Raw genomic sequence first — 115,343 nt, 5'->3', positions numbered from 1 at the left:
TTTAAAACTTTAGTAACTTTAAACAAAAATGATTATGAAAAATGTATTTAATGTACTTATTGTTCCTGTTTTTCTTTTTTATAGCTTTCAGAAAGAAAATGGATTAACTCAAAAAAGGCAGTCACTTTCAGAAACCACAGTGAAAAAAGGTGATCGGATTATTTATTTGTTTTTCAAGGCAGATAGAGATCAGTCAGGAAATGCAAAAATTACCCTGCAAAGTTCTAAAATAACAGATGGCAGATTGAAACATATGCCTTCTTTTGAAAGAAATGAAGTTCATAAGGGAGATCTTATCATTACTTTGACGGAATCCGGAGGGAAAGAAGTTGTCAGACAGCTTGTGAAAGATCCTTTTAATCCTGAATTGGAAGTGTATGAAAAAGAAGGAATTTCCAGACATAAAGCTTCCCTTCAGAGCACGGAATTCAGCGCCCGTTTTTCCTATTCTGAAAATGTTCAGACTATAAAGGTTGAAAAGGCAACTGATGATGGAGTACAACTATTATTCACACAAAAACTATAATTATGAAAAAAGTTTTATTATCCCTTTTGATTGGTAGCAGCTGTTTTGGCCAGACATTCGATACTGTTCCGCTTTTACAGAACGGAGACAACAGTAAGAGAGTTGTTATCGCTGTTTTAGGAGACGGATTTACTGCTGCACAGCAGGCTGCTTTTACAACGTCAGCTCAGAATACAGTCAATTATCTTTTTACAAAAAGTCCCTATACAGAATATAAAAATTATTTTAATGCTTATGCAGTAAAAGTGATTTCCACAGAATCAGGAGTGAAGCATCCGGGAACTGCGACGGATGTTACTGAACCCGTAATTCCTGTAACCAACCCCAATAATTACCTTGGTTCTACCTTCGATGTCGGAGTCCACAGATGTATCTACAGCAATACAACCAATAAGGTTGGGCAGGTTCTGGCGGCCAATATCCCGGATTATGATATCACCTATGTATTGGGCAATTCTACGGAATATGGAGGTTGTGGAGGGACCTATGCTTTTGCTTCATTAAATGGATCTTCAAACGAAATTGTGGTGCATGAGCTTGGACACTCATTTGGTAAATTAGCTGATGAATATTGGTTTTCAGGCTCATTGGAATCTCCAAATAAAACACAGAATTCTAACCCCGCAACGATTAAGTGGAAAAACTGGGTAGGATTAAACGGAGTAGGTGTATATGCACATGCTGAAAGCCCAACCTGGTTCCGTCCGCACCAGAGTTGTGAGATGAGATATCTTAACCAACAGTTCTGCTCCGTATGTAAAGAAGCAATTATCGAAAGAATCCATAGTTTAGTATCTCCTGTAGATTCCTATACACCGGCAAATAATACTTCGGTAGATGCTACATCCAATGTGACTTTCACAGTCAATGAAATTCTTCCTATTCCCAATACATTAGCCAACACCTGGACGTTAAATGGAACAGCTTTAGGGGCAACAGGAAACAGTGTTACGATTACTCCCGGACAACTTAACAACGGAAACAATACTTTGACACTTTCGGTAGTTGATAACAATCCGCTTTTAAAAGTTGATAATCATAGCACCCTTCATGTTACCAATGTTTCCTGGACTCTGAGTAAATCTACTCTTAAACTTTCAGAAGTAAAAGCTGAAGAAAGACGGTTCAGTATTTATCCGAATCCTACAGACGGAGAATTTTTCATTAAAGGGAAACAAGATTTTTCAAAGGATATAAAAGTAGAAATCTATGATGTTTCCGGGAAATTGATTCCGTCCAGATTTGAATTCAAAGATGCCGGAATAAGAATTGATATTAAAAATTTCCCGGCAGGAACCTATCTGCTGAATGTAAAAGAAAACAAAAATCTGATTCTTTCTCAGAAGATCATAAAAGAATAAATTGAATGAAACCGGCTCCAGCAGCCGGTTTTATTTTTCCAGTTTTTTCTCTGCTATGGGCACCCAGTGTCCATCATGACGGAGAAGTATTATTTTGTCAACTAAAAATTTAGTTTTGTAATCCTTTGCTTCATATTTTTCCCAGGCTTTAAGGTAATTTTCCCAACTCAGATCTCTGAACCCTACAGTCACGTGGGGACTAAAAGAATACGGGACAAAATTAAAGTACTCTTTTACCCTATGATAAAGCTCGGTTAAATGAATATTTTCTTTTGGCTGAATATAGAGTACAGGATTTTTAGGATTAGCAAAACTTCCAAAGCCATCCAGTTCTACTTCAAAAGGCGTGATTTCTGTATTGATCTTCTGAAAAGCAATATGAATATCCTCCTCCAGTTCAATTTCTCTTGAAAAGGGAGGGAATAATGTAATATGGGCTTCATTTTTCAAAGCCTTGGAATTGGCATAATTCTTTGCCAGGTCTTTTTTAAAGGTTTTTATTTCTTCAATAATCTCTTGAGGAGGGTAAATGGCTATGAAATACATTTTTTTCATAAGGCAAATTAAAAGTTTTTATATTAAATTTACATGCATAATAAAATTATGCATATGTTTGCAAGGTATAAATCATTCTATGAAAAAGAATAGTCTTTATAAAGGTACCCTGCAGAATATTATTTTGAAGCTTCTTTCAAAAGAAATTAAAATGTACGGATATCAGATTACTCAAAGGGCAAAAGAGCTTACGGAAGGTGATCTTGAAATGACAGAAGGAGCTCTTTATCCATTGCTGCACAAACTGGAGGGTGACGGGATGATTATTTCTGAAATTCAGAAGATTAACGGAAGAGACCGTAAATATTATCTGCTGACTGAAAAAGGGAAAAAACAACAGGCGGAAAAAGAAACTGAGATGAAAAGTTACTTACTAAACCTACAAACCATATTCAATTTATGATAACGGTAGAACAGGAGAATAAAATTACAGATTATCTGGTAGCTCAGCAGCTCTCATTGGATATTCTTGTAGAAATCAGAGATCATATGATCAGTCAGATTTCAGATCTTCAGGATAAGGAAAATATCAGTTTTGATGATGCTTTTTTAAAGGTAAAAGAATCCTGGAGCGGAGAATTTAAATTGGTTAATTATCTATTGTTTTATCCAACAACAATCCCTTTGATTGCCAAAAGGATTATACAGGAAAAATATGCCGGGCTTTTCAGAAAATCTTTAATGATAGGATTGCTGGCTTTTGGTATTAACTTACTGTTGATCTTTGTCGCAAGAAATCAGGACGATTATAATCTGTTTTTCAAACTGCTTAACGGATCTTTTTTGTTAGGTTCCATATTGATATTGGTTTTTAATTATAAGATCTGGAAATATCTGAGAGCAGATTTTAAATATAAAGGGAAAAGCCTTTATACAATGTATCAGCAGAATATAGGCTTGATGGTAGTCTGCGCTTCTTCAATGGCACAAATCGTAATGAAGAACGGGAATTATGCTTATCAGTTTTTCAGAGAAAATAATCATTCTGAAATTTTTTCGACTTTATTGACTTTGATTTTTCCGTTTATATTGCAGACTGCACTTGTTTTTGCTGTATTTAATTTTTCAGAACACAAAAAGAACTTGATGAAAATGCGGGAATTTCTTAAGCCTGTATAAAGAGTTAATGTTGTGATCTAAGCTGCGTAAGAGTATTCTCAAGGTGATCTGTGATCTTTTTTACTTCAATATGAGGTCTGAATATCACTCCTTTTCCTTTTTCTTCATCGGCAATATTAGACAGGATAATCACGGAAGTTTTCGTGTCCGGATAATAGATGTTTAATGAAGGAGAACCTTTTATATAACCGCTGTGGAAATAAGAATTGGGTGAGCCAATATTCAGCATAATACCGTAAGCATAGCCCATTTTTCCAAAAATTGCATGGCGTCTTTCTGCGCTTTTGGCCATGAATAGCTTCAGGGTTTCAGGCTTTAAAATTTTTCCGCCATACAAAGCATTGTTCCATGAATGAAGATCCTGAATGGTAGATAATATTCCGCCAGCCGGAGTTCCGATTTCCTGTCCGCCTAATCTTTTCGGCATATTGGGAACTTCCTGAAATTTTGTGGATGTACCAAGGTAAGCACTGGCAAAATTATTCCCTTTAAAAATGTCCCCCGTTGAAGAATGTGTCATTCCAGCTTTTTTAAAGAGCTCCTGAACATTTTCAGCATAGGACTTTCCGGACACTTTTTCCACAATCTTTCCAAGAGTATTGAACCCATCGTTGGAGTAGAAGAAATCTGATCCGCTTTTAAACATCAGCTTTCCTCCTACCATATTCAATCCTGAAGTATGATTTAATAACTGATGAATGGTAATGTTTTCATATTCTTTGATCTGGAATTCCTTCAGGTATTTTGACACTTTATCTGTCACATTCAGTTTTCCCTGCTCCATTTGAAGTAAAACTAAAACAGCTGTAAACTGCTTACTTACCGAACCTATCGCAAAAATGGTATTACTGTCGATTTTAGTTTTCTTTTTAAAATCAGAATACCCGTTTTCTCTTCTGTAAAGAGGAATGGTGTCTTTAAAAACGGCAATGCTTCCATTGAAATGGTACTTTTTGAAAGTAGAATCAATCTGTTGTTCTAATAGTGTTTTCTGAAAAGCAGCAACAGTAGAATCAATGATGGCTTTTTTATCAACAGGAGGAGCTTTTGAAACCTCAGTTGTTGTACAGGAAAGCAAAAAGCAGAAAAGGGTCAGGAATGCTAAATTTTTGATCACAGGTGTTGTATTTTTAAATGATAGTTGTTACTCTTAAAGATACTAAAATATCCAAGAGCATTAAGGGATGCAAATTGCGTGCTAGGAAGGGATTTGAATCAATTTTAATATGGATTTAATGATTCTTTAGTGGGCATTTAATACATTTGATATAGAAAATGGATCACAAAGTATGAATGAACACTTGAAAAATGATTCAGCAAATATTGGATATCTGCTGAATATTATTAAAGAACAGGGGACAGATTACCTGAATTCTATTGAAGAAAGAGTAACATCAGTAATCAATAATAATGTATCGGAAAAGCAGGAACTTCCGGAGTCAGGATTAGGAACAGAAGAGGTTTTACAGATTTTTAATAAAAAATTTGAACCGATCATGGTGGGTTCCGGAGGACCGAGATATTGGGGATTTGTGACTGGAGGTGCTACACCGGCATCGGTAGCTGGTGACTGGCTGGCGACGGTTTATGATCAGAATACCCAGTCTGTAACAGGGCAGGGAGATATTTCCGCAAGTATAGAGATAGAAACCATACAGCTTTTGCTGAAACTTCTTCAGCTTCCGGAAAGCTTTCTGGGAGGTTTTGTGTCGGGAGCTACGATGTCTAATTTTACCTGTTTGGCTGTGGGCCGTCAATGGCTGGGAAAAGAGCAGGGAAGAGATATTGCGAAAGAAGGCATTTCGGGAGCAGCAAAGATACTCACAGCGACTCCTCATTCTTCTTCTATAAAATCATTGTCACTCCTTGGACTTGGCAGCAGTAATATCATTAAAATTAAAACGGAAGAAGGAAACCGGGAAGCCATTCATATCCAAGATCTGGAAGAAAATATCCTGAAGCTTGACGGTGAACCATTTATCCTGATTTCAAGCGGAGGAACAGTAAATACGGTGGATTTTGATGATTTTAAAGCGATCAGCAGATTAAAAGAAAAATACAATTTCTGGTGGCACATCGATGCTGCGTTCGGTGGTTTTGCGGCTTGTTCGGAAACCCATCATCATCTTGTAGAAGGTTGGGAATATGCAGACAGTATCACGGTAGATTGTCATAAATGGCTGAATGTTCCTTATGAAAGTGCCGTGTTTCTGATTAAAGAGCAATATAAAATTTTACAGGTAGAAACTTTTCAAAACTCAAATGCTCCGTATCTGGGAGACCCGTTGGAGAATTTCAGCTATTTAAATTTCCTTCCTGAAAATTCAAGAAGATTAAAGGCACTCCCTGCATGGTTTTCTCTCATGGCGTATGGGAAAGAAGGGTATCAGGAGATTGTAGATAATAATATAGCATGGGCAAAACAGTTTGGTCAGCTGATTGAAAACAGTCTTGACTTTAAACTGCTTGCTCCGGTAAGGTTGAATACAGTCTGTTTTACATTAAAAGATGATGCAAAGCAGGATGCGGTAGGACGATTTCTTGAAAAGCTAAATAATACAGGGAAAGTCTTTATGACCCCTACTTTTTATAATCAGCATAAAGGAGTAAGAGCCGCTTTTGTAAACTGGATGACGAGTGAAAAAGATATCAGACAGGTATTTGATCTGATGAATGAAATCATTACTGAAATAAAATAATATATTGAAAAGCCTGTGGATAAATAGTCACAGGCTTATTTTAACAGCAGATCACAAAACCAGAAAATATATTCTCTGTCTTCTTCTTCAGGAGAGGCCTTAGGTTTAGGATAAGTCTTTTTAACTGTTTCCCCGATTTCAAAATGAACCGGATTTTTGAAAATAGGCCCATCAAAAGTAAAGGTGTGAAACTCTCCGTTTTCTCCACATGGATCAACATTTTCAGGAAGATCATCAATGAATTTCTGATCAATAATTCGTCCTGCAAAACTTTTATCCAGGTAAGTTCCGTTGACGCAGGTTACAATGGTTTTAAAACCAAGCTCTAAAAATTCATGGATGAGGTTGGAGGTATCTTGTTTCCACAAGGGGAATATAGCCTTCATACCGATAGTATTTAATTGATCTTCCCTGTATTTTCGCAGATCTTCCAGGAAAATATCACCGAAAACAGAATGAGTCACTCCCTGAGCCTGAATTCCGGCCATAGTTTTGCTCATGATTTGCTGGTATTCTTCCATTGATGGTTCTTTAGGAAGCTCCATTTTAATTAATGGAATTCCCAGACTTTCGGCCTGTTTTTCCAATAGAGAAACATGAACCCCATGCATGGAAATCCTTTGAAACTCCTGATTAATGCTTGTAAGCAGAGTAGAGATCTCATATTGATCTTCCTGTAATATTTTATAAAGAGCAAGCGCAGAATCTTTTCCGCTGCTCCAGTTGAATAAAGCTTTTGTTTTCATTTTGAAAATAAAAATACAAAAAAACCTCAAAGAATTTCTTTGAGGTTTAATTTATAAAAAATGTCTGTCCAATTATGGCTTACATATTTCTTCTGTATTTACCACCCACTTCAAATAAAGCATTGGTAATTTGTCCTAGAGAACAGTATTTTACAGCATCCATCATCACTTCAAATAAGTTTTGCTGGTTGATGGCTGCATGTTGAAGTTGTTTCAGAGCCTCTTCAGATCTGCTGTCATTCGCATGCTGGAAGTTGTGCAGAGATTCAATCTGTGCCTGTTTTTCTTCTTCAGTAGAACGGATAACTTCTCCCGGCAGAACAGTTGGTGAGCCATCTTTTCCTAAGAAAGTATTTACCCCAATGATCGGATATTCACCTGTGTGCTTCAACCATTCGTAATGCATAGATTCTTCCTGGATTTTTGAACGCTGGTACATTGTTTCCATAGCACCAAGAACACCTCCTCTTTCAGTGATTCTGTCAAATTCCGTGTATACAGCTTCTTCCACAAGATCCGTTAATTCTTCAATGATAAATGATCCCTGAAGTGGATTTTCGTTTTTAGCCAGTCCTAATTCTTTATTGATGATCAGCTGAATGGCCATTGCTCTTCTTACAGATTGTTCAGTAGGAGTGGTAATCGCCTCATCATAAGCATTGGTGTGGAGTGAATTACAGTTATCATAGATCGCATAAAGCGCCTGAAGAGTTGTTCTGATATCATTGAAATCAATTTCCTGAGCGTGAAGAGAACGTCCTGAAGTCTGAATGTGGTATTTCAGCATCTGGCTTCTTTCGTCAGCTCCATATTTTAATTTCATAGCTTTTGCCCAGATTCTTCTTGCTACACGTCCGATTACTGAATACTCAGGGTCGATACCGTTAGAGAAGAAGAAAGATAAGTTTGGTGCAAAATCATTGATGTCCATTCCACGGCTTAAATAATATTCCACATAAGTGAAACCGTTAGCCAGTGTAAATGCTAATTGAGAAACCGGATTAGCTCCTGCTTCAGCAATGTGATATCCTGAAATGGAAACAGAGTAGAAGTTTCTTACTTTCTCTCTGATGAAATATTCCTGAACGTCACCCATAAGTCTAAGGGCAAATTCAGTAGAGAAGATACACGTGTTCTGAGCCTGGTCTTCTTTTAAGATATCAGCCTGAACGGTACCACGAACGGTAGCAATCGTTTTAGCCTTAATTTCTGCATATACATCTGCAGGAATGACTTCATCACCTGTTAATCCTAAAAGCTGTAATCCTAAACCATTGTTGGATGGAGGAAGCTCACCTTTATATTTTGGTCTTTCTAAGCCTTTGTCGTCAAATTTTTCTTTAAGTTTAGCCTCTACTTTAGCTTCTAAACCGTTTTCTTTGATATATTTTTCAACATTCTGGTCGATGGCAGCATTCATAAAGAAAGCCAACAGCATCGGTGCAGGACCGTTGATTGTCATTGAAACCGAAGTCAGTGCATTAACCAGATCAAATCCGGAATACAATTTTTTAGCATCATCCAACGTAGCAATAGAAACCCCAGCATTTCCGATTTTACCGTAAATGTCCGGTGGTAAAGCAGGATCCTGACCATATAAAGTTACAGAGTCAAAAGCCGTAGATAAACGTTTTGCAGGCATTTCTGCAGAAACATAATGGAATCTTCTGTTGGTTCTTTCAGGGCCTCCTTCTCCAGCAAACATCCTTGTCGGATCTTCACCGGTTCTTTTGAACGGATAAATTCCCGCTGTGTAAGGAAAGCTTCCCGGAAGGTTTTCCTGTCCTTTCCATTTGATCAGATCACCCCAGTCATTGTATTTTGGTAATGCAATTTTTGGAATTCTCAGGTGAGATAAAGATTCTGTGGACGTTTCCACTTTAATCTCTTTCCCTCTTACAAAATAAGAATAGAATTCTGCATGGAAAGCTTTTTTCGTATCATCCCAGGTCTTCAGGAAGTCGATATTATCCTGTTGAAGATGTTTTTCTGCTTTTTGATATTCAGCATCCAAAACCTCATTGGAAATTATTTTTTTTACACCTTCAATATGATACATTGTTCTGGCCAGTTCAGCCTGTTTTTCAATATTGATATCGTATTGTTTGTTGTTTTCAACGATTTCAGAAAGGTAACGAACTCTTTTCGGAGGAATAATGGTTACTTCGTCTGTGATTTCCTGTTCTACAAAAGTATTTAGTTTTAAGTCAGCAAACTTTTCGTTTACTTTTGAAACCAATCTGTTGTATAATTCTGTTGTTCCGTGGTCATTAAACTGAGATGCTTTTGTAGCATATACAGGCATGTCTTCCAATGGGCTTTCCCATAAAAGGTGGTTTCTCTGGAACTGCTTTCTTACTGCCTGAAGAGCATCAAGAGCTCCTCTTTTGTCAGATTTGTTTAATGCTACAAGATCCGCGTAATCTAGCATGTCGATTTTTTCCAGCTGTGTAGACGCTCCATATTCAGGAGTCATTACATACATAGAAACATCGGCAAAATCTGACACTTCTGAACCAGACTGTCCGATCCCTGAAGTTTCAAGGATGATAACATCTGGATGAGCCAGCTTCAGCACATTCAATGCAGAATGAATGAATGGAGAAACGGAAACGTTATTTTCTCTGGTTGCCATAGAACGCATGTACACTCTAGGATCATTGATTGCGTTCATACGGATTCTGTCTCCCAATAGAGCACCTCCGGTTTTCTTTTTTGAAGGGTCAATAGAGATAATGGCAATTTTTTTATCAGTATTTGAACGTAAGAAACGTCTTACCAATTCATCTGTTAAAGAAGATTTACCCGCTCCTCCGGTACCTGTAATACCAATAATCGGAATGGTTAAATCTTTAGATTTTTCGTCAATGGCTTTTACAAGCTCAGGTTTTTCTTCTGAGAAGTTTTCAACAGCAGAGATAATACTGGCGATGCTTGTTGAGTTTTCAAAGCTGATGGCATCCAGGTCTTTTGCAGTTACATCTTTTCCTGTTGCAAAATCTGATCGGTGTACAAGATCATCAATCATTCCCTGAAGCCCAAGTTCACGGCCGTCATCCGGAGAATAAATCCTGTCTATCCCATAAGACATCAGATCTTTGATCTCTTCCGGAAGAATTACACCGCCGCCACCGCCAAAAATTTTGATCTGTGGTGAATTTTTTTCTCTCAACAGGTCATAGATATATTTGAAATATTCTGTGTGACCTCCCTGATATGAAGTTAATGCTATAGCATTGGCATCTTCCTGGATTGCTGTATTTACAACTTCCTCTGCTGATTTATCGTGTCCTAAATGGATCACTTCGCATCCTGTTCCCTGAATAACACGACGCATAATATTGATCGCAGCATCATGCCCATCAAATAATGAGGCAGCAGTTACGATTCTTACCTTGTTGGTTGGAGTATATTTTTGGGTTTCCATAAAAATTCTAGAAAGTTTCTAAGTTTCCAAATATAACAATAAAAAAAGAACCAGGTGTTTGATTTTATTCTTTTGATTTTCAATTGATTGTTTATGTTTATTTAATTATATGTCCCCTTTTTGAGCTGAATACTTTGAAAGTTGGGAAACCACAGAGTTAAAACAAGTTGCATTGACTTCGCTTTCAAAGACACTCATCTTTATATTCTCAATTTAAATTCTCTATTTTTGCAGAATATTTTTACAGACATGCAAAAAGCTTTGATGTATTTCGGATTAGGAACCGTTATTAGCTTCCTGATCAACTATTTCTTTTTAAGTTCAGAGAATATCGGCCTGGATATTTATTATGCTGTTGCCTTTGGTTCTGCCTGGGGACTTGCTTATTATCTGGATACACCCAATTTTTCACTGCCTAAGAAATTAGGACTGTCATTTGTAGGAATGGGAATTCTTGTTCTTGTAGGAGCTTTAATTTTTAATCTTGAATTGGCAATTCCGTCTATCCTGAAATTTTCTACCGTTTTCGTTGCGTATTATTTATTTGCAAGTTTCAGAGGGAATAAATCTCTTAGAAATTAATGAAGCATAATAAAGCTTAAGTACATCAGTACCATAAACATCAAAAGTAATCCGATATAGTTAATAATAAATAATAAGGAACCTTTGAGTATGCTTATTCTTTTCTTGGTTTCATACACCCTGTGATGGGCTACAAAGAAATAGACCGTCATATAGAGTGCCAGTGCTATACAGGCTAGAACATATACTAAGGTAAGTATATTATTGTCCGGAAGAAAACTTACTATCTTTTCTCCTACGATGAATACTAATATTCCTAATAAAAGGAAAGAGAAATAGTGAAGGGTAAATATACCATGGTCAAAGTACCACCATTTTTTCTTGTTATGGAACAGCCATAAAAAGAATGCAAATATAGGAAGGTACACGAAGAGCGCTTTGGGAATCGTATGAATGAAATTGTCTTTATATTTTTCCCAGATCTGATGCTTGCTGTATCCTTCTTCCTTTAAAGAAAAAGCTTTTTCTGCCAGGGGCCTCGCTAATGAATATATCCCTGTTTTATCCTTTGCAAGTATAGAATCATACTGTTTTATTGTATAAGCATTCATAATAGACTCTTCTTTCGTATCGAATGTACGGTCAAAAAGTTCAGTTTTTTCTCGGGTGTCTTTAATTTTTAGGGTATCCAAAGTTTTTAAAGTATCCAACACCTTTTGAGTATTCGTTGCTACTTCATGGGACAGAACACCTTCTTTTTGTAAATCTTTTACAATGTCTTGTGAAATTTCTTTTGGCTTTTTTGCCTTTGTTTCTTTTTTTATCTGGCTTGGTCTTTCGGCTTCCTCTTTGGCGTGAGGTAAGATGTTGGGTAGAAAGAATGTAATGAAGCTTATAAATATGTACAGCTTTACAGGAGCAACATACAATTGCCTTTTACCAGCCAAATATTCTTTGGTAAGTGTCCCCGGACGGGTAAACAGATACTGCATAGTTTTCCAGAACTGTCCGTCATAATGGGTGAAATCCTCAATGAAATGAGTAAAGAGAAAATGAAAGGGCTGTCTGCTTTCAATATTTTCCTGTCCGCAGTGTGGGCAAAATCTTTCATCAACCTGATGTCCGCAGTTCAGGCAGGTTTTGTCATCTCTTAGTTTTCCGTGGCTCATGAATTAGGGAATATGATTGACACAAATATAATTATTTCAGCGAAACTGTAATTATATTAATGTCTTTTACGGAAATCTTTAAAGTAAATTTAATAAAAGAAAGAGTTGAGGGAATAAACTCTTTGCTGTATCATTTTGTGTTTTTAGAATCTTCTAAGCGTTTTTTTCATCGCCACAACATTTTACAAGATGTATGCCAAAATTATAATAGTGTTAAAATCTATTGATATAGGGGTGTGTAGCCATGATTATATAGATAAAATAAAATATGTTTTTGGGTTACAAAAATAATGTGTACCTTTGCACACCCTTTTAGGGGTAAATTATGTTTAATCTTTAACTAAAACGTGTGAATACATTAAGTTACAAAACTGTTTCAGCGAACAAAGCTACTGCGAATAAAGAATGGGTTGTGGTAGACGCTGAAGGACAGCCGTTAGGTAGACTAGCTTCTACGGTTGCAAAGATTTTGAGAGGTAAGCACAAAACGAACTTTACACCTCACGTAGATTGTGGTGATAACGTGATCGTTTTGAATGCTGGGAAAATTACACTTTCCGGAAACAAGTGGGCTGATAAGACTTATATCTGGCATACAGGATATCCTGGTGGACAGAAGTCTATGACTGCGGCTGAACTTCAAAAGAAAGATTCTTTAAAGGTATTAGAGAAGTCTGTAAAAGGTATGTTGCCTAAAAACAGATTAGGATCTGCTATCCTTAAGAACCTTTATTTATATGAAGGAACTGAGCACAAACATGAAGCTCAACAGCCTAAAACAATTAATGTTAACGAATTTAAATAATTAATTATGTCTATAGTTCACAAAATCGGAAGAAGAAAGACTTCTGTAGCAAGAGTTTATGTAAGACCAGGTTCTGGTGTTATTACAGTAAACGGTAAAGATGCTAAAGAATATTTCTCTACAGACGTGATGGTTTACAAATTAAACCAACCGTTTATCCTTTCTGAGACTGTTGGTCAGTATGACGTTACCGTAAACGTATTCGGTGGTGGTAATACAGGTCAGGCAGAGGCTATCAGATTAGGTATTTCAAGAGCTTTATGCGAAATCAACGCTGAATTCAGATTAGCATTGAAACCAGCTGGTTTACTTACAAGAGACGCAAGAATGGTGGAAAGAAAGAAGCCAGGTCAGAAAAAAGCAAGAAAGAGATTCCAATTCTCAAAACGTTAATTTCGGGATTCAAGATATCAGACACAAGATTCAAGACTTTGCTCTCAGATCTTGGCTCATGGTTCTTGGTTCTATTTTATCTAAACAAAAAAATTGCCCGTTACGTTTAGCATCCAAACGCTTCTCCCATCTAAAGAAGTTGTTGATTGTTTAAAAGACGGAAAGTAAACTAACAAAAACAGAAAACATGGCAAAAGCAAATGTAAAAGACCTTTTAGAGGCTGGCGTACACTTCGGTCACATGACTAGAAAGTGGAATCCAAATATGGCTCCATACATTTTTATGGAGAAAAACGGTATTCACATTGTAGACTTACATAAAACAGCAGTTAAATTAGATGAAGCTTGCAGCGCTTTAGAAAAATTAACTTCTGCAGGTAAAAAAGTTCTTTTCGTAGCTACTAAGAAGCAAGCGAAAGAAGTTGTTGCAAAACACGCTTCTGAACTTAATATGCCTTATATTACTGAAAGATGGCCAGGAGGTATGCTAACGAATTTCGTTACTATCAGAAAGGCTGTAAAGAAAATGAATGCTATCGACAAAATGAAAAAAGACGGTACGTTCGAAACTTTATCTAAAAAAGAAAGATTACAAGTTGACAGACAAAGAGCTAACCTAGAAAAGAACTTAGGTTCTATCTCTGACATGGTTCGTCTTCCTTCTGCAATCTTCGTTGTAGATATCTTGAGAGAACACATCGCTGTAACTGAAGCTAAGAAATTAGGTATTCCAGTTTTCGGTATTGTTGATACAAACTCTGACCCTAGAAAAGTTGACTTCGTTATCCCAGGAAACGATGATGCTTCTAAATCTATCGATATGATCTTGAGCATTGTTTCAGAATCTATCAAAGAAGGTCAGTCTCAAAGAAAAGCTGATAAAGAAAAATCTAAAGAAGAAGGAGAAGTGGTATCTGCTGATAAAGATGCTGACTTCGATGCAGAATAATTAAAGATTTTCTTTAATATAGGAAAAACGCTGGATTTCGGTCCAGCGTTTTTTTATTTGTTTATAGCAGAAATTTGTTTTTTTAGAACAGACTATTCTGTTGTAAATCCGGTTCTGTGCTAGGGAAAATATACCGGTTCTGTGTATTCCTCTATAGCATGATTCTCCGGTTTCAATAGATTTATATCCGTCCATGGGCTATTAATTGTTCTTAGCTTAATTCTTGGACTATTTTGGGGTATTTAAGGAGATATTAATTAAAAATAAACCCCACAGAATGCTGCGGGGTATAGGTTAGTTTGAAAGCTTTATAGTATACGAGGTTGTGACAAATTTTGTAGACTGATAAGTCGAATTACAAATAAGCCCGGATAATCTGTAGTTTTGATTTTTAGGAACCATTGTGTATCCTACTTTTCCGGAACCAATAGGGATTTTCTTGAAGAAATTAGTGCCGCTTACCGTGAGCACCATATTGCATGGAGACAGGTTTTCTACTGAAATAGAGGTCCTGGGATTTCTCGGATCGTCATTGTTAAGAAGATCATTAAGAACATCTGCGGTTTCCGGTTTATAAGTTTTTAAAAGTTCGCTATATTCTCTTTCTGTATTGGCTCTGTTACCGGAATTACTGGTAGAGGAAGGATAAGAGGTTCTTCCCGGATAGCTGCCATAATTCACATTACAGCTGGCAAGGATCGCTGATATCCCGGCAAAAACTAATAGTTTTTTCATACTAGTTTACTTTTTGGTTTTTCTTTTTTTCGGAGACTCCTTTACTTTGGCTGCATCCTTTTTGGAGGGTTTTGCTTCTGACTCAGGAGGTCTCGGATTATCAATCGTTACAAATATACTTTTTTTAATGTCTTTCTGGGAGATGTACTTCATATCGCAGATATTACTGTTGAGCGTATATGAACCCTTATTGATTACAATAAAATTTTCTCCGTGAGCGGGAACGGCAAGATTGTAATAATCTTTTCCTTCAATCCGCAGTATGATATTGCAGTCTGAATTATTTTTAAATAAAAGCATCGCTTCCTTACGGGTAATATCTTCATTGAACATGGCATTCAGAAGTTTTACCGTTTTTTCTTTATGCTCTGCAGAGGTTTCAGCGATGAGCTTTTTAAACTCTTCAGCATCATCTGAATGAGGGTTTCTCATGATACTTTTAGGAATATCGGAGATGATAGGCCTTGCCTCCATGGGCTTGGCTGTACGGGCTCCTTTGGTCCATTCTGCATTTTTTAAAGCGATAAGCTTAGGCTTCAGCACGCTTTTCTTCGGATCGTCCGGATGGGTGTTCTTAATGTACTCTTCAATTTCTTTAATATCAATGCTTTTCAGGATGTCTTTGCTTACTTTCTTCTGAGCAGATATTAAGTTGGGGAACAGAAATGTGAAGAATAAAAAGAAAACAGTTAAAAATTTTTTTTTCATCAATTGTTATTTTACTTCATCAGCTTATACGGAATTTAATGTAAGTAATTGTTTTTCCTTTCGCTGAGAAAAGTTCTTCATAATAGGTTTTAATATCTCTAAGATGTTCCGTATTAGGGTCGTATTCCGGTGCTCCATAGATATCATGATGAGCGCTAATGATCTCATAGCCGGCTCCCTGCAGGTATCCCAGTGTATATCCGTGTAAAAACTCTGAATCGGTTTTTAAATGAATAATACCGCCAGGCTTCAGAAACTTTTTGTATCGGTTTAAGAAATCAGGGTGAGTCAATCTGTGTTTTGTTCTTCTGTATTTGATCTGTGGATCAGGGAATGTAATCCAGATTTCATCTACTTCATTTTCAGCAAAAAAATGATCAACAAGCTCGATCTGTGATCTCAAAAAAGCGACATTAGTCATGTTGTTATCTACCGCTTCTTTAGCTCCAAACCAGAATCTCGCCCCTTTAATATCAATTCCGATAAAGTTTTTTTCAGGAAATGTTTTTGCGAGTCCTACAGAATATTCTCCTTTTCCGCAACCTAATTCCAGTACAATAGGATGATCATTTTTAAAGAAATTATCTCTCCATTTTCCCTTAAGTTCAAAGCCTTGTAAGGCATCTTCTCTTGTAGGTTGGATTACATTCGGTAATATTTTGTTTTCTGCAAATCTTGCTAATTTATTCTTGCCCATTGAGTTATAAAATGAGTGCAAAAATAGTAAAAATTTATGGAGAATCTCTGCCTTTTGAAGGTAAAAGACAGAGTGATAATCCGTTTATGATTGTAGCTACTGGCTTCCTAAAGCCACCATAATAGGTCTTTCAATTGTTTTTTGTGAAGCATATTGGGCACCACAAACCAGGCTGGTGAAAAGATACTGGCCTTTTTCTATAACAATTGAACCTTCACCCTGAGCAGGTACTGCGAGTCTGTACTTGGTTGTACCTACCCCTTCCATTCTTACAATAATATTACAGTCTGATTTATTTTGAATCAGAACTATACATTCTTTAGAATTGGGATCATTATCAAACAAAGAGTTGAGGATTTTTACCGTTTTATTTTTGTGCTCTACCGGAGATACTGCCATAAGCATATTGAATTCTTCTGCTTCTGCATTGGGAATTGCTGTATTGGCTGAAGCATTTACAACAAATGTATTCTGTGCAGTGCTCGGAGTATAAACGGTGGTAGGCTGTTTTGCGGCCAATTCGGCCTTGTATTTTGCAATTTGTTTCTGTTTGATGATTGCATTCATTTCATCAAAGGTAATCTTTGTGGAAGGCCTTCTCCTCAGCATGGCAAGCATTTCCTGCATATCTTTTACTTTCTGATCGGCCGGATGGGCATTTTTGATGTATTCTTTCATCATATCCATTACCCTTGGTTTCAGAACAGATCTTCTGGGGTCATCAGGATGGGCATCTCTTAAGAAGGCATTGATTTCGTAGATATTTTTACTTTTCAGAATATTACTATAGTCTTTCCCTTTTTTTTGAGCAGACATAGTAAAGAAAAACATACAACAAAGAAGTAAAAGTACTTGTTTCATTAATTAATATTAAGTTAAAAAATAGGTGCTTTTCTCTTAATTTGCGTTTTGGGTCGGTTAGTTTTTATTTGGATAACGGAATACAAGTGTTTTTATTTTAAACACTCGCTTGTGAGATAAAATTAAACATATTTTTGAATATTGAAGAATGATATGCAATAAAAGTTGAATAATCTGTATCAGCTGTAATGTGGAAGGTGTATATCACGGGATTCCTGTTTATTTCAAAAAAAATAATCCATGTGAAAGGCATGGATTATTTATATAGATCGGAATTATTTCTCTAATTATTGCTTACAACCTCCTGAAGGTGTGAGCTTCTAAGTCTCTTCTGATAGATCGGCAGATATTTTTCAATAGGAATCTTTACGGCTTCAAAGTTTCCGGCCAGTACATAAGCCTGAATGTTTTCAGAAGTATATACGAATTGAAGGAAGTTATCAATTAAATTCTCAGGAATTTTAAACCTTGTAAAATAATCTTTCCCAAGATAGTTTTTGATCTGCGCAACGGAGCTGTTCATTCTTTCGTATGCCTGATAACGCTGCTTCTTCTTTCTCTCACCGGAAAGAATATCATAAATGCTTTCGAGGCTGAAGGTAAGCCCGCCATCTCGCAATCCGGCAACAGGAAGTTCAGGAGGAGTTCCGTCACCTTTTGGTTCCGGAAGACCGATTACTTTCTTAAGCGCATATGCTTTATCTTCTTTTCTTAGAGAATTAACATCATACCGAAGGTTTCCGGTAGGTTTGAACCTGCTGAGAACAATTTCCTGGATTTCATAGTATGCAATTTTAAGCTCAACCAGATTTTTTTGTACCATTGATTGAGGGGTTAGCTTGATGTCTTTTCTTTCGGTAACAATAGACGTAAACCGGATCACATCTCCGGCATTGGCAGGGATATTAAAATTACCATTATAGTCCGTAAGAACGGTTTTCTGGGTATTTAGATTTGTGACATATACCTGATTGAGATATAAAATAGAGTTGTCTCTCAGAAATACCTCTCCGGAATACATTTGAGCATTAATTTTTGCCAGAAAAACCAATAGCAGTAGAGTAAACAGTTTCTTCATATAATGCGCAAAATTACATAGAAATAAAGCAATTTTGTCTAGTTAGATGAAGAATAGTGGTTAAAGTTATATTAAACTTTAACATTAAACTGTTAAGGACTGTTAGAAATTTACAGTTGCCTTAAAAAAGAGTGTATATAAGTAAAGAAGCCGGAAGAAAGAAGGCTGAATCTTAAGCGGTACTTTCTTCCGGCTTCCTTTTTTATCTATGCTTTACAAGCAGCCAGCTCGAATATTTTACAGTGAGGGAAGAACCATACTCTGTCCAGGTGATAAAGTACCAGTAGGTTGCTGTAGGAACATATCTTCCGCCTATTCTTCCATCCCAGGTATACCTGTTTTCCGGAGTTCCTCTGAAGACTTCCGCACCGTACCGGTCAAAGATTCTGAATACAAGATTATCATTGGCCATTAAAGCAGAGTAATCTATTCCTTCGTTATATCCATCTCCATTCGGAGTAATCGTGTTGATCAGGTTAATAATGGCAAATGGTTTTTTGACTTCTTCACACATTTTAGAATCTCTTACAAATACATTGTGCGCTCCTCTTGGTACATTGTAGAAAACATTGGAACTCTGCCATACGACACCATCCAAAGAATATTCATAGGGAGGAGTACCACCACTTACTCCGACTTTTACTGTTGTTCCATCAATTTCAATGGACGTAATCATAGGAAGCGGCAATTCTGTAACATTTACATATTGTTTATAGACACAGCCATTGAAGGTAAGCTCTACCCAATAGCTTCCAGGGGCTACATTGTTGATGGAAGGTGTAGTAGCTCCCGTGCTCCACAAATATCTTTCAAAGCCAGGTCCTGCATCCAGTGTGGTTGTGGTTTTCGGGCAAATAGCTTTATCTTGTAATACATCCGACTTTTTAGGAACTTTAATGTTGATTTTAAGAGTTCCTACTTCCGGACAAGCCCCATTTTTTTCAAAACGGATATAATACGTTTGTGAAGTTGTAATATTAACAGGTGATGATACGGCATTCACATTATTCTGAGCATCCGCCAAGGTTGCATGAAAAGTGAAAGTGACATTCGGATCTAATGTAAACTGAGGAATAAACTGAGCTAAGTTCACACTTTTTATGCCGTCCAGATCATCATCACAGACACTTTCCGTAACGGTTTTGGTTATCAATGTTACTTTAGCCCCGATACTGAACTGTAAAGGCTTGATCACAGAAGCACAGCCATCCGGAGAATCTACTCTGATGTAAATCGTAGTGGTAGCGGTATAACTCCAGCTGTTAGGAAGCGTATTGTTATTGCCCGCGTTAGCATCTGCCAGATTTGCATAATACCTTACATTGGGAAAATAATTAGGATTATTAAGGACAATAGGAGTGATATTGGAAAGGATGAGAGTAACCGTTCCGTCCAGATTATCATCACAGAAAATCCCATTATAGTTATCCAGAACAATCGCTTTATTGAAAAGTGATAATGTAATCTGTGCAATACTTTTACAGCCAATATTGTTTTTTACAACAGCGTATATGATGGTTCCATTGGGTGCAGTATAAGCTGTCGTATTGGTGATCAATGCTGTAGCATTTTCATTCTGTGCATCCAGAAGGGTAGGATAGTAAGTAATGGTAACAGGAGAGTTGTTGGTAACGTTGGCAGTCGTCAGATTGAATGTTCCCTGTCCGTTGATATCACAGGCAAATAATGTGGTGTTCATTACTGTAAGAGCCTGAATATTGATGGTAACTGTTATTGTTTCACAATCCGGAAAGTCCGGATCATTTCCGCAGAATGTATAAGTGAATGTATCTGTTCCGGATATACCCGGAGTGGTTACAGTATAAGTAATGATTCCTGTAACAGGGTTTATCACTGCAGTACCCAAAGAAGGAGCTGTTGTAATGGCTACCGTGCCGGGTACGGGAGTTTGTGATGAACTGCTGAAGGCAGGTGTTATCGTCTGTGAAGTACAAACGTTGTAGGAAGCATTGGTAAGCTTTGTACAATTCAGAACCTTAAATTTTTCAGTAATTAAAGGAGCGCAGCTTCCCATTGTTACAGAACAGGTATAATATCCGGGTAGTGTAGGGGTAATTGAAGATGCTGTAGCTCCCGGAACAAGTGTACCGTTTCTATACCATTGATAGGTGTCATAGATAAGTGGGTCTACAGTAAGAACAATGCCTGGAATACAGCCGTCACCCGATTGTAAAATAACGGGCTGCGTAGGAAAACCAGCGAAGAATCCACCATATCCTACGGCATCACTTCCAGCAGTGATTCCTGCCATAATGGCTTTATTTGAAACTACGGTAATGGTCCCGGTCACATTGGGAATTCCATAAGTAACCCAGTTGGTAGTTCCGGTCATATTGTAAGGACCCGTTATCGCAGGAGGATTGGCTCCGTTTACTGTGATAACAGCTCCTCTTTCCGTGATAAGATTTAGTTTTGTCGGGATGTTCAGAATACCTCCGGGATTACCATTGGAATGAACAAAGTTTTCATTAATAAGACCCAACTCATTAATCTGTTTCGGAAGATAACAGTTTAAAGCCGGAATGAAATTGAATCCTCCGGTAGCCGTTTCATTTCCCGAATTTGAATCTCCGGCCAGAATCTGGTAGACATAAGCATTTTTTGATGTTTTTAGATATAAATTATAATGTCCGTTTCCCTGAAGGATATATTTGGAATCAGGAATAACGAAATATTTCCCGGCATTGATGGTCGCTACAGGAGGTATTTCATTATTGACAAAGATCTGAGTATTGTCCTCCGTAGCAATAACAACAGCGCCTTCCATATTGGCGCCAATCGGTCCGTTGCCTTTTACAAGCGCAAATTCATTTCCGAGCCGGTTGACAGGTACTGCCTGATCCATTAAAATATCAGAACTGGAAGGGAAATTACCAGCATATTGCCCATTAAAATTTCCATTGGTAACATTGATGGGTTTATTTGAGATAATTTTGGAACCGATGAAACCATCAAAGTTTCCTGCTATATCCCCCATTCCGTCAATGATGTAAGACTGCCCTTTATTTAAAGTGAAAGTCATTGTCGGATTGGTAACTCCTGTCATTCCGTTAGAAAATTGAACGGCAGGATTGTATCCGGAAATAGTAACGGTTGTGTTATCTTCAGTTGCCAGTACACTGGTCATGAAATTCAGAATATTGTTGCTCACTGTGATAGGAGCGGAGGCTGCGTAAAATGTTTTTCCCGTGGAAGGAATTCCTTTGGAAGTAATGATTTCCGCATGGTTGAATACCGAGAATCTTAAGTTGGCATAAAAAGGAAATTCTGCTTTAAGGTATAATCCTTTGGTTGTAGGGGTAAATAAATCCGTCTGCTGGGTGGTAATGATATAGTTCCTTAATACATCAAATTTCTGCGGATTATTTTTACTGATATTCACCGTTCCGATCAGAACATTATTATTATAAATATTTACAGGGAAAGGAGTTGTTCTGCTGGTGGATAAATACAGTTTCTGATAAGGATTGGGAGCGCCGGTCCTGTCTACCATCGGAGCAAACCAATGCTCTCGGTCCAATTGGGCAAAAGCAGAGGTGAAAATATAAAATATAAATAAAAAAGATAGAATTTTCTTCATTCAGCAGTAGTATTTATCACAAATTTAATAATAAAAAGTATTAAATGCTTGAAAATGTAATAAAAAAGCCACGATTATGAAATCGTGGCTTACCAATATGGTTTTAACTAATTATTACTCTCTGTTTTTAACAAGAATCCAACCTGTATATTTTATTGGAGTCTTTTCTTTATTGGGTTCATTCCAGTTGATATGATACCAGTATGTTCCTGTTCCAATTTTCTTATCAAAGTGTTTTCCGTCCCATCTGTAGTTGTTGAATTTATTTCCGGTAAATACCATATTTCCATATCTGTCATAAACTACAAAACTTAGGTTTTCTTTATAAGCAAGCTCACTGTAATCTATATAGTCATTTACGTTATCTCCATTAGGAGTGATGGCATTTAATAGATTTGGAACTGTAATTTCTACCTCAGTTGGGGTACAGTTATAGAAGTCCTTTACATAGAAAGTATGCTGCCCTCTTGTTAAGCCTGTGAAGGTATTTGAATCCTGCCAGTTAGCAGTTCCGTCAACGGCATATTTATAAGGAGCTTTACCTCCGCTTACAATTACTGTAGCAGTATTGTTGTTGAGCTCAATTGTTTGGATTACCGGATCTTCAACTTTTTTAACTTTTACTGTCTGTGTAAGGAAACATCCGTTCTTACCAAGTATTACCGTGTATTCTCCAACACCTATGTCTCTGATACCTGAAGTGGTAGCCCCTGTACTCCATTGGTAAGAGTCATATCCGGAACCCGCATCAAGATTGGTTTTAGCATCCATACAGATATACTGATCTACCAATATCGGAGATTTTTTGATGGGAAGTACAATTAATTCGATTTTTGCATTTGCTGTACATCCTTCAGCAGTGGTTACTTTCACATATACAAATCCTCCTGTTGAAGGGAAGTTCTCCGGTGTTGTGATTTCATTGATGCCTGCTGTAAGATCATTCAGAGTACGATAGTATTTTTTAGTAACGGCATTATAATCTGTTACTTTAGCTTTTGTAAGATCAAAATAAGCGTAAGGATCTACATCATACCAACATGCCTTAATAGATGTATCCGTTACAATGAATGGTACTACAGTAAGGTTTAGTGTTACCTGCTCACAATCTGTAAACTCAACTGAGTTTCCGCAGAATTTATAAACTATTTTATCTGGTCCTAAATATCCTGGATTTGGAGTGTACGTGATTGTTCCGTTTGGATTAACCACAGCTGTTCCTTTTGTAGGAGGGGTTAGAATTACTACTGTAGTTGGAACCACAGTCTGTGTTGATGACGTAAACGTCGGTGTAATAATTTTAGTAGAACAAGCATTAAGAGCTTGAGTTGTTTCTTTTAAACAGTTTTGTACTTTATAGATAGGAGTTGTCACAGGAGGACATGTTCCCATTGTTACCCTTACGGTATAGTTTCCTGATTGTGTAGGAGTATATGTGTAAGAAGTTGCGCCTGGAATGGCAACTCCGTCACGGTACCACTGGTATGTTTCATATCCATCATCTAGTTCAAGAACGATTCCCGGTACACATTCTCCTGTTTTTTTTGCAATAACAGGAATTGATGAGAACCCGGCAAAATAACCTCCGTATCCAGCAGAACTGAATCCACCGTTGATACCTGCTGTTACAGCCTTTGTAGATGTGATTTTAATATTTCCGGTTACTCCAGTGATCCCATATGTTACCCAGTTAGCATTTCCTGTTACAGGATATGGTCCGTCTGTAGCTGCAACTGGGGCATCATTTACCATCACAGTTGCTCCTGTCTCTGTTAAGATATTTAATTTGACAACGATATCCTGAACTGCACTGGCTCCTGCTGGGCCAATAGGCATCTCATTGATCTTTCCGATTTCATCAATTTTTCTTGGAAGGAAACAGTTCAGTGGCGGTATATAGTTGAATCCATTAGTTGCCTCACTATTTCCTACCCCTACAAATTGATAAAGGTATACGTTTTTAGTCGTTGAAATAAACATATTAGAATGTCCGTTAGTACCCTGAGCTACATAACTGGTTTCATTTATTCTGTACCATTCTCCTGCAGCAAGTGTAGCAACAGAAGTACCCCCACCATTCAGATAAACATCAGTATTATCTTCTGTGGCAACAATAAGGCCTCCTTCCATATTCTGGCTAGGAATGGTAGATCTTGTTTTAACGATAGCAAATGTATTTCCAAGTCTGTCAACCGGTACAGACTGATCCAGAACTGGGTCACTTCCTGATGGGGAAGTGGAGAAGTTGGCATTGCAGCTTCCGTTAGTAAGTGTTACCGGTTTGTCAGCAACTATTTTTGCACCGATAAAACCTGTTTTGTTTGCAGACTGAGTTCCGGATCCTGCAAGAATGAAAGATTGTCCTTTCTGTAATGTAAAGGATTGTGTGTTACCTGTAGGAGATCCATTAATAAAAACTACTCCGGCAGTAGGATTCCATGATACAGTTACATTGGTATTGTCTTCAGTTGCAAGTACCCCTGCTGTAAAGTTTTGAATACTGCTGGTATTCGTATTTGGAGCATTAGCAACGAAAAATGTTTTCCCAATTCCGGCTCTTCCTTTACTGGTAATTACTTCCCCGTGAACACTTTGGGCAAGTCTTAAACTACAGTAAAAAGGTTTAGCTGCTTTTAAATACAGTCCTTTATTACCAACATTGAATGCTTCAGTAGTGGTACCTGTAGAAATAAGGTTGTTGGCAACCTTGTAAGTTTGTGGGTTAGTTTTACTGATGGTAACCGTTGTCACCACAGCATTGTTGTTGTAAATGGTTACATCAATGGGAGTAGGTGAATCAGTGGAAAGATATATCATGTTGGTATATCCTCCGACACTGTCATAATAAGGAGCAATCCAATGCTCGCTATCCCTTTGTGCAAAGAGTGTATTAATTGTCAAAAAAATTAATACCAAACTGAGTAGAAATCTTTTCATGTGTATGGAATTAGGATTTCTACAAAATTAAAATAAAAAATGAAATACTTTTAATAAAATATAAATAAATGTTAAAAAAATATTATCGATTTCTAAATAAAAGCCATCCTGAGTATGAAACTGGTAATTGGGTTTCATATCAGTTTATCTGATAATGTGTAAATATATCTCTTTTCAAGGACTTATTGTACTGGATTTTCTGTTACAAGATATTTCTGATCAGGATGATTTTGAAGGGGTCAATAACTTCAATTGTGAAATGATGCTAATCGGAAGGTTTTATGAATAAAAAATCCCGGTGAAATTCACCGGGATTCAATATTTTTTTGAAGATAATAAGCTTATAGGCTTACTCTTACAAATCCTGTTACTTTTAGGTCTGCGTTTACAGATTTTACGTAGTCAGCAACTGAGATACTTCCGTCTTTAATGAAGTCCTGGTGTACCAAAGTGTTGTCTTTGTAGAATCTCTGCATTTTACCTTTAAGGATATTATCGATAATGTTTGCAGGCTTACCTTCTTCAGTAAGTTTATGTCTTTCGATCTCTAATTCTTTATCAATAGTCTCCTGAGAAACTCTTGTTTCGTCCAAAGCGATTGGATTCATAGCAGCAACCTGCATAGAAACAGCTTTAGCAGCTTCGTCAGCTCCGTCTACTTTAGCAGAAAGAGAAGAGATTGCAGCGATTTTGTTTCCAGCGTGGATGTAAGCTCCTAAGAAATCTCCCTGGATTCTTTCGAAAGATCCGATTTCGATTTTCTCACCGATAACTCCTGTTTGCTCTACTAATTTCTCAGCAACAGTCATTCCGTGGAAGTCAGTAGCTAAAAGCTCTTCTTTAGTAGCAGCGAAGATAGCCATCTCAGCTAATTCATAAGCAAGCTCGATGAAAGCTTCATTTTTAGCAACGAAGTCAGTTTCGCAGTTTAGAGAGATTACTACACCTAAAGTGTTGTCTTCGTTTACTCTTGCGATTACTGCACCTTCAGCAGATTCTCTGTCAGCTCTGTTAGCAGCAACTTTTTGTCCTTTTTTTCTAAGGATATCTACCGCTTTTTCGAAGTCTCCTTCAGCTTCAACTAGAGCTTTCTTGCAGTCCATCATACCTGCACCTGTTTGGTTTCTCAATTTTGCTACGTCTGCAGCAGCTGGTGTATAAGACATAATATCTATTATTTTTTTTATTTAAGATTAGTATTAATTTTTAGCTTAAATTTAGAGCAGTGCAAAGATAATGATTTTAATGATAAACTAAAAAATGACTTTTCACGTTATTAATATATTTAATACTATTTTAAAGATTTGATTAATGAAAAAAATCTTATTCCTTCTATTTATATGCATTTTCTCTCTTGGTTTTTCCCAAAAAAAGAAGAAAACAAAATCTAAAGCTGTTGTTGAAAAAGAAACTGTAATTATCTATACAGAGCAGGAAGCTGAGATTTCAAAAGAAGCCAGAGTAATTGCAGGCTTTCTGAAACAGAATCCGGGACATGCTAAAACAGATTATTTTAAAAGAAAACTGATTGATATTATTATGGCAGGTAACTCTCCTGAAGCAAAACCAACAATTAGGCCGATCAGTAAAGAAAAAATTGAAAATATCGTTAAGAATAACGAGCTCAACAGCGGTAAAACAATTGCTGCCAATAAAACCTATACAGCGAATGGCAAGCCTGTTTCTAATAACACAGCTGCTGCTATTGAAGCTTTAAAAGAAGAAAGAAGAACAACCACCTTTGCATCAGTAGGTTCTTCTGGCTCAGCAAAAAGTGCAGGTACTTCTGCAGGAGCATCTAAAGCCGGGCCAAGCGAAGAAAATAAAAGAACAGCAGCAATGCTTACCCATCTTTTTAATAATGATGTTAGCAAAAATGAAGCATATATCAATATTAAAAACAGATCTGCCTGCAATCTTATTGTAAAGATAAGTGGTAAAAAATATTATAACCTAAGTGTTCCTGCAAAAGGAGAGAACTTTATTCTGGTAGATAAAGGAGAGTATGTCATGACGACAATGGTATGTGATGCCAAGTATTCTGCTTTGAAAAAGATTAGCCAGGATATTGAAATAGCACTAAATGTTGCAGATTAGAACAGAAGAAAACTAAAGTAAAAAAGGTTAAGAAAAAATTCTTAACCTTTTTATTTTTTTATCCTTTAAACTGACCCATCGCAATGAATTTATCCTGCCTCTGGGTTTCAAGCTCCTGTCCGGTAAATTTGGAGAAAGCTTTGATATTTTGTAAAATTGAATTTTTCAGGTTTAAATAGGTAGTCTCCTGATCATACTGAGCTCCACCAAGTGGTTCCTCAATGATTCCGTCGATGAACTTTTCTCTTAAGGCATCTGCTGGAGTAAGGTTCAATGCATTGGCTGCATCTTCCTTGTGATCCCAGTTTCTCCATAAAATAGAAGAACAGCTTTCCGGTGCAATTACAGTATACCATGTATTTTCCAGCATATACACTTTATTTCCAACACCTATTCCTAATGCGCCACCACTGGCACCTTCTCCGATGATGTAAGTGAAGATAGGTGTTTTCAGCTGAACCATTTCAAAAATATTTCTTGCAATAGCTTCTCCCTGTCCTCTTTCTTCAGCTTCCAATCCTGGATATGCTCCCGGTGTATCTACTAAAGTTACCACAGGAATATTGAATTTTTCAGCAAGCTTCATTAGTCTTAAAGCTTTTCTGTATCCCTCAGGATTTGGCATTCCAAATCTTCTGTACTGTCTTTCTTTAGTTGTTCTTCCTTTTTGAGTCCCTATAATCATTACTTTTTGACCATCAAGGGTAATCAATCCTCCAATCATTGCCGGATCATCAGCGAAATTTCTGTCTCCATGAAGTTCTAAGAAACTGCCTTTGTCTGCCATTCCGTTGATATAATCCAATGTATAAGGACGATCCGGGTGACGGGACAGTTGTACTCTTTGCCAAGGTGTAAGATTTCCATAGATTTCTTTTTTCTTTTCTAAAATCTTATCCTCAATCTGGCTGCATGCTAATTTTACATCAACACCACTTTCTTCTCCTACTAAAGAACACGTCTGGTATTGATCCATCAATTCTTTGATAGGAAGTTCGAAACTTAAATATTCCATTTCTTGAAGTAAATTAAATCTTTCAAATGTATGAAAAATTATGGTTATTCTATTTAAAATTATTTATAGCATTGTTTATTCTGGAGGTACTTTCCTCTTTACCAAGGGTTTCCAGAATATCAGGAACGTCCGGTCCTTTCAATTCTCCTACTAAAGCCAAACGTAGCGGCATCATTACTTTACCCATACCCAGTCCTTTGCTTTCAGCGAAATCATGCATAGTCTGCTTCAAGGTCTCTGCTGTAAAGTCTGTAGATCCAAGAGCTGCTGCCAATTCTGCTAAAATTGCAGATGTTTCATCATTCCATGCCTTTTTAGAAGCTTTTTCGTCATAAGAAACCGGAGCCTCAAAGAAGAATCTTCCGTTTTCATAGATATCTTTCGGGAAAGTTGATCTTTCTTTCATTAAGTGAATTACTTTCAGTAATTTTTCATCAGAAGCACCAGCAAAATCAATAGCTGTGTTTTTCAATATCTGAAGAATTTCTTCGTCAGATTTCATCTGAATATACTGATGGTTGAACCATTCCGATTTTTCTTTGCTGAATCTTGCTCCCGCTTTATGTACTTTGTGAAGGTCAAATTCCTTAATCATTTCCTCTAAAGGAAGAATTTCTTTATCATCTGCCGGAGACCATCCTAATAATGCCACCATATTGATGAAAGCATCAGGAAGATAACCGTTTTCTCTGTATCCTTTGGAAACTATACCCGTTGCCGGATCTTTGAAATCAAGCGGGAATACCGGAAACCCAAATTTATCTCCATCTCTTTTACTTAATTTCCCTTTTCCTTCAGGTTTTAAAATTAAAGAAAGGTGGGCAAACTGTGGCGCTTCCCACTGCATTGCTTCATATAATAAGGTGTGAAGTCCCAAAGATGGCAGCCATTCTTCTCCCCGGATAACGTGAGAGATCTCCATCTCGTGGTCATCAATGATGTTGGCGAAATGATAGGTTGGCATTCCGTCATTTTTTACCAGAACTTTATCATCTAAAGTATTGGTATTTACAGAGAATTTTCCACGAATGATATCTTCAAGATTTAATACCCTGTCAACAGGCATCTTGAATCTTACTACATAAGGAGTTTTTTCAGCTATTAATTTCTGAACTTCTTCTTCTGAAAGTGTAAGGCTGTTTCTAAGACCGTTTCTGGTTTTGTTATCATATGAGAAAACATCACCTTTAGCTTCATATTCTGCACGAATGGCATCCAATTCTTCGGCGGTGTCAAAAGCAATGTAAGCATAATCTGTTTTTAAGATCTGCTCCGTATACCGGTCATAGATGTCTCTTCTTTCAGACTGTCTGTAAGGAGCAAATTTTCCTCCTTTCTTAGGACTTTCATCCGGGATGATTCCGCACCATTCCAAAGCTTCTTCAATATATTCTTCAGCACCTTCAACATATCTGGCAGTATCTGTATCTTCTATTCTCAATACAAATTCTCCCCCTTGGTTTTTAGCAAAAAGGTAATCATATAATGCGGTTCTTACGCCTCCCAAATGTAATGGCCCTGTAGGACTTGGAGCAAAACGTACTCTTACTTTCTCCATTTCAATTTTAATTTTTGCAAATTTACTTAAAATTATGCGTTTAAAAGGTGATTTCTGACCTGCTATTCTTTTTTTGATTTCATTTTTTGTATTTGTTTCTGTAGATTTTCGTGAAATACTGTTTGACAGCTCTCAAACTTGTATTTCGGATCATAATTTTAATCCATAGATGATAATTGATGAAGGTTGTGTTGTGAAAATTAAGATCATAAAGAAAAAAGTATTGATTTGATTTTTCCATCTTTCCATAAACGTGGTAAAGTTGATATATTTACAGCAAAAAAACCGTCTCAGTTTTGAGGCGGTTTTTTTAATAGAACTATGGACAAGACAAATATTCGTGCCTTATTTTCATTGATATTGGGATAACGAAAGAATATTTCCGTTAGTCTTATCATTAAAAATGTATTTTTGTACCTTATAAGTTTAGTTTATCAATGAAAGAGCATTTTGTCTTTACCAGATGAAATCTGTGTCAGAAACTACAGAATAAGATTATAGTATTCCTGTTTCTGTCATTGAATAGGATAGAAGCTAAATAATTTAACTTATTTACTAACAAATGAAAATTATTTTCCACGAAAATCAATTATGCTATAGAGGGACTTCCAATGCCCTTTTTGATTACGCTTATCATAATGAAGAAATGCTTGGCAATGAATCAATGATACTTTATCCCAAAAACAGTCCGAATAACGCAGAAGAAGCTATCGGGCGTTTTAAAAAGAGGTTTAATGTTGTTGGATATAGCGATATAAAGGAAAGAGACGCTCTTATTAAGAAATCAAATGCTGATCTTTTTTATGCTATAAAATCTGGTGAGAAGGAAACAGATACCCCGCAAGATCTTATAAAAACAGCTATTCATGCAGTTTTTAAATATAATGATCCCTACGGTGATATCTACGCATATGTATCTGAATGGCTGGCAAAAACAATGAGTGACGGAAAGCTTCCTTTTGTTCCCCATATTGTGGATCTTCCTGAAGTGAGCGGAGACCTTCGTGCCGAATTGAATATTCCTAAAGATGCAGTGGTATTTGCAAGATATGGCGGAACTGAAACTTTTGATATAGATTTCGTGATGGATGCTGTGAAGAAAACAGCCCTGAAAAATAAAAATATATACTTTGTTTTTATGGGAACCGATGCGTTTGTAAAGAGAAATTTTTTCAGATCCTATAAGAATATTATTTTCCTTCCTCCTACAACAGATGTTGAAAGGAAAGTGAAATTTATTAATACTTCTGATGCTTTTTTGCATGCCCGCACCCAAGGGGAAAGCTTCGGAATGGCTGTAGGTGAATTTTCCATCAAAAACAAACCTGTTATCACGTGGTCCGGATCTGATGAGAAATCGCATCTTGAGATTTTGGGAGATAAAGCAATCTTATACAGCGATAAAAAAGATATCCTGCAGATTCTGAATAACTTTAAACCGGATCTTAATAAAAACTGGGATTGTTATTCTGAACTTTTCAATCCACAGGTAATCATGGAGAAATTTGAGAATGTTTTTATCAAATAATAAAAAAAGGCTAATGTTACAACAACATTAGCCTTTAATATTTTTGATCTGAAGGAATTAAAAAAGACTTTTAATTCTCATCTTTATTTTTTTGGTGAAAGATAAGTTCAGACTGAGTTTTTGCTGAGGATATTTCTTAGAAAAGGAAAGAATAAATTCATCAATATTTTTTGCCGGGAAAAAGGAAAGCTCTTTCCAGATCCCTTTATATAAAGGATGAAAGTCTATAAATGTCTTGTAATTTTCGGCATTCACCGTTTTCCATGAATTTAAAAACGCTGAGGTATCAAAATCATTTTTATGGCCCCAGTTATTGATTTTTTCTGAAATTTCCCTTTCTTCCCGTGCCCAGGACTGATGAATTAAATAAAAATCTAATGGGAGAATTCTTCCTTTATTGGTACTTCTGGCATATTCATACTGGGGATAGTTGGTAATAAGCATACACTTCTCATCAAAAGGGGTAATAACGAAGAAACCTTCGGTATTATGTTTGAATAAAGTAACAAAGTTTACCTGAAAATTGAAAGGATTTTTAGCAGGGTTCTTCAATAAGAATTTATTTCTTTTCAAAAACTGAGCTAATACCCTGAAGTCATAAGCATATTCATCACCATCCATCTGGATATGCCATCCGCCAGGCCCCATCTTTTCAGCCATCATATTTCTTTGTCTCGTCTCCAGATCCATCGGCTGCATGCCTTCAATGAAAAAAGTGTCTTTATAAAAGATGATTTTATTCTCAGTATCCAATTTTTTGATATCACTGAAAACATTTTCAGGAATATGAATATCATTTCCCGCCCAAGTTTTATTATTGGTATCATAGCTTATCACGATACAGTCTGCATGCTCATAAATATGCTGAAGAGATGTGAAGATGTAAGAGTAGTCATAGGATAAAAGATATCCTACTTTGATAATATTTTTTTTATTACTCATTTTTTATTTTCTCTAAATTGGAATAAAGACCGTCTAATATACCTTTTATGTATGCTTTCGCCATAGAAAACTTTCCTTTTTTAAGTGCTTTCCTTGCGAATTTCCATCGTTCTTTAGTGACATATTTTAAATTTCCATCGTATAATCTGCACATCCAGATCCGGTTTCTGGTAATATAATATTCGTAAAAACTGCCTTTATTGCTGGCAAGATTGAACGCTTCACACTGGGTATTGACCGCAATCTTCCACTGGGTGTTGCTGAGGAGGCGGAGACACCATTCAGACTCTTCGTAATACATGAAAAAGCTGGTGTTCATTAATCCTACATCATCTAATATTTCCTTTCTGAACATTAATGCACTTCCGTCTACATATTGTATATTGTAGTTGTAATGTGGGGCATTTACATGATTCTTGTCTTTTTCAGAATGGGTATGTCCACCCTGAAAACCCTCCTCTGGAAACAGCAGTCCGCCATCTGAAAATATTCTGTCACGAATATTCCTGTAGCAGATGCGAGGACCTATGATTCCGATATCGGGATATTCTTTTAAATCTTTGTATAATTGGCTGATCGTATCACGTGATATTTCAATGTCCGGATTTAGCAATAAAAAATAATTTTTACCATCTTCTATTGCTTTTTTAATGGCTAAATTATTACCGGAAGCATAACCTCCGTTATAATCACTTAAAATACAGTTTATTTGTTTTTGAGATCCCAGCTTCTCAATGTCTTTCCTGTCTTTTGAATTATTATCTACTACATAAATAGAGTGTTGCGGGATCCCTTCACTTAATAATGACGTAACTTCCCGGTTGGTATCATCAAAAGAATTGTAATTCAGTATGATAATTGCTAAATCATCCATTAATGTAAAATATTTTTCCATTTTTCTATTGCTTTTTCTTCAGAAAAATTATTCTTAAAATAGGCTTCAGCCTGTATTTTTATTTCCTGATAAGAAGATTCATCCTGCAGTAAAGACATTATCTGATCTCTGAAAAATTCAGGATTGTCAGTTACTAAGCAGCCATTTGATGTTTTTGACGGAAAACCGTCAATAGCTCTTTCTGTTCCTATAACAGGAAGTCCGTAAGATAATGCTTCTATTACTTTGATTTTGATACCGGTACCCTCCAGCATCGGGCAAATTGCAATTTTCGACTGATGGTAATATTCTTCTAAATTTTCTGCAAATTCCACCAATTTAACCCCTTCTCGTTCCTTGAAGTGTTTGCATATCCTTCCAATAATTATCATATGAATGTTTTTGGGAAGTAAGGGATATACACGATCAAAAAACCATTGCATTGATTGTATATTGAAAATGTTTTCAGATCCCACAAAAATTAAATCATACTTTTTATCGCTATTATTTTTTTCAAAATGAGGGGTGAAAGAAGGGGGAATGTTGATGACCTTTTCTCCTAAAAATCTCTTAAAAACAAGATGCTCATCTTCGGATATGGTGATCACCTTATCAAACTTTGAAAGATTATTTATCTCCTCATTGAAGCGTTTTCCAATATCTAATGATTTGTTTTTGTAGAATTCATTGAGTGTAATCCAGTCATGAGTGTCAATGATTTTTAAAGTATCTTTCATAGACTCGTGATCAATTAATCCGGCCCAGAACTCATAATTGACAATGATGGCATCATACTTTTCCTTATTGAAGATATTCGCAAATTCGTTCTTCGCAAAGTCTGTCAATAGGTGGTTATACTCATTAGGCTTTTTATGAAATTTTGATATTTTGTGTTTCCAGTAATCTGATGAAGTCTTTATTTTTGGTGGCTTATGATTGATTAAAAACAGGTTGTCAACAATATTTTTGTCAATTTCCGTAGTATCGCTTTGTCCCTTATAAATCTCAGCAGCCCCGACAAGATCAATATCATACCCCATGTTTTTTAAAACCGTAAGGGTTGTTTTTGCTCTTGTGGTATTTCCTGCTCTGTTTGAAAAAGGATTTTCAGGAAAAAAGAATAGAATTTTTCTTGTCATTATAAAGATTGAATGGCTGCGTTAAATTTACTGATAATAGTGTCCCAAGAATAGTTTTTCAGAACATAACTTCTTGCTTTTTGACCTTCTGAAATAAGATTTTCCTGTTTCTGCTGTAAATAAAAAGTCAGAGCCTGAGAAAATTCATTACGGTTTGTAAAACTTTTCCCGGTTTCACTCTTTTCGATATGTGAATACAGAACTTCAGAGTTTTTATTTACAATAACAGGAATTTTCAGTAGCATGGCTTCTAATGTAATTAATGACAGACTCTCATAGAAGGATGGCATTATAAGCGCAATTGCATTGGCCAGTAAAGCATTTTTAAGCTCATGATCTACAAATCCTGTCAGGATAATATCATCTCCCTGAGTTATTTTTTCATCAAGAGAGCTTTTTCCTGCCAAAACTAACTTTATATCCCGATATTCAGGATGTTTTTCTTTAAAATCCTTAAAATATTCAATCATCATCACACAGCCTTTGTCTTCAACAATTCTTCCTATATAAATGAAATACTTGTTCTGATACAGATCCTGCGGCAATGTGCCTGATGTAACGTCATAATCATCAAAACCAATTCCTGCAATTTCAGATTTTAATTTTCGGGCCTGAGGGTAAACTCTCTCCACAAAGTCCTTTTCAATCTGTGTATTATACATGATGAATCTTGGAAGGGAAAACAGATGAGAATAGCCATCAAGATAAAACTGTGGCTCATCGTGTGCTGTTGGAATGAGAATGCTTTTGTCAGCAACTTCTCGGACGCCTATATTGGTAGGGTGATATAAATAAGTAAAGAAAATAAAAGCTTTATAATCATCTTTTTTGTCTTTTATAAACTGAATTAGATCATTGGAATAAGGTCCCTGTACTTCTAGCCATTCATTGAAATTAAAATCTTTTTTGTTGTATTTAAATCTCTTATAAAGCAAATACGGGAAGTTGAGAAAGCTTAATTTTCTGCTATGATACTTATATAAGTTACGAGCTATTTTACTTAGCTCGCTGAATTTTTTTAAGTCTTTTTTTAGAGTTTTAAATCTTCTTACCTGAATAGTATTGATGATTTCAATTCCTTCCGGGTAATGATTATCCCAACGTTCAAATTCTATAGCACAGGTTGTAATAATTTCAATATCATAGATGGCAGACAATTTTTCAGCTAATAATCTTGCGTGAAGCTCTGCGCCTCCGTTTATCTCCAGTCCATACCTTTGGACTACTATTGCAATTTTGTCTTTCATATGAAACACGATTATTATTTCATTATTAATCTATAGATCTGTTCATTGGATAACGGCCTTGAAAATACCCAATTAAAATTATTTTCTGCCTTTTTTAAAAAACGCGTTTACTTTTTTTCTTATTTTATTATAAAGAGTACGTTCAAGATAATTGACTCTTGTATTTAACCTTTCAATTTCGCTCAGATAGAAAACATTATTGACATCACTACCTCCGCTGCTTTCTTTTTTACCAAAACCATCAATGAAATCCAGTCTTATTTTGAAAAGCTCTCCGATAGAACGGATAGAAAAATTATCTGCAATTTGTGATTCAGCATTTTCTTTGATTGCAGTCAGGTTTTCAAAATTGTTTTTGATGTACTGCAGCTTTTCAACAGCATCTTTCAGGCTAGGTCTGGCAAGTGTTAAACCTTCGTCAATCAATCCTTTTGTATTGGATGTTTTGATGAAATCATACTGAATAAGAAAGCTGTTATTTATATTCATAAAATCCAGGTTTCCGGAATACCCTGTTCCGACTACAATTTTTCCATAAGCCATGGCTTCTGCCATCGTGAGCCCGAAACCTTCCGAACCATGAAGAGAAATCAAAACATCAGACTGCTGAATCAGAGAATGCAGCTTTTCCTTTGAGAAATGTTCATTAATGATAATGACGTTCGGGATATTATTGTAGGCTTCTAAAGCTTTCTGAGCATCTTTGCTTCTTTCAAGATTGTGTGTTTTTACAATAAGAACACTGTTTTTATCCTCTTTGAAAACCGTTGTAAAGGCTTCAAGGGTAGCCTCCGGGTTTTTTCTGATGGTAGTACTCAAAGAATCAAAAATCGTAAGATAGATCTTTGCATCTGAAGAAATACTATACCGGCTCAGTTCAAAATCCTTAGATTCTGCCATCTTTTGAATCGGATGGGAAAATCTGATGACCGGGATTCCCGTATATTTTGTGAAAATATTGACACAGAAATCACTCGGAACCCAAAGCTCATCAAAAACATTTAATATTTCGACAACCTTATCGGAAACTTCAGGAAACTCCCAGGCCCAGTAAATAATGTTATAATGATCCTTAAGATTCAGATCCTGGTTCTTAGAGAAAAAATTGTTAATAAAATTGATATTAATGTGGAAAACATTAATCGGAGATGAAGCTTCGGAACCTGTATCAATTCTTTCAAAAGTTTCGCTGGAATAATTTATCCGGTTTACTTTGATACCGATTGTTTCCAATGCTAAGGCGTTCAGTCGGGTAGCTTCGGAAATTCCAAAATTTCCGTCAAAAAAACCATGGTAATTTACACTTAATGACATGGATTATAATGTTTTAAGTTTTTCTTTTACTTCTTCAGGTGAAAATGCTCTCAGACTGTCCACAGAATTTCGGCGTAATGTATCCCAAAGTTCTTCATTATTATTCAGCTGAATGATTGCTTCTGAAAAGCTGTTTTCATCATTGGCAATCAACACATTTTTTTTATCTGTAAGCTTCATTCCTTCGGCACCAATATCTGTAGTAACCACCGGTAAAAAGTATTCAAAGGCTTGCCCGATTTTTCCTTTTACCCCGGCTCCAAACCGTAAAGGTGCTACCATGATTTTAGAATTCATGAAATGCTCTTCAATACTTTCTACAAACCCTAAAAATTTAAACTTAGGATATAGTTTAAGATCCAGTTTTTCAGAAACATTCCCAATGATGCTTACTTCCAGTTCAGGATTGGTTTTCCAGACAATGGGCATTATTTTTTCATACAGGAACTTTACAGCATCTATATTAGGTTCGTGGATGGACCCGATGAAGGTGATTCCTTTACTTTCATTAAAGTTTTTCCTTTCTGAAATATCAATTTTAGGATAGTGAATGTTTGATATTGTGATGATCTTATTGTGGTCTGCATATTGGCCCATAATCTCTTTTTCTTTATCAGAGATGGCAATAATGTAGTCCAGTTGTGGTGCAACAACCGTTTCCAGGCGGAAGAAATGTTTGTAGTTTTTCTTTAAAGAAATACGGCTTGGTTCCAGTTCAATCGCTCTTTTAAATCTTAAAAAATGAATATCCACCATATCATAAATGAATCGGGCAGAGGGGAGAAGAGCCTTCATCTTTTTGTAAAACAGATTCAGGGCAAGAGGCCCGTTAAACCAAACGTAATCTACCTTTTTAAAAGAAGAGAGGAAATCATAGATATTCTTATATAAATTGTTCTCTACATACACGATAACATCATGTTGCTGGTAAAATTTTACATATGAATCGTCTTCAAAAATATGAGGAGCAAATAAAATGCAGTTGTAGCCTAGTTCTTTGTAGATTAATATAAGTTCTTTCAGTCTGTTAGCCCCGGATTCTTTATCATGGGCAGGGAAATCTCTTGAAGCAAACAGGATTGTTTTTTTGGAATCGTCATACAGATTGATGTTGACTATATCCTTAGACTGAAGATATTTGAGTTTTTCTTTTCTTTCAAAGTGTTTTTTTATTTTTTTTAAGATTCCCATTTGCTAGTTTTTAGTATCAAGTTCAAAAACTTTGTTTACCCAACTATCCAAAGTATATCTGTGGTAGATTTCCTCAGGAATTTTTTCGTAAGGTGTTTCAAAAAAAGATTTGTCAAGATTACTAATATTTTTGTTTAAAATCAAAATATTATTAGGATTGTAAAAATCATAGGTTTTAATGGCTTCATTATCAGTAATGATTTTCTTCTCCAGAGACATTGCTTCAAAAACTCTGAAACTAAGCCCATATTGACCTTCACGCATCAGATCAAGCAGCACTTTTGAATTTTTATAATATTTAGGAAGATCGTTATGAGGAATCTTTTTGATGCTGAAAATCAGAAAGAGGTTTTTAGGTACCGCCATAAAAATATTGGTCAGCTGATGCTTCCATGATTTTTTTCCGATGATCATAATCTGGAACTTCAGCCCCTGTTCAATCAGTTTTTTAGCCAGTAATTTTATCAGCGAAACCCTTCTGTTATCATAAGAGGTGATGTAGAAAAGATCCATTTCAGGCTGTTGGATTTCTTTTGCACAGTGTGGCAGATAAATATAATTCGTCAGTTTTTCAAACCCGTGCTTTGTAACATCTATATAATCAAAGGAAAATACTTTGTCAAAAAGGTACAGTTTATCTTCTACAGGAACTCTTTCAAGATTGTCATAAAGATAGGTAACCAGGCGGTCTGTATATTTTCGGATTTTTTCAAGTGTTGAAAGATCAAATGTATCCGGGTTCATCACCAATATCTGATCCTGATGTCCTAATTTTTCCAGGGCATCCAGAACATATTTCTGTCTTTTTTCAGTCTTAAGATTTTTGTTTAAAAAGGTTTTGCTTAAAGCATTTACAGCTCTTTCATTGAAATTGGAATGAGTAACTGTGCTGATCTTTATATGATGGGCATCAATACCCCGTTTGCATAATGCTTCAACAATATACTTATCATAATCCCAAAAATCATAACTAATGATACAAATCTTCATTCAACTAATTTTGCTCTTTTTTTAATGATTCATAGGTCTCAAAAACGCTTAAAGATTGAAGGTAAGATAACTGATACCCTTCTTTTCCGTCTAAAACACCAAGTCTCATTATATAGGCTTTAAAGAATTTAAAAGCTGTTTTAAGATATTGCACCAAAACATTGTACTTTTTCCCTTTTGCAGCCAGTTCTTTCCCCTTTAAAACTCCGTAATGAATCATTTTTTTTCTATAAGATTCATAATCTGAAACGGAGTAATGTAGTAATTTATTTTTTAAGATCCCAATGGTTCCGTTGACTTCCAGAGTTTCGTGTACCTTTTTTTCTGCCGTGTATCTGGCCTTCGATTTTCTGAAAAGCCTGAAGTTTTTATCAGACTGTGTTCCTGAAAAATGAATCGGTTTCTGAGCAAAAAAGAATTTCCTGTAAAAATAGTAGGCATCTTTTTGCCCGGGTTTATTCAGCTCATCTATAATTTCCTGTTTCAAGGCCGGTGTAAGTCTTTCATCACCGTCCAAAAATAGGACCCAGTCGTTTTTTGCAGAATCCAGAGCCAAATTTCTTTGCTTTGTAAAGTCTTCAAATGTATTTTGAACCACTTTTACATTAGGGAATTTCTTTGCAATTTCTACAGTTTTATCCGTGCTAAATGAGTCTATCACTACTATTTCATCACAGAAATCAAAAGACTCAAGGACATCCTGTATATTTTTTTCTTCATTATATGTTATGATCAAACCACTTATATTCATCACAACGATTTGTTTAATAGGGAAATATGTAATATCTCTCTTAAGGTCATTCAAAATAGTTTTAATCTTTCAAAGATAAGTTTAAATTTGAATTTTATAGACGAATCTTTGTCATTTATATCTATTCTACAGATCCTGTAAAAATACTGCCTTTAAAGAGTGTATTTTATTGTATTCGAATGTATATAGCAAATACAATTCCTAAATTTTTAAAAAGTGAAAAAATATGATTTTTTTTATATCTTTTGAAGAATACTGCTAATGGTATGACCAGAGAAATATATATTGATAGGATACATTAAGGGTATGGCTTTTGACTACCATACCCATTAATTTTTTCCCGGAAATCAATATTTAAAATATTGTTGGTTGTATTGAAATACAATGACCGAAGAATATCTGTTTATTTATACTCAAGAATAGTCTTTTCAAGGATCTTTACGCAATCCAGCAATTGCTCTTCAGTAATTACCAATGGCGGTGCCAGTCTGATGATATTACCGTGGGTAGGTTTTGCCAGTAATCCGTTTTCTTTTAACTGTAAGCAAAGGTTCCATGCGGTAGAGCTTTCTGGGGTATCATTGATCAGGATAGCATTTAAAAGTCCTTTTCCTCTTACCTTGGTAATAAGGTCTGTTTTTTCGATCAGCTTATTAATTTCAGCTCTGAACAGCTGCCCAAGTTCTTCAGCTCTTTCAGATAATTTTTCCTCAGCTACTACATCCAATGCGGCTACTGCTACTGCACAGGCAATCGGGTTTCCTCCGAATGTAGAACCGTGCTGTCCGGGCTTAATAACATTCATGATGTTGTCATTGGCTAAAACAGCTGATACGGGATACATTCCTCCGGAAAGGGCTTTTCCTAAAATTAAAATATCCGGTTGTACATCTTCGTGATGGCACGCAATCAGTCTTCCTGTTCTTGCAATACCAGTCTGAACTTCATCCGCAATGAAAAGAACGTTGTGTTTTTTACAGAGTTCAGAAGCATTTTTAAGGAAGTTTTCATCCGGAACATAGACGCCGGCTTCTCCCTGGATAGGTTCCACAAGGAATGCAGCAATATTATCTGCTTCTCTGCTCAGAACTTCTTCTAAGGCAGCAATATCATTGTAAGGAATTTTGATAAATCCTGGAGTGAAAGGTCCGTAGTTCTGGTTCGCATCCGGATCATTGGAGAAAGAAACAATAGTTGTTGTTCTTCCGTGGAAATTATTTTCGCAAACGATTATTTTTGCTGCGTTTTCCGAAATTCCTTTTACTTCGTAACTCCATTTTCTGGCTAGTTTTACTGCGGTTTCCACAGCTTCAGCTCCGGAGTTCATCGGTAAAACTTTATCAAATCCGAAAAGTGTCGTGATTTTTTGTTCGTATTCACCCAAATTAGAATTGTAGAATGCTCTTGATGTTAAAGCCAGTTTTTTTGCCTGTTCTACCAACGCTCCTACGATTTTGGGGTGAGAATGCCCTTGGTTTACAGCAGAATATGCTGAAAGAAAATCATAATACCTTTTGCCTTCTACATCCCAAACGAAAACACCTTCTCCACGTTCCAGAACTACTGGAAGCGGGTGGTAATTGTGTGCTCCATGTTTGTCTTCAAGGTCAATAAAATACTGTGAGTTTTTTGTTTGTTCTGCTGTTGACATATATTTTGGTTTTCAACAAATTTACACAATATTAATGATATGCCTTAACAAATAACTAGTGTCGTATGGAGGTATAATTGAAGTAGATTTTAAGGTAGAATAACAGGGTATAAGAAAATATTTTCTTTATTGGCAGCTTGTTTTAGGTTTTATATCTTTCTTATGGCTGAATTTTATTTTTCTGCTTCTTTATTAATTTTTTATTATTCATTAATGATGAAATGCTCCCGATTTTTATAAGATTTAGCCAAAAAAATCTATTGATGAATGAAAATAAAAACTGCCTCAAAAAGAGGCAGTTTCGTGTTGTATTTTTAAAATAATCTTAGTGATTATCATATTTTCTATCCATTACAAAATCTTCCATGAATTTTGTAGTATAGTTTCCTGCAAGATAATCTTCATTATCCATCAGTTGTCTGTGGAAAGGAATTGTTGTTTTTACTCCTTCGATATAGAATTCCTCAAGGGCACGTCTCATTTTAGCAATCGCTTCCTCACGGGTTTGAGCCGTAGTGATAAGCTTAGCAATCATTGAGTCGTAGTTGGAAGGAATGCTGTATCCTGAATATACGTGAGTATCTACTCTGATTCCGTGTCCTCCAGGGATGTTTAATCCTGTAATTTTTCCTGGAGATGGTCTGAAGTCTGCATAAGGATCTTCTGCATTGATTCTACACTCAATTGAATGTAATTTAGGGTAATAATTGATTCCTGAAATAGGAGTTCCCGCAGCAAGAAGAATTTGTTCTCTGATCAGGTCATAATCAATTACCTGTTCAGTAATAGGGTGCTCTACCTGGATTCTTGTATTCATTTCCATGAAATAGAAATTTCTGTGTTTGTCTACAAGGAATTCGATAGTTCCTACACCTTCATATCCAATAAATTCAGCAGCTTTTACAGCAGCATCCCCCATTTTCTCACGAAGTTCATCTGTCATGAAAGGAGAAGGTGTTTCTTCAGTTAATTTCTGATTTCTTCTCTGTACAGAACAGTCTCTTTCAGAAAGGTGGCATGCTTTACCGAACTGGTCACCAGCAACCTGAATTTCGATGTGTCTAGGCTCTTCAATCAGTTTTTCCATGTACATACCTCCGTTCCCGAAGGCTGCTACAGCTTCCTGAATTGCAGACTCCCAGTGATCTTTAAGGTCTTCAGCTTTCCAAACAGCTCTCATTCCTTTTCCTCCACCACCGGCAGTTGCTTTGATCATTACCGGATATCCTGTTTCTTCAGCCACTTTTACAGCGTGTTCGTAAGATTCAATCAATCCGTCAGAACCTGGTACACATGGTACACCTGCAGCTTTCATAGTAGCCTTAGCGTTAGCTTTATCTCCCATTTTTTCAATCTGCTCAGGAGAAGCACCAATGAATTTGATACCGTTCTTTTGACAGATTCTTGAGAAGTTAGCATTTTCAGATAAGAATCCATAACCTGGGTGAATGGCGTCAGCATTGGTAATTTCCGCAGCTGCAATAATGTTAGGGATTTTAAGATAGGAGTCTTTACTCATTGCAGGGCCAATACATACCGCTTCATCAGCAAATCTTACGTGAAGACTGTCTTTATCAGCAGTAGAGTATACCGCAACAGTTTTGATCCCCATTTCTTTACAAGTACGTAAAATACGCATTGCAATTTCGCCACGATTGGCTATTAATATTTTTTTGAACATCTCTCCGAAATTTTAAATTATAAATTGAATTTTAAATTATTTTAAATGAAAAAGATTCATCTAAAATTTATAATCTTTAATCTAAAATTCCTTAAGATGGATCTACTAAGAATAAAGGTTGGTCATATTCTACAGGAGTAGCATCGTCAACTAAAATTTTAACGATTTTTCCGCTGATTTCAGATTCAATCTGGTTGAATAGCTTCATTGCTTCAATAACGCAAACTACTTTACCAACAGAAACTTCGTCACCTACATTTACAAATACGTCTTTATCAGGAGATGGTTTTCTATAGAAAGTACCAATCATAGGAGACTTGATTGTTACATACTTGCTGTCATCAGATGCAGCTTCAGCTTTTTCAGCAGCAGGAGCAGCAGGAGTTGCAACAGGTGCCGGAGCCGCTACAGCTTGTGGTGCAGTGTGATATACTGCAGGCTGTGCATATACAGCATCGCTTCCAGCTAATGGAGTTTTAATAGTGATTTCGAAATCTTTAGTCTTGTATTTTACTTCTGAAACTTCAGCTTTAGATACAAACTTAATAAGATTTTGTATGTCTTTAATGTCCATAAATTTGATATTTGATTTTGGGTCAAAGATACCAAAAAAACGTAAAAAACAACAAAAAACCGCCAAATTTTATCAAAATTGGGCGGTTTTTGTATTAAAACGAGGCTTTTTCAATGAAAAGCAACTCTTAGTTTTCTTCAGTAGCAGCTACTTCTTTTTCCAATACTACTTTACCTCTGTAGTAAAGTTTTCCTTCATGCCAGTGAGCTCTGTGGTATAGGTGAAGCTCTCCTGTTGTTGCATCTTTAGCTAATTGAGGAACTACAGCTTTGTAGTGAGTTCTTCTCTTATCTCTTCTTGTCGACGACTGTCTTCTCTTTGGATGTGCCATTTTCTAATAACTTTTTTAATTGATGAGCGATGAGATTCATCATCTCATCATATTTAAATTATTCTATTTAATTATTGTCTCTTAACTTTCTTAAAGCATCCCATCTGGGATCACTTTCATGTTCTTCTTCTGTTTCCTCAATATCTTTCGGACTGAACTGATCAAGAATCTCAAGATCTTCATCATTTACATTTGGGGAAATCTTTTTCATCGGGATAGAAAGCATTACATTTTCATAAATCAAATGTGCTACATTGAAAGCATGCTCTGCAGTAGGAATGGTAATAACATCTTCATTGCTGTCATCATATTCTTCCCCGAAATTCACCAAAATCTTGATTTCATTCTCAATAGGATAGTCGAAATCTTCGTTTGTAATATCACAAACCAGCTCAACCAATCCATTAATTTTAATCTCAAATTCTAAAAAAGTAGTGTGTTTATCAAGCGATACATTCACTTCTATTCTAGGATTTGTAAATTCCTGCTCAGTATCAAATAATTGAAAGAACGTTTTATCTATCTCAAACTTGAACTCGTGTTTTCCGTTTTTTAGTCCGGAAAAGCTTACGTCATAGTTTCTTAACTTGTCCATAAAATGAGTGTGCAAAAATATGCATTTTTTTTATAATAACAAATAAAATCTAAAACAAATTAATTTAAAATTTGTTTTAAAGATTTATCCTTCAGTTTCCTCCGGTAGATCCTCATCTATTCCGTTGTCTACAACCATTTTTCTAGGCTGCATGCGGTCATTCATAAGTTCGGTGTATTCACTTCTGTTCTTGAAAATTTTAATAGCTGTGAATATTGCTTCCGTAAAACTCTGCTCATCAGCAATATTTTTTCCTGCAATATCATAAGCAACGCCGTGATCCGGAGAGGTTCTGATAAAAGGAAGTCCTGCTGTATAGTTCACACCTTCTTCATATGCTAATGTTTTGAAAGGTGCTAATCCCTGGTCATGATACATTGCTAAAACCGCATCGAAATTTTTGTATTTGCCTGGCTGGAAGAAGCTGTCTGCCGGGAAAGGGCCAAATGCCAATATTCCGTTGTCCGAAAGTTCTTTGATGGCCGGGCTGATGATTTCTATTTCTTCATTTCCGATAACACCACCATCTCCTGCATGAGGATTTAATCCCAATACAGCAATTTTAGGCTTTTGAATACAGAAGTCTTCTATAAGTGTCTGATTCAGAACTCTGATCTGTTTCTTTATTTTTTCCTTGGAAATATTTTCAGCTACCTGTACAATTGGAATGTGGTGCGTGGATACAGCTACTTTAAGATCTTCAGTTACCAGGAACATTAATCCCTTTTTGCTGAATTTCTCTTCAAAATATCCTGTATGTCCGGCATGTTTAAAGCCCATTTTCACCATTTCATCTTTGTTGATAGGAGCAGTCACCAAAACATCAATTTCTCCTTTCATCAAAGCCTCAGTGGCTGCTTCCAAAGAATCAATAGCCATTTTGGTAGATTCTTCGGTAGGAACTCCCAGCTCTACATTAACGTTTTCCTTCGTCAGGTTAAGCATATTAAGCTTTCCTGCCTGAGCCTGTGAAGCCTCATTAATATAGTTGAAATTAAGATTCAGCTTAAAAATGTTTTTCTGATAAGTGAATAATTTTCCCGAACCAAAAATTACAGGAGTGAAAAAATCCGTAATGGATTTGTCTTTCAGAGACTTCATAATGATCTCCGGGCCTATGCCGTTGAAATCACCGATTGAAATTCCTACTCGTACTTTGTGGTTTTTTGGGCTCATTTTGATTATCTTTGAAGATTATAATTTACAAATTTAGCAAAAAATAATATGTTCACAGGAATTATTGAAGCAGTTGGTGTTATTGAGAAGATTGAAGAAAAAGGAAGCAATATAGATTTTACCTTGACATGCCCCTTTACAAACGAATTAAAAATAGACCAGAGCCTTGCGCACAACGGCTGCTGCCTTACCGTTGTTGAAATAAAAGACAACCAATATGTGGTAACCGCCATTAACGAAACCCTTGAAAAAACCAATCTTGGAAAATGGAAGTTGGGAATCGTTGTGAATCTGGAACGCTGTATGAAGATGGACGGAAGGCTGGATGGGCATATCGTTCAGGGACATGTTGATAAAACCGGTGAAGTTGTGGGAATTGAAAACAAAGACGGAAGCTATTTTATTACCATGAAATATGACAATGACGGAAGTTTTGTAACAGTACCTCAGGGATCAATCACGGTAAATGGAATCAGTCTTACAGTTGCAAAAAGTGAAGATGCTCAGTTTTCTGTAGCCATTATTCCTTATACATGGGAATTTACTAATATGAAACATTTAAAAATTGGTGATAAAGTAAACCTGGAATTTGATATCATTGGTAAGTATATTGCTAGGTTAATTAAAAAGTAGAATGTCAATTAATAAGTATAAAGGATATAGCTTAAGGAATCGTGTGTTTTTCGGTTTCCTGCTGGTATGTTTTTTAAGTGTTGTGGCAACGTCGCTTGTACCTTATTTTGTACTGAGAAATCACTCTCTGCAGCAAAGTAATATCGATATGCAGGATAAGACGAATGCTGTAATGAGATATCTGGACTATGCAGTAAGCCAGACACTTATTGAAACAAAAGACCTTCCGGAAGTTTTGGGGAATAAAATCTTTGAAATAGCGGATATCAATCAGCATGACATTTTTATTTACGATCTGAGAGGAAATTATTTGCTTTCTAATAAAGATGAAGCTTTAGTTGAACAGAAAACGATTCCTATTGAGATCATCAACAAGATTCTGTCTACTGATGCAAGAGTAGACATGGTGAATTATGATGCAGCCAAAGATGCTAAACTTACTTCTTCATATCTCTTGTTGAAAAATAATGAGCTGGAGCCGATCGGAATTGTCTATATTCCTTTATATCATAATGAATCTGCTTACCTGGAGGTTCTTCACCAATATGTAAAATACATTCTTTTAGTCGATATATTTCTTATCCTGTTTAGTATCTGGATCAGCTGGGTGACATCCAACAGTCTTGCGAAAACGATTACGAAGTTCTCTGATATGATTACCCGTATTACATTATTTGAAAATGAAATGCGCCCTATCAGATATTATAAAAATGATGAGCTTAATGCTTTGGCAAGAGCTTATAACAGAATGATTCTGCAGATTCAGGACCAGAAAGAAAGACTTAGGTTCAAGGCATCTGAAGAAGCCTGGAGGGAAATGGCCAAGCAGGTGGCTCATGAGGTGAAAAACCCATTGACTCCCATGAAACTGACCATTCAGAATTTTGAGCGAAAATTTGATCCGGAAGATCCGAATATCAGAGAAAGAGTAAAACAGATGAGTAAAACGATTGTAGACCAGATAGATCTGATTGCAACAGTGGCTTCAGCCTTCTCAGAATTTGCAAAACTTCCTGAAAAAAACAATGAGGTTATCAATCTGAATACCGAGGTTGAAGATATTCTCCGAGTCTTCAATGACGACAGCATCTTTATGCATGCCAATAAAACCAATATTATGATCAATATGGATAGAATTTATCTTTCCAGGATTATAACCAATCTTGTGACCAATGCAAAACAAGCGGAAAGTGATGAGAGAAAACTGATCATCAATGTAGATGTGGAACAGCATCAGAGAAGGGTGATTATTTCTGTTCAGGATAACGGAATAGGAATTCCTGAAAATATGTATGAAAGAATATTTGAGCCTAATTTTACGTCAAAAAGCAGTGGAATGGGACTGGGCTTATCTATGGTAAGAAAAATGATTGAAGATTATAAAGGAGAAATCTCTGTGAAATCTGAAATAGGAAAAGGGTCTACGTTCATTATTACACTGCCTACCAATTTATAGTGAAACCTTTTACATTTAAACAATTTAAAATTGAACAGTCTAAAGATGTCTTCCGTGTCGGGACAGACGGTGTTCTGCTTGGTGCTTTAGCGAATGTCTACGGCGCTTTCAGTGTTTTGGAAGTAGGGACGGGAACGGGGCTCATCTCCTTAATGCTGGCGCAAAGAAATCCACAGGCTTATTTTTTGGGACTGGATATTAACGAAGCTGCAGCAGCGCTTACTAAGCTTAATTTTGAAAATGCGCCTTTTCATGCAAGGCTGAAAAACAGACATCAGGATTTTAAAAGTTTCGAGACAGAAGAGAAGTTTGATCTTATTGTTTCCAATCCTCCATATTTTGAAGAATCAGGATCCGAAAAAGACAAGATTGCACGCCAGACTGTAGAATTAAACTTCAGGCAGTTAATTGCCAATGCAACACAATTATTATCTGAGAACGGGATCTTTTCCGTAATTATTCCTATTGAAGCCGGAGAAGTTTTTGTTTCAATAGGTAAAGAAAATCATCTGTTTTTGAACAGGAGGATTAATATCAGGGGAATTGAAAAGTCAAAAGCTAAAAGGCTGATTCTGGAGTTTTCATCACAAGAGAAAGAAATCAATGAATCGGACTTTATTATAGAAAAAAGTCCGAGACAATACTCGGACCAATATCTTGAACTCACTAAAGAGTTTCATGTTTTTAAGTAGAGAAGTTAGAAATTGAATTTTAGAGACTGGTTATCTCTGAATCACTTAATTTTTAAATACTTCAAGATTTCAATTCTTATTCGAACAATTCTGCCGTATCCAATACAGATACTTTTCCATCTTCACATCTGATCGCTTCACCAGGGAAATTTTGAATCATGTGGTAATCGTGTGTTGCCATTACTACTGCCGCTCCGTTTTCAAGGGCAACCTGCTTCAATAGCGTCATAATTTCGTTGGAAGTTTCAGGATCCAGGTTTCCTGTCGGTTCATCCGCCAAGATAAGATCTGGATGGTTAAGAAGAGCTCTTGCGATGGCAATACGTTGTTGCTCGCCCCCGGAAAGCTCGTGCGGCATTTTGTGCTTTTTGCTTTTCATGTTCACGCTTCCCAAAACCTCATTGATGCGGTCTTCTATTTTTACTTTGTCATTCCAGCCTGTTGCTTCAAGAACAAATTTTAGGTTTTTTTCAACCGTTCTGTCAGACAGCAGCTGGAAGTCCTGGAATACAATTCCTAATTTTCTTCTTAAGTTAGGAATATCAGAAGGTTTTAGCTTTGCCAGGTCAAATCCTACAACGGCTCCGTGTCCTGATGCTAGCGGAATATGTCCGTAAAGCGTTTTCAGAAGGGAACTTTTTCCGGAACCTGTTTTTCCGATAAGATAGCAGAATCTACCTTTTTTAATGTTAAGATTTACATCAGAAAGTACAGTGAAGTTTTTTTGCGCAATCTTTGCGTTTTGTAAACTTATAATATTGTCTCCGGAGATATTTGTATGTGGCATAATTTAATTTTAAAGACTGTTTCTAACAAAAATATTTCAACTTTTAAAAATAGAAAAAGATGTTGATCTAGCCTAAATTTTAGTAAATTTTAACAACAAAAAATGCCTGAAAAGGAACTTCTCAAGCATGTTTTGTATATGATAATAAAAAGATTATCTCTTAGCGCGTGCAGCACTTACAGTTAAACTCTTTCTGCCTTTAGCTCTTCTCGCAGCCAAAACTCTTCTTCCATTTGGCGTAGACATTCTTTCTCTGAAACCGTGTTTGTTTCTCTTTTTTCTTTCTGATGGCTGGAATGTTCTTTTACTCATTACTATATGTTTAAATCGTAATTAATCTATTAATTTTCAGGTTGCAAAGATATATAAATTTTTATAAGTTACAAACTTTAATTATTTTTTTTTGAAAATTAAATGCAATGTTTTTTTATTGAAGAATGGTAAACCCTGATAAGAATGCCATTTCTCTGTGCAAAAATAATATTTAAATGATTTATATAAAAGCTCTATCTTTGAAAACTTTAATTTTAACGAAAATAAACACCAGATGTTTACACCAGCAGAACTTTTAGATATCAATACATTACTTACTCAAGAGAGCAAAATAGTTATCCTTACCCACTATAATCCGGATGGAGATGCTATTGGTTCAAGTTTGGGATTGAAGCATTATCTGAAAGCAAAAGGAATTCATGCCGAAGTTATTGTGCCTAATGATTTTCCAAAATTTCTGAAATGGATGCCGGAGTCTAAAAAAGTTATTATTGCAGAATATAAAAGAAAGCTGGCAGCTGATATGATTGCAGGAGCAGATGTTATTTTCTGTCTGGATTTTAATTCTCCGTTACGAATTGGATTACTAGGAGATTGGCTGGTTAGAGCTCAAGGAAAGAAAATTCTTATTGACCACCACCAGCAGCCGGAAAAATTTGATTTTGTGTATTCTGATACCGTAATTCCGGCAACTTCACAGATGATTTATCATTTCATTGAAGCAATGAATGATGAAAAACTGGTGAATCAGGATATGGCGGAATGTCTTTATACCGGAATTATGACTGATACAGGAGGTTTCCGTTTTCGTTCTACCAGTGCTACTACACACAGAATTATTGCCAACCTGATCGAAAATGGTGCAGATCCGGCGATGATCACCTCCAATACCTGGGATACCAATACCGTTTCCCGTCTGCATTTGCTTGCTTTGGTTTTGGGAAGAATAGAAGTAGTGAATGATGGAACGGTAGCAGTCTTAAGCCTTACAAGAAACGAGTTGAAAGAATTAGGTTTCCAGAAAGGAGATACGGAAGGTTTTGTAAACTATGGTTTAAGTATTGGAGGCGTAAAAATGTCTGCATTCTTCATGGAAGACCTATATGAGGATTTTGTTAAAATTTCGTTCAGAAGTAAAGACGATGTCGATGTAAATCAATTTTCAAGAAAGTACTTTAATGGCGGAGGACACATCAATGCGGCCGGAGGAAAATCTTTAGACTCTTTATCCGGAACTATAGAAACCTTCAAAAATAAAGTGAAAGAGGAGGGCTTGTAAGAACAAAAAGTTCGATAAGCACCCGGTTTTTACATTTATAAAACTTTACGAAATCCTTTTTCTTCAAGTTCCTGACAGGTATATTCATACACCTGCTGAAACATTTCATCCATATATCGTTTGTTGAAAAGGCTGTATTTCGTCATTTTAGGCGGATCTAAAAAAATATTACAGTATTTTGCCTTAGAATAGACGGATTTTGCAATGGCTAAGTGGAGGATTCTGTCGAATTCCTTCATCAGACTCATTTTCTTTAATTCATCGTAGCTGATCGAGTTGACATGAGAAGCAATCAGGAAGTTGCATTTATCCATAATAGGCTCAATGGGAAGATTGTCCAGAACGCCACCATCTATATAGATTTTCTCACCTATCCTTACCGGAGGGAGAATAAAAGGAACGCTGGAAGAAGCAAGCAATGGGCCGAAAAGTTCTCCTTCAGAAAAGAAATCTACAATACCGTGGGTCATTTCAGTCGCAGCTATATACATGGGGATTTCCAGAATACTGAAGTTATCTTGCGGGAAGTAATCTTTGAATAGTTTTAAAATGAAATTGGAGCTGAAGATTCCGTTTTTTGATAATTTTAAAGCTGATCGGGAAAAAAAAGAGGTCTGACGTACAATTTCCATCATCTCGTCCGGCGTTTTTCCAAAAGAATAAAAAGCACCAATAATAGAGCCTGCACTGGTTCCGGAGATAATGTGCGGTTTCAGATTGTATTCTTCCAGAGCTTTCAGTACGGCAATATGGGCAATCCCACGCATTCCTCCGCCTGAAAGTGTAAGCCCGATAACCGGTGGTGCCGGCGGTTTCTTTTTTTTAAATGAAAATAAAGCCATTGACAAAATTATCCTCTACTAATATACAGGATTTTTTTATTAGAGCTGACTTTTATCCGTCAGGAAACTGATGTTATAAAACAAGTTTTTTGGGAAGGTTGTGAAGAAGTTCCGTATTGATGATTTCAGCACAGATGACAGGTTTTTCCCAATGCCCGTTGTGTCCACAGTCCAGAATATAAGATTTGATATTTGTCCTGTCCGGAAGATGTTTGATCATCATGTCGGTTTTTACAGCATTGTCGTGCTTACCTGCTAATATCAGAATTTTAGCTTCCAGATTTTCCAGAATATGTTTTTTGTCGGTTCTTTCTACCATGCCTTTCACACAGGCAAGAGCGCCCAGATTATTTGTAGATAGGGCTGTTTCAAGAGCAGTTTCAATTTTTCCTTCCAGGATATCCCTTTCATCAGGATTAAATAAATTGGGAATGCCAGCCCTTACATAATGAGCAAATGCGTCTTTTATGATTCTGTAGCTTTTGATGCGCTGCTGTTTTTTCTCTTCATCATCCGGAAAATAAGTAGAGAAAAATAAAGTTAAGCTTTTCAAAGAGTCAGGATATTTCTCTGCAAACGCAAGAGACGTGTATCCTCCCATAGAATGTCCTAAAAGGTGAATTTTTTCTAGATTCTGATCGTCTAAAACTTTTTTTACTTCTTCGGCCATCAGTTCCATGGTGTGAACTTCTGCGAGAATTTCAGACTGCCCGTGGCCTGGAAGGTCAATTTTGAGCAATGAAAAATCTTTGGAAAGATGATGCTCCATATCGCTCCAGATGGATAGATTCTCCATAAATCCGTGAAGAAGTACTAATGTTTCTTTTCCGTTTCCTTTTCTTTCAAAGTTCAGCATGATTCCAAAATTATAGAAGGTTAAAAATAATGCAGCCTTTACATACTGCGGGTCAATTTTCCTTTCAAATGTAAACAAAAAAGAGCATTTTAAAAATGCCCTTTGTCTTTTATTGAGTCAATTCCTTGTAAATCTTTGTTTCCCAAGGCTTGATATCGGTTACGCCATATCGCTCTTTTTTGGAAATGGCCAGGTTATCCAGCATATCCACAAAATTCTTATAATTGGCTTCATCCGTTGGCTTCACGATTACGGTGAAATTTTCAGGTGCCGGTGCATTTTTATAAGCCTCAGAAATGATTTTTGAAATTTTTATTCCACTGAAATCTGTTTCTTTAAGATTTCCTGTATTTAAATCTTTCTGATTACTTTGATGATAAAATACACGATTATCTTTTCCAAGGATAAATGTAATCTGGTTTTTATCTCCAATTACGGGAATGTCCGCAGGATGAGGGTTTGGATCTTTTGCCGGTAATCCTAAATCCATTACATTAGGTTTTGTAAAGTTTGTGGTGAACATGAAGAACGTGATGAGTAAGAATCCCAGATCTACCATAGGAGTCATGTCTACCCGGATCATTTTTTTCTTTTGCTTGCTGCCTTGTTTCTCTTGTGCGATTACTTCTGCCATGATTAAAAAATTTTAAATGTTAAACGGTTTTTATTGAGTAATTCTTACAAAACATATGCCTTGTTTGTTGTTTAATCAATAGATTCATGAATCTATTGATTGTTTTTATGGTTATTTTTTAAATATTACTATTTCTTTTTTTTTAATGATAATTATGACACTGTTGTTTGGCAGTACATCTAATTGGCTGAAGCTTTAGATAAAAAACTCACACGGTAAAGTGTGAGTTTCAAATGCTAAAAAAATAATTATTTTGTTAAGCTTAAATAATGTTCAAATTAAAGGATTTGTCAAGAACTTATCTGCTGACGGTTATTTTCTTTGACAAAATAATTTCTTCTTTGCTTCTTATCTGAATCATATAAATTCCTTCTGTGAAGGCTGAAGTATTGATCCTGATTTTTTCTTCATTATATTGTTGAGAGAAAAGTTTTCTTCCGGACATATCCGTGATGCTGACAACCGTTTCTTTGGGAAGATGATCCACATAAAAGAAATCTTTTGAGGGGTTGGGATAAATACTAGGTTTGTTAATAGAGTGATTTTCTGCAGTGCTTAATTGATCGGAGTTTAATTTTACGATCCATGAGTCTGAACTTCCGTGGGCTCCTGTAACCTCTCCGTCCGTAGAAGAAATTTGTCCTGCGAGTATATAGCCTCCATCAGCTGTCTGTTGAATGGAGTATGCTTCATCAAAAGAAGTTCCTCCCAGTGGTTTTTGCCATTGCATGATTCCTGAAGAATCTAATTTTATAATCCAGTACTCAGAGCTTCCATGACTTCCTATAATATCTCCGTTTGCAGAACCGGTTGCCCCGGCGACAATATATCCCCCGTCAGAAGTTGGTTGGGTAGAATAGGCGTAATCGTTACCGCTGCCACCAAAATATTTTTGCCATAGCGTATTTCCGTTAGAATCTAATTTTGCTACACAATAATTAGATTCTCCAAAATTTGTCGGTATTTCAGAATTTGTAGAGTTAGACCCTCCGGCAACAATGTATCCCCCTTCTGATGTCTGCCGGATAGACTCTGCAGCATCAGCAAGATTACCCACCAATGATTTCTCCCATTGTATGATTCCTGAAGAATTTAATTTCACGATCCAAAAATCTTCGTTTCCATGATTCCCTGTAATGTCTCCGTTATTAGAAGCGGATCCTCCTGCAACAATATATCCTCCGTCAAAAGTTTGCTGAATAGAATTTGCCCTGTCGTAAGAAGTTCCACCCAATGCTTTTTGCCATTGTATGCCTCCTGAGGAATCCAATTTTACAATCCAGTAATCGGAATTTCCATGATTTCCTGTAATATCTCCGTCAGTAGAATAAGATTCACCTGCAACAATATATCCCCCGTCAGAAGTTTGCTGAACAGAATTTGCCCAGTCTTCATTAGTTCCACCCAATGATTTCTGCCATTGCATAGTTCCTGAGGCATCCAATTTTACGATCCAGTAATCGGAATTTCCATGATTTCCTGTAATATCTCCATCGATAGAATAAGACTCCCCGGCAACAATATATCCTCCATCGGCTGTCTGTTGAATAGAGTTTGCACTGTCGTAGAAACTTCCACCCAATGATTTTTGCCATTGTATGCTTCCTGAGGTATCTAACTTTATAATCCAGTAATCAGAATCTCCATGATTTGTCATATTTCCATCGCTTGACATAGAATTTCCTGCAACAATATATCCTCCGTCAGAGGTTTGCTGAATGGCATTAGCCGATTCAGCCTGACTTCCTCCCAGTGCTTTCTGCCATTCTATAGAAGGGGCCGTTTGAGCCATAGATATGGAAAAAGTGAAAAATAAAAAAGTAAATGTTAAATGTCTCATATGTATTTGAATTGGTGATAGTTATTCAAATATAATTAAAATTACACTTCTTTTGGTGTTTTATGGTGCATACAATTCATTTAAAATAAAAAACTCACACCATAAAGTGTGAGTTTTTTAATGATATATAAATGTTTTATTTACTCTTTTTATAGTAATTCACCCCGCATTCCAGGAATTTTTTGAAATCCTCTTTCGGCATATATCCGGAAACAGGAGTGTTGATTACTTTTCCGTCCGGAGTGATCAAAACATAGTGAGGCTGCGAGTTATTATTAAAGTTAACCTGTTGGAATAAGCTCCATCTGTCACCAATTGTTTTTACCTTTTTGATCTGCCCTTCACCAAGGTCAATTTTAGTTTTTTGATCCTCCGGAAGCTCTTCTTTGTCATCCACATATAAAGATGCTAATACTACATCATTCTGAAGGATAGGTAAGATATCTGGTTCGCTCCATACAAACTCCTCCATTTTTCTACAGTTTTCACAACCATATCCGGTGAAGTCAATAAGGATTGGTTTATCCTCTTTTTTTGCCAGCTCTATTGCTTTGAAGAAGTCGTGTTCCGGGTGCATTCCTAAGATTCCGTCTTTTTCATCATGGAAGTAACTTACGTTCAATGGAGGCAAAATTCCGCTTAACAGCTGAAGCTTCGGACGGTCAGATGGTATCAATCCCTGGATTAAGTAAATTACAAAACCAATTCCTAATGCTCCTAATATTTTTCTTGTAATGGAAATTTTAGGTTTTTTATCATCGTGCGGGAATCTGATAAATCCTAATAAATATAATGCTAATCCTAATGCAACAATGATCCAGATTGCGATAAAAAGTTCTCTTTTTAAGAAAAATGTCTTAGAAACAAGGTCTGCTTTAGATAAGAATTTCAAAGCTAAAGCTAATTCTACGAAACCTAAAACTACTTTTACGGTATTCATCCATCCTCCTGATTTCGGAAGACTCTGCAATGCCTGCGGGAATAATGCCAGCAATCCGAAAATAATAGCCCAAGCCAGCCCGAATCCTGCCAATGCAAAGGTCAATAACATCGGAACATTGGTAGAACCTGTTACTGCACTTCCCAGTAAGCTTCCTAAAATAGGTCCTGTACAAGAGAATGAAACAATAACCAATGTTAGTGCCATGAAGAAAATACCGATAATTCCTCCCGCTTCTTCCGCTTTTGAAGATTTATTGGCAATAGAACTTGGTAAAGTAATATCATAATACCCGAAGAAACTTCCGGCAAAGAAGATAAATATGATAAAGAAGGCAATATTCAGCCATACGCTGGTAGAAATTTCATTGAAGATATTCCCTGCAATTCCGTCAATAATGTGGAAAGGAATACTCAATAAAACGAAGATAAGAAGAATGAAAAACCCATAGATAAGGGCATCTCTTTTCCCTTTCGCCTTGTTCTTGCTCCCCTTCGTAAAGAATGAAACGGTTAATGGAATCATTGGGAAAACGCAAGGGGTAAGCAAAGCGATTAAACCTCCGATAAACCCAAGGAATAAATAGGTCCAGTAATTTTCATCCACTTTGGTAGAAGCTGTACCACAATCCGTCAATGGCTTTTTGAAATCTATTGTTGCAATTTTCAGCTGCTTAGGATCCAGTTTTGAAGTTTCTGTAATCGCAGTTTCGGTTTTTGAAGGGATTTCTGTAACTGTTTCAGGTGTTTTTACTGAATCTTTTACAGGAACTGCCGTTTCTTTAGTAGCAGCTTCTTCCGTTGCTCCTTTTGGGGTAACTTTTTGGTTGAATTCTAATGTATTGGGAGCCAGACAAACTCTGTCGTCACAAGTCTGATACGTAATCTCAGAAGTGACATCCGCAGGTTTTGTCGGATCTTTTAATTTAAATTTCTGCTTAAATCCAGCCGAATTGGAGTAGAAAACAATTGTTCCTCCAAAAGCTTCAGAAAACTCTTCATGTTTTTTACCTACTTCGGTAAACTTCCCAATCAGTTCAATATTTTTTCCCGTAACTTTATACTCAGTAGGAATTCCGGTATCTTCCGGTAAATCTTTTGAGTAAATGTGCCATCCGCTTTCCATGGTAGCATTCAATACGGCTTCGTACTGATTGTTTCCCAGGTCGTTGATGGTGAATTTAAACTTTACAGGATTCTTTATCTGCGCATTAATCCCTGTCGCTAAAAATAGTAGAATTAATAAAAACCAATTTCTAAATTTCATTGTTCATTTCATTAAAAATTTTGAGACTCCATTTTGTCTTCTCATTCTTTGCATATCTTCTATCCTGTCTGAAGGGGATGATCCCAAGTACAGAATCATCACTGTCAGTCAGTATCCAGATTTTTTGCCTCGCTAAAATAGATAATTTTTCGTCCCTAAAAAACTTAGAAACTTTCTTTTTCCCGGAAAAACCGGTTGGATACAACTCGTCACCTTCTTTTTGTTTTCTCAAACGCAGCGGGAAGTGAAGTTTGTCAACATCAAAATCCCATTCAAACCCTTTATTGATTCCATCAATGTTTTCAATGTAATCTACGAGATTGATGTTGATTGGGTTTTCGGAAAAATCAAAATGATCGATCAGAACTATTTCCTCTTCGATTTTTTTTTCGTTGCCTTTGTTGATGAAAATCAGTTCATTACGGTTGACAATCAACTGATATTCTTTTGAAAAAAATGAACTGTTGTTTTCGGCTTTAAAAATTTTGGGGATTTCTTCCTCTTGGTTGAATCCATATTTTTTTAAAATTTCAAATTTTACGAAATCGCTTTCCTGATCCAGCTTTTCCTTTGATAAGATTTTATGGTCTTGGTTAAATACCGTAAGACGATTTTCTATTTCCTGAATCTGTTTCTGGACAAAATCTTTCGTTTGATTCAGATACAAAGAACTTTTTTTAAAGTTTTCCAGAAAATGGTCATTGGTTTCCATCAATACCGGAACAATCTCATTTCTAATCTTATTCCTCAGATAGTCACTTTTTTTATTTGACAGATCTTCCCGGAATTCAATTGTATGTTCCTCAGCAAAATGATAAATTTCTTTTTTTGAAAAATTTAAAAGCGGCCTGAGAATATAATTGTCATTTGATGGAATTCCACTTAGCCCGTTGATGCCGGCAGCCTTGGAAAGGTTGATGATGAATGTTTCCAGCTGGTCATTCAGATGATGAGCGGTAACCAGAAATTCCAGTTTTTCTTTTTCCTGAATTTCTTTAAAAAAAGTATATCGAAGTTCCCTAGCCCAAAGCTGAATAGAATTTTCAGGTTTCTGATCCTTTTCCGAAACTTCATACAAATGAAATTTTATATGATTTTTCTCACAAAAATCCTGTACCGTTTTTTGATCCAGATCAGAATCACGACCACGAAGTTTATAATTGATATGGGCAACCTGAAACTGGAATGTTGAACCTTTGATTTTGTTCCCTAAATCCCTGAACAAAGAGGCAAGAACCATAGAGTCTGCCCCTCCGCTTACCGCCAGAAGATACGTATGATTTTCCGGTTCGTGAACGAGGTTTTTTAATTGACTTATAAAGCTTGATTTTTCCAACATGGATGTTGAGAATTTCTTTTATGCAAAGATAACCGATATAATTCAATTGAATTTTCCTAACTTTGAGTAGTCTAAAAATGATTATTTATGAAGATTTTAAAAATTGTAGCAGTTTCTGCAATGGCGCTGGGAATGACATCTTGTGTCAGCAAGAAGCAGTATGATGCTTTGAGCTCAAACTATAAGCAGTGTATTGAAAATATCGGAGAAAGACAGAGAGAAATTCAGGATTTGAAGTCTCAGAACTCTGCATTGTCTGGTGAAAACAACTTGCTGAAAAGCCAGCATGATGCTTTAAAATCATCACTTGATGCATGTCTTTCCAATACCGGAAAAAGCTCTGCTAATATTGATAAGCTGGTAGGTGAAATCAATGCTTCCAATTCTTATATCAAACAACTGATCTCTAACAACGCTAAGAATGACAGCTTGAACCTGGCATTGTCTAACAAGCTGAAAAGATCTTTAGATAATGTATCTGATCAGGATGTACAGGTGAAGGTATTGAAAGGAGTGGTAATGATCTCTCTTTCAGATAATATGTTATATAAAACAGGAGATTACAACATTCTGCCTGCTGCTCAGGAAGTGTTAGGTAAAGTAGCTAAAGTAATCAATGATTATGATAAATATTCAGTATTGATCGAAGGTAACACAGATAATGCTCCATTGAACTCTCCAAACCTTCCGAGAGACAACTGGGATCTTTCTGCATTAAGAGGTACTTCTATGGCTAAAGTTCTTCAGACTCAGTTTGGAGTAGATCCGGCAAGAATTACAGCAGGAGGTCGTTCTGAATACAATCCGAAAGCGACAAACATGAGTGTTTCTGGCAGAGCAGAAAACAGAAGAACGGAAATCATCATTATGCCTAAGCTTGATGAGTTTATGAAACTGATGGATATCGCTCCTAAGAAATAATCACTCAACCCTACATAATAATAAATCCCGAAGCAATTCGGGATTTGTTTTTTTATGAGTTAATCTGTTTCGGAATATATTGAGTTGATATTTTTTTCTTTGAAAAAGGAACTGCTTTTTTAGCGGTTTGTTCAAAATAAAAGTTGGTGATATTCCATATGATCATAATGGCTGAAAAGTAATATAAATTAAGAACGAGTGCAATTCCTATATGCATAGAGACTGTCAGGAAAAGCCATGTTTTCTGAGTTGGTTTGTACCAAATGAAAAACGGATAGCACATCTCGATGATAATGGTACTCCATCCCATGAAACTTAAGATATAAGAATGTTCTGTAAGCCAGCTGAAATCAAAATTCAGATCTCTGTTGGAATAGGGCAGATGAATGGCTTTCCAGATAGATTCTCCGTTCCACCAGTTGAACCCCAATGCTTTGTCAAGTCCGGAAAAGAAATAAGCGATAGAAATATGAATCTGAAATAATCTTTTAACCGGAATAATATTAAGATCTTCAGGTTTTCTGTTGAAAATAAAATTTCTCAGTGAAAAATGATGATCGGCAGGGAAAAGTATCAGATAAAATAAAGAAATGCTTGTGAAAAAGTCTGCACCATACGCAAAGAAAGAACTTCCCTTGAGTAAGGCAATCTGCAGTATCAGTAAAAGAAGTGCCGAACCTCTGGAATAAAAACCGGTAATAATCAAAATACACAATGTAATAAATGATATTTTGGTTATGGCAATTGTTGTACCTTCTTCAATACCGAAGCCCTGTAAAAAGGTGATGATTTTTGAGAAAGTAATCAGCCAGTCGGGTGTGAAAACGCTCATAATATCCTGCGGGATAATGCTGCTGCTTGAAAATAATTTGTCAAAATCCGGTAGTACTGCGAGAAACTGTAAGAGGATGACGGTTCCTATAGCAACCCGGAAGAAGCTTAAGAATTCTGTTTGATTATCCTTTTTGAAAAAGAAGTTTTCAATTTTGGTATAAAGTACATTCAGCTTTTTCATCACTTTAATGTTTGAATTCATCGATAAGAATAAGATTTTCATTCGTTTTGCCCTGTTTGAAATCTGCAATAGTAGGGTAGTCGTACAGATAGAGTTTTGTAGTAATGCTGGCAGCATTAGGATTTTCTTTCATCACGTGTGCTGCAATCTGTCTGATGATAATATCCAGGTACTGATAATATTTGCGGTCATAAGTGTTTTTATCGGAAATTTTATCCAGAAACATATTAAAGACTGTAGTGTATCTTACTCTGCTCTCCTTACTTTTGAAATATGGCATCGTTTTTTGTTCCAGTATATTTCCCTTTTTATCTGTCAGCTCAAAGCTCATCACAAAATCACTGGCAACATTGGGAGCATAAAAGCCATATCCTGTATCAAAACCGGTATAAGCCGTAAACATATTGATGGGCTTTGATTGGGCAATGTTCTCTGATATCACATATGCCAGAGGTTTATCGTAGTTTTTGTTTTCATAATAAAAACCATAGTAGCCATCAAAAGTTCCCTTCATACCAATGGTGAACACAATCAATAGAATAATGAAAATTCCGGATAACTGAAGCTTTTTTTTCATGACAAAAAGATTTAAGAAAAGGCTGTCTTCAGAATAAAAACAGCCTTTATCTGTTATTTGTAGTTGGCCAATACACTATTAAGCTTTACATTGATTCTTGGATCAATAGCTGTATTGACTTTGTAAGATTTTATGATCACATTGGTAAGATTCTTTCTTCCCATAGTTGGCGGGCAGATCGTGTATTCTTCAGCACCTCTTACAGTAAGTTTACCTAAAGAAGCAATATCTTTCTGGCTCAGCAGGGCGGCATTTGTTGCAACCTGATTGTTTTGAATGGCATAATAATCCGTTCCAAGTTCTTTGGCTCCGTATTTTTTCAGGATGCCGTCTACTTTAGCTCTTAGATCACCATATTTTTTCCAGTCGATATTAGCTTTCATTAAGCATCCGCGGATGATATACTGTCTGTTAATTTTGTATATAATAAAATTGGTACCCAAACTATTCTGGTGAAGTTTTTGTAGTTTTAATAAACTCTTTATGTCTTCATCAGAAATTTTTTTGACATCTTTAAGGATGTAATTGTTGTCTACAATGTAATTGCCTTTTTCTTTATAAAAAGACATTTCCTGAGGCTTTAGCTGGGAAAATATCATAACAAGTCCCACTATTGCTCCAATTAAAAATAAAGTCTTTGTTTTCATGTGGTTGTTTTAAAATATCCCTACTCTGTTTTAGGATTTTCGGGGGCCTCCTCGTATGAGTGTTTCATGGTTGAGAAACTTAGATCAAATGTATAATTATGTAAGTGCTTAAGAATAAGTGTTTATCCTGTTTTTTTACAAGGACTTTAACCTGTTAATGTTGAAATGTGAAGATAGGAAAGATGAGAACCCGCAGAATAACAGGCTGTTTAAGGATAATTCAGGCTGCTTCATTGATGTGTATGATAAGATTTACTGATGAACTCAGAAAAGTTCCTTTGAATTGGAGTTGGGAAAAATGTTGGTCCCGGAATGGGATTATAGTGTTGATCAGATAGAATAACAGATGAAGTTTGAGCGGAAAGAGTATTATAAAAAAATAAATCCCGAAGGTGGCCGGGATCTATTTTTAATCAAATTAATTCTTCCTTTTTCAGGAGTGAAATAATTCGTAGCAAAAATGAAGTGGATATTTCTTTCTTAGTTTTTGCTGCAGAAGAATCAGTTGTGCCTTTCTGCATAACTTTTTTGTGATTCCCATGGTTAGTTTGTGTCTCTCCTGCAATCATCTTGTTTCTCTTAGTGTTTTTACCCCTTATTCTCATTGCAAACTTATAACGAATACCACAAAAATACCATCCGTATTTTCACGGTATTTTATATGGGGTTTTTCCCGGTATGATGTATTTTTTTTAAATTTTTAACCAATTATTAACGTATAATTGTTTGGTTAGCAAAAGAATGTGTATATTTAAATCCCTTTAAAAGGAAATAAAAATAGAGGTGTCCGAAAATCTTAAAGAGTAGGAAATTAATACTAAACAAAATAATTATGAAAAATTCAAAAAAACTTTCAAGAGTAGAAATGAAAACTGTACAAGGTGCTATTAGAGGATGTAATCCACAGATATTTTGTACTAGTCCACAAACAAAGTGTTGTCCAGGATGGGTTTGTGCTGGTATAAGACAATATTGTATAGCTGTATAATGATTTTTTACATAAAATTATATATTACTAAGAAAAAGAGAGGGATTAATTTCTCTCTTTTTTTGTATCTTCTTGTTGAATTTAAAAACTAGCTTTAAAATCCTTAAATTTGTTTTAAATTAAAATGGTATGAGTTTTTTTGAAGAAAAGAATCCTGAAATGGACAGATATTTGGAAGCGCACGCTTCTTCGGAATCCGAAATTCTGAAAAAACTGAGAAGAGAGACTTACCAGAAGACAACACAGCCTCATATGATTTCCGGATACCAGCAGGGAAGGTTATTGACTATTATTTCCCAGATGCTGCAGCCGAAAAGTATTTTGGAGATAGGAACATTCACAGGATATGCTACACTATGTCTTGCCTCAGGATTGGCAAAAGACGGAAAAATTACAACGCTGGATGTGAACGAAGATCTTGCTTATCTGCCGAAAAAGTATTTTGAGTCGAGTGAATATGCCAGTCAGATTGATTTTAAACTTCAGGATGCTAAGGAATATTTAAAAGAAACAGATGAGTTTTTCGATCTGATTTTTGTGGATGCCGACAAAGAAAATTATGCAGAATATTTTAGATTGATAAAACCCCACACCAAGTCAGGAACAGTAATTTTGTTTGATAATGTTTTGTGGTACGGGAAAGTGCTTGAAGAAAATCCTAAACTGAAATCTACGCAGTCTATTCAGGAATTGAATGATTTGGCGGCAAAAGACGAAGATTTTGAAAATCTTATTTTACCTTTGCGTGATGGAGTCAACTTTCTTCGCAGAAAGTAATTAAAATATCCAAAGATTAGAACATTTGAAGGGAATACAGATTGTATTTTTTCTATCTTTAAATTATTCAATCTTTAAATTGAGAGTTAATGAATAAAGGAATTTGTATTGTTACAGTAGCGCCGGTTCGTGCAGAGAATTCTGACAGAGCTGAAATTGTTACGGAAATATTGTTTGGAGAAAGTGCAGATATTTTGGAAGTAGATAAAAATTGGGCCAAAATAAAAATGCACTATGACGGCTATGAAGGATGGATGGATACCAAACAACTGAAACCGATAACGGATGAAGTGCTGGCAGGCAGAAAAGTAACTGTCGTTACTGAAGATTTTTCTTCCGTGTTAATGAATGATGGGAAGACACTATTGTCTATGGGATCAGAAGTGGAATTTCCAGTGGTTGCTTCAAGAAGAAGTCATGATATACGTGAAAGTATCGCACTGACGGCAAAAGAATTTCTTAATGTACCCTATCTGTGGGGTGGTAAAAGTTTTTTTGCTGTAGACTGCTCTGGATTTACTCAACTGGTTTATAAAATTCATAATATTAAAATTCCGAGAGATGCTTCACAACAGGCTGAGGTAGGAGAACCGCTTACTTTTATAGAAGAAACACAGCCCGGAGACCTTGCTTTCTTTGAAAATGCAGAAGGGAAAATTATCCATGTAGGAATTATGCTGGATAATCAAAAGATCATTCATGCTTCCGGAAAAGTAAGAATTGATACCTTGGATTCCACAGGGATTTTCAATAAAGAAATGAACAAACACACTCACAAACTGAGAGTACTGAAAAGTGTAATTTAATCTTAACTCAATCTCATCTGAAATGGAAAATATTCTTTTTATAATTTTTGATATTTTTAATTTTGGATGGGTCGCTTTCTTATGGGGATTTACCCTGAAAAACTATAATACATTGCCAGAGAGAATTCCCGTACATTTTGATATGGAAGGAAAGGCTGATGGATTTGGTGGGAAAATATATGCATTTCTGATGCCTGTATTGGCTCTGGGATTATATGTTCTATTTGTCTATGGAGTAAGACATCCTGAAGGTACTAATTTCCCTGTAGAAATTACAGATCAGAATATGAATGCTCAGTTTTTAATTATGAAAATTGGATTGAGAATACTTTTTGTTGTACTGGCAATCATTTTTACAAATATTCAGGATTATATGTTCAGATCTGCTGCAGATGATCAGGCAAAACCTAAAATTTCATTTGCTGCCATATTTTTATCCGTTGTGTTATTTACTCCTGCACTACTTTTTATTGCCCATCTATTCAAATGATACATTCTAAAGATAATTCAGAACATTATACCTGGGGAAGCCATTGTGACAGCTGGATCCTGAAAAATACACAAAGCTTATCCGTAAAGCAGGAAAAGATGCCCGCAGGAACTTCAGAAAAACTGCACTTTCACAAAGTGGCTGAGCAATTTTTTTATATTCTGAAGGGAGAAGCTGTATTTTATATCAATGAAGAGAAATTTCCGGTTAAACAGGGAGAATCTATTTCTATTGAGCCTGGATTAAAACATTTTATATCCAATGAATCCACCGAAGAAATCGAATTTTTAGTCATATCCAATCCGCCTGCGGATCATGATAGAATTGAAATAAAAGAATAATTAAAATGGCATTTCTATACAATATATTTATCACTCTCCTTACTTTCGGAATGAAGGTTTTTGCATTGATTAATGATAAAACTAAAAAAGGCGTTGAAGGAAGAAGGCAGTCGTTAGACAACGTGAAATCAGCATTTTCAGCAACAGATAGAATAATCTGGATGCATGCTGCCAGTTTGGGAGAATATGAGCAGGGGCTGTCTGTTTTGGAAAAGCTTAAAGAGAAATTTCCCCATCATAAAGTTCTGGTGACTTTTTTCTCTCCCTCAGGATATGAAAATGTCATTAAAAAGAAAAATATCGCTGACGTTATTTGTTACTTACCGTTTGATAAAAAAAATACTGTGAGGGAATTTGTATCACAGTTTAATACTGAACTGTTTTTTACGGTTAAATATGATTATTGGTATAATCTGCTTGCTGAACTGAAAAGTAAAGGGACAAAAATATACGTTATTTCCGCTCTGTTCTATGAGAGACAATCCTTTTTTACTTCCTATGGTAAATGGTTTGTAAAGCAGCTTCAGAAAGATGTAGATTGGTTTTTTCATCAGACTCAGTTTTCCCTAGCCTTGGCTAAAAGTGTGGGATTGATAAAGTCTTCCGTAACGGGAGATACAAGATTTGACAGAGTAAAACAACTTCGTGAACGAAACAACCATGTAGATTTTATTGCAGATTTTAAAGGAGATCATAAAGCATTAGTTTTCGGGAGTTCATGGCAGGCCGAAGAAAAAATAGCAGAAGTGGTTTCCCGTAAAAATAATATGGTGAAACTCATCATAGCACCACATGATCTGAAAAGAGTAGAACATTTAAAAAGTATATTCCCAGATGCGCTATTATACAGCCAAATACAAAACGCTCAGCCTTTAATCAATGCTAAAGTTCTGATTATAGACAGTATTGGCTTATTGTCAAAACTATATTCTTATGCGGATGCGGCTGTTGTAGGAGGAGGGTTTCATGATGCAGGGCTTCATAATATTCTGGAAGCGGCAACTTTTGGCGTTCCCGTGATCTTTGGAAATCATTACAAGAAGAATCCGGAAGCTGATGATCTGATCGCTGCAAATGGTGGAAAATCATTTCCAGACGAATATACAGCTGCAGAATTTGTTTTATTCCTTATGAATGAAGACAACCATGAAGAGCTTACAGAAATGTCTCAGAATGCACGGGAATTTGTAGATGGGAAACCAGATTCTACCCAAATGATTCTGCAGAAAATTTTATCGTAAATACCCCTGACTTTTCATTTCCTTCATAATCTGATCTATGTTTTCAGGAATTCTGTCGCATTCCAGCCAGTTGGTATCAAGACCATTGTTGACACACAGTTTTTGAAGATAGTGGTTTTCTGAGATCTTCTTTTGGGTATCACGCAGATATTCATCAATTTCCATCCAGTAATCCTCATCCAGCTTTTTAACAAGAGTCAGGGCTTTGAATATTTTGTTGATGATATAAATATAAAGCTTGTAAACATTGTCAAACCTTTGTCTGCTGAGGTCACTGTTGTTTTCCAGAATTGTATTGACGAGAAGAAGATTCAGTGAAACTTCCCCGAATTTATCTGTGGTAATTTTGATGTGTTCAGTGATTTCTGCACTTATCTTTCGGATGATGGTCAGGAAATAAGGAGCATTTCCGGTGTATTTTGAAGCTAAGAGAACCTTTTCTGCAACAATTTCTTCCATAGAATTCCTCTTATCATCGGTGGTTTCCGGATCAATAAGCTCGAAGTACAGCTTTTTAGACAATAATTTATCCTTTCTCAGCAGTCTGAAAATAAGTTTATCTTTCTCGCTGGCGGAAAAAGCACTCAGAGCGGCTTTGAACTCTTTTGAATACTCCATTAATTGAAAATTTTCGAATATTTCATAAATCCGTTCAGCGCCCAGTTAGCCGTATAGTACAAGGATTTTAATGTTGAAAATCCCATGAAATCTTTATAGACAAGGTATTGATCTTTTATGATGTTTTTTTTCTTTCTGGAAACACTGTTTTCGCGCATTCTGTATTTTGCCAGTGTCTTTTGTACAGGATAACCTTTAGGAATTACTTTCAATAAATTCAGCCACATGACATGATCCTCGCGCTTGCTTTTTACAGGAAAGAAAAATTTTCCTACTCTTTTGGTATCGTAAATGGTGGAAACCGGTGCCAGTCTGCAGGTTTTAAGTAAATTCGAAAAAGTAACAATTTTATCAGCTTCAAAATCTTTTAAAATCGGTTCCATTGTGTGTTCATCACATCTGGAATAATTGCAGTACACCAGTTCTGCATTATGTTCCTGCATGTAATCTGTCATTGTTTCCAGATATTCGGGATACCAGTAATCATCAGAATCCAGAAAAGCTATATATCTTCCTTGTGCTCTTTCCAGACTGTTATTTCTGGCATTTCCTGCACCTCCGTTTTTTTCCAGTACCTGCAGTTTTATTCTGGGATCATTGTACTTTCTGATGATCTCAACAGTATTATCTTTAGACCTGTCATCAGTGATCAGCCATTCCCAGTTTTCGTAGGTTTGGTTAAGAACGGATTGTATGGTTTCCTCAATAAATTCTGCCGAATTATAACTAGGGGTGATGATGGAGACAAGATCTTTCATTTATGCTTTTTGAGACTGTAAAATTATAAAAATCTTTTTTCATAAAAATGCCATGAGCTTACCCCTACAGCAATGACCACCAACATGCATACCAGAGCCATTACAAACGGATTGTAATCTTCAAACAATCCTAAAGTCTGGAAAGTTCTGATGATTGGGAAGTGGAAAATGTAAATTCCGTAGGTGAAATCACCATATTTTCCGAAATTATTTAAGAATTTGAATGAATAGGCAATATACATTACGATAACACCGATCATCATTGGGGAAAAAAGCTGAATGTTTAAATATAAATCAATCCACACAGTGGCAAGAGCGATGATGAAAATTATATTTTTATGTTTGATAAACTTATCAAAATTAAAGTAAATCAGCATTCCAGGAATAAAATAGGATAATGTTCCGGGTAGCTGCTTGGCAAGTGAAATTTTATTTAATGATTCAAAATAATTGAGATAAATAAGTGACAGAAAGTATAAAATAATCAAACTTATATTTCTGTATTTGTTCTTCTTTCCGAAAAGCAAAAACAACAAAGGGACAGCGAAATAGTAGCACATTTCTATTTTCAGTGTCCAGAGAGCGCCGTTTACTGCCTGATTTCCAAAAACTCCCGGGAGCCAGGGTGCCTTGAAATTTAAAAATAATGAATTCCAGAATAGGTATTTGTAAACTTGTGTATTGCTGAAATATTCGGTGAAAGAATAGGTACTTACCAAACTTAATAAAATAGCACATAAAAAAATAACCAGTAAGTAAGCGGGAACAATTCTTCTGATTCTCTTTTTTAAATAACTTTTAAGGCTTGAAGACCTTTCATAACTCCTTGCTATAAGAAATCCACTAACTGCAAAGAAGCCGAAAACCGCAATTTCTATAGGGCTGTACTCAAAAATTTTAAGGTCAGGAGAATTACTGAGAGTACCTAGATGTCCGAGAAAGACAATAAAGGCAAGGAGAACGCGTATAAAATCAAAATTGTTTTTCGTAATATCCTGCATTTGTATTTTCTTTCTTGCAAAAATAACTTTTTTAATAAAATGAATAGGCCATGTATTCAATATTTGTTAAATAAAGGGAAAATGAGGTCTGAGTGTTTTAAAATATATACAAATAAAGGTCGATAAAATAATTTTTCATAAAAAATAGTGATATAAATCAAAAAAATTATAATTTTAGCGCTTGAAAAAATTGATCTATGAAGAAATTAGCATTACTATTTGCAGGTTTGTCTTTGTTTGCAGCTACAGGATGTAGTGATGACAATGATACTGTTCTGGAAGCTCCTCTGGTTGGGACATGGCAACCGTTAAAAGAAGTAGTTACCACTGTTGAGGTTGGTGAAGACCCGGTTTCTAACACGATTACTTATACTGACTGTCAGAAGCAGACCAGATGGTTTTTCAGCGCCGATTCCAAAGGAGGGAAAACGAACTGGGGAGATACCGCTACACCTGGCCAGTGTGCTATTCTTTCTGATATAAAATTCAATTATACTTATAATAAGGAAGGAAAAGACGTTCAAATGAAAATTCAGGGGATCGTAGAGCCGCAAAATGCAAAGGTTATTACTTTGGATGATACAACGCTTAATCTTGCTGTGAGAGAGGAAACTCAGGATCCTACTATATTCCAGACAAGAACATATACCTTCAAAAGAATTACTCAATAATAGTATATACTTCAGGATATAAAACAGATCTCATCTCCGGATGGGATTTTTTTGTTGGGGACAGAATTGCAATTCATCATAAATTAAATTTCCATTTACTTTAAAATCATTATTTTTGTGAATCTTGTTAAAAAGAAAAATAATTCAATATTTTAAAGTCTAACATATAACCTATATATAAAGTGTTTTACGATCATCAGCAGATAGAAAAAAAGTGGCAGAAATACTGGGAGGAAAATCAAACCTATAAAACCTCTAATAACACAGATAAACCCAAATTTTACGTACTCGATATGTTTCCGTATCCATCCGGAGCAGGTCTTCACGTAGGTCACCCGCTGGGATATATAGCATCGGATATCTATGCAAGATATAAGAGACATCAGGGGTTTAATGTTCTTCACCCCGTAGGATATGACAGCTTTGGGCTTCCTGCTGAGCAATATGCTATTCAGACAGGACAGCATCCGGCTATTACTACAGAACAAAATATCAACAGATACGAAGAGCAGTTGAGAAAAATCGGTTTTTCATTCGACTGGAGCAGAGAAGTAAGAACTTCAGATGCCTCTTACTATAAATGGACCCAGTGGATCTTTATCCAGCTGTACCACTCCTGGTATAATAAAAATACAGACAAGGCAGAATCTATTGATTCCCTGATTCAACACTTTGAAGAAAAAGGAACAGAAGGGTTAAATGCTAATCAAAACGATGAATTAAATTTCACAGCAGAAGAATGGAAAATGGCTTCCGATCTTGATAAAGAAGATATCCTTTTAAACTATCGTCTTGCTTACAGAGCTGAAACCACTGTGAACTGGTGCCCTGCATTAGGAACAGTATTGGCAAATGATGAAGTGAAAGACGGTAAATCTGAAAGAGGAGGATTTCCCGTATTCCAAAAGAAAATGATGCAGTGGAGTATGAGGATTTCTGCTTACTCTGAAAGATTATTGCAAGGATTAAATACTTTGGACTGGCCACAGCCTTTGAAAGATTCTCAGGAATACTGGATCGGAAAATCTCAGGGAGCTCAGGTTCAGTTTCAGGTAGAAGGTCATGATGAAATCGTTGAAGTATTTACAACAAGACCTGACACTATCTTTGGAGCAACTTTTATGGTATTGGCTCCGGAAAATCCTTTAGTAGAAGCTATTACTACCGATGCTCAAAAAGTAGAAGTAGATACTTATATTGAAGAAACTTCCAAAAAAACAGAAAGAGACAGAATGTCTGACGTGAAAAACGTGAGTGGAGCTTTCACAGGAAGTTATGCAATCAATCCGTTCAGCAACGAAAAAATGCCAATCTATATTTCAGACTATGTGTTGATGGGATATGGAACAGGAGCAGTGATGGCTGTTCCGGCACATGACGAGCGTGACCACAGATTTGCAAAGAAATTCAATCTTGAAATTAAAAAAGTTGTAGAAACTGAAGAAGATATCCAGGAAAAATCTTTTGATTCCAAAGATTCCGTTTGTGTAAATTCTGATTTCTTAAACGGATTGAATTATAATGACGCAAAGTCAAAAATAATTTCAGAGATCGAAACTAAAGGAATCGGTCATGGAACAACGAACTACAGACAGCGTGATGCTATTTTCTCAAGACAGCGTTACTGGGGAGAACCCGTTCCTATATATTATAAGGATGGGATGCCTTACACATTGCCAGCTTCTGCTTTACCATTACAACTTCCTGAAGTTGAAAAATATTTGCCAACAGAAGACGGAGATCCGCCATTAGGAAATGCAAAAGAATTTGCATGGGATGAAGCCAATCAGAAAGTAGTAGCTACAGATCTTGTTGATGATAAAACTATTTTCCCGTTAGAATTATCTACAATGCCGGGTTGGGCAGGAAGTTCATGGTATTTCCTTAGATATATGGATCCGCAAAATGATGGGGAGTTCTGTGCCAAAGATCTTTCAGACTATTGGGGACAGGTAGACTTATATATTGGAGGAAGTGAGCATGCAACAGGACACTTATTATATTCACGTTTCTGGAATATGTTTTTAAAAGACAGAGGATATATCAATCATGATGAGCCATTCCAGAAATTGATCAACCAGGGGATGATCTTGGGGATGAGCGCATTTGTGTACAGAATTGACGGAACCAACCAATATGTATCTAAAAATTTAGCTAAAGATTACCAGACTCAGCAGATCCACGTTGACGTATCCTTATTAAAAGGAACTTCTGACGAATTGGATACTGAAGCTTTCAAAGCCTGGAGACCTGATTATGCTGATGCAGAATTTATCCTGGAAGATGGAAAATACATCACAGACCGTGAAGTAGAAAAAATGTCCAAGTCAAAATACAACGTAGTAAATCCTGACGATATCTGTGAAGAGTACGGAGCTGATGGTTTAAGACTGTATGAAATGTTCTTAGGTCCATTGGAGCAATCCAAACCTTGGAATACTCAGGGATTAAGTGGAGTATATGGCTTCCTCAAAAAATTCTGGAATCTCTATTTCAATGAAGATACATTTGAAGTTTCAGAAGAAGAACCTACAAAAGCGGAATACAAAGTTTTACATACCTTAATAAAGAAGGTAGTATATGATATTGAAAACTTCTCTTTCAATACCTCCGTATCCTCATTTATGATTGCTGTGAACGAGCTTCAGAAAATAAAATGTAACAAGCGCAATATTTTAGAGCCGCTGGCCGTTATCATTTCTCCGTATGCTCCTCACATCTGTGAAGAACTGTGGAGTTTGTTAGGACACGATACATCTATTGAAATTGAAAAATTCCCGGTATTAAATGAAGATTATCTGGTTGAAGACGAAATTCAGTATCCGGTAAGTGTAAATGGTAAAATGAAGTTCAAAATTTCACTTTCAGCTCAATTATCTGCCAAGGAAGTGGAAGATTTGGTGATTTCGAGTGAGAAAATGCAACAAATTTTAGAGGGAAAAACCCCTGAAAAAATCATTGTAGTCCCTCACCGTATTGTGAATATCGTAATTTAAATAAAATTTAACATTGGGAAATTAAAAAAAATGGGTGTCTTATTTTTTTGATTTTTTAACTCAAATGTTAAATTTGGGGAAAATAAATAAAATATTTAAAAATAATTATTATATCGAAATCGTATTAAAATTTCTTTATCAAAAAAAAGCAAAATGTTTAATTAAGACTCTTGCATTTTAATTAATTTTGCCTTTAATTTACACCCTGTAAAATTTTAAAACAATATAATTTAGTTAAATATGGAAATGAATGTTTCAAAAAATGATGAGCAAGTAGTTGCTAGAAAGGCAGGAGGTTTAAATCCAGCTGTTATTATTCCTATTCTATTTATTATAGGAGTATGTATTTATTTATTCGTTCTTGGTAGCCCAGGAAACTTTAAAGATGCAGATAAACTAGGAAGTGGATCTGTAGCCTTTTCAAGTGTTGAAGGAAAAGACATTCACCCAGAATCGTTTTTAGGTATTATCTACAAAGGAGGGGTTATCGTACCAATCTTGATTACTTTCATGATTACTGTAATCGTTTTCTCTTTTGAAAGATATTTCGTTCTTGGTAAAGCTGCTGGAAAAGGAAACTTAGACAACTTCGTTGTACAAGTAAGAAGCTTACTAAACCAAAACAAAATTGACGAAGCTATCGAAGAGTGTGACAGACAACAAGGTTCTGTAGGTAACGTAGTAAAAGAAGGTCTTACTACTTACAAAGCACTTTCTCACGATACTACATTAAATAAGGAGCAGAAAATGGTAGCGCTTAACAAAGCTATCGAAGAAGCTACTACTCTTGAGATGCCAATGCTTGAGAAAAACATGATGATTCTTTCTACTTTAGGTACTGTTGCAACATTAGTAGCACTACTTGGAACGGTAATCGGGATGATCAAGGCATTCTTTGCATTAGGTTCAGGAGGTGGTACTCCGGATGCAGCTGCTCTATCTACAGGTATCTCTGAAGCCTTGATCAACACGGCATTAGGTATTGGTACTTCAGCAATCGCTATTATCCTTTATAACTTCTTTACTTCTAAAATTGACGGATTAACTTACAAGATCGATGAGATCTCTATGAGTATCCAACAATCTTTCGCTGAATTCAATTAAGAATTAGCAAGGTATTTGCATTAGCAATTAAAAGAAGTTTAATTAAAAATATTTTATAATAATGGCGAGAGTCAAACCAAAAAGACATGGAGTAGTTACGGACATGACCGCAATGTGTGACGTTGCGTTCCTACTTCTTACGTTCTTTATCTTGACCACTCAGTTTAAAAAACCTGACGTGGAGCAGATCAAACCGCCATCTTCAATTTCGGAAAAATTGCTTCCTGATGCTAGTTTAATGACTATCAACGCTACTCCGGACGGAAAATTCTATTTCCAGCCAGTAGAAAATGCATCAGAAAGAATTGCTCTTTTGGATAAAATGGGACAGAAGTATGGTATTACTTTTGACAACAACCAAAAAGCAGCTTTCCAGAAAGTTCAGGCAATTGGAGTTCCAATGAACCAGCTTAAAGGTTACTTGGATATGCCTGCAGATGAGCAGAAAAATTATAAGAGTCCTACAGGTATTCCTATGGACAGTACAAATAAACAATTAATTGATTGGGTAAAAGAAAGTTTGAGCGTTAACCCTGACTACAAGTTAGCTATTAAAGGTGACGTTACAACACAATACCCTAAAGTGAAAAGTTTATTTGAGGGTTTAAGAGATATTGATTTTCTTAAATTTTGGTTGATTACATCACAAGAAGGTAAACCTAACGAATAATATCGATAGAAATGGCAGAAGTACAAGTACAAGAAAAAGGCGGCAAGGGCGGCAAGGTCCGTTCCAAGAAGCAGAGTACCAGAGTCGATATGACTCCGATGGTGGACTTGGGTTTTCTATTGATTACCTTCTTTATGTTCACAACTACATTCAGTAAACCGAATGTTATGGATTTGGGTCTTCCGGCTAAACCGAAAGATGAAACAAAAAAACCACCTCCAACAGAAATTAAACTTTCTAACTCGATTTCTATCTTATTAGGAAAAAATAATAGAGTATTTTGGCACCAGCAGGATGCAACGTCCTTGAATGACCAAACTCTTATGGAAACTAGTCTTGATAGAGAAGGAATTAGAAAAGTAATTCAGCAGGCAAAATCTAGAGCTGCAGATCAAACGAAATTTACCGTGATCATTAAGCCAACTGACGATGCTATATATAAGAACTTTGTTGATATTCTTGACGAAATGGCAATTACCAAAAGTGAGCAATACGGTGTTACCGATGTGAAGCCTTGGGAAAAAGCTATTTATGACAAGAAAGTGGGAGGTGCTGCACCGGCTGCTACAAAGTAATTTAACCATAAAATTGTTATATCTAATATGGCAGATGAAAATGTATACGGTCAGAATCTTACATTAGACGAGATTGTATTTGAAAATAGAAACAAGGAATATGGTGCCTACGATATTAGACATCAGTATCCGAGACTTTTAACAAAGTCTTTCATCATCGGAACAGCATTATTCCTTTTGGCAGCTTTGTCTCCGTTCATCTATCTTACGATTAAAAATCTTACAGCTCCGCCTAAGCAAGAAGTAAAGGCAGATCTAGTAGATATTATCGAAGAAGATCCTATTATTGAGCAGCCTAAGGAAGAAGAACCACCGCCACCTCCTCCTCCAAAAGAAGAAGAGAAAATTGAGGTGATTCAGAACGTAGTTCCTGAGCCTGTAAAAGCTCCGAAAATTGAAACTCCACCACCACCAATCTCTAAGCAGTTGGAAACAACAACTGGTTTACAGAATCAGGAGGGGGTAAAGGCTCCGGCTTATACGCCACCGCCACCACCGCCATCTACGGGTACTAAAGCTAGTACTGTAGAGGTAAAAGCAAATAATCCTAACGAGATCTATAAAGATGTTGACCAATCTGCAGAATATCCTGGAGGTATGGGAGCATTAAGAAAGTTCTTGGGAGATAATTTCGATACTTCTTTAATGGAAGGAGGTGAAGGAACGCTTAAAGCTAAGTTGAAGTTCGTTGTAGAAAAAGACGGAACTGTTTCTGCAGTTACTATTGAAGAGAAATCTCCAAATGGCGACTTTAACAGTGAAGCTGTACGTGTAGTTAAGAAACTTAAAAAATGGACTCCTGCGAAGAGAAACGGGGAGAGCGTTAGATCTTACTATAGTGTACCATTTACTATGAACTTTGAATAAGACTTATTTATTCAAAATATAAATAAAAAGAGAAGCATATGCTTCTCTTTTTATTTTTTTTGGTATTTTTGTTACATGATGTTCAATTGGTTATCCCTGGTTACGGGAGTGTTTTATATCGTTTTAGGAATTGTAGTGATTGTCTACAAATTCTTCTTTACTATTTTGGAACCTGCTGTTGCCTATGCACTAGGTGTAGTACTGGTTATCTATGGTATTTTCAGAATTTACAGGGCGATCTCAAGAATTAAAAAATCGAGAAATGAAGAATAGTTTTAAGCTTGCAGTAATTTTTGTTTTAAGCATGGTACTTGCAGGCTGCAAAAAGGAGAAAAATGCTCCTTCTTACCATAAAGGTGATCTTACAATTTTTACTGACGAGTCCTTTCAAAGTGTTACTGAAGCACTAGCTGACGGCTATATGATCAATTACCCTGAAACTCACATCAAAGTAGAAACCAAAAAAGAAGATTTAGGACTTCTGGATCTACTGAAGGGAAGTGCTAAAGTGGTGGTAATGTCCAGGAATCTTACTCCTGAAGAAATAAAAACATACGAAGAAAGAACAGACTTAAAGTTTCTTCCTGCTAAATTTGCTGCAGATGGAGTCGTCTTTGTAGTTCCTAAAGATTCTCCGAAAGAAAGTATTTCAATGGAGGAAATCAACAACGGACTGATGTCTGATAAAAAAGAATTCATCTTTGATGGAACCAACTCAAGTAATCTGAATTTTGTCGCTGAAAAATTAAAAAAACAACCAAAGGACCTTCAATTTTCTATTATTCCGGGAAATCAGAGGATCATAGAGGAATTAGGAAAATATCCCAATAAAATAGGGGTTGTAGGGCTTAATACTTTTAGCCGTCCTTATGATAAAACTTCTGAGAAACTGAGAGAAATGGTTAAAGTTCTCCCTGTTGTAGAAAAAGGAAAATTATACAATGCAGATTTTGAAGGGCTTCGTACAATGGAATATCCATTTACAAGAGTTCTTTATTTTTTAATTAATGAAGGTAATTTTAATATTGCCAACGGATTTATTAGATTTTCATGCACCCATTTAGGCCAAAAAATTGTTCAGAAAGAAGGTCTGCAGCCTTATAATATTTATAAGAGAGAGGTGCAGATGCGTTAAAAAATATTAAATTCACAATTTAGACTTATTAAAAATATGGATTTGGTCTGAAAATTGTGTAGAATATAACTCAATTATTAGAAAATATAAAATGAAAGATATAATGAATATGAATGTAAAGAAGATTGCTTTTGGAGCAGCCGTGGTATTTTTTACCGGTTTTGCCTCTGCACAGACACTGCAGGATGGTATTAACAGTATAGACAGTGATAAATTTGCTCAGGCAAAAACAAATTTCACTGAAATGATCGCTAAAGAGCCTACAGCTGAAAACTACTTCTATTTGGGAAATACTTTCTTAAGACAGGGAGAGCCAGATTACGCTAAAGCAATTGAAAGCTTCAATAAAGGATTAGCTGCTGATTCAAAAAGCTATCTTAACAAAATCGGTTTAGCTGCTGTTAAATTAGGTAAAGGCGATAAAAGTGCCGTAGCTGAAATTCAGAAAGTAGTGACTGATTCAAGAGAAAAGGATGCTGAAGTTATGTTCAGAGCTGCAGAAGCTTTAACTCTATTTGAAAAGAACAGTTCACCTGATCTTGCTATCCAGTTTTTGACTAAAGCGATTGAAAAAGCTGAGAAAAAAGGTGTTCCTGCACATTACTATTATACATTAGGAGATGCTTACAGACTAAAAAGAATGCCGGGAGAGGCTATGTCTGCTTATGATAAAGCGTTACCTACTGCTAAAAATAAAGCTTCCGTTTATACAAGAATGGCAACTTTGTGGATGGCTGCACAACAATGGCAACAAGCTAAGCAGAACATTGATAAAGCAATTGGTGTAGATGCTACTTACGCTCCTGCCTATAAAGCATTAGCTGGTTATGATATCAGATATCAACAGAATGCAAAGGCTACACAAGACCTTATCAACTATACAAAATATGCTGATGAAGATCCGTATACTCAGTTAGAAATTGCAAAACTATACTTCACAAACGAAGATTATGCAAACTCTAAAATGGTATTAGATAAGATTTTTGATAAAATTGAGGATCCTATTAAGTTCAAATTAAGAGCTTACAATGCATACGCAGATAAAAACTATGCAGATGCTAAGCAAAATATGGATACTTTTGTTTCTCAAGCTGAGAAAACAAGAGTACAGCCTGCTGACCAAGGTTTACAAGGTCTTATTGCAGCAGGTCTAGCAAAAGATGAAAAAGATGCTGCTAAAAAATCAGCTTTAATGACGGAATCTCAGCAGAAAGTTGCTATTGCAAAAGCTGCTAAAGATGAAACAATGAAGTGGGATCTTGAACTTGCTAACATCGCAGGTGGTGGAGGTGCTTCTCAGGCAGATGTTGATAAAGGACCTACTAACCCTGCCATTGAAGCATTGAAAAAGCAGGTTGCGGCTAACGCTCAGGATTCTGACGCATTATTCAAGTTGGCAACAGCATATCAAGATGTTAAAAACTGGAATGGGGCAATTCTTACATGGCAAAAAATGTCAGCTCTTCTTCCTGATTGGGCTCCGGCTTATTACAGCCAGGGATATTCTTATCAACAGGCAGGAAACAATGATGCTGCAAAATTAGCTTATGAAAAATTTATCAGCACAGTAAAACCTGCTGATCAGGAAGCCAACAAACAGACTCTTGCTTATGCTTACTTTGCAGTAGCTTATATGAGCAAAGATTCTGATGCTGCAAAAGCAAAAGATTATGTAGCTAAATCTTTACAGTTAGATCCTACTTATCAGGACGCTGTAAAATTAAATGCAGAGATCAATAAGTAATTTAAAATGTAAATTATAGATATTAAAACTTCCCATTCGTAATGTTTGGGAAGTTTTTATTTTTAACCTTATCTTTGAATTATATGAAAATTGATATACTTGCTTTTGGAGCACATCCTGACGATGTAGAACTGGGGTGTGGCGGGACTATTGCTAAAATGGTTTCAGAGGGTAAAAAATGTGTAGTTGTAGACCTTACAAGAGGTGAACTAGGAACAAGAGGTACAGATGAGACAAGAAAGGCTGAGGCGGCAGATGCTGCTAAAATTTTGGGGCTTTCAGCAAGAGAGAATCTTGGAATGAAAGATGGTTTTCTGGTCAACTCTGAAGAATACCAAATGAGAATTGTAAAAATGATTCGCAAATACCGCCCGGAAATCGTATTAGCCAATGCAATTGATGACAGACATCCGGATCATGCAAAAGGAGCGAAATTAGTGTCTGATGCGTGCTTTTTGTCCGGACTGAGAAAAATAGAGACTGTAGAAGAAGGAGAGAACCAGGAGGTGTGGCGACCTAAGCATATTTTTCATTATATTCAGTGGAAAGATATCAAACCGGAGTTCGTTATTGACATTTCAGAATTTCTGGATACAAAAATTGCATCCTGTATGGCCTATAAAACTCAATTTTATGATCCCGCTTCTAAAGAACCAGAAACTCCGATTACCACAAAAGACTTTTATGAGAGCTTAACTTATCGTGCACAGGATTTAGGGCGGTTATCGGGAGTTACTTATGCTGAGGGATTTACGTCTGAGAAATTAATTTCTTTGAAAAATTTTGATGGAATTGTTTGGTAGTTGAGGAAAATGTCCTATATTTGCACTCACAAAACGGTGATTGTAGCTCAGTTGGTTAGAGCGTCGGATTGTGGTTCCGAAGGTCGGGGGTTCGAGACCCCTCATTCACCCAAAGAAAGTACACTTTTTAAAAGTGTACTTTTTTTATTTTATACCTGTTTCAATAATAATAGGTACTACTTTTTTCACATTCTTTCTAAAGGCTTTTTCCATCTCACGCTTATAATTTGTATGTTAGTGGGCAAAAATGGTTCTCTTTAAGTTCCTAAAAATAAATTCATGGTTTGGTGATTGAAACTTTTATATTTGTTTAGCCAAAATCAAGGGAATAATTTTCTTTAAATTATTTCAAATCAAAACTCTTAACATGAAAAAAATCTTTACAGTCTTCACCCTGTTATTTGTACTAAAATCTTATGCTCAATCCTACTATAAAAGCATGTTTGACAGCATGGGGTATGATGTACACCTTGGTTATTCTGAAAGTGGAAATCAACTTGATTTTTCATGGGCAGCATCTGCTCATATGGAAGCATTGGTATTGATGTATGAAACAACGCATGATCCTAAATATGCTAATACTTTAATACAATGTATGGGTAATGTTATTGATAGAAGAGATGATCTTAGAGATCAGTTGCAGCCACCACAAGCTGGTGTAAGTAATATATCCGATTACCGAGGAGTTTCTGGTGCTGCATGGTCAACCGATCATTATAATACAACCCCAGGTGATGGAAAAACTTATGCTCATGTGGTGCATAGTGCTAATATCACTTATCCAATGGCCAAGTTCGCAGCTATTATTAAAAATGATAGCACAATTCAAAATATTTTGTATCAATCAGGAGGACGTTATCATAATATGACTTTTATCACCATTGCTGATGACCTTATACAAAGAGTAATAGAAACCATTGATTATCATAAAGATCAATGGTATACAGAATCTGGGAATATAGGTTATTATAAAGAACGAAATGATAATCCACCAATAAATTATGGTGGGGCTATTTTACCTTTTAATATGCAAAGCGCAATGGGCAGAGTATTGGTACAGATGTACAGGGCTACTTGGCAAAAAAAATATTTTGACCAGGCTCTTGCTCTTGCTAATTTTATAAAAGCAAATACATTTCTTGATACTAACCTTGGTGCATATACTTGGGAATATTGGAAAAATTCTATATATATAACAGATGATATTTCCCATGCCGGCTTGACTGTAAGCTTTCCTTATGAATGTTATAAATATAATATCTCAAATAATGGAATTTCTATTTATACAAACTCGGATATGGTAGCCTATGCCAAAACTTTAACAAAAAATATATACCAATCTCCATTATTTGTTAATGGTGCAGTAAGTGATAATCAAAAAAATTGGAATGTTAAGACTGACGTTAAAAACGGAGTAGCAGATTATGGTAGTTATATTGCTTATAGATGGTTGATTTTATCAGAATATAGTCCGGAAATATATCAGCTAATAGCTGATTTATATGCGGCTGAAAATTACTATACTAAAATACCGATCGATAATTTGTCTTATTACTCTTCTCTGACAATTGCACTTTTAGCAGCCCATGAAAAGTTAATAGTGCCTACCAACACAAATCATGAATGGGGAAGTGGTTCTGATTGGAGAGGGGTTGCCAATGGACGCTTTTATGGAACTGATAAAGATGAATTTGCTGTAATCAGAAATTTTGATGGTATGATAAGTATTATGAAACCCCAGGGGAGGACATTTTATAAGTTTCCCAACAGTAAAGTTTATGGAAATTCATATGATTGGAGAGGAATAGCTGCTGGTGATTTTTTTGGTGATACTAAAAGTGAGATGGTAGCATTAAGTAATCATGCTAATAGTGCTGATAATGGTATTTACATTTTAAAAATTGAAAATAATAATATTGTTGAAAGTGATAAAATCATAGGTTGGGGAATGGGTTCTGATTGGGCAGGAGTAACTGCCGGAAACTTTATTAGTGGAGGAAAAGATGATTTTATTGTAGCCAGAAACTATAATACAGAAGTAATTGTATATAAATTTAATGGAACTACTGCCCAGTCGGTTTATATTAATGCTCTTAATCTACCCGCAGATTCTAAAATTGCAGCAGTAGCGTCAGGCAATCTGGATAATGATGATAAAGATGAGATCGTATTACTTGTCAATTCATCGAATACAGCATATAACGGAATACATGTTTATGATATAGATGATAATGGAATAATGACAAAGATCGCTGAACATACATTATGGGGAGCTGCTTCAGAATGGAGAGGATTAGCCGTTGGAAATCTTGATGGTAATGGAGCTGATGAAATTATTGCTCACAGTAATTTTGACGGAGATTATAAACTATTTAAATTAAACGGAAACACCTTATCAAGTAATATTTCTGAAAAGTTTCCTATCCTGCAAACCCAAAATAATGTAATGTGTTTTGGAAACTTTGATCCAAACTCACAAAACGATGAACTGGTTACCCTTAGAAAAGATGGAGGTATTGTCATGTTTTCTGCTGCAAAAGTTATCAATAGTAATCCTAATCCTAGCCCTAGTAAAATGACGGATCCTTGCCAGAATGAGATTCCGAGTGAATTATTCAGTTTTATGAAATCTTCATCTTTCAGTAAGCAGGAATCGAAAGAAATAGTATCGGTAAAGTAAGAAAATCAGTAGTTAATAAGTTATTAATAGAGCGGGCTTTTAGCCCGTTTTTTTTGTATAAATAACCCAATATAATTGCGGATGAATTGTCTGATTTTAGGCTATAAAAAAAGCATCTTTTTCAGATGCTTGTGTTTTTAGATATTCTTTTTTAAACTTCGTCGTCAGAATCAATTGTGAATGATTTGCTTTTGAAGTCTTTATCATGTTTTTCTGAAATTACATCCTCACCCTTTTCATTAATGATGAAATCTGTGGACTCATTAAACATCTCCTGAAAACTCTTAAAATCTTCCTTATAAAGGTAAATTTTATGCTTCTCGAATGTAGCTTCCCCATTCTCTCCGAAATTTTTCTTACTCTCAGTAATTGTAAGATAATAATCTCCTGCTTTCGTCTCACGCACATCAAAGAAATAAGTTCTTCTCCCTGCTTTTAACACCTTCGTGAAAATCTCATTTTCATGGCGTTCCTTGTATTCACTCATTGTTAGATATTTTTTAATCTTGTTAAGAACAAATATAAAAGAATTCTTTTAATCACAAAATTTTTTTTATGATTTATTTAACAATTGAGAACGAAACGGCTAAGCAGTTACAGAATTGGCAATTTCAGTAAGGTTGATAATTTGATCAGCTTTTTGAGCGCTAGACTCTCTGTGTGTGATGATTATGGAAGTAGCATTACTTATTTTTTTATCGATATTTTCCAGAATATTCTGCTCCGTTTCGGTGTCTAAAGCCGACAATGAATCATCAAAAATGATGATATTCGGGTCTTTAATCAAGGCTCTTGCAATACAAATTCTCTGCTTTTGTCCCCCCGAAAGCATTACCCCGCGTTCACCTACAAGTGTTTTATATTGCTCTTTAAACTCTACAATATTTTTGTGAACATCAGCAATATTTGAATATTCTACCACTTTCTCATGAGAAGGATGATCAATGGCAAAACCTATATTGTTTTCTATAGAATCTGAGAATAAATAGCTCTCCTGAGGAATATATCCAATAAAATTTCTGTAGTTAGTAAGATTATGATCTTTCAGGTTTTTACCATCAATCAGAATCTCTCCCTCGCTGGGATCTATCAACCTGCATAAAAGTAAGGCAATTGTTGATTTTCCGCTTCCGGTTTTACCCATGATGGCCAAAGATTCTCCGGCTTTAACTTTAAAGCTTAGGTTATCCAGGGCTTTAATTCCTGTATTCGGATATACATAAGAAACATTCCTGAATTCTATATCACCTTTAATAGGATAGCTTTCAAAATTGGTATTAATGATTTCCGATTTCTTATCCATGAATTCATTGATTCTTTGCATGGATGCTTCAGCTCTCTGGTTTACAGAAGTTACCCATCCAACCATGGAGAATGGGAAAATCAGCGTGTTGATATACATGAAGAAATCTGCAATCTTACCGATACTTAATTCTCCGGCAATATATTTGGTTCCTCCAATCCAAATGATAGCCACATTCAGCAGCCCGATTACAAAGAGAATAATAGTAAAAAAATACGCTTCTGTTTTTGCCAGATCCAATGCTTTATTCTGATAATCTGTTACCTTTATTCCGTAGTTTTTTTCAATGTATTTTTCTCTGGCGAAAAATTTTACTACACGGATTCCTGAAAAACTGTCCTGAACAAAAGTTGAAATTGCGGACTGGCTTTTCTGCATAATTTTCGACTTCTTATTAATGATTGAGCTTACCTTATAGATTGCAAAAGATAAAATCGGAAGCGGTAGTAAAGTCCACATCGTCATGGAAGCATCCGTTTTTACCATATAAATGGCTGTAATCAGTACAAGGACGATAAGGTTGGCTACATACATCACTCCGGGACCAAGATACATTCTTACAGCAACCACATCTTCACTCAATCTGTTCATTAAGTCTCCGATGGTGGTCTGTTTATAATCTGTTAATGATAAGTCCTGATAATGTCTGTAAATTTTATTTTTAAGCTCGTATTCTATCCTCCTGGAAGCCACAATGATGGTCTGCCTCATCATAAACGTGAAGAATCCGGTTAAAAGAGAACATCCAACAATGATTCCAACATAGATCAAAACCTGATGGTTGAAGCCAAGATTCCCGTTTTTTGTAAGCTCATCTACAGATTTTCCTACAAACTGAACCTTATATATATTAAAGAAATTACTGGCAATGATAAATAGTACCCCCCAAAACAGCAGTATTTTGTGTTTCCAAAAATAGGGGTTTAAGGTTTTTAGCGCTTTCATATAGTTTGACAAAATTACAAAAATGTCATCACACTACGAATTTCATCAATTTTAAATTTTGTATCTTTGCACCCATAAAAAAGCTCTTTGAATGTTAGGAAGACGACAAATCCGTGAAAAAGTAGTACAGACAGTGTATTCATACTACCAAAACCCTGTAAAATTTGATGTTTTAGAGAAAAACATGTTTGCCGGGATAGAGAAAATCTATTATCTATACATCTATCAGCTCAATTTTTTGGTGGGTCTGAAAGATTTGGCAGAGAACCAGATCGAAATTGGTAAGAATAAATTTCTTAAAACTGATGCTGATATTAATCCTAACCAAAAATTCATCAATAACCAAGTATTGCTTAAACTGGAAGAAAATCCTGAAAGATTATTTTTTACAGGCCAGCATAAGCAGTTGAAATGGGATATGCATGATGACCTATTGGTAAAAACTTTCCAAAGAATCACTGCCGGAAAGCGTTACCAGGATTTCATGAAAGAAGATGGATATTCTTTTGAAGAAGATCAGAAGTTTATCGGAAAATTATTTTTAAGATATATCGCTGAAAATGAAGATTTTCATGATTATCTGGGAGATAAAGAACTTTCATGGTATGATGATATTCACATTGCCAACTCCATGGTACAAAAAACAATCGGTTTTCTGAGAGAAGATGAAGAAAGCAGAACTTTAATTAAAATGATTAAAGATGAAGAAGATAAGACTTTCGCTGCAAAATTGTTGAGAGATACTCTGAACAACTGGGAAAACAATGAAAAGAAACTGGGAGAAAGATTGGAGAACTGGGATCTGGAAAGAGTTTCTTTAATGGATAAAGTCATTTTGTCTACAGCGATTGCAGAACTTGATAATTTTGCTTTCACACCTTCAAGAGTTATTATTAATGAATATATTGAAATTGCAAAAGTATTTGCTACTGACCGTTCCAATATCTTCATCAATGGTATTTTAGATAAATATTGTAAAGATCAAAATAGAATATAAAATGAAAAAGACGTTATCAATTATCGCCTTGTCTATTATAGGCTTTGGGTTAGTTTCATGTAAAAAAGAAAACAAAGAAGCTCAAAGTACTGAAACTGCAACTACTGATTCTGCAGCTGTTGCGGCTCCGGTAACCACTGATTCTGCAGCAGCACCTGTAACTGGTGAAGCAGCGGCTCCGGTTTCTAACGAACCATCTACTTCTGTTGCTCTATCTGAAAACAGCTTCGATTTTGGGAAAATCAAAAAAGGAGATAAAGTAGAACACGTGTATGAAATTACCAATACCGGAAAAAATCCTTTAATCATTTCTGAAGTGAAGCCAGGATGCGGATGTACTGCTCCTGATTTTACAAAAGAACCGATTATGCCAGGTAAAAAAGGAAAAGTGACATTACACTTTGATTCTTCAAGCTTTGACGGAAACGTTCAGAAATATGCAGATGTTTTTGCAAACGTAGAAAAAGCTCCAATCAGATTAACATTCACAGCAAACATTCAACCATAATATTTAAAATATGTTGACACTATTTTTACAGGCAGCAGGTGGATCTTCACCTATGATGCTGATCATGATGGGGGTGATGTTTGTAGGATTTTATTTCCTGATGATCAGACCTCAGATGAGAAAACAAAAACAGGAGAAAAACTTTCAGGAAAACCTTAAAGTAGGAACAAGAGTAGTTCTTACCTCAGGTCTTCACGGAAGAATTGCTCAGGTTCAGGATGATGGTTTTGTTATTGAAACATTATCCGGAAAACTGAAATTTGAAAAAGCGGCAGTTTCCAGAGAAATGACAGAATCCCGTTTTGGAGATAAAACAAAATCTGCAGATAAAGCGGATGACAAAAAAGAAACAGCAACTGAAGAAAAAAAATAATTCAGTCTGAAAATATTTTAGCTGCGGCGGGTGAACGAAGTTCACCCGCCGCAATTTTTTTATACGACTTACTGAACAGAGTAAAATATAATGAAGAGGATTAAGCAGATTTTGTATTCATTTGGGATTAGTGTTTAATAAAATTATCTTTGTCCTATGAATCAAAACACAAACAAAACGGTTCTTATTCTGGGAGCTAATTCAGATGTAGCAAAACAATGTATAAAGCAATATGTTGAAAAAGGATTTACAGTGATTGCTGCTTCCAGAAATACAACATCTTTGGATGATTTTATTCATTCAAATCATCTGGACTCTTCAAAAGTTTCTGTTTTGTTTTTTGATGCAGCAGATTTTGATTCACATCAGGAATTTTACTCTGATCTTCCCACAAAACCTCATATTGTAGTATATGCTGCAGGTTTTTTAGTTGACAATCAAAAGGCATTGGCTGATTTCAAAGGTGCCAGGCAAATGATGGAAGTCAATTATATGGGGGGAGTCTCTATCCTGAGCATTATTGCAATGGATGAGAGTAATAAAAACCTTGAAAGGATCATCGGTCTTTCTTCATTGTCCGGAGTAAGAGGAAGAAAAAGTAATTTCGTCTACGGAAGTACAAAGGCTGCATTTACTCAGTTTTTGGCCGGATTGAGGCAGGAGTTGACTTCCCGAAAAGTCACTGTAAATGCTTTGGTGATTGGGTATATCAGAACAAAGATCAATGAAGGATTAGAATTGAACGAATCCCTGATCATGGAACCTGATTATGTGGCAAAATATATTGTCAATGCAGGAAGTTCTTTTACCATTGTTCCGAATTTTAAATGGAAAATTATTTATTATATCCTGAAATTACTTCCGGAAGGACTTGTTGCGAAACTGCCTTAATGCTGTAGTTGAGAATGTTTTTGAACAAAATCCTTGAAAGTATCATAGCAGATCATTCAAAACCTGATGCTGAAGAAAATGTTTCTCCTGTGATATGCAAAGAAAATTGCTGACGTTGTTCTTTCTCTGTTTTTCATTAAAAGTAAATAATTAATCAATAAAAGTTTTATAGAAGATTAATTTTCCTTAATAATTCGACTTCGGTATCGTTTTTGTAATTCTATGACCGAAAAATTATTTCTTCCTGCAAGATTCAATTTCTGAATGATTATTGAGTAAGCTGAAACAATCTGTTCTGCTGTCAATCTATTTTAATCTATAATATCATTTCCTTTCACTTTTGAAGTGTAAGGTAAATTTCTTTTTAGATAAATGCTATTCAATTTCATTTTTAAATCCTGCAGAACTTATTATCTCATCAATATAAATAGTAAACATATAGATATAAAATGGACGATTTAGAATTGAACAAGATTCAACAACACTGGGACACGTTAATTTCTTCAGCGATTTCATGGGCACCGAGAGTTTTTACTGCAGTTATTTCTGCATTATTAATTTATCTAATCGGCTCTTGGATGATCAGAATGATTAAAAAGCTGGTTGAAAAAGCTTTTATAAAACGTAATATGGAAGCTTCTCTGCGACATTTTCTGTTGAATATTATTAACTGGGGTCTTAATATTCTGTTGTTTATTGTTGTTGTAACTCAATTGGGAGTGCAGACCTCTGCATTTGTGGCTATGATTGGTGCAGCAGGTTTAGCGGTAGGTTTGGCTTTACAGGGATCCCTGACGAATTTTGCAGGGGGAATCTTAATTTTATTATTAAAACCTTTTAAAATTGGCGACTTTATTTCTACCAATTCAGGAGTTTCAGGGACGGTACAGGCAATAGATATTTTCCATACAAAACTGGTTACATCACAAAACCAGTTGATCGTTATTCCTAATGGTGTAGTTTCAAATAACAGTATTACCAATTTTACCCAGCTGGGAACAAGAAGAACAGCATTGGATATCGGAGTTGCATATGATGCAGATCTTAAGCAGACCAAAGAGCTTTTAACGAACGTTATCAAAAATAATCAGTATGCTCTTGCAACCCCTGTTCCGCAGGTAGTGGTTACAGAACTGGGAGAAAGCGCTGTGAATTTGTCAGTAAGGGTAAGCACTTCTATAGAAAATTACTGGGCTATGAACGAAGAACTGATCATCGGTTGTAAAGAAGCTCTCGATAAAGCAGGAATTGGAATTCCTTTTCCACAACGGGATATTCACGTTTATAATCAATAATTAGATTTAATTTTTTTAAGAAACTCCTGCATTTACAATGATGTAGGAGTTTTTTTTAATCAATATTTTGCAGCAATTCCAAAGCCTTCATCATATCAATTCCCTTACCCAAAACTGGTTTGAACAAATCTCCTTTCTCTTTGATCCTTTCCAGAGCATTATTAATATTAAAATCAGTAGGTTTCAATCCGGGTTTTAATTCATTCCAATCCAAAGGCATAGAAACTGAAGCACCTTGTTTAGGCCTCAGGCTGTATGCACTTGCCAGGGTTTGTCCCGTCCTGTTTTGAAGATAATCGAGATAGATTTTTTTGTTATCCCTTTTTTGAAGACTCCGTTCTAAAGTAGTGATCTTAGGAAGTCTGTCATTGACTTGCTTCATAAGAATATGGGCAAAGTCTTTTACCTGGTCGAAATCATAATGAGCTCCCATGGTAATATAAATATGAATTCCTGTACTTCCGGAAGTTTTGCAGTAGCCTTTTATTTTAATTGTTTTTAAAACCTCATTCACCTGGAGTGCTGTTTCAATCACCTCATCAAATGTATTTTTGGAAGATGGATCAAGGTCTAAAACCAGATAATCAGGATGCTCAAGATCCGGCAAAGAACTGTTCCAGGGGTTCAGGTCTATACAGCCTAAATTATTCAGATAGGCTAGAGTTGCTTTGTCATTGCAATAAATATAGTCGATGTATTTATCATTGGATTCAGAATAGACTTGTGTGGTTTTTATCCAGTCTGGGATATGATCTCCAGCATCTTTCTGATAAAAGCTCTGTTCTTCAATTCCATTCGGAAAGCGGTTAAGGGAAAGCGGACGGTTTTTTAAATGAGGCAGAATATAAGCAGCTACTGATTGATAATAATCAATGACATCTCCTTTAGTAATACCGTCTTTGGGGAAATAAATTTTATCCTGATTCGTCAGTTTTACCATATGTTTGTCCAAAGTGATCTCTTTTTCTGTCTCAGAAACTTCAGTTTTTTTTGATGATGCTTTCGTTTTCATTTCTTTAGATTTTTCGGTGAAGGATGAATCTTTGATCTCTTTAAGGTCTTTGTCTTCTCGTAACCCTATAAAAACAGGATGTCTGAAGATTCCATCCCGTGTAATTTCAGAATATTTTATTTCACAAATCAGTTCAGGCTTTGTCCATGTTACCGGCATATTGGTCTTTGGAATAGTTTCGAATGGCGATGATTTTACAACCAGCTTCTGAAGTTTCTGGTAAAGTTCTTTTAAAGAAGCATTATTGAAACCTGTTCCCGTATGTCCGCAGTAAGTAAGCTTTCCATTCAAATATTTTCCTAATATCAGAGCACCGAAACTTTTTCGTGAACCTCTGGGTTCTGTGAAACCACAGATAATAACCTCTTCCGTATTGGAAAATTTGATTTTAAGCCAGTCACTGGTTCTGTGATTTTCTATATATAGGCTTTCTGCCCGTTTTGCAATCATGCCTTCCAATTGCATTTTTTTCATCTGTGAAAAAAATTCAATACCCTTTTCCGGAATGTGATCACAATATTTAATACGATCAGTTTCTGTCAGAGCCTCTTTTAAAAGTTCCTTTCGCTGAATAAGGGGAAGGTCTTCGGTAGAATGACCATTCAGCCATAGAAGGTCAAAAACATGATAGACAAGAGCAGAATCGGGATTGTCTCCAATCTGCTGCAAAAACTGAAAATTAGGTTTCCCTTGTTCGTCATACGCAACAACTTCACCATCCAGAATCATGTGGTGTTTCTGTTTTTCGAATTCCAGTGCTATTTTTTCAAATTTGGATAAAAAGGAAATTCCGTTTCGTGAATAGAAGAGAGGAGTGTCATGGCTTAAGTCGGTAATGGCTCTATAGCCGTCCCATTTTATTTCAAAAATCCAATCTTTATCATTGAAGGCTTCTTCGGAAAGCTTAGCCAGCATGGGTTTTATGAAAGACTTTAATTTTTTTTCGTTCGTTAAAGAATTAAAACTTCTGAACGGCTTCTCAGAAGTTATGATTTCTTTTTTTCTTTTATTTTTAGACTTTTTTTTTCCTCTAAAAATTGGGTGACCAAAGATTTGGGTGAAGTGTTTTCTTCAGCATCATAAGGGCTTTCGGCAAATTCATCCTTGTGTTTGATGAGCAGCCATGCATTATCCTCTGTGTTTTTCATTTTAACCAAGGCAAATTCGCCTTTCAGTTTCTTACCATGTAAAATGAATTTTAAAGAACCGGCATGCAATTCTTTCAGCAGCTCTTTTTCATCAGAAAGTTTGGTGTTTTCTTCCAAAGGTTCATAAGTCCCACTGTCCCAAACTTCCACTTGTCCGGCACCATAATTTCCTTCAGGGATATTCCCTTCAAAATCTTTATAATCGTAGGGATGATCTTCCACCATCATGGCCAGACGTTTATCTTTTGGGTCTAAAGAAGGACCTTTCGGAACAGCCCAGCTTTTCAGTACACCTTCCATTTCAAGCCGGAAATCATAATGAAGTCTGGATGCAGCGTGTCTCTGAATCACAAAAATCAGTTTATCTTTGCTTTTTTTGGTTTTTCCTTTAGGTTCGCTGGTTTCATCGAACTTTCGTTTTTCATTATAATCTTTGAGAGCCATTACGATGCAGATTTGGATTTAGAGGTATTCAGACTGGCTTTTAACTGTGCCATGAGGTCAATCACTTTACCTTCTTTTGCAGGCTGTGCTTTTTTAGCTTTTATATTTTTGCCTTTTGCTTTCTGCTTGATGATTTTCATCAATTCATCAGAATAGGTGTCTTTGTACATCGCAGGATCAAATTGCTGGGAAAGCTGCTCAATAAGGTTAACCGCCATTTTAAGTTCTGCCGGTTTCGGAGCTTTTTGAGCGGGAATTTTTAAATCTTTATAATCCCTTATTTCCTGATCAAACCTTAAACGATTGAGAACGAGGATGTCATCTTTGTACGGACGGATCATTCCAATAGCTTCTGTTTCACGGAGCACAAACGTTCCAATTCCTACCATAGCCGTTTTTTCAAGAGCTTTCATTAAAAGCCTGTAGGCATTTTCCCCATTTTTCTGAGGTTCCAGATAATAAGGATTTTCAAAATACACACTGTCTACTTCCGCTTCCTTTACAAACTGGTCAATAGAGAGAATTTTTGACTTTTCGGGGCTTGCCGCTTCGTAATCTTCCTCATCGAGAACGATATATTTGTCGTCCATGAGATAACCTTTGACGATATTTTCCCATTTTACTTCTTTTCCTGTATTTTCATTGACTCTTTTGAAACGGATATTGGAAAAATCAGATTTGTCGAGCATATCGAGATCCAGTTTTGTGGTTTCCGTTGCCGAATAAATTTTAACAGGAATGTTGACTAAACCGAAGCCAATGGCACCATTCCAAATTGCTTTCATTGTCTTACGTTTTTAAAAATCAAGCAATTAACATGCCGTTGGAGGCCTGTGTGGTACCTTTAACCGGCTTTTTGTCAAATGACAATTGTTTTTAGCTCCGACTTTTATACCTTTATATTTCCGTAATCCGTGGTTACAAAAAATATGGAAGAGCTTTTTAATTATATCAAAAAATTCGGGACACTGAATCCTAAGGATGAGCTTTTGATTGCTGAAGGAATTCAGGAAATTACTGTAAAGAAAGGAGATCCTTTTATAGAAGCAGGAAAGGTGAGCCAAAGAATTGCTTTTGTAAAGGAAGGTGTTTTCCGGTCTTTATATTATAATAAACAGGGAGATGATTTTACCCGGTATTTTATCTATGAAGGAAGGTTTATCGGAGATTTTCAGGGATTTACGGATCAGCTGCCTGCTCACGAAGATATTGAAGCGATTACCGACGCTGTATTGCTGGTGATAGATCGTAAGCATTTTCAAATACTGGAAGAGAAAATAACAGTCTGGCCCATATTATTTGCGAGAATCCATGCTTTTGTTGTGGAGAATAAACTGAAGGTAGCGAGTATCATGCTGAATCAGGATGCAAAATCACGTTATATTCACTTTTTAAATCATTATCCCGGGCTTGCCAACAGAGTACCGCAATCTATGCTGGCATCTTATCTTGGTGTGACACCTTCATCATTGAGCCGGATCAGAAGAAATATAGTCTAAAATTATAATGATAATTGATATTGTGAGTGGAGAATAATAGAGTTGGAGAGTTTATACTAACTTCTAACATCTAGCTTCTAATTTCGCATCCAATCTCTTTTTGCCAAATGACAATGGCCTTTCTTGCTGACTGTCATAGCTTTGCTTCATAAAAATTAAAGTACAAATATGGATATTGTATTAGGATTACAATGGGGAGATGAAGGTAAAGGGAAGTTTATTGATCTTATCAGTGAAAATTATAACATTACAGCACGTTTTAACGGTGGTTCTAATGCTGGGCACAGCATTGAAAGAAACGGGCGCAGAATAACGCTTAAAATGATTCCTTCGGGGATCTTTATGAAAGGGGTACAGAATGTGATCGGGACGGGAACTGTTCTGGATCCTGTAAGTTTTAAAAAAGAAATTACAAATCTTCAGACATTTGATAACACTGTTCAGCCTGAAAACAATGTGATTATTTCTCTTAAAGCTCACTTTGTACTGCCTACTCATAAACTTCTGGATGTTTTTATGGAAGAAAGTTCTGATTACATAACCATCGGGACCACCAAAAACGGGATTGCACAGGCGTATTCAAATAAAATTTTACGACAGAATGTAAGAGTAGGAGATATGTATGCTCCGGACTTTAGAAGCAGAGTACAGCATATTGTAGAAAGAGATTATAAAATGCTGACCGCAGGAGGAATGGAGCTTCCTTCTTTGGAGGAAATCAGCAATGAGTTTTTTGAAGCGGTAGAGTTTCTGAAGAGATTCAGATGTACTGAAACAGAAATATATTTAAATAATGCTCTTGCAGAAGGAAAAACAATATTGGCAGAAGGATCTCAGGCTGCTATGCTTGACATTGACCACGGAACTTATCCTTATGTTACTTCTTCTTCCACCACAGCTTCAGGAGCGAGCAGTGGGCTGGGTGTTTCACCGAAAAATATCGGTGAGGTATTTGGGATTGCTAAAGCTTACTGTACAAGAGTAGGAAACGGAGTTTTTCCAACAGAACTGTTTGATGAATTGGGTGAAGAGATCAGAACAAAAGGAAATGAGTTTGGCTCCAATACAGGACGTCCGAGAAGAACAGGCTGGCTGGATTTACCTGCTTTAAAATATGCTGTAATGATTAATGGAGTAACTCAGCTGGTTCTAACTAAAGCAGATGTTTTAAGCGGATTGAAATCTGTAGCAGTCTGTACTCATTATGAACTGGAAAATGGAGAGATAGTATCTGTTTCAGGTTTACTTCCGGAAAATGGAAAGCCAATACTGAAATGGATGAATGGTTGGAATGCTGATTTTTCTACGATGAAGAGTCCTTCAGAATTACCCAAAGAAGTTATTGAGTTTCTGTCATTCTTAGAAGCAGAATTGAGAATTCCGGTGGCCTATCTTTCAACCGGGCCGGGAAGAAATGAAATGTTAAAATTGACCGGCAAATAATTATATCTTATAAACAGAAAGAGGTTAGGAAATGTATTTCCTAACCTCTTTATTTGGGTGAAAAAGCTTAGTTTACTTTTGTAAGTATAAAGCGTTGCTTTGTAGAAGGCTGAACCGTTTGATCCGTAGTGCCGATGACAATAGGGGTAAGATTAGTTGTTAATCCATTTTTTACCTCTAATCTCAATGATGGTGCATTCTTAGGTGCAAACCCAAAGCCATTGTTTCCCAGATTGAATAATAGCCATTTCTGAGCATCTGTATTAGCATTGGTTCTTAATTCAACAGCTGTTCCGTTCGTTGTTCCATTACTTTTTACGGTTAACACCTTTGTAGGATCCAATATAGATTTGATGGTATAATACCCATGATCTGATTTGCTGAAAGTAAATTTCTGGTTATTCCCTGTAGAAGCTGAATACAGAATTATGCTGGTACCGTCCGTAGTGGAACTTCCGGAAATATCCAGATTTTTATCATTCGCTAAAGCTGTTGTCATGGTATAAGTTCCGTTGATTGCAGAAGTAGCATTAACAGGTCCATACAAATGATTTATTCCAGCGTAATCACCGGCAGATAATCCTGTTCTCTGCTTGGTAAAAGTAGAGCCATCCAATTTTGTCATTACAGGCTGGCTTGGATCTATTGCAAAGTCTGTAGACTGGTACATCATGACTGATCCGAAATCAAATGCACCATGTCCTGCGTAATCATTGTAAAGATTGAAATTATGACGGCTTCCTTCTGTTGCTTTGTTAGTATCTACAATGATATACTGATCTCTGTCCGGACGGCATTGCTCATGCATGATTCCCATAGAATGCATGATTTCGTGAGCAATAATTGCGGGGTAAGTAATATTATAAATTTTAATACCGTTCACTCTGTTTTTCTGCCATCCAAGCGGAGAACTATTGGATGTTGTATAAGTAAAAGTAATATATTCTGTTTGATTGGTGCGTTCAACAAACTGCATACTGGTTTGCGAAGAGATCATATCAAACGCTTTGTTGATATTGGTAAGGAACGTATTATAATTCTGAGTACTCAGGCTTCCCTGACTGGGTAATGTATAATAGACTGTTGCATTCGGCCATGTCTTGATAAAGGAGCTTACAATGGTGCTTTTCTCAACGGTTGACATTTCTGAATTGGCCTGCATCTTTAATTTGTCAAACTGTTCAGCGCTGATAGTAATATCATCTGCATAAAAATATTCACCATTAACTTCATTAACGTACGTATATTTTCCGTTAATCAGTAATTTGTGAATCTTTGCATTGTCTAGTTTCGTGGTTGTAAGATCTGTTGAATCTGCCTGTGCATTTTCAGTGTCAGACCTGCATGAATTCAGTGCCAAAACAAGGCATGCTGATAAGAGTAATAGTTTGCTTTTCATATTATTTAATATTGGTTTGGTGATCAGGCTAAATATGAACAGCTATATTATGATCATACGCAAAAGATTATAAAATTAACCAAATCCTAAGTTTTGATTAAGTCTTCATTATAATTCAGCTGTATGTCGTAAATATATTAATAAAAAATTATGATTGTATATAACATAATATAATTATTGTTTTATTATGATTTTGTTTAAATTGTGTATTAATTTCGATTATTTTTCGTTTTTGTATTAATTTTTACTATCAAATTTTAAATTAAGTTATTTCACTGACGATTGATATGTTAAATAAAAATGTACTTTATACTAACGTAAAGTGTATTCCATTAACAAATTAATGAAGTGTGCTGAGATTTAGTATATAAAAAAAAGCGGGGCAAATACCCCGCTTTACATTTATGCTTTTAAATTTAATTGTAATTCCAGTTCGTCGAGCTGTGCATCAGCAATTGAAGCCGGTGCATCGATCATTACATCTCGTCCCGAATTGTTCTTAGGGAATGCGATATAATCTCTGATCACTTCATTTCCGTCAAGTATTGCTACCAAACGGTCAAAGCCGAATGCCAAACCTCCGTGTGGTGGTGCTCCGTATTTGAAGGCATTCATAAGGAATCCAAACTGAGCTTCTGCCTCTTCTCTGGTGAATCCTAACAAATCAAACATTCTGGATTGAAGCTCTCTGTCAAAAATTCTGATAGATCCCCCTCCGATTTCATTTCCGTTAAGAACCATATCGTAAGCATTGGCTCTTGCTTTTCCAGGATCTGTTTCCAATAAATGGATATCTTCCGGTTTTGGAGAAGTAAACGGATGGTGCATGGCATGGTAGCGGCCACTTTCTTCGTCAAATTCCAATAGAGGGAAGTCAACTACCCAAAGTGGTGCAAACACGTTTCCTTTTCTTAATCCCAAACGGTTTCCAAGTTCCATTCTTAAAGCAGAAAGCTGAGCTCTTACTTTATTTTCGTTTCCGGAAAGGATCAACATTAAGTCTCCTTCTTTAGCTCCGAATTTTTCGATGATTTTTGCTAAATCGTCTTCGTTGTAGAATTTGTTCACTGATGAGGTTTTCACTCCATCATTCTGGAATTTAGCCCATACCATTCCTGAAGCTCCAATCTGAGGGCGTTTTACCCAATCAACAAGCTCGTCAATCTGTTTTCTTGTATAGTCTGCACATCCTTCTACATTGATTCCGACAACTAATTCTGCATCATCAAATATTTTAAAGTCTTTTCCTTTTACCAGTTCATTCAGTTCTACGAACTCCATTCCGAAACGGATATCCGGCTTGTCATTTCCGTATTTTCTCATCGCATCTGCGAAAGTCATTCTTGGGAAATCTCCGAATTCCTGACCTGTAATATCTTTGATAAGAGTTTTAGTCATTCCTTCAAATACATTCATGACATCTTCCTGTTCTACGAAAGCCATTTCACAGTCGATCTGTGTAAACTCCGGCTGTCTGTCGGCTCTTAAATCCTCATCACGGAAACATTTTACAATCTGGAAATATTTATCCATTCCGCCTACCATCAATAGCTGTTTAAAAGTCTGTGGAGACTGTGGCAATGCATAAAACTGTCCTGGGTTCATTCTGCTTGGTACAACAAAATCTCTTGCCCCTTCCGGAGTAGACTTGATCAAAACAGGTGTTTCCACTTCAATGAAACCTTCATCAGATAAATAATTTCTTACTTTCTGTGCCATCTTGTGACGGAAGATCAGTTTATCTTTTACCGGATTTCTTCTGATATCCAGATATCTGTATTTCATTCTTAATTCCTCACCGCCATCTGTTTCATCTTCAATAGTGAAGGGAGGCAGCTGAGATTCATTCAGAATAGTTAGTTTTTCTACCAGAATTTCAATTTCCCCTGTTGGAATATTAGGGTTTTTACTCACTCTTTCAATAACTCTTCCGGTAGCCTGAATCACAAATTCACGGCCCAGTTTTTTAGCTTCTTCCATCAGTTGTGCAGAAGAGCGCTCTTGGTCAAAAACCAGCTGGGTAATTCCGTAACGATCTCGAAGATCTACCCAAATCATAAATCCTTTATCACGGATAGTTTGTACCCATCCTGATAGTGTAACTTCTTCATTCAGATTTTTCAGAGATAGCTCTCCGTTGGTGTGTGATCGAAACATAATTATTTGTTTAAAGTTCAATGTTTAAGGTTCAATTCCGAACCTTGAATTTTTCGTTGGCAAAGATAAGATTTTTGCAGGTTTTATAAATAAAAAAAACTTCCTTTCGGAAGTTTCGTATATTGTTTTCAGGTTTTTTAATTTCTATTACCACCTTTTTCTGTAAGAATTTTCTTTATTTCTTCGGTACCTTTTGTATCATCAGCTACTTCAAGAGGTGTTTTATTCTGACATTTTTTATTAACATTGGCCTTGTTGTCCAAAAGGAAATGTATAATATTCTTTCTATCAGACATTACACTGAAACCAAGGGGCGAATAAGCTATATTTCCAACGAGGAAACATTTGTTGTAATCTCCCGGGGCAAACTGTTTTTTAAATGTTGCCACATCATCAGAATAAATGGCTTTCATCTTTTCCTGAGTCATCTTCTGAGCAGAGAACATGCTTCCAGATAGTAACATTCCAAATAGAAAGGTAGTAGAGATTATTTTTTTCATAGGGCTACTTTTTAAGAATATACAAATCTAAATTAAATTTTATTACCAATTGCTAAGTTTTGATAATAATTATCGTTCTATTAATCAGATTATTCTAGTATTAATTATAGAATTACAAAACTACTGTTTTAAATATCATGAGTTAAAAATTACTCCAAAAGCTTAATGATTTCTGGTTTCTCATATTTTCGGGCGTAATCCAGAGCTGTGTAACCTGCTGATGTTTTAATCTCTTTTTTTGCTCCGTTGGCCAGGAGTTTCTTTGCGAATTCTGTATTTCCATATTTTGCAGCAAACATCAAGGGGGTCTTTCCGTCGCATACTTTGTCCAAATCTGCTTTTTCATCAATCAGTTTTTGGAATATCTCTTTACTGTTCATTTTGATGGTTAAGCCTAATAAAGTATAGGTATTGTTTTCAATCTGATAACAGGTATTGATGTTATTTTTATTGATCAGAGTATTAAAATAGGCGGTATTATCATACTTCAGCATTTGTTTGTGTTCATTAGTCAGTTCTTGAGCACTTGTAAATGTTGAAAATACAACCAATGTCAAAATGATTGTTCTTAAGGTTAAACTGAGTTTCATATTATTGATTTTAAGGTTTGAATTCTAATATATCACCAGGCTGGCAATCCAGTGCTGTACAGATGGCTTCTAACGTTGAAATTTTTAAAGCTTTGGCTTTTCCGTTTTTTAAAATGGATAGATTGGCCTGTGTAATCCCTATTTTTTCAGCCAATTCCTGGGACTGCATTTTTCTTTTTGCAAGCATTACATCAATATTGATAATGATCGGCATAATTATATTGTTAAGTCATTTTCTGTTTGTAATTCATACCCCTTTTTAAAAAACTCCATAATGAAAAGGATCATGATTCCTAAGGTGAGGTGAAGTAATATAAACATCGGATCTATACTGTATACAGATTTATCCATGAAATATAAAACGGCACAATAAACCGGGATGAAAATTATATTGAGGATAGAAAATAGTCTGAGGTCTCGGATTACTTTTATATTAAAAATAATCTCTTTGCTCATTCCTTTGAAAATTCTGAACAGATAAAAAGTAAACAGACTGTAAAACCCAATGAAAAATATAATTGAAATAAAGGTATACAGGGTATAGTTTCCTCTGATTACAGAGCCGGTTAATGGCATGTTGAATTCAAAGGTTAATGAATCAGCAGCTGTTTTTGGGGCTTCATTGTTGAAATCTCCGGTTTTAAAAGTACCGGATAAATAGTGTGTCCCTTGATGTATATTGAGATATGCTACAATGAATCCAAAAATTAAATAACCTAAATACAGCAGCTGAACTATTGAAACTACCAGCAGAATTTTATGTAAAACTGTGGAGGCTGATTTTTCACCAATTAATTTCATGCAATTATAATTTTTAATTGTTGTAAATGTATAAATATTTATCGTATTACGATAAATATTTGTTGTAAATTTTATTTTATTTTTTTTAATTTGAGTTTTTTACTGGAGTAACCAGTATTCAGCAGTGATTAAAAACTTTTCATATGCCAACTTTTAATTGCTTTTGAATGAATACTTTTGCTAAGTAAACTAAAAGAAATCATGACAAGATATATCGAGTTTTTAAAAAAGGCGTTCAGTGGTGAAGAAACCGACTTTACGAAGGTAAATATCAGAAGTGCTGTATTACTTTTAGCAATCCCGATGATGCTGGAAATGGCCATGGAATCTGTGTTTGCGCTGGTTGATCTCTATTTTGTCGGACACCTGAAAGAAAGTGGTTTTGCCATTCAGACTGTAGGGCTTACCGAATCTGTACTTTCAGTGATGTATTCTATTGCGATCGGTATGAGTATGGCGGCAACAGCGCTGGTAGCAAGAAGGATTGGTGAGAAAAACCCGGAGCAGGCTTCCAGAAGTGCTGCACAGGTATTATTGGTTTCCTTTGCTATTACTTTTGTTTTAAGTTTACTGGGAGTGATCTATGCTGAAGAAATTTTGATCCTGATGGGCTCAAAGCCTGAAGCAGCAGCCTATGGGAAGAATTTTACCAGAATTATGATGGGAAGCAGTACCATTATTATGCTTTTATTTTTAATCAATGGTATTTTCAGAGGTGCAGGAAATGCGATGATTGCTATGAAAAGCTTGTGGATAGCAAATATTGCCAATATTATTCTATGCCCACTCCTGATAAAAGGATTAGGGCCTGTTCCTGCTTTGGGATTAACCGGGGCTGCTTTGGCGACAACAATAGGTCGAAGTATCGGGGTAATTTACCAGTTATATCATCTTTTAGTAGCTGATACCCAAATCCGTATAAAGATTCCTTATTTTAAACCCAATTATGAATTAATAAAATCCATTATAAAAATTGCAACTCCCGGAATTTTTCAGTTTGTCATTGCTTCATGCAGCTGGATTTTTCTTGCGGAACTCGTAGCTACAACAGGAGGTGAGAATGCTTCAGCAGGGTATCAGACAGCTTTAAGACTGATGATGTTCTTTATGCTTCCGGCCTGGGGACTGAGTAATGCGGCATCTACACTGGTAGGACAGAATATGGGAGCCAATGAAATGCTGAGAGCAGAACAGTCCGTAATGAAGACGGTGAAATATAATGTCATCTTTATGCTCATCGTAAGCCTGATATTTATTTTTATGGGAAATTTTTTAGTTGGTTTTTTTACTCAGGAAACTGCTATTAAAGATTTTGCTAAAAATGCCCTTCAGATTATGAGTACAGGGTTTATTTTCTATGGAATCGGTATGGTAATGATCAATGCATTCAATGGGGCCGGTGATACATGGACGCCTACCTGGGTTAATCTTTTTGGATTCTGGCTGTTTCAGATTCCTTTAGCATATTTTTTATCAAAATACTTTGACCTGGGACCAAAAGGGGTCTTTATTTCAATTCCTGCCGCAGAAACCCTGATTACCATCGTTGCTTTTATCTTATTCAAAAAAGGAAGATGGAAAACGATTAAGGTTTAACTTAAAAGGCTGGGTGCTGGAAGAAGGAAGTTACCAAAGTCTGAAATACCTGGATCTGTCTTTATCAACGAAATTAAGGTGATAAATAATTCAATAACAAAGAATAGAAGATAGTAGTCTGATAGTAACTTCCAGCTTCCTTCTTCCAACTTCCATCCTTAATTTATAAAATTTTAACAGCTTCATTAATTGGATTTTAGATCAGTATTTTCTAAATTCGTAATACAACAAATACATAATACTATGGGAAAAGGAGACAAAAAATCAAGAAGAGGAAAAATCAATTCCGGAAGCTATGGTAAAAGAAGACCTAAAAAAGCCTCGAAATCTTTTGTTGCTTCTGAAGAAAAATCTAAAAAGTAAGCAAAAATAAAAAGACCGAAGATCATCTCTCCGGTCTTTTTTATGAAAATTAAATTAATTATTTACCACCAAGAATATTACCAAGAATGCTGCCTAAACCGCCGCCGCCTTGCTGTTGGTTTCCACCACCGCCCAATACACTTCCAAGTATATCGTTCAGAGGATTTCCAGATGATTGAGCTTGTCCGCCACCTCCTAAAACACTTCCAAGAATGTCATTTAAAGGATTAGATTGCTGAGCCTGAGCCTGGTTGGAAGCATTCCCAAGAATTCCTCCTAAAAGATCTCCAAGACCTCCTGCGCCTACATTGCTCTGTTGCTTCTGCTGTCCGATGTAACCCATTACAACAGGTGCCAGCATCGCCAGGATAGGACCTATTTTGTCAATAGAAATTCCTGTGTTCTGTGAAAGCTGGTTTTCAACCGTACTTTTTTGCCCTCCAAAGATATGATCAAGAATAGATCCGCCCTCGGCCTGTCTTGCTTCAATCTGAGAAGTGTCATTTAAGATACTTCCGTTATGGTCTTTATCTAAAGCATTATTTAAAGCTTCTGCTTCTTTAGCATCCTGAGATTTATTTCTAAGGTAAGAAATAATAAGAGGTGCAGCTACTGCTAATAGGGCGATTACCTGATTTTTGCTGATTCCGAATTTATTTTCAGCCTGTTCAGCAACCTGGTTGCCTGTGTTCCCTGTAAGTAGGTCAATTAAACTCATTTTTTGTGTTTGTTAGTATTAAGTAAATCAAAGTTATCAAAAAATATGTCTCATAAAATGACCGCCTTTCATAATTATTGTTAAAGTTTTCTGATCTGTTCTTCTGTATAGCCTTTGCTTTTTAGCACCTTAATGTATTCTACAGCACTTATTGTCATCCATTCAATGGGTTCGGGCGCTTGTTTTTTATCAATGGTAAACTCCAGAATCCCTACATTGTTATTCATCCATGGAAGAACATAATAATCCAGACCGCCTTTGTACTCCTTGGATGCATGAAATTCTTTCCCTTTTTCTGTTAAGAATACGACTTTATAAAAGAGAAGATACCCAGCAGGAATCAACAGACATACCCATGAAAATCTTCTCAGGCGGGCATATTTTGCGGAGGAAAGTCCATAGCCGATAGACAAAGCAAAAATTATATTAAAAGGCAAAAAGAAAACGTAATTATCTGATACTGCATAAAACGTCGAAAATCCGTATACGCAGACAGCCCCTGCAGCAAAAACAAAAAACATTTTTCGATTAGTCTTGTATAATATCAGAACACCTGCGACTCCGAAAAATGTAAATACATTGAAATTATATATAAGATAAGCAAAAGACTGGAAAAAATCTTTCACATACTGAACTGTACTTTTTTTCAAAGAATCTTCCACCCATGTTCCCTGATCAGAGCTGTATGGTAATTTGAAGGGAAGTCCCTGGGAGATATTCAGAATAAATAATGAACCAAACAATGCTGCAAAAATGAATAGTGAAGCCGCTGCATATTTCTTTTCGTTTCTGAAATAAAATAAAAAGATCAGTAAGGCAGGTATGAGGAGGATATTTTGAATATGAACCCATAAGCTTATTCCTAAAAATACGCTGCTCAGCACTATATAGATTCTTTTATTTTCTGTAAAAGTTTTTATAACTGAAAAGAAAAAAAGGCTTACCCACAGGGAGTTATAAGTATATACTTCCACGATCTCTGCATTTCTCCAAAATGAGAAACTGAAACCGAAAACAAAAGCCGCTGTAAGCGATGCCCATTCTGTTTTTGAAATACTTTTTACTGTGAGATAAATAACAGAAACTGTGGCTGCTCCTGAAAAAACAACCAAAAACCGGCTTGCTTCAATAGCATTAATACCTGCCAGGTTCTTAATAAAGATAACAGTATTGGTATATAAAAAATGACTTGTTGCTGAAGCAGTGGTTTCCCATATCCCTTTTTCTGCACTCAATACAAAACCTACACAGTCAGCAAAAGGAATTTTTGAAAAACTTCCGAAATAGTAAATGCCAAGAAAAATAATAAACAAAAATACAGCGGATAAATATTTGTTCATATTAGTTCTTTATGATAGGAACATTAGAACAGGCTTCTCCGAACATCAGGGATTTTACAATAGGTTTTAACTGTTCTACCAGTTCTATATAAGCATTTTCAGGAATATCTTTATCTGAACAGCCTTTTACCAAAACTCTTTTGCCTCTCATTTCCTCAAAATCATGAGTCTGGATGGCATTGTGCATTAAAATAACATCAAGATCCTCACGGCTTCCGAAGACTATTTTTTTGGCAACATCAGTAAGTTTTGCGGTCAATACAAAATAAGCCCAAAGCGGGATAATTGTATCTACAGAATTGTAAATGTATATGTATGAATCTTTATAGAGTTCTGTATCTATAGCCTCTACCTCTTCACGAAAATCTTTTTCTTTCAGGATCATTTCCTGAAAAAGGAAATCTTTAAGGTCAATACCCTTTCTTTCTCCCTTTGGAAGTAAAGTGGCAAGGTCAAAATTGATAAGGCCGCTTTCGGCAACTTTATTCCGGATTTCAAATTCTTCTGACATTTTTTATCATTATCTTTGAACAAATTTACGAATTAAGATCATATCTATTTTAATTTGTTCTCTATCCTTACTATAGAAATGAAGTATTATATTATTGCAGGAGAAGCTTCCGGTGATCTGCACGGAAGTAATTTGATGAAAGCCTTAAAACAAAAGGATCCGAATGCGGAGTTCAGGTTTTGGGGCGGTGATCTGATGAAAGCTCAGGGCGGAACACTGGTGAAACATTACCGTGATCTTGCTTTTATGGGGTTTTTGGAAGTAGTGATGAACCTACGGACAATTCTGAATAATATTAAATTCTGCAAAGAGGATATCCAGAAGAACAGACCAGATGTTTTGATTTTGGTTGATTATCCCGGTTTTAACCTGAGAATTGCCAGATTTGCCAAAGAACTTGGTATCAAAGTCGTGTATTATATTTCTCCACAGCTTTGGGCATGGAAAGAAGGACGGGTAGAAACTATCAAAAAATATGTGGATGAAATGATGGTGATTCTTCCTTTTGAAGAAGATTTTTACAGAAAACACGGCGTTCATTCTCATTTTGTAGGCCACCCTTTGCTGGATGCTATTTCGGATCTGAAAGAGATTCGTATTGAAGATTTCAAATCGGAGCACGGACTGAACGAAAAAGAAATCATCGCGCTTCTGCCGGGTTCCAGAGAACAGGAAGTGGAAAAAATGCTTGAAATAATGCTTTCCGTAAGACCATATTTTAAAAATTATCAGTTTGTAATTGCCGGAGCGCCGAGTCTTCCTAAAGAGTTTTATCAGAAATATGTGGACGACAATGTTCATTTTGTATCCAATAAAACCTATGACTTGCTGAGGTGTTCCAAAGCAGCTCTTGTGACTTCCGGAACCGCTACCTTAGAAACCGCCTTGTTGAATATTCCTGAAGTGGTTTGCTATCGTGGAAGTAAGATTTCGTATGCTATTGCCAAAAGATTAGTGAAAAACATTAATTATATTTCTCTGGTTAATCTTATCATGGACAGAGAAGTGGTGAAAGAATTAATACAAAATGATCTGAATACTAAAAACCTGGTTGAAGAACTCAGTAAAATCATAGAAGGAGAAAAAAGAACTCAGGTTCTGAATGATTACAGCCTTCTGAGAGAAAAACTGGGTGGAAAAGGTGCCAGTGACCATGCTGCTGAGGTAATATTAAAAGTTTGATGTGCCGGGGTTTTTGAGAATTTAATTTACTTTTTAACTATGAATTATTGTAACCGTTTTCTGGTATTACTGATATTTACATTATTCTTCTCAAACAGTTTTGCACAGCAGAACAATGCAAGAGATAAAGTTCAGATATTCTATTATGGCTGGTATGGAAATCCTGACACGGACGGAAGTTATCAGCATTGGAACCATGAAATCCTTCCTCACTGGAGTAATCCGAAATGGAACAATCTCGGACATCATAAAGGCGGAGATGATATTGGGGCCAATTTTTATCCTGCACTTGGAAATTATAGCTCGAATGATTCAAAGATCATTGAAAAGCATATGAGAATGATCAAAGAATCCGGAGTGGGAGTAGTTGTTGTCAGCTGGCTGGGGAAAGATTCATTTACGGATAAAAGTCTTATCAAATATCTCGATATTGCCGATCATTTTGATTTAAAAGTTGCCTTCCATATCGAGCCATTTTATAAAACTACTTCTGAATTAAAAGAACAGCTTTCTTATCTCATAAAAACTTACTCTGCTCATCACGCTTTCTATAAAAAAGAAGGGAAACCTTTATTTTATGTTTACGACAGTTATAAGATTCCCAAACAAGAGTGGTCTGAAATGTTATCCAAAGATGGAGGAAAAACCGTTAGAAATACAGTGTTAGATGCTCTTTACATTGGATTATGGGTTGAAAAAGACGATGCGAAATTTTTTGAATCATCCGGATTTGATGGTTTCTACACTTATTTTGCCAGTGAGGGTTTTGTATATGGAAGCACAACGGCTAACTGGAATTTTATGGCCCAATATGCTAAAGACCATCATATGATTTTTATTCCTTGTGTTGGTCCAGGTTATTCGGATACCAGAATCCGCCCATGGAATGAAGCCAACTTCAAAAGCAGAAACAATGGGAAGTATTACGAAAATATGTTTGATGCTGCCATCAAGGTAAATCCGGATTACATTGGAATTACATCATTCAACGAATGGCATGAAGGAACACAGATAGAACCTGCGATCCCTAAAAAAGCGGGAGATTTCAAATATGAAGATTATGGGAAAGATCCTTTATTTTATATTAAAGAAACGAAACGTTTAGCGGATAAATTTTTACAAAAGAAATGACCTGCTTTCAAACTTTAATTTCATAGCAAAAAATAAAGTGTTCTGTTGATACGTTTGATACGCTGTAAAGCTCTTATTTAGTTATTCAAGAGATGATATACCATGAATTAATTATCTATTTTACAAGGATAATTAATTGAAATTGCAAAAACAGCCTCTTCTTATTCTGGTCATCTGTTTTATTCTTGGAATTCTTTTTCAGGAGAAAATGGTATTGACAGGCATTGCATTTTATTTGGTTATTGTGATTTGCCTGATTATACTGTCTGCAATATGCTTTCATTCTTATTTTTTACATAAAATCAAAGCTTTTTTGATGGGACTTCTGTTCTTTGGAGCAGGGATTATTCTTCATTTTCATAATACTTTTTCAGCTGATGTTTCTTCATTTGTAAAGAAAAAAGAAACGGTTACTTTTACAATCTCTCAAAAATTAAATACTACTGCGAAATATAAAAAATATGAAGGAGCAGCACAGGCGGGAGGCATAAGCTTTAATTCAGTACTCTATGTTCCGAAGGATACTAAAGAATTGGATTTTCTCCATTATTACAAAGCGGAAGCTTATATAACACACCCAAAAGCTGCCCGATATGATTTTCAGTTCGACTATGCCGGGTATTTAAAACGAAAACATATTGATTATCAGATTTATCTTTCAAAGGATATTGTATCTGCGGAACGTGATGATGTAACTCCAGCAGATAAGCTTAAGCAATATAGATTTATAGCTCTCAAAAATATTGATGAAACCGGGATTTCAGGAAAAACCAAAGAGTTTTTAAAAGGAATCATTCTGGCAGACCGTACAGAGATTGATGCAGGTACTGTACAGGACTTCAATAAATCCGGACTGGTTCATTTTCTCGCTATTTCCGGAACTCATATCGTGGTTGTTTTCGGGATGTTTTACTTTTTGCTGATTCGTTGTATTCCCTTAAAATTCAGAAAATATGCAGTCATTTTAAGTCTCTTTTTTATTTGGCTGTTTGCTGCTTTTATCGGATTTGGGAATTCAGTTCTGCGTTCCTGTATCATGCTGAGCATTTATTTTATTTTTGTATTGCTTCAGCGAAAACCGGATCTGCTTCATTCATTAGCTTTATCAGCTTTTCTTATCTTAATCGGAGATACACAGCAGCTTTTTGATGTGGGATTTCAGCTCAGCTTTTTAGCGGTCCTTGGAATTTATTGGCTGAATCAGCCTCTCTTGAAATATTTTCCAAAACAGGATAATTACCTTAAAAAACTTTTGTTTAATACCATTACAATATCTTTATCAGCTCAGCTGGCAACACTTCCTTTGGTGCTGTATTATTTTCATCAGTTTTCATTCATATCCATCATTGCAAATATTGTCATTGTTCCTTTTTCTGAAATAATTATTGTTTTTTCATTCATAATGACGGCTTTTATTTCTTGCGGGGTCAATTTTGAATTTCTGAATAGGATATATGATTTTATTATTCAGATTTTGTTGAAAATGATCCATTGGTTTGCAGAAGTTGATATGCTATTCTTTGACAACATCCCCATGAATGGATTAGAGGTGCTGTCAGTATTTGTGGTGGTTTATCTATTAAAATTTCCGATCTTAAAATTCAATGTTAAAAATTCTTCAAGACTGATGATTGCTGTTGTTGTATTTCTGATGATAAGAGCGGGAAGTAATGTCTTTGAAAATCAGAAAGAAGAAGTGTTGATTCATACGTTCGGTAGAAACAGTATCTTTTCAATAAAAAGGGGAGATGAAGCTTGTTTTTGGATCTCTGATACGGAAAATAAGACCAGGGTTTTACAGTTTGTGGTGAACCCTTACTGCTCTTCACGGAGAATAAGTCATTTTGAGCTTAAAACCTTTTCAAATTCAGTTCAAAAAGTAGTTTTCAGGAACAAAATTTATGATTTGAAATAATGGTAACAATTTATGTGTTTTCCTGTATTTATAATGTATGGAATTCTTATTTAGAAAGATTACAAACTGTCTATTTGTGAGATTTCTCACTTTTTGATATTGTTAAACTTTCTTAATTTTGTAGAAATTCAAATTTAAACTTATATGGCAGGTTTAACGAGTTCTACGATAGGTAGAAAATATGCTATGGCATTATCAGCTCTATTTTTGCTGATTTTTCTTATACTGCATTTGACGACCAATTTGTTATCAGTTCTGAACAAGGATGCATTCAATACAGCATCTGATTTTATGGGCTATAATCCTTTTGTGCAGTTCTTAATGCAGCCTATTCTTGGTTTTGCAGTAATTTTCCATTTCATTATGGGATTTGTGCTTGAGATCAAGAATAATAAAGCGCGTCCGGTAAAGTATGCAGCAAACAATGCATCTGTGAATTCTTCATGGATGTCCAGAAATATGATTATTTCGGGTGCTGTTATTTTAGCTTTCTTAGCGCTTCACTTATATGATTTCTGGCTGCATGAAATCAATTACAAGTATGTAGAAGGATTGACTCCGGATGCAGAACGTTTCTGGCCGGAACTTCATGAGAAGTTTGCTGATCTTTGGAGAGTGGCTTTGTATGTGATCTCTTTTGTTTTATTAGGATTACACTTGGCTCACGGATTCCAGTCTTCATTCCAGTCTATCGGAGCAAGACATCCAAAATATACGCCGGTGATCAAAGCTTTCGGGAAATGGTATTCAATCCTTATTCCTGCAGGATTTATCATCGTTGCAGTTTTTCATTTTATAACTCAATAATATCAATATACTAGTATGAGTAAATTAGATTCAAGAATTCCGGGAGGTCCTCTAAAGGACAAATGGAAAAATCATAAAGACCATATGAACCTTGTTGCACCAAACAACAGAGATAAGATTGATATTATTGTTGTAGGTACAGGTTTGGCAGGAGGTTCTGCTGCAGCTACATTGGCTGAGCAAGGATACAACGTGAAGGCGTTCTGTTATCAGGATTCTCCAAGAAGAGCACACTCTATTGCTGCTCAGGGGGGGATCAACGCAGCTAAGAATTATCAGGGAGACGGTGACTCTACTTACAGATTATTCTATGATACCATTAAAGGTGGTGACTATAGAGCAAGAGAGGCCAACGTTTACAGATTAGCTGAAGTTTCTGCAAATATTATTGACCAGTGTGTTTCCCAAGGGGTACCTTTCGGTAGAGATTACGGCGGTCAGCTAGATAACCGTTCATTTGGTGGAGTTCAGGTAAAAAGAACTTTCTATGCAAAAGGACAAACAGGACAGCAGTTATTACTGGGGGCCTATTCTGCAATGAGCCGTCAGATCGGTAAAGGAAGAATCAAGATGTACAACCGTCATGAAATGCTTGACCTTGTAATTGTTGACGGAAAAGCGAGAGGAATCATTGCAAGAAACCTTGTAACAGGTGAGATCGAAAGACACTCTGCTCACGCAGTAGTAATCGCTTCGGGAGGATACGGAAACGTATATTTCCTTTCTACCAATGCAATGGGATCAAACGTTTCTGCAGCGTGGAAAATTCACAAGAAAGGAGCTTACTTCGCAAACCCTTGCTACGTACAGATTCACCCAACTTGTATTCCTGTTCACGGAACACAGCAGTCTAAACTGACTTTGATGTCTGAATCATTAAGAAACTCCGGAAGAATCTGGGTTCCTAAGAAAATTGAAGATTCAGTAGCGATCAGAGAAGGTAAATTAAGACCTGAAAATATTAAAGAAGAAGATAGAGATTACTATTTAGAAAGAAGATACCCTGCGTTCGGTAACCTTGTTCCTAGAGACGTTGCTTCAAGAGCAGCTAAGGAAAGATGCGACGCCGGATTCGGAATCGAAAATAATGATACTCAGGAAGGAGTTTACCTTGATTTCTCTACAGAGATCATGAAAAAAGGTAAAGAATCCGCTATCGAAAAACATATTCATAATCCAACAGATCAGCAGATCTACGATTTAGGTAAGAGCTGGGTAGAGGAAAAATATGGTAACTTATTCGTAATGTACGAAAAGATTACAGCAGATGATCCTTATAAAACTCCAATGAAGATTTATCCTGCAGTTCACTATACAATGGGTGGTGTATGGGTTGATTATAACCTTCAGTCTACGATCCCTGGATGTTTCGTAATTGGTGAAGCTAACTTCTCAGATCACGGGGCCAACAGACTTGGTGCTTCTGCATTGATGCAGGGTCTTGCTGACGGTTATTTCGTACTTCCTTACACGATTGCAGATTACCTTTCTGCGGATATCAGAACAGGAGCTATTCCTACCAATTCAGGTGCGTTTGACGAGGCTGAAAAAGGAATTAAAGAAAAAATCGATTTCTTCCTAAATAATAAAGGAACTCATTCTGTAGACCATTTCCATAAGCAGTTAGGAAACATTATGTGGAATAAAGTTGGAATGGGAAGAACTCCTGAAGGATTGAGAGAAGCAATCAAGGAAATTGAAGAAGTAAGAAAAGATTTCTGGAAAAACGTAAAAGTACCGGGAGAAGGAGAAGGAATGAACACTGAGCTTGAAAAAGCATTCAGGGTAGCAGACTTCCTTGAACTGGGACAATTAATGGCTATCGATGCACTACACAGAAATGAATCTTGTGGTGGACATTTCCGCGAAGACCATTCAACTCCGGATGGAGAAGCGGAAAGAGATGACGTAAACTACAAATACGTCGGAGCTTGGGAATATCAAGGTAACGATATCAACGCGGAAGTGTTGCATAAAGAAGAATTGATATATGACAACATCGAGGTTAAAACTAGAAGTTATAAATAATCTCCAACCTAAAATATAACATTATGAGTGCAAAAAAAGGCTTACATCTTACGCTGAAAATTTGGAGACAAAAAAATAGTAAAACTAAAGGTCAGTTTGAGACCTACAAAATATCAGATGTATCTACAGATTCTTCATTTTTGGAGATGCTGGATATCCTGAACGAAAACTTAATTAACGAAGGAAAAGAACCGATCGCTTTTGACCACGACTGTCGTGAAGGAATCTGCGGTATGTGTTCACTTTACATCAATGGTAGAGCTCACGGGCCGGATACAGGTATCACAACCTGCCAGCTTCACATGAGAATGTTCAAAGATGGAGAAACGATCGTTATTGAACCTTGGAGAAGTGCCGCTTTCCCTGTTATCAAAGACTTGATGGTAGACAGAAGTGCTTTCGACAGAGTAATGGCAGCAGGAGGTTTCATCTCTGTGAATACTTCTGGAAATACATTAGATGCTAACGCAATTCCGGTTCCAAAAGAAGATGCAGACAGAGCAATGGATGCAGCTGCTTGTATCGGATGTGGAGCTTGTGTAGCGACTTGTAAAAACGGATCTGCAATGCTATTCGTGGGAGCTAAAGTTTCTCAGTATGCATTACTTCCTCAAGGTAGAGTAGAAGCTAAGAGAAGAGTTCTTAACATGGTGAAAGCTATGGACGAAGAAGGATTTGGTAACTGTTCAAACACCGGAGCATGTGAAGTAGAATGCCCTAAAGGTATTTCTCTTGAAAACATCGCAAGAATGAACAGAGAATACATGGCTGCTCTTGTAGATCAAGGATAGAATTGATTCAAATACATAGAAAATCGCCTTCATTTTTGGAGGCGATTTTTTTATGAAATGCTAAGTCCTGTTAAAGTTTGTTAACTTATTGATGGATTTTAGTCATTCTTTATTTAATAAGTATATATTTGGAGGGTATTTGAATCATTTTTTTTAAACTTTCAAATACAGCATGCCTCTCAAAAAGAGACAATTGTAATATTGGAATTGACCCTCTTGAAGGGTGATAATAAAATTTTTAAAAAAAATAATTAGTGTGAATTAGCAAGCCCTAAAAAGCTTATTTTTGTGTAATATTAAAAATTGAAATGAAAAAATATCTTTTATTGTTTATCATCACAGCTTTTGTGATGTCTTGTTCAAAAAAAGTAGAAGTAAAAGGAAAAATTACTGGAAGCTCATCATTAGAAAGAATTGAATTTGTAGAAGCTTCAGGAGTAGGAACCCTGCCTTTGATTAATATAGGTTTAGATAAAGACGGAAACTTTTCAGGAAGTTTTGATGCTCCTAAAGACGGTATGTATGTGATTAACTATGCGGGCAGACAAAGCCTGATTTATCTTGAAGGAGGACAAAAAGTAAATATTTCAGGAAACGGAGCTACTTTCCCAAATGAATTTGTGGTTACCGGAGATGCCAAGAAGAATAATGACTTTCTTACAGCAAGTCAAAAGTTCTTAGCTGAGTACGGTACTAAAGTAAATATAGGTGCCTTGATGGGTGGAGATGAAGCTGCATTCCTGAAAGGGATGCATAAAATTGAAGCTGATATCAATAAAAATGTAGATGACCTTGCTAAGAAGAACAATCCTAGTAAAGCACTTTTAGACTGGAAGAAAAATGACGTAAAAGTTACCATTCTTAATTTGCTTGCTAACTACGAAATGTCTCACGGGCCAATGTCTGGAAATCCATCTTACAAAGCTTCTAAAGCATTAAAAGATTATGAAACTCAGCTGGAAACTGATAAAGACGCGATGGTGAAAACAATCCCTCTTTACAGACAATATCTTCTTGTAAAAATGACTCCTGATTTCCAGAAGTATGCAGAAGCAAACAGCAAAGGAAAAACAGGAATTACAACTTCTGAGATGTTTGCGCAGTACTTAAAAACAAAGAAAGATGTATCTCAGACTGCAAAAGACTATCTTTTGGCATTTGTAATGGCTCAGGCGGATATTCATCCTACGACTCCGGCTGCAAACATTGACAAAATCAAAAAGATCATTGATTCAGATATTAAAGATGCCACCATTAAAAGTGACCTTTTAAAAATGCAGGTAGCTATTACCGGACTTAAAATAGGAGATGCAGCTCCGGATGCATCTTTGGCAAAGCAGGATGGAAAAGCTTATAAACTTTCTGAAAATAAAGGAAAACCTTATATGTTATTCTTCTATGCTTCATGGAACCCTTATATCAGTGAAGCTACAGTACCTGTATTAAAAGAAGTAGTAAACTTCTATAAATCTAAAATGAATTTTGTATTTGTAAACGTTGATGATACAAAAGATCAGTTCATTAAAACAAGCAATTCTCTTTTAAAAGGAGTTCAGGGAGTGAATGTTTACGGAGAAGGAGGTCTGAATTCTGATATTGCTAAGAAATATGGGGTATACGGATTCAAGTTACCTTGCTTTGTGATCATTGATAAAGATGGTAAAATTGCCAGCAGATCATTTGTAAACCTTGGTGAGCAGGAACTGGTAACGATTCTGGATAAGCAGACTGGTCTTTCAGCTCCAAAAGCAGAACCAATGCAGATGCAGCCACAATTACAGCTTGATCCTTCTGCAGCTCAGCAGCAAGCTCCACAGCCAGCAAATCCACAGCCGGCTCCAACAAAATAATAAACTTTAACACAGTATAGAAACCTTATCTTCGGATAAGGTTTTTTTTATTGTATTTTTGCAAACTGAAGCGTAAAAGTTTCAATTAGGAAAATAGAAAATTTTAGAATGAGTAGGAAGAAAAAAAGAGATTTAATTCTTGAAAATATAAAGCTATTGACTGCCGGAGCAAAAGGCGTGGCAATAGGAAGGACAGAAGAAGGAAAAGCGGTAATGGTTTCAGGAGCTATTCCAGGTGATATTGTAAATGTAAGAGTGAAAAAAGCGAAGTCAAAATATTATGAGGGCGAAGCGGTTGAAGTTCTTGAAAAATCACCTTACAGAGCAGATCCAAAATGTGTTCATTTCGGAACTTGTGGAGGCTGTAAATGGCAGAACATGAGCTACGAAAAACAGCTTGATTTTAAACAGGAAGAAGTATATAATAATATTAAAAGAATCGGAGGAATTGACGACTTTGAGACCGTATCAATTCTGGGAGCTGAAGAACAGTATTTTTATAGAAATAAAATGGAGTTTTCTTTCTCAAATGCAAGATGGCTTACTCAATACGAAATCAGTTCAGAAGAGAACTTTGGAAGCAAAGATGCTTTAGGATTTCACATTCCTGGAATGTGGAGCAAAATTCTTGACCTTAAAGAATGTTTTCTTCAGGAAGATCCTTCCAATGCAATAAGACTCGCTGTAAAAGAATATGGAGTAAATAACGGATTGGATTTCTTTGATGTAAGAAACCAGGAAGGTTTTTTAAGAACCTTAATGATGAGACAAAACTCTAAAGGAGAATGGATGGTGCTTTTCCAGCTTTACAGAGAAGAAAAAGAAAACAGAGAAAAGCTTTTTGAATTCTTACTAGAAAAATTCCCGCAGATTAAAACATTAGTATATGCTATCAATCCTAAGCAGAATGATTCCATCTACGATTTAAATATCAATGTATATTTTGGAGAAGGTTACCTGATGGAAGAAATGGACGGACTGCAGTTTAAGATAGGCCCGAAATCATTCTTTCAAACTAACTACAAACAGGCTTTGGAACTGTACAGAAAGACACTTGAATTTGCAGATCTGAAAGGAGATGAAGTAGTGTATGACCTTTATACAGGAACAGGAACAATTGCTCAGTATGTAGCGAGAAATGCAAAACAGGTCATCGGAATAGAATCTGTACAGGAAGCGATTGATGCTGCTATAGAACATGCTGCACTGAATGGTCTTACCAACTGTACTTTCTATTGTGGAGACATGAAAGATATCTTCAATGATGAATTTATGGCCACTCACCCAAAAGCAGATGTATTAATTACAGACCCGCCAAGAGACGGAATGCACCAGAAGGTTGTAGAACAGATCTTAAAACTTTCACCGGAAAAAGTAGTTTATGTAAGCTGTAATTCTGCAACACAGGCGAGAGATCTTGCTTTGATGAAAGATCATTATACTTTAGTAAAGATCTTACCGGTAGACATGTTCCCACAAACACACCATGTTGAGAACATTGCGTTATTGATTAAAAAATAATTTTATCTAAATTTGAATTTCAAATCTTAATATGAAGTACTTTAAATTTCTGATAGCAATCTGTTTTCTAGGAGTGCTTTTTTCCTGTGGAGGGGATGATGATATTTGTGAAAGCGGAGAAGGAACTCCCAGAATGAAGGTGGCTTTCAGATCACTGGATTCTGGAAAAGAGAAGGCTCTGGATACACTCTATGTCGCAGTAGATTATGGTGCAGGAAAGGTAGATCTGGGAAAACTTGCAAAAATTGATTCCCGGTTAATTCCTTTGCGGGTTGACAACTCACCTTATACTGACGTTTATTTTAAACTTACCTATAATGGAGCAGAATCTAAAGTAAGGATTAATTATACTACGAAGTCAACATATGTTTCTCCCGGATGCGGAATCAAAAAATCTTACGAGAATTTAAGTTCAGAATTAGTAACTCCGAATCCTGTTCAGAAACTGGAAGCCGGACAAAATCAAATAGAGAATGAAGAC

General features: G+C 36.0%; 109 protein-coding genes and 1 tRNA gene (2 of these 110 cut by a window edge). 53 read left to right on the top strand and 57 right to left on the bottom strand.

Annotated elements, in window-relative coordinates; genetic code table 11:
• Positions 1–34: 34 nt before the first annotated feature.
• Positions 35–526 carry a hypothetical protein gene (locus FW781_RS10355; RefSeq protein WP_149387296.1) on the top strand — a complete coding sequence of 164 codons (492 nt, stop codon included), beginning with the start codon at positions 35–37 and terminating at the stop codon, positions 524–526.
• A gap of 2 nt (positions 527–528) precedes the next feature.
• Positions 529–1,887 (top strand): T9SS type A sorting domain-containing protein, encoded by a 1,359-nt coding sequence (locus FW781_RS10350; RefSeq protein WP_149387295.1) that lies wholly within the window; start codon positions 529–531, stop codon positions 1,885–1,887.
• Between the two features lie 30 nt (positions 1,888–1,917).
• Here the strand turns inward: FW781_RS10350 and FW781_RS10345 are convergent, their stop codons facing one another.
• On the bottom strand, positions 1,918–2,442 hold the full coding sequence (locus FW781_RS10345; protein WP_149387294.1) for a 2'-5' RNA ligase family protein: 525 nt from the start codon (positions 2,440–2,442) through the stop codon (positions 1,918–1,920).
• 79 nt (positions 2,443–2,521) lie between these two features.
• Here FW781_RS10345 and FW781_RS10340 point away from each other — a divergent pair, with 79 nt between their 5' ends.
• The gene (locus FW781_RS10340) at positions 2,522–2,845 is read left to right on the top strand and encodes a PadR family transcriptional regulator (protein ID WP_149387293.1); all 324 of its coding nucleotides are present in this window, start codon (positions 2,522–2,524) and stop codon (positions 2,843–2,845) included.
• Positions 2,842–3,561, top strand: coding sequence for a hypothetical protein (locus FW781_RS10335; protein ID WP_149387292.1), 720 nt, complete (start codon positions 2,842–2,844; stop codon positions 3,559–3,561). The genes FW781_RS10340 and FW781_RS10335 overlap by 4 nt, the downstream gene beginning before the upstream one ends.
• A 4-nt stretch (positions 3,562–3,565) precedes the next feature.
• Here FW781_RS10335 and FW781_RS10330 read toward each other — a convergent pair whose 3' ends face one another.
• Complete coding sequence (locus FW781_RS10330) at positions 3,566–4,678, bottom strand: serine hydrolase domain-containing protein (RefSeq protein WP_149387291.1); 1,113 nt, start codon at positions 4,676–4,678, stop codon at positions 3,566–3,568.
• A gap of 172 nt (positions 4,679–4,850) precedes the next feature.
• Here FW781_RS10330 and FW781_RS10325 point away from each other — a divergent pair, with 172 nt between their 5' ends.
• Positions 4,851–6,260, top strand: coding sequence for a pyridoxal phosphate-dependent decarboxylase family protein (locus FW781_RS10325; protein WP_149387290.1), 1,410 nt, complete (start codon positions 4,851–4,853; stop codon positions 6,258–6,260).
• A gap of 35 nt (positions 6,261–6,295) precedes the next feature.
• On the opposite strand, the gene FW781_RS10320 is transcribed toward FW781_RS10325, so the two are convergent.
• Positions 6,296–7,006, bottom strand: coding sequence for a Dph6-related ATP pyrophosphatase (locus FW781_RS10320; RefSeq protein ID WP_149387289.1), 711 nt, complete (start codon positions 7,004–7,006; stop codon positions 6,296–6,298).
• Between the two features lie 79 nt (positions 7,007–7,085).
• Positions 7,086–10,433: a methylmalonyl-CoA mutase family protein gene (locus tag FW781_RS10315; RefSeq protein ID WP_149387288.1), complete on the bottom strand. Its 3,348-nt coding sequence runs from the start codon at positions 10,431–10,433 to the stop codon at positions 7,086–7,088.
• Between the two features lie 249 nt (positions 10,434–10,682).
• On the opposite strand from FW781_RS10315, the gene FW781_RS10310 reads away from it, so the two are divergent.
• Positions 10,683–11,015 (top strand): hypothetical protein, encoded by a 333-nt coding sequence (locus tag FW781_RS10310; RefSeq protein WP_047385924.1) that lies wholly within the window; start codon positions 10,683–10,685, stop codon positions 11,013–11,015.
• On the opposite strand, the gene FW781_RS10305 is transcribed toward FW781_RS10310, so the two are convergent.
• Positions 11,012–12,124, bottom strand: a complete 1,113-nt coding sequence (locus FW781_RS10305; RefSeq protein ID WP_149387287.1) for a DUF3667 domain-containing protein — start codon at positions 12,122–12,124, stop codon at positions 11,012–11,014. The genes FW781_RS10310 and FW781_RS10305 overlap by 4 nt on opposite strands.
• Positions 12,125–12,473: 349 nt before the next feature.
• On the opposite strand from FW781_RS10305, the gene rplM reads away from it, so the two are divergent.
• From rplM to rpsB, 3 genes are all read left to right on the top strand, one after another.
• Positions 12,474–12,929 carry a 50S ribosomal protein L13 gene (gene rplM / locus FW781_RS10300; protein ID WP_047385928.1) on the top strand — a complete coding sequence of 152 codons (456 nt, stop codon included), beginning with the start codon at positions 12,474–12,476 and terminating at the stop codon, positions 12,927–12,929.
• Positions 12,930–12,935: 6 nt separating this feature from the next.
• The gene (gene rpsI, locus FW781_RS10295) at positions 12,936–13,322 is read left to right on the top strand and encodes a 30S ribosomal protein S9 (RefSeq protein ID WP_047385930.1); all 387 of its coding nucleotides are present in this window, start codon (positions 12,936–12,938) and stop codon (positions 13,320–13,322) included.
• Between the two features lie 187 nt (positions 13,323–13,509).
• Positions 13,510–14,271: a 30S ribosomal protein S2 gene (rpsB, locus tag FW781_RS10290; protein ID WP_047373581.1), complete on the top strand. Its 762-nt coding sequence runs from the start codon at positions 13,510–13,512 to the stop codon at positions 14,269–14,271.
• 294 nt (positions 14,272–14,565) lie between these two features.
• On the opposite strand, the gene FW781_RS10285 is transcribed toward rpsB, so the two are convergent.
• From FW781_RS10285 to tsf, 8 genes are all read right to left on the bottom strand, one after another.
• On the bottom strand, positions 14,566–15,006 hold the full coding sequence (locus FW781_RS10285; RefSeq protein ID WP_149387286.1) for a DUF6759 domain-containing protein: 441 nt from the start codon (positions 15,004–15,006) through the stop codon (positions 14,566–14,568).
• Positions 15,007–15,012: 6 nt separating this feature from the next.
• Positions 15,013–15,714, bottom strand: a complete 702-nt coding sequence (locus tag FW781_RS10280; protein WP_149387285.1) for a DUF6759 domain-containing protein — start codon at positions 15,712–15,714, stop codon at positions 15,013–15,015.
• A gap of 19 nt (positions 15,715–15,733) precedes the next feature.
• Positions 15,734–16,411, bottom strand: a complete 678-nt coding sequence (trmB, locus tag FW781_RS10275) for a tRNA (guanosine(46)-N7)-methyltransferase TrmB (RefSeq protein ID WP_149387284.1) — start codon at positions 16,409–16,411, stop codon at positions 15,734–15,736.
• Between the two features lie 96 nt (positions 16,412–16,507).
• On the bottom strand, positions 16,508–17,272 hold the full coding sequence (locus FW781_RS10270; protein WP_149387283.1) for a DUF6759 domain-containing protein: 765 nt from the start codon (positions 17,270–17,272) through the stop codon (positions 16,508–16,510).
• 283 nt (positions 17,273–17,555) lie between these two features.
• On the bottom strand, positions 17,556–18,350 hold the full coding sequence (locus tag FW781_RS10265) for a hypothetical protein (protein WP_149387282.1): 795 nt from the start codon (positions 18,348–18,350) through the stop codon (positions 17,556–17,558).
• Between the two features lie 202 nt (positions 18,351–18,552).
• The gene (locus FW781_RS10260) at positions 18,553–21,951 is read right to left on the bottom strand and encodes a T9SS type B sorting domain-containing protein (RefSeq protein WP_172625694.1); all 3,399 of its coding nucleotides are present in this window, start codon (positions 21,949–21,951) and stop codon (positions 18,553–18,555) included.
• A 114-nt stretch (positions 21,952–22,065) separates the two neighbouring features.
• Positions 22,066–24,888, bottom strand: a complete 2,823-nt coding sequence (locus FW781_RS10255; protein WP_149387281.1) for a T9SS type B sorting domain-containing protein — start codon at positions 24,886–24,888, stop codon at positions 22,066–22,068.
• 341 nt (positions 24,889–25,229) lie between these two features.
• Positions 25,230–26,054 (bottom strand): translation elongation factor Ts, encoded by an 825-nt coding sequence (gene tsf / locus FW781_RS10250; protein ID WP_047385945.1) that lies wholly within the window; start codon positions 26,052–26,054, stop codon positions 25,230–25,232.
• Between the two features lie 145 nt (positions 26,055–26,199).
• Here tsf and FW781_RS10245 point away from each other — a divergent pair, with 145 nt between their 5' ends.
• Positions 26,200–26,985 carry a DUF6759 domain-containing protein gene (locus FW781_RS10245; RefSeq protein ID WP_149387280.1) on the top strand — a complete coding sequence of 262 codons (786 nt, stop codon included), beginning with the start codon at positions 26,200–26,202 and terminating at the stop codon, positions 26,983–26,985.
• 58 nt (positions 26,986–27,043) lie between these two features.
• On the opposite strand, the gene FW781_RS10240 is transcribed toward FW781_RS10245, so the two are convergent.
• Complete coding sequence (locus FW781_RS10240; RefSeq protein ID WP_047385949.1) at positions 27,044–28,000, bottom strand: acetyl-CoA carboxylase carboxyltransferase subunit alpha; 957 nt, start codon at positions 27,998–28,000, stop codon at positions 27,044–27,046.
• 49 nt (positions 28,001–28,049) lie between these two features.
• A complete protein-coding gene (gene gltX / locus FW781_RS10235) occupies positions 28,050–29,558 on the bottom strand; it encodes a glutamate--tRNA ligase (RefSeq protein ID WP_149387279.1) in 1,509 nt (502 codons plus the stop codon).
• Between the two features lie 562 nt (positions 29,559–30,120).
• On the opposite strand from gltX, the gene FW781_RS10230 reads away from it, so the two are divergent.
• Positions 30,121–31,086: a glycosyltransferase family protein gene (locus tag FW781_RS10230; RefSeq protein ID WP_149387278.1), complete on the top strand. Its 966-nt coding sequence runs from the start codon at positions 30,121–30,123 to the stop codon at positions 31,084–31,086.
• A 57-nt stretch (positions 31,087–31,143) separates the two neighbouring features.
• On the opposite strand, the gene FW781_RS10225 is transcribed toward FW781_RS10230, so the two are convergent.
• The 14 genes from FW781_RS10225 to pdxA form a co-directional block, all read right to left on the bottom strand.
• Positions 31,144–32,028: a hypothetical protein gene (locus FW781_RS10225; RefSeq protein ID WP_149387277.1), complete on the bottom strand. Its 885-nt coding sequence runs from the start codon at positions 32,026–32,028 to the stop codon at positions 31,144–31,146.
• Positions 32,021–32,923 (bottom strand): glycosyltransferase family 2 protein, encoded by a 903-nt coding sequence (locus FW781_RS10220; RefSeq protein WP_228720167.1) that lies wholly within the window; start codon positions 32,921–32,923, stop codon positions 32,021–32,023. Before FW781_RS10220 ends, FW781_RS10225 begins: the two co-directional genes overlap by 8 nt.
• Complete coding sequence (locus FW781_RS10215) at positions 32,902–34,041, bottom strand: glycosyltransferase family 4 protein (protein WP_149387276.1); 1,140 nt, start codon at positions 34,039–34,041, stop codon at positions 32,902–32,904. The genes FW781_RS10220 and FW781_RS10215 overlap by 22 nt, the downstream gene beginning before the upstream one ends.
• Positions 34,041–35,288, bottom strand: coding sequence for a glycosyltransferase family 4 protein (locus FW781_RS10210; RefSeq protein WP_149387275.1), 1,248 nt, complete (start codon positions 35,286–35,288; stop codon positions 34,041–34,043). The genes FW781_RS10215 and FW781_RS10210 overlap by 1 nt, the downstream gene beginning before the upstream one ends.
• 78 nt (positions 35,289–35,366) lie before the next feature.
• Entirely contained in the window at positions 35,367–36,602 is a 1,236-nt protein-coding gene (locus tag FW781_RS10205; RefSeq protein WP_149387274.1) for a glycosyltransferase, read from the bottom strand.
• Positions 36,603–36,605: 3 nt separating this feature from the next.
• Positions 36,606–37,793: a glycosyltransferase family 4 protein gene (locus tag FW781_RS10200; RefSeq protein ID WP_149387273.1), complete on the bottom strand. Its 1,188-nt coding sequence runs from the start codon at positions 37,791–37,793 to the stop codon at positions 36,606–36,608.
• Positions 37,794–37,796: 3 nt separating this feature from the next.
• The gene (locus FW781_RS10195) at positions 37,797–38,783 is read right to left on the bottom strand and encodes a glycosyltransferase family protein (protein ID WP_149387272.1); all 987 of its coding nucleotides are present in this window, start codon (positions 38,781–38,783) and stop codon (positions 37,797–37,799) included.
• 4 nt (positions 38,784–38,787) lie between these two features.
• The gene (locus tag FW781_RS10190; RefSeq protein ID WP_149387397.1) at positions 38,788–39,534 is read right to left on the bottom strand and encodes a glycosyltransferase family 2 protein; all 747 of its coding nucleotides are present in this window, start codon (positions 39,532–39,534) and stop codon (positions 38,788–38,790) included.
• A 403-nt stretch (positions 39,535–39,937) separates the two neighbouring features.
• Positions 39,938–41,185, bottom strand: a complete 1,248-nt coding sequence (gene rocD / locus FW781_RS10185) for an ornithine--oxo-acid transaminase (RefSeq protein WP_149387271.1) — start codon at positions 41,183–41,185, stop codon at positions 39,938–39,940.
• Between the two features lie 325 nt (positions 41,186–41,510).
• Positions 41,511–42,866 carry an acetyl-CoA carboxylase biotin carboxylase subunit gene (gene accC / locus FW781_RS10180; protein ID WP_047385963.1) on the bottom strand — a complete coding sequence of 452 codons (1,356 nt, stop codon included), beginning with the start codon at positions 42,864–42,866 and terminating at the stop codon, positions 41,511–41,513.
• Positions 42,867–42,957: 91 nt separating this feature from the next.
• Entirely contained in the window at positions 42,958–43,440 is a 483-nt protein-coding gene (gene accB, locus FW781_RS10175) for an acetyl-CoA carboxylase biotin carboxyl carrier protein (protein ID WP_047385964.1), read from the bottom strand.
• A 127-nt stretch (positions 43,441–43,567) separates the two neighbouring features.
• Complete coding sequence (gene rpmF / locus FW781_RS10170; RefSeq protein WP_002976251.1) at positions 43,568–43,771, bottom strand: 50S ribosomal protein L32; 204 nt, start codon at positions 43,769–43,771, stop codon at positions 43,568–43,570.
• A gap of 67 nt (positions 43,772–43,838) precedes the next feature.
• Positions 43,839–44,366 (bottom strand): YceD family protein, encoded by a 528-nt coding sequence (locus FW781_RS10165; RefSeq protein ID WP_149387270.1) that lies wholly within the window; start codon positions 44,364–44,366, stop codon positions 43,839–43,841.
• A gap of 84 nt (positions 44,367–44,450) precedes the next feature.
• Positions 44,451–45,542: a 4-hydroxythreonine-4-phosphate dehydrogenase PdxA gene (gene pdxA, locus FW781_RS10160; RefSeq protein ID WP_149387269.1), complete on the bottom strand. Its 1,092-nt coding sequence runs from the start codon at positions 45,540–45,542 to the stop codon at positions 44,451–44,453.
• Positions 45,543–45,590: 48 nt separating this feature from the next.
• On the opposite strand from pdxA, the gene FW781_RS10155 reads away from it, so the two are divergent.
• From FW781_RS10155 to FW781_RS10145, 3 genes are read left to right on the top strand one after another with little or no spacing between them, the layout of a single operon-like run.
• Entirely contained in the window at positions 45,591–46,175 is a 585-nt protein-coding gene (locus tag FW781_RS10155; protein ID WP_149387268.1) for a riboflavin synthase, read from the top strand.
• A 1-nt stretch (position 46,176) separates the two neighbouring features.
• Positions 46,177–47,631 carry a sensor histidine kinase gene (locus FW781_RS10150; protein WP_149387267.1) on the top strand — a complete coding sequence of 485 codons (1,455 nt, stop codon included), beginning with the start codon at positions 46,177–46,179 and terminating at the stop codon, positions 47,629–47,631.
• Entirely contained in the window at positions 47,631–48,323 is a 693-nt protein-coding gene (locus tag FW781_RS10145; RefSeq protein ID WP_149387266.1) for a tRNA1(Val) (adenine(37)-N6)-methyltransferase, read from the top strand. The genes FW781_RS10150 and FW781_RS10145 overlap by 1 nt, the downstream gene beginning before the upstream one ends.
• 76 nt (positions 48,324–48,399) lie before the next feature.
• Here the strand turns inward: FW781_RS10145 and FW781_RS10140 are convergent, their stop codons facing one another.
• Together FW781_RS10140 and rpmH are read right to left on the bottom strand one after the other, a co-directional pair.
• Entirely contained in the window at positions 48,400–49,110 is a 711-nt protein-coding gene (locus FW781_RS10140) for a cell division ATP-binding protein FtsE (RefSeq protein ID WP_047373550.1), read from the bottom strand.
• Positions 49,111–49,263: 153 nt separating this feature from the next.
• Complete coding sequence (rpmH, locus tag FW781_RS10135) at positions 49,264–49,422, bottom strand: 50S ribosomal protein L34 (protein WP_034701860.1); 159 nt, start codon at positions 49,420–49,422, stop codon at positions 49,264–49,266.
• A gap of 235 nt (positions 49,423–49,657) precedes the next feature.
• Between rpmH and FW781_RS10130 the strand changes: the two genes are divergently transcribed.
• Positions 49,658–50,662, top strand: coding sequence for a DHH family phosphoesterase (locus tag FW781_RS10130; RefSeq protein WP_149387265.1), 1,005 nt, complete (start codon positions 49,658–49,660; stop codon positions 50,660–50,662).
• 35 nt (positions 50,663–50,697) lie between these two features.
• On the opposite strand, the gene FW781_RS10125 is transcribed toward FW781_RS10130, so the two are convergent.
• From FW781_RS10125 to tilS, 6 genes are all read right to left on the bottom strand, one after another.
• Positions 50,698–51,504 (bottom strand): patatin-like phospholipase family protein, encoded by an 807-nt coding sequence (locus FW781_RS10125; RefSeq protein ID WP_149387264.1) that lies wholly within the window; start codon positions 51,502–51,504, stop codon positions 50,698–50,700.
• Between the two features lie 73 nt (positions 51,505–51,577).
• A complete protein-coding gene (locus FW781_RS10120) occupies positions 51,578–52,360 on the bottom strand; it encodes an alpha/beta fold hydrolase (RefSeq protein WP_149387396.1) in 783 nt (260 codons plus the stop codon).
• A 109-nt stretch (positions 52,361–52,469) separates the two neighbouring features.
• Positions 52,470–52,994 (bottom strand): biopolymer transporter ExbD, encoded by a 525-nt coding sequence (locus FW781_RS10115; RefSeq protein ID WP_149387263.1) that lies wholly within the window; start codon positions 52,992–52,994, stop codon positions 52,470–52,472.
• A gap of 298 nt (positions 52,995–53,292) precedes the next feature.
• Positions 53,293–54,834 carry a T9SS type A sorting domain-containing protein gene (locus FW781_RS10110; protein ID WP_149387262.1) on the bottom strand — a complete coding sequence of 514 codons (1,542 nt, stop codon included), beginning with the start codon at positions 54,832–54,834 and terminating at the stop codon, positions 53,293–53,295.
• Between the two features lie 136 nt (positions 54,835–54,970).
• Complete coding sequence (locus FW781_RS10105) at positions 54,971–57,040, bottom strand: protein-disulfide reductase DsbD family protein (RefSeq protein WP_149387261.1); 2,070 nt, start codon at positions 57,038–57,040, stop codon at positions 54,971–54,973.
• Positions 57,030–58,379 (bottom strand): tRNA lysidine(34) synthetase TilS, encoded by a 1,350-nt coding sequence (tilS, locus tag FW781_RS10100; protein ID WP_149387260.1) that lies wholly within the window; start codon positions 58,377–58,379, stop codon positions 57,030–57,032. The genes FW781_RS10105 and tilS overlap by 11 nt, the downstream gene beginning before the upstream one ends.
• Before the next feature lie 87 nt (positions 58,380–58,466).
• On the opposite strand from tilS, the gene FW781_RS10095 reads away from it, so the two are divergent.
• Complete coding sequence (locus FW781_RS10095; protein ID WP_149387259.1) at positions 58,467–59,300, top strand: OmpA family protein; 834 nt, start codon at positions 58,467–58,469, stop codon at positions 59,298–59,300.
• A 52-nt stretch (positions 59,301–59,352) separates the two neighbouring features.
• Here FW781_RS10095 and FW781_RS10090 read toward each other — a convergent pair whose 3' ends face one another.
• Genes FW781_RS10090 through FW781_RS10080 form a run of 3 tightly spaced genes read right to left on the bottom strand, consistent with a single transcriptional unit; the run spans position 59,353 to position 61,539 of the window.
• Positions 59,353–60,315, bottom strand: coding sequence for an HTTM domain-containing protein (locus FW781_RS10090; RefSeq protein WP_149387258.1), 963 nt, complete (start codon positions 60,313–60,315; stop codon positions 59,353–59,355).
• Between the two features lie 4 nt (positions 60,316–60,319).
• Positions 60,320–60,892, bottom strand: a complete 573-nt coding sequence (locus tag FW781_RS10085) for a hypothetical protein (RefSeq protein WP_149387257.1) — start codon at positions 60,890–60,892, stop codon at positions 60,320–60,322.
• 53 nt (positions 60,893–60,945) lie between these two features.
• The gene (locus FW781_RS10080) at positions 60,946–61,539 is read right to left on the bottom strand and encodes a hypothetical protein (RefSeq protein WP_149387256.1); all 594 of its coding nucleotides are present in this window, start codon (positions 61,537–61,539) and stop codon (positions 60,946–60,948) included.
• An 832-nt stretch (positions 61,540–62,371) separates the two neighbouring features.
• On the opposite strand from FW781_RS10080, the gene FW781_RS22845 reads away from it, so the two are divergent.
• The 6 genes from FW781_RS22845 (at position 62,372) to FW781_RS10055 (ending at position 66,182) form a co-directional block, all read left to right on the top strand.
• Positions 62,372–62,527, top strand: coding sequence for a CCPGW family putative bacteriocin (locus FW781_RS22845; RefSeq protein WP_407296040.1), 156 nt, complete (start codon positions 62,372–62,374; stop codon positions 62,525–62,527).
• Positions 62,528–62,656: 129 nt separating this feature from the next.
• Positions 62,657–63,304, top strand: a complete 648-nt coding sequence (locus FW781_RS10075; RefSeq protein WP_149387255.1) for an O-methyltransferase — start codon at positions 62,657–62,659, stop codon at positions 63,302–63,304.
• Positions 63,305–63,393: 89 nt separating this feature from the next.
• Positions 63,394–64,110, top strand: coding sequence for a C40 family peptidase (locus FW781_RS10070; protein WP_149387254.1), 717 nt, complete (start codon positions 63,394–63,396; stop codon positions 64,108–64,110).
• Positions 64,111–64,132: 22 nt separating this feature from the next.
• Positions 64,133–64,600 carry a DUF1648 domain-containing protein gene (locus FW781_RS10065; RefSeq protein ID WP_149387253.1) on the top strand — a complete coding sequence of 156 codons (468 nt, stop codon included), beginning with the start codon at positions 64,133–64,135 and terminating at the stop codon, positions 64,598–64,600.
• Positions 64,597–64,941 (top strand): cupin domain-containing protein, encoded by a 345-nt coding sequence (locus FW781_RS10060; RefSeq protein WP_149387252.1) that lies wholly within the window; start codon positions 64,597–64,599, stop codon positions 64,939–64,941. The genes FW781_RS10065 and FW781_RS10060 overlap by 4 nt, the downstream gene beginning before the upstream one ends.
• 5 nt (positions 64,942–64,946) lie before the next feature.
• Positions 64,947–66,182 carry a 3-deoxy-D-manno-octulosonic acid transferase gene (locus FW781_RS10055; RefSeq protein WP_149387251.1) on the top strand — a complete coding sequence of 412 codons (1,236 nt, stop codon included), beginning with the start codon at positions 64,947–64,949 and terminating at the stop codon, positions 66,180–66,182.
• On the opposite strand, the gene FW781_RS10050 is transcribed toward FW781_RS10055, so the two are convergent.
• Genes FW781_RS10050 through FW781_RS10040 form a run of 3 tightly spaced genes read right to left on the bottom strand, consistent with a single transcriptional unit; the run spans position 66,174 to position 68,559 of the window.
• On the bottom strand, positions 66,174–66,800 hold the full coding sequence (locus FW781_RS10050; protein ID WP_149387250.1) for a deoxyuridine 5'-triphosphate nucleotidohydrolase: 627 nt from the start codon (positions 66,798–66,800) through the stop codon (positions 66,174–66,176). The two genes, FW781_RS10055 and FW781_RS10050, sit on opposite strands and share 9 nt — an antisense overlap.
• The gene (locus FW781_RS10045; RefSeq protein ID WP_149387249.1) at positions 66,800–67,558 is read right to left on the bottom strand and encodes a glycosyltransferase family 2 protein; all 759 of its coding nucleotides are present in this window, start codon (positions 67,556–67,558) and stop codon (positions 66,800–66,802) included. Before FW781_RS10045 ends, FW781_RS10050 begins: the two co-directional genes overlap by 1 nt.
• Positions 67,559–67,581: 23 nt before the next feature.
• Positions 67,582–68,559 carry an acyltransferase family protein gene (locus FW781_RS10040; protein ID WP_149387248.1) on the bottom strand — a complete coding sequence of 326 codons (978 nt, stop codon included), beginning with the start codon at positions 68,557–68,559 and terminating at the stop codon, positions 67,582–67,584.
• Positions 68,560–68,756: 197 nt separating this feature from the next.
• Between FW781_RS10040 and FW781_RS10035 the strand changes: the two genes are divergently transcribed.
• The 12 genes from FW781_RS10035 (at position 68,757) to FW781_RS09980 (ending at position 81,804) form a co-directional block, all read left to right on the top strand.
• Complete coding sequence (locus tag FW781_RS10035) at positions 68,757–69,230, top strand: lipocalin-like domain-containing protein (protein WP_149387247.1); 474 nt, start codon at positions 68,757–68,759, stop codon at positions 69,228–69,230.
• A 182-nt stretch (positions 69,231–69,412) separates the two neighbouring features.
• Entirely contained in the window at positions 69,413–72,226 is a 2,814-nt protein-coding gene (leuS, locus tag FW781_RS10030; RefSeq protein ID WP_149387246.1) for a leucine--tRNA ligase, read from the top strand.
• Positions 72,227–72,466: 240 nt separating this feature from the next.
• Positions 72,467–73,330, top strand: coding sequence for a MotA/TolQ/ExbB proton channel family protein (locus tag FW781_RS10025; RefSeq protein WP_047373530.1), 864 nt, complete (start codon positions 72,467–72,469; stop codon positions 73,328–73,330).
• Positions 73,331–73,391: 61 nt separating this feature from the next.
• Positions 73,392–74,000 carry an ExbD/TolR family protein gene (locus FW781_RS10020; RefSeq protein ID WP_121489308.1) on the top strand — a complete coding sequence of 203 codons (609 nt, stop codon included), beginning with the start codon at positions 73,392–73,394 and terminating at the stop codon, positions 73,998–74,000.
• Between the two features lie 11 nt (positions 74,001–74,011).
• Entirely contained in the window at positions 74,012–74,575 is a 564-nt protein-coding gene (locus FW781_RS10015) for an ExbD/TolR family protein (protein ID WP_149387245.1), read from the top strand.
• 27 nt (positions 74,576–74,602) lie between these two features.
• A complete protein-coding gene (locus tag FW781_RS10010; protein ID WP_149387244.1) occupies positions 74,603–75,442 on the top strand; it encodes an energy transducer TonB in 840 nt (279 codons plus the stop codon).
• A gap of 75 nt (positions 75,443–75,517) precedes the next feature.
• The gene (locus FW781_RS10005) at positions 75,518–75,715 is read left to right on the top strand and encodes a DUF308 domain-containing protein (protein ID WP_172625693.1); all 198 of its coding nucleotides are present in this window, start codon (positions 75,518–75,520) and stop codon (positions 75,713–75,715) included.
• On the top strand, positions 75,705–76,577 hold the full coding sequence (locus FW781_RS10000) for a PstS family phosphate ABC transporter substrate-binding protein (RefSeq protein WP_149387243.1): 873 nt from the start codon (positions 75,705–75,707) through the stop codon (positions 76,575–76,577). Before FW781_RS10005 ends, FW781_RS10000 begins: the two co-directional genes overlap by 11 nt.
• A 91-nt stretch (positions 76,578–76,668) precedes the next feature.
• A complete protein-coding gene (locus tag FW781_RS09995; RefSeq protein WP_149387242.1) occupies positions 76,669–78,321 on the top strand; it encodes a tetratricopeptide repeat protein in 1,653 nt (550 codons plus the stop codon).
• An 83-nt stretch (positions 78,322–78,404) separates the two neighbouring features.
• Positions 78,405–79,124, top strand: a complete 720-nt coding sequence (gene bshB1, locus FW781_RS09990; protein ID WP_149387241.1) for a bacillithiol biosynthesis deacetylase BshB1 — start codon at positions 78,405–78,407, stop codon at positions 79,122–79,124.
• 35 nt (positions 79,125–79,159) lie between these two features.
• Positions 79,160–79,235: transfer RNA gene (locus tag FW781_RS09985), tRNA-His, on the top strand.
• 256 nt (positions 79,236–79,491) lie between these two features.
• Entirely contained in the window at positions 79,492–81,804 is a 2,313-nt protein-coding gene (locus FW781_RS09980) for a VCBS repeat-containing protein (RefSeq protein WP_149387240.1), read from the top strand.
• Positions 81,805–81,955: 151 nt separating this feature from the next.
• On the opposite strand, the gene FW781_RS09975 is transcribed toward FW781_RS09980, so the two are convergent.
• Together FW781_RS09975 and FW781_RS09970 are read right to left on the bottom strand one after the other, a co-directional pair.
• The gene (locus FW781_RS09975; RefSeq protein ID WP_034701927.1) at positions 81,956–82,291 is read right to left on the bottom strand and encodes a DUF3276 family protein; all 336 of its coding nucleotides are present in this window, start codon (positions 82,289–82,291) and stop codon (positions 81,956–81,958) included.
• 99 nt (positions 82,292–82,390) lie between these two features.
• Positions 82,391–84,052 (bottom strand): ABC transporter ATP-binding protein, encoded by a 1,662-nt coding sequence (locus FW781_RS09970; RefSeq protein ID WP_149387239.1) that lies wholly within the window; start codon positions 84,050–84,052, stop codon positions 82,391–82,393.
• A 91-nt stretch (positions 84,053–84,143) separates the two neighbouring features.
• On the opposite strand from FW781_RS09970, the gene FW781_RS09965 reads away from it, so the two are divergent.
• The 5 genes from FW781_RS09965 (at position 84,144) to FW781_RS09945 (ending at position 88,116) form a co-directional block, all read left to right on the top strand.
• A complete protein-coding gene (locus tag FW781_RS09965) occupies positions 84,144–85,049 on the top strand; it encodes a transcription antitermination protein NusB (protein WP_149387238.1) in 906 nt (301 codons plus the stop codon).
• Between the two features lies 1 nt (position 85,050).
• Positions 85,051–85,557, top strand: a complete 507-nt coding sequence (locus tag FW781_RS09960) for a DUF1573 domain-containing protein (protein WP_149387237.1) — start codon at positions 85,051–85,053, stop codon at positions 85,555–85,557.
• Between the two features lie 10 nt (positions 85,558–85,567).
• Positions 85,568–85,930: a preprotein translocase subunit YajC gene (gene yajC / locus FW781_RS09955; RefSeq protein WP_149387236.1), complete on the top strand. Its 363-nt coding sequence runs from the start codon at positions 85,568–85,570 to the stop codon at positions 85,928–85,930.
• Positions 85,931–86,086: 156 nt separating this feature from the next.
• A complete protein-coding gene (locus FW781_RS09950; protein WP_149387235.1) occupies positions 86,087–86,821 on the top strand; it encodes an SDR family NAD(P)-dependent oxidoreductase in 735 nt (244 codons plus the stop codon).
• Positions 86,822–87,270: 449 nt separating this feature from the next.
• A complete protein-coding gene (locus tag FW781_RS09945) occupies positions 87,271–88,116 on the top strand; it encodes a mechanosensitive ion channel family protein (RefSeq protein WP_149387234.1) in 846 nt (281 codons plus the stop codon).
• Positions 88,117–88,171: 55 nt separating this feature from the next.
• Here the strand turns inward: FW781_RS09945 and ligD are convergent, their stop codons facing one another.
• From ligD to ku, 3 genes are all read right to left on the bottom strand, one after another.
• Positions 88,172–90,043, bottom strand: coding sequence for a DNA ligase D (ligD, locus tag FW781_RS09940; protein ID WP_149387233.1), 1,872 nt, complete (start codon positions 90,041–90,043; stop codon positions 88,172–88,174).
• 71 nt (positions 90,044–90,114) lie between these two features.
• The gene (locus tag FW781_RS09935) at positions 90,115–90,720 is read right to left on the bottom strand and encodes a DNA polymerase ligase N-terminal domain-containing protein (protein ID WP_149387232.1); all 606 of its coding nucleotides are present in this window, start codon (positions 90,718–90,720) and stop codon (positions 90,115–90,117) included.
• Positions 90,720–91,505, bottom strand: coding sequence for a non-homologous end joining protein Ku (ku, locus tag FW781_RS09930; protein ID WP_149387231.1), 786 nt, complete (start codon positions 91,503–91,505; stop codon positions 90,720–90,722). The genes FW781_RS09935 and ku overlap by 1 nt, the downstream gene beginning before the upstream one ends.
• 144 nt (positions 91,506–91,649) lie before the next feature.
• Here ku and FW781_RS09925 point away from each other — a divergent pair, with 144 nt between their 5' ends.
• Entirely contained in the window at positions 91,650–92,219 is a 570-nt protein-coding gene (locus FW781_RS09925; RefSeq protein ID WP_149387230.1) for a Crp/Fnr family transcriptional regulator, read from the top strand.
• Positions 92,220–92,387: 168 nt separating this feature from the next.
• Positions 92,388–93,662 (top strand): adenylosuccinate synthase, encoded by a 1,275-nt coding sequence (locus tag FW781_RS09920; protein ID WP_149387229.1) that lies wholly within the window; start codon positions 92,388–92,390, stop codon positions 93,660–93,662.
• Positions 93,663–93,729: 67 nt separating this feature from the next.
• Here FW781_RS09920 and FW781_RS09915 read toward each other — a convergent pair whose 3' ends face one another.
• From FW781_RS09915 to FW781_RS09890, 6 genes are all read right to left on the bottom strand, one after another.
• Positions 93,730–95,061 (bottom strand): M12 family metallopeptidase, encoded by a 1,332-nt coding sequence (locus FW781_RS09915; protein WP_149387228.1) that lies wholly within the window; start codon positions 95,059–95,061, stop codon positions 93,730–93,732.
• Positions 95,062–95,463: 402 nt separating this feature from the next.
• The gene (aspS, locus tag FW781_RS09910; protein WP_149387227.1) at positions 95,464–97,218 is read right to left on the bottom strand and encodes an aspartate--tRNA ligase; all 1,755 of its coding nucleotides are present in this window, start codon (positions 97,216–97,218) and stop codon (positions 95,464–95,466) included.
• Between the two features lie 137 nt (positions 97,219–97,355).
• Positions 97,356–97,718 (bottom strand): ankyrin repeat domain-containing protein, encoded by a 363-nt coding sequence (locus FW781_RS09905; protein WP_139348588.1) that lies wholly within the window; start codon positions 97,716–97,718, stop codon positions 97,356–97,358.
• A 149-nt stretch (positions 97,719–97,867) separates the two neighbouring features.
• A complete protein-coding gene (locus FW781_RS09900; protein WP_149387226.1) occupies positions 97,868–98,308 on the bottom strand; it encodes an ankyrin repeat domain-containing protein in 441 nt (146 codons plus the stop codon).
• 10 nt (positions 98,309–98,318) lie between these two features.
• Positions 98,319–98,522, bottom strand: a complete 204-nt coding sequence (locus FW781_RS09895; RefSeq protein WP_077418859.1) for a helix-turn-helix domain-containing protein — start codon at positions 98,520–98,522, stop codon at positions 98,319–98,321.
• 2 nt (positions 98,523–98,524) lie between these two features.
• Complete coding sequence (locus FW781_RS09890) at positions 98,525–99,109, bottom strand: DUF2975 domain-containing protein (RefSeq protein ID WP_149387225.1); 585 nt, start codon at positions 99,107–99,109, stop codon at positions 98,525–98,527.
• 201 nt (positions 99,110–99,310) lie between these two features.
• On the opposite strand from FW781_RS09890, the gene FW781_RS09885 reads away from it, so the two are divergent.
• A complete protein-coding gene (locus FW781_RS09885) occupies positions 99,311–100,705 on the top strand; it encodes an MATE family efflux transporter (RefSeq protein ID WP_149387224.1) in 1,395 nt (464 codons plus the stop codon).
• Positions 100,706–100,948: 243 nt separating this feature from the next.
• Positions 100,949–101,068: a 30S ribosomal protein THX gene (locus FW781_RS09880; protein ID WP_002976304.1), complete on the top strand. Its 120-nt coding sequence runs from the start codon at positions 100,949–100,951 to the stop codon at positions 101,066–101,068.
• Positions 101,069–101,126: 58 nt separating this feature from the next.
• On the opposite strand, the gene FW781_RS09875 is transcribed toward FW781_RS09880, so the two are convergent.
• The 3 genes from FW781_RS09875 to FW781_RS09865 all read right to left on the bottom strand — a co-directional run bounded on the left by FW781_RS09875 (position 101,127) and on the right by FW781_RS09865 (position 103,637).
• Positions 101,127–101,786, bottom strand: coding sequence for a DUF937 domain-containing protein (locus tag FW781_RS09875; protein ID WP_149387223.1), 660 nt, complete (start codon positions 101,784–101,786; stop codon positions 101,127–101,129).
• Positions 101,787–101,866: 80 nt separating this feature from the next.
• The gene (locus FW781_RS09870; protein ID WP_149387222.1) at positions 101,867–103,126 is read right to left on the bottom strand and encodes a protein O-mannosyl-transferase family; all 1,260 of its coding nucleotides are present in this window, start codon (positions 103,124–103,126) and stop codon (positions 101,867–101,869) included.
• Position 103,127: 1 nt separating this feature from the next.
• The gene (locus tag FW781_RS09865; RefSeq protein WP_149387221.1) at positions 103,128–103,637 is read right to left on the bottom strand and encodes a DUF2480 family protein; all 510 of its coding nucleotides are present in this window, start codon (positions 103,635–103,637) and stop codon (positions 103,128–103,130) included.
• Between the two features lie 78 nt (positions 103,638–103,715).
• Between FW781_RS09865 and lpxB the strand changes: the two genes are divergently transcribed.
• Positions 103,716–104,819, top strand: coding sequence for a lipid-A-disaccharide synthase (gene lpxB / locus FW781_RS09860; protein WP_149387220.1), 1,104 nt, complete (start codon positions 103,716–103,718; stop codon positions 104,817–104,819).
• Positions 104,820–104,858: 39 nt separating this feature from the next.
• On the top strand, positions 104,859–105,950 hold the full coding sequence (locus FW781_RS09855; protein WP_149387219.1) for a glycoside hydrolase family 99 protein: 1,092 nt from the start codon (positions 104,859–104,861) through the stop codon (positions 105,948–105,950).
• 136 nt (positions 105,951–106,086) lie between these two features.
• On the top strand, positions 106,087–107,865 hold the full coding sequence (locus tag FW781_RS09850; protein ID WP_149387218.1) for a ComEC/Rec2 family competence protein: 1,779 nt from the start codon (positions 106,087–106,089) through the stop codon (positions 107,863–107,865).
• A gap of 144 nt (positions 107,866–108,009) precedes the next feature.
• The gene (locus tag FW781_RS09845) at positions 108,010–108,672 is read left to right on the top strand and encodes a succinate dehydrogenase cytochrome b subunit (RefSeq protein WP_047386045.1); all 663 of its coding nucleotides are present in this window, start codon (positions 108,010–108,012) and stop codon (positions 108,670–108,672) included.
• A gap of 15 nt (positions 108,673–108,687) precedes the next feature.
• A complete protein-coding gene (locus FW781_RS09840; protein ID WP_149387217.1) occupies positions 108,688–110,700 on the top strand; it encodes a fumarate reductase/succinate dehydrogenase flavoprotein subunit in 2,013 nt (670 codons plus the stop codon).
• 23 nt (positions 110,701–110,723) lie between these two features.
• Entirely contained in the window at positions 110,724–111,491 is a 768-nt protein-coding gene (locus tag FW781_RS09835) for a succinate dehydrogenase/fumarate reductase iron-sulfur subunit (RefSeq protein ID WP_002976316.1), read from the top strand.
• A 308-nt stretch (positions 111,492–111,799) separates the two neighbouring features.
• A complete protein-coding gene (locus tag FW781_RS09830) occupies positions 111,800–113,341 on the top strand; it encodes a TlpA family protein disulfide reductase (protein WP_149387216.1) in 1,542 nt (513 codons plus the stop codon).
• Between the two features lie 108 nt (positions 113,342–113,449).
• Complete coding sequence (gene rlmD / locus FW781_RS09825) at positions 113,450–114,862, top strand: 23S rRNA (uracil(1939)-C(5))-methyltransferase RlmD (protein WP_149387215.1); 1,413 nt, start codon at positions 113,450–113,452, stop codon at positions 114,860–114,862.
• Between the two features lie 31 nt (positions 114,863–114,893).
• Positions 114,894–115,343, top strand: the 5' portion of a protein-coding gene (locus tag FW781_RS09820; RefSeq protein WP_149387214.1) for a DUF6452 family protein. It continues 27 nt past the right edge of the window; only the first 450 of its 477 coding nucleotides appear in the window; its start codon is at positions 114,894–114,896; its stop codon lies beyond the right edge, outside the window.
• Positions 115,336–115,343: the 5' portion of a DUF6048 family protein gene (locus FW781_RS09815; protein ID WP_149387213.1), read on the top strand. It continues 658 nt past the right edge of the window; 8 of the gene's 666 nt are visible here — the first part of the coding sequence; the start codon lies at positions 115,336–115,338; the stop codon falls past the right edge of the window. Before FW781_RS09820 ends, FW781_RS09815 begins: the two co-directional genes overlap by 35 nt.

The organism is Chryseobacterium panacisoli (genome assembly GCF_008274625.1).
GTDB classification, from domain to species: domain Bacteria; phylum Bacteroidota; class Bacteroidia; order Flavobacteriales; family Weeksellaceae; genus Chryseobacterium; species Chryseobacterium panacisoli.
This window is presented reverse-complemented; position numbering and strand designations above follow the sequence as displayed.

Excerpts from the sequence above, each read along its gene's own strand:
- FW781_RS10265 (WP_149387282.1), bottom strand. The coding sequence starts at position 18,350 with ATGAAGAAACTGTTTACTCTACTGCTATTGGTTTTTCTGGCAAAAATT.
- FW781_RS10005 (WP_172625693.1), top strand. The coding sequence starts at position 75,518 with ATGATGTTCAATTGGTTATCCCTGGTTACGGGAGTGTTTTATATCGTT.
- FW781_RS10190 (WP_149387397.1), bottom strand. The coding sequence starts at position 39,534 with ATGAATATAAGTGGTTTGATCATAACATATAATGAAGAAAAAAATATA.
- rpsB (WP_047373581.1), top strand. The coding sequence starts at position 13,510 with ATGGCAAAAGCAAATGTAAAAGACCTTTTAGAGGCTGGCGTACACTTC.
- FW781_RS10245 (WP_149387280.1), top strand. The coding sequence starts at position 26,200 with ATGAAAAAAATCTTATTCCTTCTATTTATATGCATTTTCTCTCTTGGT.
- FW781_RS09895 (WP_077418859.1), bottom strand. The coding sequence starts at position 98,522 with ATGCCGATCATTATCAATATTGATGTAATGCTTGCAAAAAGAAAAATG.
- FW781_RS10315 (WP_149387288.1), bottom strand. The coding sequence starts at position 10,433 with ATGGAAACCCAAAAATATACTCCAACCAACAAGGTAAGAATCGTAACT.
- FW781_RS10010 (WP_149387244.1), top strand. The coding sequence starts at position 74,603 with ATGGCAGATGAAAATGTATACGGTCAGAATCTTACATTAGACGAGATT.
- ligD (WP_149387233.1), bottom strand. The coding sequence starts at position 90,043 with ATGCTGGCTAAGCTTTCCGAAGAAGCCTTCAATGATAAAGATTGGATT.
- tilS (WP_149387260.1), bottom strand. The coding sequence starts at position 58,379 with ATGTTGGAAAAATCAAGCTTTATAAGTCAATTAAAAAACCTCGTTCAC.
- accC (WP_047385963.1), bottom strand. The coding sequence starts at position 42,866 with ATGTTCAAAAAAATATTAATAGCCAATCGTGGCGAAATTGCAATGCGT.
- FW781_RS10020 (WP_121489308.1), top strand. The coding sequence starts at position 73,392 with ATGGCGAGAGTCAAACCAAAAAGACATGGAGTAGTTACGGACATGACC.
- rpmH (WP_034701860.1), bottom strand. The coding sequence starts at position 49,422 with ATGAGTAAAAGAACATTCCAGCCATCAGAAAGAAAAAAGAGAAACAAA.
- rocD (WP_149387271.1), bottom strand. The coding sequence starts at position 41,185 with ATGTCAACAGCAGAACAAACAAAAAACTCACAGTATTTTATTGACCTT.
- tsf (WP_047385945.1), bottom strand. The coding sequence starts at position 26,054 with ATGTCTTATACACCAGCTGCTGCAGACGTAGCAAAATTGAGAAACCAA.
- FW781_RS10085 (WP_149387257.1), bottom strand. The coding sequence starts at position 60,892 with ATGAAAAAAAAGCTTCAGTTATCCGGAATTTTCATTATTCTATTGATT.
- FW781_RS09875 (WP_149387223.1), bottom strand. The coding sequence starts at position 101,786 with ATGAGTTTAATTGACCTACTTACAGGGAACACAGGCAACCAGGTTGCT.
- FW781_RS10240 (WP_047385949.1), bottom strand. The coding sequence starts at position 28,000 with ATGGAATATTTAAGTTTCGAACTTCCTATCAAAGAATTGATGGATCAA.
- FW781_RS09960 (WP_149387237.1), top strand. The coding sequence starts at position 85,051 with ATGAAAAAGACGTTATCAATTATCGCCTTGTCTATTATAGGCTTTGGG.
- FW781_RS22845 (WP_407296040.1), top strand. The coding sequence starts at position 62,372 with ATGAAAAATTCAAAAAAACTTTCAAGAGTAGAAATGAAAACTGTACAA.
- FW781_RS10335 (WP_149387292.1), top strand. The coding sequence starts at position 2,842 with ATGATAACGGTAGAACAGGAGAATAAAATTACAGATTATCTGGTAGCT.
- FW781_RS10200 (WP_149387273.1), bottom strand. The coding sequence starts at position 37,793 with ATGGGAATCTTAAAAAAAATAAAAAAACACTTTGAAAGAAAAGAAAAA.
- FW781_RS10345 (WP_149387294.1), bottom strand. The coding sequence starts at position 2,442 with ATGAAAAAAATGTATTTCATAGCCATTTACCCTCCTCAAGAGATTATT.
- FW781_RS10000 (WP_149387243.1), top strand. The coding sequence starts at position 75,705 with ATGAAGAATAGTTTTAAGCTTGCAGTAATTTTTGTTTTAAGCATGGTA.
- FW781_RS09950 (WP_149387235.1), top strand. The coding sequence starts at position 86,087 with ATGAATCAAAACACAAACAAAACGGTTCTTATTCTGGGAGCTAATTCA.
- FW781_RS10155 (WP_149387268.1), top strand. The coding sequence starts at position 45,591 with ATGTTCACAGGAATTATTGAAGCAGTTGGTGTTATTGAGAAGATTGAA.
- FW781_RS10125 (WP_149387264.1), bottom strand. The coding sequence starts at position 51,504 with ATGGCTTTATTTTCATTTAAAAAAAAGAAACCGCCGGCACCACCGGTT.
- FW781_RS09945 (WP_149387234.1), top strand. The coding sequence starts at position 87,271 with ATGGACGATTTAGAATTGAACAAGATTCAACAACACTGGGACACGTTA.
- FW781_RS09885 (WP_149387224.1), top strand. The coding sequence starts at position 99,311 with ATGACAAGATATATCGAGTTTTTAAAAAAGGCGTTCAGTGGTGAAGAA.
- FW781_RS10050 (WP_149387250.1), bottom strand. The coding sequence starts at position 66,800 with ATGGAGTATTCAAAAGAGTTCAAAGCCGCTCTGAGTGCTTTTTCCGCC.
- FW781_RS09975 (WP_034701927.1), bottom strand. The coding sequence starts at position 82,291 with ATGAGTGAATACAAGGAACGCCATGAAAATGAGATTTTCACGAAGGTG.
- FW781_RS10225 (WP_149387277.1), bottom strand. The coding sequence starts at position 32,028 with ATGAGTAATAAAAAAAATATTATCAAAGTAGGATATCTTTTATCCTAT.
- FW781_RS09920 (WP_149387229.1), top strand. The coding sequence starts at position 92,388 with ATGGATATTGTATTAGGATTACAATGGGGAGATGAAGGTAAAGGGAAG.
- FW781_RS10205 (WP_149387274.1), bottom strand. The coding sequence starts at position 36,602 with ATGTCATTAAGTGTAAATTACCATGGTTTTTTTGACGGAAATTTTGGA.
- FW781_RS10130 (WP_149387265.1), top strand. The coding sequence starts at position 49,658 with ATGTTTACACCAGCAGAACTTTTAGATATCAATACATTACTTACTCAA.
- FW781_RS10120 (WP_149387396.1), bottom strand. The coding sequence starts at position 52,360 with ATGCTGAACTTTGAAAGAAAAGGAAACGGAAAAGAAACATTAGTACTT.
- yajC (WP_149387236.1), top strand. The coding sequence starts at position 85,568 with ATGTTGACACTATTTTTACAGGCAGCAGGTGGATCTTCACCTATGATG.
- FW781_RS09830 (WP_149387216.1), top strand. The coding sequence starts at position 111,800 with ATGAAAAAATATCTTTTATTGTTTATCATCACAGCTTTTGTGATGTCT.
- FW781_RS09925 (WP_149387230.1), top strand. The coding sequence starts at position 91,650 with ATGGAAGAGCTTTTTAATTATATCAAAAAATTCGGGACACTGAATCCT.
- FW781_RS10255 (WP_149387281.1), bottom strand. The coding sequence starts at position 24,888 with ATGAAAAGATTTCTACTCAGTTTGGTATTAATTTTTTTGACAATTAAT.
- FW781_RS10045 (WP_149387249.1), bottom strand. The coding sequence starts at position 67,558 with ATGAAAGATCTTGTCTCCATCATCACCCCTAGTTATAATTCGGCAGAA.
- FW781_RS10285 (WP_149387286.1), bottom strand. The coding sequence starts at position 15,006 with ATGAAAAAACTATTAGTTTTTGCCGGGATATCAGCGATCCTTGCCAGC.
- FW781_RS10230 (WP_149387278.1), top strand. The coding sequence starts at position 30,121 with ATGAAAATTATTTTCCACGAAAATCAATTATGCTATAGAGGGACTTCC.
- FW781_RS10355 (WP_149387296.1), top strand. The coding sequence starts at position 35 with ATGAAAAATGTATTTAATGTACTTATTGTTCCTGTTTTTCTTTTTTAT.
- FW781_RS10070 (WP_149387254.1), top strand. The coding sequence starts at position 63,394 with ATGAATAAAGGAATTTGTATTGTTACAGTAGCGCCGGTTCGTGCAGAG.
- FW781_RS10025 (WP_047373530.1), top strand. The coding sequence starts at position 72,467 with ATGGAAATGAATGTTTCAAAAAATGATGAGCAAGTAGTTGCTAGAAAG.
- FW781_RS09935 (WP_149387232.1), bottom strand. The coding sequence starts at position 90,720 with ATGGCTCTCAAAGATTATAATGAAAAACGAAAGTTCGATGAAACCAGC.
- FW781_RS10220 (WP_228720167.1), bottom strand. The coding sequence starts at position 32,923 with ATGGAAAAATATTTTACATTAATGGATGATTTAGCAATTATCATACTG.
- FW781_RS10280 (WP_149387285.1), bottom strand. The coding sequence starts at position 15,714 with ATGAAAAAAAAATTTTTAACTGTTTTCTTTTTATTCTTCACATTTCTG.
- FW781_RS10095 (WP_149387259.1), top strand. The coding sequence starts at position 58,467 with ATGAAGATTTTAAAAATTGTAGCAGTTTCTGCAATGGCGCTGGGAATG.
- FW781_RS09835 (WP_002976316.1), top strand. The coding sequence starts at position 110,724 with ATGAGTGCAAAAAAAGGCTTACATCTTACGCTGAAAATTTGGAGACAA.
- FW781_RS10195 (WP_149387272.1), bottom strand. The coding sequence starts at position 38,783 with ATGAAGATTTGTATCATTAGTTATGATTTTTGGGATTATGATAAGTAT.
- FW781_RS10055 (WP_149387251.1), top strand. The coding sequence starts at position 64,947 with ATGGCATTTCTATACAATATATTTATCACTCTCCTTACTTTCGGAATG.
- FW781_RS10060 (WP_149387252.1), top strand. The coding sequence starts at position 64,597 with ATGATACATTCTAAAGATAATTCAGAACATTATACCTGGGGAAGCCAT.
- trmB (WP_149387284.1), bottom strand. The coding sequence starts at position 16,411 with ATGGGCAAGAATAAATTAGCAAGATTTGCAGAAAACAAAATATTACCG.
- FW781_RS10325 (WP_149387290.1), top strand. The coding sequence starts at position 4,851 with ATGAATGAACACTTGAAAAATGATTCAGCAAATATTGGATATCTGCTG.
- pdxA (WP_149387269.1), bottom strand. The coding sequence starts at position 45,542 with ATGAGCCCAAAAAACCACAAAGTACGAGTAGGAATTTCAATCGGTGAT.
- FW781_RS09845 (WP_047386045.1), top strand. The coding sequence starts at position 108,010 with ATGGCAGGTTTAACGAGTTCTACGATAGGTAGAAAATATGCTATGGCA.
- aspS (WP_149387227.1), bottom strand. The coding sequence starts at position 97,218 with ATGTTTCGATCACACACCAACGGAGAGCTATCTCTGAAAAATCTGAAT.
- FW781_RS10260 (WP_172625694.1), bottom strand. The coding sequence starts at position 21,951 with ATGAAGAAAATTCTATCTTTTTTATTTATATTTTATATTTTCACCTCT.
- FW781_RS10305 (WP_149387287.1), bottom strand. The coding sequence starts at position 12,124 with ATGAGCCACGGAAAACTAAGAGATGACAAAACCTGCCTGAACTGCGGA.
- FW781_RS10015 (WP_149387245.1), top strand. The coding sequence starts at position 74,012 with ATGGCAGAAGTACAAGTACAAGAAAAAGGCGGCAAGGGCGGCAAGGTC.
- FW781_RS09840 (WP_149387217.1), top strand. The coding sequence starts at position 108,688 with ATGAGTAAATTAGATTCAAGAATTCCGGGAGGTCCTCTAAAGGACAAA.
- FW781_RS09880 (WP_002976304.1), top strand. The coding sequence starts at position 100,949 with ATGGGAAAAGGAGACAAAAAATCAAGAAGAGGAAAAATCAATTCCGGA.
- FW781_RS09965 (WP_149387238.1), top strand. The coding sequence starts at position 84,144 with ATGTTAGGAAGACGACAAATCCGTGAAAAAGTAGTACAGACAGTGTAT.
- FW781_RS10165 (WP_149387270.1), bottom strand. The coding sequence starts at position 44,366 with ATGGACAAGTTAAGAAACTATGACGTAAGCTTTTCCGGACTAAAAAAC.
- FW781_RS09890 (WP_149387225.1), bottom strand. The coding sequence starts at position 99,109 with ATGAAATTAATTGGTGAAAAATCAGCCTCCACAGTTTTACATAAAATT.
- bshB1 (WP_149387241.1), top strand. The coding sequence starts at position 78,405 with ATGAAAATTGATATACTTGCTTTTGGAGCACATCCTGACGATGTAGAA.
- FW781_RS09870 (WP_149387222.1), bottom strand. The coding sequence starts at position 103,126 with ATGAACAAATATTTATCCGCTGTATTTTTGTTTATTATTTTTCTTGGC.
- FW781_RS09905 (WP_139348588.1), bottom strand. The coding sequence starts at position 97,718 with ATGAAAAAAATAATCTCTACTACCTTTCTATTTGGAATGTTACTATCT.
- FW781_RS10150 (WP_149387267.1), top strand. The coding sequence starts at position 46,177 with ATGTCAATTAATAAGTATAAAGGATATAGCTTAAGGAATCGTGTGTTT.
- rpsI (WP_047385930.1), top strand. The coding sequence starts at position 12,936 with ATGTCTATAGTTCACAAAATCGGAAGAAGAAAGACTTCTGTAGCAAGA.
- lpxB (WP_149387220.1), top strand. The coding sequence starts at position 103,716 with ATGAAGTATTATATTATTGCAGGAGAAGCTTCCGGTGATCTGCACGGA.
- FW781_RS10065 (WP_149387253.1), top strand. The coding sequence starts at position 64,133 with ATGGAAAATATTCTTTTTATAATTTTTGATATTTTTAATTTTGGATGG.
- accB (WP_047385964.1), bottom strand. The coding sequence starts at position 43,440 with ATGGACATTAAAGACATACAAAATCTTATTAAGTTTGTATCTAAAGCT.
- FW781_RS10340 (WP_149387293.1), top strand. The coding sequence starts at position 2,522 with ATGAAAAAGAATAGTCTTTATAAAGGTACCCTGCAGAATATTATTTTG.
- ku (WP_149387231.1), bottom strand. The coding sequence starts at position 91,505 with ATGAAAGCAATTTGGAATGGTGCCATTGGCTTCGGTTTAGTCAACATT.
- rlmD (WP_149387215.1), top strand. The coding sequence starts at position 113,450 with ATGAGTAGGAAGAAAAAAAGAGATTTAATTCTTGAAAATATAAAGCTA.
- FW781_RS09970 (WP_149387239.1), bottom strand. The coding sequence starts at position 84,052 with ATGAAAGCGCTAAAAACCTTAAACCCCTATTTTTGGAAACACAAAATA.
- FW781_RS10115 (WP_149387263.1), bottom strand. The coding sequence starts at position 52,994 with ATGGCAGAAGTAATCGCACAAGAGAAACAAGGCAGCAAGCAAAAGAAA.
- FW781_RS09865 (WP_149387221.1), bottom strand. The coding sequence starts at position 103,637 with ATGTCAGAAGAATTTGAAATCCGGAATAAAGTTGCCGAAAGCGGCCTT.
- FW781_RS10270 (WP_149387283.1), bottom strand. The coding sequence starts at position 17,272 with ATGAAACAAGTACTTTTACTTCTTTGTTGTATGTTTTTCTTTACTATG.
- FW781_RS10040 (WP_149387248.1), bottom strand. The coding sequence starts at position 68,559 with ATGCAGGATATTACGAAAAACAATTTTGATTTTATACGCGTTCTCCTT.
- FW781_RS10110 (WP_149387262.1), bottom strand. The coding sequence starts at position 54,834 with ATGAGACATTTAACATTTACTTTTTTATTTTTCACTTTTTCCATATCT.
- FW781_RS10090 (WP_149387258.1), bottom strand. The coding sequence starts at position 60,315 with ATGAAAAAGCTGAATGTACTTTATACCAAAATTGAAAACTTCTTTTTC.
- FW781_RS09855 (WP_149387219.1), top strand. The coding sequence starts at position 104,859 with ATGAATTATTGTAACCGTTTTCTGGTATTACTGATATTTACATTATTC.
- FW781_RS10140 (WP_047373550.1), bottom strand. The coding sequence starts at position 49,110 with ATGCCACATACAAATATCTCCGGAGACAATATTATAAGTTTACAAAAC.
- FW781_RS09980 (WP_149387240.1), top strand. The coding sequence starts at position 79,492 with ATGAAAAAAATCTTTACAGTCTTCACCCTGTTATTTGTACTAAAATCT.
- FW781_RS09995 (WP_149387242.1), top strand. The coding sequence starts at position 76,669 with ATGAAAGATATAATGAATATGAATGTAAAGAAGATTGCTTTTGGAGCA.
- FW781_RS10075 (WP_149387255.1), top strand. The coding sequence starts at position 62,657 with ATGAGTTTTTTTGAAGAAAAGAATCCTGAAATGGACAGATATTTGGAA.
- FW781_RS10105 (WP_149387261.1), bottom strand. The coding sequence starts at position 57,040 with ATGAAATTTAGAAATTGGTTTTTATTAATTCTACTATTTTTAGCGACA.
- FW781_RS10310 (WP_047385924.1), top strand. The coding sequence starts at position 10,683 with ATGCAAAAAGCTTTGATGTATTTCGGATTAGGAACCGTTATTAGCTTC.
- rpmF (WP_002976251.1), bottom strand. The coding sequence starts at position 43,771 with ATGGCACATCCAAAGAGAAGACAGTCGTCGACAAGAAGAGATAAGAGA.
- FW781_RS10210 (WP_149387275.1), bottom strand. The coding sequence starts at position 35,288 with ATGAAAGACAAAATTGCAATAGTAGTCCAAAGGTATGGACTGGAGATA.
- FW781_RS10350 (WP_149387295.1), top strand. The coding sequence starts at position 529 with ATGAAAAAAGTTTTATTATCCCTTTTGATTGGTAGCAGCTGTTTTGGC.
- FW781_RS10035 (WP_149387247.1), top strand. The coding sequence starts at position 68,757 with ATGAAGAAATTAGCATTACTATTTGCAGGTTTGTCTTTGTTTGCAGCT.
- FW781_RS10215 (WP_149387276.1), bottom strand. The coding sequence starts at position 34,041 with ATGACAAGAAAAATTCTATTCTTTTTTCCTGAAAATCCTTTTTCAAAC.
- gltX (WP_149387279.1), bottom strand. The coding sequence starts at position 29,558 with ATGGAGAAAGTAAGAGTACGTTTTGCTCCAAGTCCTACAGGGCCATTA.
- FW781_RS09900 (WP_149387226.1), bottom strand. The coding sequence starts at position 98,308 with ATGAAACTCAGTTTAACCTTAAGAACAATCATTTTGACATTGGTTGTA.
- FW781_RS10080 (WP_149387256.1), bottom strand. The coding sequence starts at position 61,539 with ATGAAAACAAAGACTTTATTTTTAATTGGAGCAATAGTGGGACTTGTT.
- FW781_RS09915 (WP_149387228.1), bottom strand. The coding sequence starts at position 95,061 with ATGAAAAGCAAACTATTACTCTTATCAGCATGCCTTGTTTTGGCACTG.
- FW781_RS10320 (WP_149387289.1), bottom strand. The coding sequence starts at position 7,006 with ATGAAAACAAAAGCTTTATTCAACTGGAGCAGCGGAAAAGATTCTGCG.